Source organism: Actinoplanes sp. NBRC 101535, assembly GCF_030269225.1.
In the GTDB taxonomy this organism is placed as follows: domain Bacteria; phylum Actinomycetota; class Actinomycetes; order Mycobacteriales; family Micromonosporaceae; genus Actinoplanes; species Actinoplanes rectilineatus.
Genome location: NZ_BSSY01000001.1, coordinates 689235 through 804577 on the forward strand (window position 1 = coordinate 689235; position 115343 = coordinate 804577).

Annotated in this window: 96 protein-coding genes (2 of these 96 cut by a window edge); 47 read left to right on the top strand and 49 right to left on the bottom strand. The window is 71.2% G+C overall.

What is annotated here, in order from left to right:
* From QSK32_RS02950 to QSK32_RS02980, 7 genes are all read right to left on the bottom strand, one after another.
* Nucleotides 1-447 carry the 5' portion of an SRPBCC family protein gene (locus QSK32_RS02950; RefSeq protein WP_285471131.1) on the bottom strand. It extends 183 nt beyond the left edge of the window, so only the first 447 of its 630 coding nucleotides appear in the window; the start codon lies at nt 445-447; its stop codon lies beyond the left edge, outside the window.
* Nucleotides 448-465: 18 nt separating this feature from the next.
* Nucleotides 466-813, bottom strand: coding sequence for an ArsR/SmtB family transcription factor (locus tag QSK32_RS02955; protein ID WP_045742902.1), 348 nt, complete (start codon nt 811-813; stop codon nt 466-468).
* A 334-nt stretch (nt 814-1147) separates the two neighbouring features.
* Nucleotides 1148-2167 (bottom strand): ABC transporter ATP-binding protein, encoded by a 1020-nt coding sequence (locus QSK32_RS02960; RefSeq protein ID WP_285471132.1) that lies wholly within the window; start codon nt 2165-2167, stop codon nt 1148-1150.
* Nucleotides 2164-3045 (bottom strand): ABC transporter permease, encoded by an 882-nt coding sequence (locus tag QSK32_RS02965; RefSeq protein WP_285471133.1) that lies wholly within the window; start codon nt 3043-3045, stop codon nt 2164-2166. The genes QSK32_RS02960 and QSK32_RS02965 overlap by 4 nt, the downstream gene beginning before the upstream one ends.
* Nucleotides 3033-3929, bottom strand: coding sequence for an ABC transporter permease (locus QSK32_RS02970; protein ID WP_083449057.1), 897 nt, complete (start codon nt 3927-3929; stop codon nt 3033-3035). The genes QSK32_RS02965 and QSK32_RS02970 overlap by 13 nt, the downstream gene beginning before the upstream one ends.
* Complete coding sequence (locus QSK32_RS02975; RefSeq protein ID WP_245673973.1) at nt 3922-5043, bottom strand: ABC transporter substrate-binding protein; 1122 nt, start codon at nt 5041-5043, stop codon at nt 3922-3924. Before QSK32_RS02975 ends, QSK32_RS02970 begins: the two co-directional genes overlap by 8 nt.
* A gap of 213 nt (nt 5044-5256) precedes the next feature.
* A complete protein-coding gene (locus QSK32_RS02980) occupies nt 5257-6822 on the bottom strand; it encodes a GAF domain-containing protein (RefSeq protein WP_045742899.1) in 1566 nt (521 codons plus the stop codon).
* Nucleotides 6823-7250: 428 nt separating this feature from the next.
* Here QSK32_RS02980 and QSK32_RS02985 point away from each other — a divergent pair, with 428 nt between their 5' ends.
* The 3 genes from QSK32_RS02985 to QSK32_RS02995 all read left to right on the top strand — a co-directional run bounded on the left by QSK32_RS02985 (nt 7251) and on the right by QSK32_RS02995 (nt 10254).
* Complete coding sequence (locus QSK32_RS02985; protein WP_285471134.1) at nt 7251-7799, top strand: GNAT family N-acetyltransferase; 549 nt, start codon at nt 7251-7253, stop codon at nt 7797-7799.
* Nucleotides 7800-8588: 789 nt separating this feature from the next.
* Complete coding sequence (locus QSK32_RS02990; RefSeq protein ID WP_285471135.1) at nt 8589-9179, top strand: hypothetical protein; 591 nt, start codon at nt 8589-8591, stop codon at nt 9177-9179.
* A gap of 67 nt (nt 9180-9246) precedes the next feature.
* A complete protein-coding gene (locus QSK32_RS02995; protein ID WP_285471136.1) occupies nt 9247-10254 on the top strand; it encodes an FUSC family protein in 1008 nt (335 codons plus the stop codon).
* On the opposite strand, the gene QSK32_RS03000 is transcribed toward QSK32_RS02995, so the two are convergent.
* Nucleotides 10237-11742: a M20/M25/M40 family metallo-hydrolase gene (locus QSK32_RS03000; protein WP_285471137.1), complete on the bottom strand. Its 1506-nt coding sequence runs from the start codon at nt 11740-11742 to the stop codon at nt 10237-10239. The two genes, QSK32_RS02995 and QSK32_RS03000, sit on opposite strands and share 18 nt — an antisense overlap.
* Before the next feature lie 141 nt (nt 11743-11883).
* Between QSK32_RS03000 and QSK32_RS03005 the strand changes: the two genes are divergently transcribed.
* On the top strand, nt 11884-13344 hold the full coding sequence (locus QSK32_RS03005; RefSeq protein WP_285471138.1) for an ATP-binding protein: 1461 nt from the start codon (nt 11884-11886) through the stop codon (nt 13342-13344).
* A 312-nt stretch (nt 13345-13656) separates the two neighbouring features.
* Here QSK32_RS03005 and QSK32_RS03010 read toward each other — a convergent pair whose 3' ends face one another.
* On the bottom strand, nt 13657-15783 hold the full coding sequence (locus tag QSK32_RS03010; RefSeq protein ID WP_285471139.1) for an ATP-dependent nuclease: 2127 nt from the start codon (nt 15781-15783) through the stop codon (nt 13657-13659).
* Nucleotides 15784-15828: 45 nt separating this feature from the next.
* Nucleotides 15829-18111, bottom strand: coding sequence for a putative bifunctional diguanylate cyclase/phosphodiesterase (locus QSK32_RS03015; RefSeq protein WP_353050952.1), 2283 nt, complete (start codon nt 18109-18111; stop codon nt 15829-15831).
* Nucleotides 18112-18216: 105 nt separating this feature from the next.
* Here QSK32_RS03015 and QSK32_RS03020 point away from each other — a divergent pair, with 105 nt between their 5' ends.
* From QSK32_RS03020 to QSK32_RS03030, 3 genes are all read left to right on the top strand, one after another.
* Complete coding sequence (locus tag QSK32_RS03020) at nt 18217-18912, top strand: phosphatase PAP2 family protein (protein WP_045742891.1); 696 nt, start codon at nt 18217-18219, stop codon at nt 18910-18912.
* Between the two features lie 42 nt (nt 18913-18954).
* Nucleotides 18955-19614, top strand: a complete 660-nt coding sequence (locus QSK32_RS03025) for a phosphatase PAP2 family protein (RefSeq protein ID WP_285471140.1) — start codon at nt 18955-18957, stop codon at nt 19612-19614.
* A 68-nt stretch (nt 19615-19682) separates the two neighbouring features.
* A complete protein-coding gene (locus QSK32_RS03030) occupies nt 19683-20069 on the top strand; it encodes a hypothetical protein (protein ID WP_157411058.1) in 387 nt (128 codons plus the stop codon).
* On the opposite strand, the gene QSK32_RS03035 is transcribed toward QSK32_RS03030, so the two are convergent.
* Entirely contained in the window at nt 20066-21097 is a 1032-nt protein-coding gene (locus QSK32_RS03035; protein WP_157411057.1) for a hypothetical protein, read from the bottom strand. The two genes, QSK32_RS03030 and QSK32_RS03035, sit on opposite strands and share 4 nt — an antisense overlap.
* Nucleotides 21094-21942 (bottom strand): hypothetical protein, encoded by an 849-nt coding sequence (locus QSK32_RS03040; protein ID WP_285471141.1) that lies wholly within the window; start codon nt 21940-21942, stop codon nt 21094-21096. The genes QSK32_RS03035 and QSK32_RS03040 overlap by 4 nt, the downstream gene beginning before the upstream one ends.
* Before the next feature lie 113 nt (nt 21943-22055).
* Between QSK32_RS03040 and QSK32_RS03045 the strand changes: the two genes are divergently transcribed.
* Complete coding sequence (locus QSK32_RS03045) at nt 22056-22709, top strand: 4a-hydroxytetrahydrobiopterin dehydratase (protein WP_045742887.1); 654 nt, start codon at nt 22056-22058, stop codon at nt 22707-22709.
* 135 nt (nt 22710-22844) lie between these two features.
* On the opposite strand, the gene aceB is transcribed toward QSK32_RS03045, so the two are convergent.
* Both aceB and aceA read right to left on the bottom strand, forming a co-directional pair.
* Nucleotides 22845-24455 carry a malate synthase A gene (gene aceB, locus QSK32_RS03050; RefSeq protein WP_285471142.1) on the bottom strand — a complete coding sequence of 537 codons (1611 nt, stop codon included), beginning with the start codon at nt 24453-24455 and terminating at the stop codon, nt 22845-22847.
* A gap of 1 nt (nt 24456) precedes the next feature.
* Entirely contained in the window at nt 24457-25734 is a 1278-nt protein-coding gene (aceA, locus tag QSK32_RS03055) for an isocitrate lyase (protein WP_045742885.1), read from the bottom strand.
* A gap of 108 nt (nt 25735-25842) precedes the next feature.
* Between aceA and QSK32_RS03060 the strand changes: the two genes are divergently transcribed.
* The 5 genes from QSK32_RS03060 to QSK32_RS03080 are packed head-to-tail and all read left to right on the top strand — an operon-like array spanning nt 25843 to nt 31001.
* On the top strand, nt 25843-27285 hold the full coding sequence (locus QSK32_RS03060; RefSeq protein ID WP_245673972.1) for an XRE family transcriptional regulator: 1443 nt from the start codon (nt 25843-25845) through the stop codon (nt 27283-27285).
* A gap of 52 nt (nt 27286-27337) precedes the next feature.
* Nucleotides 27338-28003: a response regulator transcription factor gene (locus QSK32_RS03065; RefSeq protein ID WP_285471143.1), complete on the top strand. Its 666-nt coding sequence runs from the start codon at nt 27338-27340 to the stop codon at nt 28001-28003.
* Complete coding sequence (locus QSK32_RS03070) at nt 28000-29337, top strand: sensor histidine kinase (RefSeq protein ID WP_285471144.1); 1338 nt, start codon at nt 28000-28002, stop codon at nt 29335-29337. The genes QSK32_RS03065 and QSK32_RS03070 overlap by 4 nt, the downstream gene beginning before the upstream one ends.
* A gap of 33 nt (nt 29338-29370) precedes the next feature.
* The gene (locus QSK32_RS03075; protein ID WP_285471145.1) at nt 29371-30255 is read left to right on the top strand and encodes an ABC transporter ATP-binding protein; all 885 of its coding nucleotides are present in this window, start codon (nt 29371-29373) and stop codon (nt 30253-30255) included.
* Nucleotides 30252-31001 (top strand): hypothetical protein, encoded by a 750-nt coding sequence (locus QSK32_RS03080; protein WP_285471146.1) that lies wholly within the window; start codon nt 30252-30254, stop codon nt 30999-31001. The genes QSK32_RS03075 and QSK32_RS03080 overlap by 4 nt, the downstream gene beginning before the upstream one ends.
* On the opposite strand, the gene QSK32_RS03085 is transcribed toward QSK32_RS03080, so the two are convergent.
* Nucleotides 30970-31515, bottom strand: a complete 546-nt coding sequence (locus QSK32_RS03085; RefSeq protein WP_285471147.1) for a GNAT family N-acetyltransferase — start codon at nt 31513-31515, stop codon at nt 30970-30972. The genes QSK32_RS03080 and QSK32_RS03085 overlap by 32 nt on opposite strands.
* A 550-nt stretch (nt 31516-32065) precedes the next feature.
* The gene (locus QSK32_RS03090) at nt 32066-32857 is read right to left on the bottom strand and encodes a lytic polysaccharide monooxygenase (RefSeq protein WP_285471148.1); all 792 of its coding nucleotides are present in this window, start codon (nt 32855-32857) and stop codon (nt 32066-32068) included.
* A 92-nt stretch (nt 32858-32949) separates the two neighbouring features.
* Here QSK32_RS03090 and QSK32_RS03095 point away from each other — a divergent pair, with 92 nt between their 5' ends.
* Nucleotides 32950-34152, top strand: coding sequence for an MFS transporter (locus tag QSK32_RS03095; RefSeq protein WP_045746380.1), 1203 nt, complete (start codon nt 32950-32952; stop codon nt 34150-34152).
* Between the two features lie 23 nt (nt 34153-34175).
* Here the strand turns inward: QSK32_RS03095 and ahpF are convergent, their stop codons facing one another.
* The 3 genes from ahpF to QSK32_RS03110 form a co-directional block, all read right to left on the bottom strand.
* Nucleotides 34176-35735: an alkyl hydroperoxide reductase subunit F gene (gene ahpF / locus QSK32_RS03100; RefSeq protein ID WP_045746370.1), complete on the bottom strand. Its 1560-nt coding sequence runs from the start codon at nt 35733-35735 to the stop codon at nt 34176-34178.
* Entirely contained in the window at nt 35735-36298 is a 564-nt protein-coding gene (ahpC, locus tag QSK32_RS03105) for an alkyl hydroperoxide reductase subunit C (RefSeq protein WP_045746369.1), read from the bottom strand. Before ahpC ends, ahpF begins: the two co-directional genes overlap by 1 nt.
* Nucleotides 36299-36397: 99 nt before the next feature.
* Complete coding sequence (locus QSK32_RS03110) at nt 36398-37315, bottom strand: LysR family transcriptional regulator (protein WP_045746368.1); 918 nt, start codon at nt 37313-37315, stop codon at nt 36398-36400.
* A 70-nt stretch (nt 37316-37385) separates the two neighbouring features.
* Between QSK32_RS03110 and QSK32_RS03115 the strand changes: the two genes are divergently transcribed.
* Nucleotides 37386-38255: a DMT family transporter gene (locus QSK32_RS03115; RefSeq protein WP_045746367.1), complete on the top strand. Its 870-nt coding sequence runs from the start codon at nt 37386-37388 to the stop codon at nt 38253-38255.
* Nucleotides 38256-38501: 246 nt separating this feature from the next.
* On the top strand, nt 38502-39497 hold the full coding sequence (locus QSK32_RS03120) for a sulfotransferase family protein (RefSeq protein WP_045746366.1): 996 nt from the start codon (nt 38502-38504) through the stop codon (nt 39495-39497).
* A 36-nt stretch (nt 39498-39533) separates the two neighbouring features.
* On the opposite strand, the gene QSK32_RS03125 is transcribed toward QSK32_RS03120, so the two are convergent.
* Nucleotides 39534-40172: a response regulator gene (locus QSK32_RS03125; protein WP_285471149.1), complete on the bottom strand. Its 639-nt coding sequence runs from the start codon at nt 40170-40172 to the stop codon at nt 39534-39536.
* A 3-nt stretch (nt 40173-40175) separates the two neighbouring features.
* A complete protein-coding gene (locus tag QSK32_RS03130) occupies nt 40176-41324 on the bottom strand; it encodes a sensor histidine kinase (protein WP_052721017.1) in 1149 nt (382 codons plus the stop codon).
* Nucleotides 41325-41445: 121 nt separating this feature from the next.
* Between QSK32_RS03130 and QSK32_RS03135 the strand changes: the two genes are divergently transcribed.
* From QSK32_RS03135 to QSK32_RS03145, 3 genes are all read left to right on the top strand, one after another.
* Nucleotides 41446-42219: an ABC transporter ATP-binding protein gene (locus QSK32_RS03135; RefSeq protein ID WP_285471150.1), complete on the top strand. Its 774-nt coding sequence runs from the start codon at nt 41446-41448 to the stop codon at nt 42217-42219.
* A complete protein-coding gene (locus tag QSK32_RS03140; RefSeq protein ID WP_285471151.1) occupies nt 42216-44711 on the top strand; it encodes an FtsX-like permease family protein in 2496 nt (831 codons plus the stop codon). The genes QSK32_RS03135 and QSK32_RS03140 overlap by 4 nt, the downstream gene beginning before the upstream one ends.
* Nucleotides 44712-44780: 69 nt before the next feature.
* On the top strand, nt 44781-46916 hold the full coding sequence (locus tag QSK32_RS03145; RefSeq protein ID WP_285471152.1) for an N-acetylmuramoyl-L-alanine amidase: 2136 nt from the start codon (nt 44781-44783) through the stop codon (nt 46914-46916).
* A 34-nt stretch (nt 46917-46950) separates the two neighbouring features.
* Here QSK32_RS03145 and QSK32_RS03150 read toward each other — a convergent pair whose 3' ends face one another.
* The 8 genes from QSK32_RS03150 to QSK32_RS03185 form a co-directional block, all read right to left on the bottom strand.
* The gene (locus tag QSK32_RS03150) at nt 46951-48936 is read right to left on the bottom strand and encodes a response regulator (protein WP_045746362.1); all 1986 of its coding nucleotides are present in this window, start codon (nt 48934-48936) and stop codon (nt 46951-46953) included.
* Nucleotides 48933-49991, bottom strand: a complete 1059-nt coding sequence (gene cheB, locus QSK32_RS03155; protein ID WP_052721016.1) for a chemotaxis-specific protein-glutamate methyltransferase CheB — start codon at nt 49989-49991, stop codon at nt 48933-48935. The genes QSK32_RS03150 and cheB overlap by 4 nt, the downstream gene beginning before the upstream one ends.
* Entirely contained in the window at nt 49988-52096 is a 2109-nt protein-coding gene (locus tag QSK32_RS03160) for a hybrid sensor histidine kinase/response regulator (protein WP_045746361.1), read from the bottom strand. Before QSK32_RS03160 ends, cheB begins: the two co-directional genes overlap by 4 nt.
* 12 nt (nt 52097-52108) lie before the next feature.
* The gene (locus QSK32_RS03165; protein WP_285471153.1) at nt 52109-53578 is read right to left on the bottom strand and encodes a methyl-accepting chemotaxis protein; all 1470 of its coding nucleotides are present in this window, start codon (nt 53576-53578) and stop codon (nt 52109-52111) included.
* Complete coding sequence (locus QSK32_RS03170) at nt 53578-54132, bottom strand: chemotaxis protein CheW (RefSeq protein ID WP_045746359.1); 555 nt, start codon at nt 54130-54132, stop codon at nt 53578-53580. Before QSK32_RS03170 ends, QSK32_RS03165 begins: the two co-directional genes overlap by 1 nt.
* A complete protein-coding gene (locus QSK32_RS03175) occupies nt 54129-55502 on the bottom strand; it encodes a CheR family methyltransferase (protein WP_045746358.1) in 1374 nt (457 codons plus the stop codon). The genes QSK32_RS03170 and QSK32_RS03175 overlap by 4 nt, the downstream gene beginning before the upstream one ends.
* Complete coding sequence (locus QSK32_RS03180; protein WP_285471154.1) at nt 55499-55993, bottom strand: chemotaxis protein CheW; 495 nt, start codon at nt 55991-55993, stop codon at nt 55499-55501. Before QSK32_RS03180 ends, QSK32_RS03175 begins: the two co-directional genes overlap by 4 nt.
* A gap of 151 nt (nt 55994-56144) precedes the next feature.
* The gene (locus QSK32_RS03185) at nt 56145-57524 is read right to left on the bottom strand and encodes an acyltransferase family protein (protein ID WP_285471155.1); all 1380 of its coding nucleotides are present in this window, start codon (nt 57522-57524) and stop codon (nt 56145-56147) included.
* Between the two features lie 300 nt (nt 57525-57824).
* On the opposite strand from QSK32_RS03185, the gene QSK32_RS03190 reads away from it, so the two are divergent.
* The 6 genes from QSK32_RS03190 to QSK32_RS03215 all read left to right on the top strand — a co-directional run bounded on the left by QSK32_RS03190 (nt 57825) and on the right by QSK32_RS03215 (nt 63872).
* Nucleotides 57825-58586: a CAP domain-containing protein gene (locus tag QSK32_RS03190; protein ID WP_285471156.1), complete on the top strand. Its 762-nt coding sequence runs from the start codon at nt 57825-57827 to the stop codon at nt 58584-58586.
* Nucleotides 58587-58759: 173 nt separating this feature from the next.
* On the top strand, nt 58760-59473 hold the full coding sequence (locus QSK32_RS03195) for a L,D-transpeptidase family protein (protein ID WP_285471339.1): 714 nt from the start codon (nt 58760-58762) through the stop codon (nt 59471-59473).
* Between the two features lie 64 nt (nt 59474-59537).
* On the top strand, nt 59538-60863 hold the full coding sequence (locus tag QSK32_RS03200; protein WP_285471157.1) for an efflux RND transporter periplasmic adaptor subunit: 1326 nt from the start codon (nt 59538-59540) through the stop codon (nt 60861-60863).
* A complete protein-coding gene (locus tag QSK32_RS03205) occupies nt 60860-61537 on the top strand; it encodes an ABC transporter ATP-binding protein (protein WP_045746356.1) in 678 nt (225 codons plus the stop codon). The genes QSK32_RS03200 and QSK32_RS03205 overlap by 4 nt, the downstream gene beginning before the upstream one ends.
* On the top strand, nt 61534-62718 hold the full coding sequence (locus QSK32_RS03210) for an ABC transporter permease (protein WP_285471158.1): 1185 nt from the start codon (nt 61534-61536) through the stop codon (nt 62716-62718). Before QSK32_RS03205 ends, QSK32_RS03210 begins: the two co-directional genes overlap by 4 nt.
* Nucleotides 62719-62786: 68 nt before the next feature.
* Nucleotides 62787-63872, top strand: a complete 1086-nt coding sequence (locus tag QSK32_RS03215) for a GGDEF domain-containing protein (RefSeq protein ID WP_285471159.1) — start codon at nt 62787-62789, stop codon at nt 63870-63872.
* Here QSK32_RS03215 and QSK32_RS03220 read toward each other — a convergent pair.
* The 4 genes from QSK32_RS03220 to QSK32_RS03235 form a co-directional block, all read right to left on the bottom strand.
* Nucleotides 63835-69894, bottom strand: coding sequence for a hypothetical protein (locus QSK32_RS03220; protein ID WP_285471160.1), 6060 nt, complete (start codon nt 69892-69894; stop codon nt 63835-63837). The two genes, QSK32_RS03215 and QSK32_RS03220, sit on opposite strands and share 38 nt — an antisense overlap.
* A 728-nt stretch (nt 69895-70622) precedes the next feature.
* Entirely contained in the window at nt 70623-71150 is a 528-nt protein-coding gene (locus QSK32_RS03225; protein ID WP_045746349.1) for a hypothetical protein, read from the bottom strand.
* 42 nt (nt 71151-71192) lie between these two features.
* Entirely contained in the window at nt 71193-71597 is a 405-nt protein-coding gene (locus QSK32_RS03230; RefSeq protein WP_045746348.1) for a pyridoxamine 5'-phosphate oxidase family protein, read from the bottom strand.
* Nucleotides 71594-73015, bottom strand: coding sequence for a DUF2252 domain-containing protein (locus QSK32_RS03235; protein WP_045746347.1), 1422 nt, complete (start codon nt 73013-73015; stop codon nt 71594-71596). Before QSK32_RS03235 ends, QSK32_RS03230 begins: the two co-directional genes overlap by 4 nt.
* Before the next feature lie 169 nt (nt 73016-73184).
* On the opposite strand from QSK32_RS03235, the gene QSK32_RS03240 reads away from it, so the two are divergent.
* From QSK32_RS03240 to QSK32_RS03265, 6 genes are all read left to right on the top strand, one after another.
* Entirely contained in the window at nt 73185-74168 is a 984-nt protein-coding gene (locus tag QSK32_RS03240; RefSeq protein WP_045746346.1) for a LacI family DNA-binding transcriptional regulator, read from the top strand.
* A gap of 436 nt (nt 74169-74604) precedes the next feature.
* A complete protein-coding gene (araA, locus tag QSK32_RS03245; RefSeq protein ID WP_045746345.1) occupies nt 74605-76089 on the top strand; it encodes an L-arabinose isomerase in 1485 nt (494 codons plus the stop codon).
* A gap of 26 nt (nt 76090-76115) precedes the next feature.
* A complete protein-coding gene (gene chvE, locus QSK32_RS03250; protein ID WP_045746344.1) occupies nt 76116-77240 on the top strand; it encodes a multiple monosaccharide ABC transporter substrate-binding protein in 1125 nt (374 codons plus the stop codon).
* A 72-nt stretch (nt 77241-77312) separates the two neighbouring features.
* Complete coding sequence (mmsA, locus tag QSK32_RS03255) at nt 77313-78848, top strand: multiple monosaccharide ABC transporter ATP-binding protein (RefSeq protein WP_045746343.1); 1536 nt, start codon at nt 77313-77315, stop codon at nt 78846-78848.
* Nucleotides 78845-80092, top strand: coding sequence for a multiple monosaccharide ABC transporter permease (gene mmsB, locus QSK32_RS03260; RefSeq protein WP_045746342.1), 1248 nt, complete (start codon nt 78845-78847; stop codon nt 80090-80092). Before mmsA ends, mmsB begins: the two co-directional genes overlap by 4 nt.
* Nucleotides 80093-81819: 1727 nt before the next feature.
* Nucleotides 81820-82242 carry a hypothetical protein gene (locus QSK32_RS03265; protein WP_157411457.1) on the top strand — a complete coding sequence of 141 codons (423 nt, stop codon included), beginning with the start codon at nt 81820-81822 and terminating at the stop codon, nt 82240-82242.
* Nucleotides 82243-82339: 97 nt separating this feature from the next.
* Here QSK32_RS03265 and QSK32_RS03270 read toward each other — a convergent pair whose 3' ends face one another.
* Nucleotides 82340-83503 (bottom strand): DUF1501 domain-containing protein, encoded by a 1164-nt coding sequence (locus QSK32_RS03270; protein WP_045746858.1) that lies wholly within the window; start codon nt 83501-83503, stop codon nt 82340-82342.
* A 9-nt stretch (nt 83504-83512) separates the two neighbouring features.
* Complete coding sequence (locus QSK32_RS03275; protein ID WP_285471161.1) at nt 83513-84913, bottom strand: DUF1800 domain-containing protein; 1401 nt, start codon at nt 84911-84913, stop codon at nt 83513-83515.
* A 73-nt stretch (nt 84914-84986) separates the two neighbouring features.
* Between QSK32_RS03275 and QSK32_RS03280 the strand changes: the two genes are divergently transcribed.
* Nucleotides 84987-86033, top strand: coding sequence for an ROK family protein (locus QSK32_RS03280; protein ID WP_285471162.1), 1047 nt, complete (start codon nt 84987-84989; stop codon nt 86031-86033).
* Between the two features lie 223 nt (nt 86034-86256).
* Here the strand turns inward: QSK32_RS03280 and QSK32_RS03285 are convergent, their stop codons facing one another.
* A complete protein-coding gene (locus tag QSK32_RS03285; protein WP_045746855.1) occupies nt 86257-86592 on the bottom strand; it encodes an STAS domain-containing protein in 336 nt (111 codons plus the stop codon).
* 93 nt (nt 86593-86685) lie between these two features.
* Nucleotides 86686-88179, bottom strand: coding sequence for a glucose-6-phosphate dehydrogenase (gene zwf / locus QSK32_RS03290; RefSeq protein ID WP_045746854.1), 1494 nt, complete (start codon nt 88177-88179; stop codon nt 86686-86688).
* A gap of 155 nt (nt 88180-88334) precedes the next feature.
* Here zwf and QSK32_RS03295 point away from each other — a divergent pair, with 155 nt between their 5' ends.
* On the top strand, nt 88335-89273 hold the full coding sequence (locus QSK32_RS03295) for an exopolyphosphatase (RefSeq protein ID WP_045746853.1): 939 nt from the start codon (nt 88335-88337) through the stop codon (nt 89271-89273).
* A gap of 182 nt (nt 89274-89455) precedes the next feature.
* Here the strand turns inward: QSK32_RS03295 and QSK32_RS03300 are convergent, their stop codons facing one another.
* Complete coding sequence (locus QSK32_RS03300; RefSeq protein WP_285471163.1) at nt 89456-90280, bottom strand: DUF1775 domain-containing protein; 825 nt, start codon at nt 90278-90280, stop codon at nt 89456-89458.
* Between the two features lie 130 nt (nt 90281-90410).
* Here QSK32_RS03300 and QSK32_RS03305 point away from each other — a divergent pair, with 130 nt between their 5' ends.
* Together QSK32_RS03305 and QSK32_RS03310 are read left to right on the top strand one after the other, a co-directional pair.
* Nucleotides 90411-90620 (top strand): RNA-binding S4 domain-containing protein, encoded by a 210-nt coding sequence (locus QSK32_RS03305; RefSeq protein ID WP_045746851.1) that lies wholly within the window; start codon nt 90411-90413, stop codon nt 90618-90620.
* Nucleotides 90621-90660: 40 nt separating this feature from the next.
* On the top strand, nt 90661-91545 hold the full coding sequence (locus QSK32_RS03310) for a hypothetical protein (protein ID WP_045746850.1): 885 nt from the start codon (nt 90661-90663) through the stop codon (nt 91543-91545).
* 159 nt (nt 91546-91704) lie between these two features.
* Here QSK32_RS03310 and QSK32_RS03315 read toward each other — a convergent pair whose 3' ends face one another.
* The 3 genes from QSK32_RS03315 to QSK32_RS03325 form a co-directional block, all read right to left on the bottom strand.
* The gene (locus QSK32_RS03315; protein ID WP_045746849.1) at nt 91705-92244 is read right to left on the bottom strand and encodes a GNAT family N-acetyltransferase; all 540 of its coding nucleotides are present in this window, start codon (nt 92242-92244) and stop codon (nt 91705-91707) included.
* 40 nt (nt 92245-92284) lie between these two features.
* Nucleotides 92285-92773 carry a hypothetical protein gene (locus tag QSK32_RS03320; RefSeq protein ID WP_045746848.1) on the bottom strand — a complete coding sequence of 163 codons (489 nt, stop codon included), beginning with the start codon at nt 92771-92773 and terminating at the stop codon, nt 92285-92287.
* Between the two features lie 120 nt (nt 92774-92893).
* A complete protein-coding gene (locus tag QSK32_RS03325) occupies nt 92894-93262 on the bottom strand; it encodes an FKBP-type peptidyl-prolyl cis-trans isomerase (RefSeq protein WP_045746847.1) in 369 nt (122 codons plus the stop codon).
* 136 nt (nt 93263-93398) lie between these two features.
* On the opposite strand from QSK32_RS03325, the gene QSK32_RS03330 reads away from it, so the two are divergent.
* From QSK32_RS03330 to QSK32_RS03350, 5 genes are all read left to right on the top strand, one after another.
* Nucleotides 93399-94292, top strand: a complete 894-nt coding sequence (locus tag QSK32_RS03330) for a lytic polysaccharide monooxygenase (RefSeq protein WP_052721075.1) — start codon at nt 93399-93401, stop codon at nt 94290-94292.
* Nucleotides 94293-94398: 106 nt separating this feature from the next.
* Complete coding sequence (locus QSK32_RS03335; RefSeq protein ID WP_045746846.1) at nt 94399-94677, top strand: hypothetical protein; 279 nt, start codon at nt 94399-94401, stop codon at nt 94675-94677.
* Between the two features lie 22 nt (nt 94678-94699).
* Entirely contained in the window at nt 94700-96100 is a 1401-nt protein-coding gene (locus tag QSK32_RS03340) for a DUF4331 domain-containing protein (protein ID WP_045746845.1), read from the top strand.
* Nucleotides 96097-96465, top strand: a complete 369-nt coding sequence (locus QSK32_RS03345; RefSeq protein ID WP_045746844.1) for a hypothetical protein — start codon at nt 96097-96099, stop codon at nt 96463-96465. The genes QSK32_RS03340 and QSK32_RS03345 overlap by 4 nt, the downstream gene beginning before the upstream one ends.
* A gap of 10 nt (nt 96466-96475) precedes the next feature.
* Entirely contained in the window at nt 96476-97486 is a 1011-nt protein-coding gene (locus tag QSK32_RS03350) for an AraC family transcriptional regulator (protein ID WP_045746843.1), read from the top strand.
* A gap of 659 nt (nt 97487-98145) precedes the next feature.
* Here the strand turns inward: QSK32_RS03350 and QSK32_RS03355 are convergent.
* The 4 genes from QSK32_RS03355 to glgC are packed head-to-tail and all read right to left on the bottom strand — an operon-like array spanning nt 98146 to nt 101649.
* Entirely contained in the window at nt 98146-98826 is a 681-nt protein-coding gene (locus QSK32_RS03355; RefSeq protein ID WP_285471164.1) for an SLATT domain-containing protein, read from the bottom strand.
* Nucleotides 98823-99323, bottom strand: a complete 501-nt coding sequence (locus QSK32_RS03360; protein WP_169792538.1) for a DUF4231 domain-containing protein — start codon at nt 99321-99323, stop codon at nt 98823-98825. Before QSK32_RS03360 ends, QSK32_RS03355 begins: the two co-directional genes overlap by 4 nt.
* A 46-nt stretch (nt 99324-99369) precedes the next feature.
* Nucleotides 99370-100386, bottom strand: a complete 1017-nt coding sequence (locus QSK32_RS03365; protein ID WP_169792537.1) for a TRP family putative cation channel — start codon at nt 100384-100386, stop codon at nt 99370-99372.
* Nucleotides 100387-100416: 30 nt separating this feature from the next.
* Nucleotides 100417-101649: a glucose-1-phosphate adenylyltransferase gene (glgC, locus tag QSK32_RS03370; RefSeq protein ID WP_045746840.1), complete on the bottom strand. Its 1233-nt coding sequence runs from the start codon at nt 101647-101649 to the stop codon at nt 100417-100419.
* A gap of 163 nt (nt 101650-101812) precedes the next feature.
* Between glgC and glgA the strand changes: the two genes are divergently transcribed.
* From glgA to QSK32_RS03385, 3 genes are all read left to right on the top strand, one after another.
* On the top strand, nt 101813-103024 hold the full coding sequence (gene glgA / locus QSK32_RS03375) for a glycogen synthase (protein WP_245674258.1): 1212 nt from the start codon (nt 101813-101815) through the stop codon (nt 103022-103024).
* Entirely contained in the window at nt 103021-104643 is a 1623-nt protein-coding gene (locus tag QSK32_RS03380) for a glycoside hydrolase family 10-like protein (RefSeq protein ID WP_285471165.1), read from the top strand. The genes glgA and QSK32_RS03380 overlap by 4 nt, the downstream gene beginning before the upstream one ends.
* A gap of 65 nt (nt 104644-104708) precedes the next feature.
* Nucleotides 104709-105365, top strand: a complete 657-nt coding sequence (locus QSK32_RS03385) for a hypothetical protein (protein WP_157411456.1) — start codon at nt 104709-104711, stop codon at nt 105363-105365.
* A gap of 75 nt (nt 105366-105440) precedes the next feature.
* Here the strand turns inward: QSK32_RS03385 and QSK32_RS03390 are convergent, their stop codons facing one another.
* The 3 genes from QSK32_RS03390 to QSK32_RS03400 form a co-directional block, all read right to left on the bottom strand.
* A complete protein-coding gene (locus QSK32_RS03390; protein ID WP_045746836.1) occupies nt 105441-107075 on the bottom strand; it encodes an ABC-F family ATP-binding cassette domain-containing protein in 1635 nt (544 codons plus the stop codon).
* A gap of 397 nt (nt 107076-107472) precedes the next feature.
* Nucleotides 107473-107904: a PPOX class F420-dependent oxidoreductase gene (locus QSK32_RS03395; RefSeq protein ID WP_045746835.1), complete on the bottom strand. Its 432-nt coding sequence runs from the start codon at nt 107902-107904 to the stop codon at nt 107473-107475.
* Between the two features lie 28 nt (nt 107905-107932).
* Nucleotides 107933-108847 (bottom strand): PhzF family phenazine biosynthesis protein, encoded by a 915-nt coding sequence (locus QSK32_RS03400; protein WP_285471166.1) that lies wholly within the window; start codon nt 108845-108847, stop codon nt 107933-107935.
* Between the two features lie 113 nt (nt 108848-108960).
* On the opposite strand from QSK32_RS03400, the gene QSK32_RS03405 reads away from it, so the two are divergent.
* Both QSK32_RS03405 and QSK32_RS03410 read left to right on the top strand, forming a co-directional pair.
* Nucleotides 108961-110385 carry a sigma 54-interacting transcriptional regulator gene (locus QSK32_RS03405; RefSeq protein ID WP_045746834.1) on the top strand — a complete coding sequence of 475 codons (1425 nt, stop codon included), beginning with the start codon at nt 108961-108963 and terminating at the stop codon, nt 110383-110385.
* A 6-nt stretch (nt 110386-110391) separates the two neighbouring features.
* The gene (locus tag QSK32_RS03410; protein WP_045746833.1) at nt 110392-112344 is read left to right on the top strand and encodes a vWA domain-containing protein; all 1953 of its coding nucleotides are present in this window, start codon (nt 110392-110394) and stop codon (nt 112342-112344) included.
* Between the two features lie 128 nt (nt 112345-112472).
* Here the strand turns inward: QSK32_RS03410 and QSK32_RS03415 are convergent, their stop codons facing one another.
* Nucleotides 112473-113429, bottom strand: coding sequence for an AraC family transcriptional regulator (locus QSK32_RS03415; protein ID WP_245674256.1), 957 nt, complete (start codon nt 113427-113429; stop codon nt 112473-112475).
* A gap of 213 nt (nt 113430-113642) precedes the next feature.
* Here QSK32_RS03415 and clsA point away from each other — a divergent pair, with 213 nt between their 5' ends.
* Both clsA and QSK32_RS03425 read left to right on the top strand, forming a co-directional pair.
* Nucleotides 113643-114257, top strand: a complete 615-nt coding sequence (clsA, locus tag QSK32_RS03420; RefSeq protein WP_045746831.1) for a cardiolipin synthase ClsA — start codon at nt 113643-113645, stop codon at nt 114255-114257.
* Nucleotides 114258-114556: 299 nt separating this feature from the next.
* Nucleotides 114557-115343 carry the 5' portion of a DUF881 domain-containing protein gene (locus QSK32_RS03425; RefSeq protein ID WP_083449550.1) on the top strand. The gene runs 83 nt beyond the window's last position, so 787 of the gene's 870 nt are visible here — the first part of the coding sequence; it begins with the start codon at nt 114557-114559; the stop codon falls past the right edge of the window.

Sequence of the window (115343 nt, forward strand, 5' to 3'; positions counted from 1 at the left end):
CAGGTGCATCGCCAGGCCGAGCAGGCCGGAGTCCCAGCCGATGCCGACGGCGGCCGGGCCGAACTGCTCCCAGTGGTCGTCGACGGGGGCGGTGTGTCGCAGGGTGAACCGGGTGCGGTCCGGGCCTTCGGGGGTGAGGCGCACCTCGACCCAGCTGGTCTGGTCGCCGAACTCCCAGGTGGCGGCATACGACCGGGGCCGGTCGCAGCCGGTGATCGTGCCGCCGGCGTTGCCCTCGAACTGGAAGCGCCCGCCTTCCTTGAGGTCGCCGGTGACGGGCAGGAACCACCGGGCGATCCGGTCGGCGTCGGTGACCACCTCCCACATGTCGTCGACGTCGGTGTCGTAGCTCTGGCTGATGGTGAGGACGCGGGCTTCGCCGGCCTCGAGCGTGCGGTCGCCGAGTGTCCGGCGGACGTCGCTGATCTGGTGTCGGACGTCGATCATCTCGGGGCTCCCTGCGGGTCAGTCGTCGTCGCCGGCGGCGAGGCGCCGCCGGCGTTTGCCGCGGGCCACCTCGGTGGCCATCGCGGCGAGACGCGGCGTCCAGAACCTCCGGAACGGCTCCAGCCACTCGTCCACCTGGCGCAGCGCGGTGTCGTCGACCGCGTAGAGCCGTCGGGCGCCCTCGGGGCGCACGGTGGCGAAGCCGTTGTCCCGTAGCACCTTGAGGTGCTGGGAGACGGCGGGCTGGGTGATGCCGAACTCCGCCCGGATGGTGGCGGTGACGGCGCCGGAGGTCTGCTCACCATCGGTGAGCAGCTCGAGGATCCGGCGACGGACCGGATCACCGAGCACGTCGAACGCATGCACGCGAGAACCCTATCAAGAATCACTTATATAAGTGAGGAGTTAGTATGAGGGTGCCGGGGCCCACCCGGAGGTGGGCCCCGGCGGACGGCGACCCGGTATGGGGGCCCGGGCCGCCTGCCGGGTCCTCTCTGGCGGGAGTGGATGCCGGCGGGATCGGGGTGTCCCGAGACGGGGTGCGGCGGGCTAAGATCAGCATCGTTCTCGGGGTAGAGCCTCGTGGGAGCGCTCCCACGAGAGATCCGACTGTAACCCGAGCACGGGGGCGTGTAAAACGGTGGCCCGGGTCGAATTTCGACCCGGGCCTTATATTCGGCTCACATTTGCGACAGACGGTCTATTCCAGGGCGACCGGCACCGGCTGCAGGGTGATCCGCACCGGTGCGCCGGCCGGGAGCGAGCCCAGCCGGCTGCTCGGCACCTGCGCCACCACCACCTGTTCGCCGACGGTGACCGTCACCCGGCTGGTCGGCCCGAGGAAGCTGCTGGTCACCACCCGGGCCGCCCCGGCCGGGTCCGCCACCACCTCGACCGCCTCCGGCCGGACCAGCGCGGTCGCCGCGCCACCGCCGTGCGGGGCCACCAGCGGTAGACGGGCGCCGAGCACCTCGACGTTCTCCCCGGAGACGACGCCGGGAAGACGGTTGCTCAGACCGACGAAGTCCGCCACGAACGCGGTCGCCGGGCGCAGATAGACCTCGGAGGGCGCGGCCAGCTGCTCCAGCCTGCCGGCCCGCATCACACCGACCCGGTCGGCGACCGCGAGGGCCTCCTCCTGGTCGTGCGTGACGAACAGGGTGGTGGTGCCGACCTCCGTCTGGATCCGGCGGATCTCGTCGCGCAGCTGCACCCGGACCTTCGCGTCCAGGGCGGACAGCGGCTCGTCGAGCAGCAGCACCTGCGGTTCGATCGCCAGGGCCCGGGCCAGCGCCACCCGCTGCTGCTGACCGCCGGAGAGCTGATGCGGATAGCGGCCGGCGAACCCGCTCAGACCCACCAGGTCGAGCATCTCCGACGCCCGCTGCGCGGCCTTCTTCGACGACCGCAGGCGCAGACCGAACTCCACGTTGCGCTGGGCGTCGAGATGCGGGAAGAGACTGTACGCCTGGAACACCATCCCCATCCCGCGCTTGTTGGCCGGCAGCCCCGTGACGTCCTCGCCGCCGACCATGACCCGCCCGCCGTCGGCGTCGTCGAGCCCGCCCAGGATGCGCAGCGCGGTCGTCTTGCCGCAGCCGGACGGCCCGAGCAGCGCGATCAGTTCACCCGGCTCGATCGACAGGTCCAGGTCGTCGAGGGCGTGCACGTGGCCGAACGTGCGGCGCAGACCCTCCAGGTGTACCGCCACGCCGGTCATGAACTCTCCTTCGAGGACTGTCGGCGTCTGCCGAACAGAGAAGACTGTCGGCGTCCGCCGGACGGAGAAGACTGCCGACGTTCGCCGGACGGAGAAGACTGCCGGCGGTCGCCGAACAGGGACAGTGCCAGCAGCAGGACGAAGGCGAGCAGCAGGGCGGCGAGCGACACGGCCACCGACATGGTGGCGCTACTCTTGCCCAGGAACTCGATGGCGACCTGCAGGTTCGTGCGGTGCAGCAGAGACGCGATGGTGAACTCGCCGAGCACCAGCGCCACGGTGAGGAACGCCGCGGAGAGCACCGCCGACCGGATGTTCGGCAGGACCACCCGCCAGATCACCGTCAGCCAGCCGGCACCCAGGCTGCGGGCCGCCTCGGACAGCGTCCGCACGTCGATCGCGGACAGACCGGTGTCGATCGCGCGGTAGGCGTAGGGCAGGACCAGGATGGTGTACGCGAAGACGAGCGTCAGCGAGGACCCGCCGACGAAGTAGTTGACCCAGGCGTACACCGGCGCCAGTCCGACCACCAGCACGATCGCCGGGATGGTGAGCGGCAGCAGGCACAGGAACTCGACGATCGGCCGCAACCGGGGCAGGCGAAGGCGTACCCAGATGGCGGTCGGCACCAGCAGCGCGAGCATCAGCAGTGCCGTCAGCGCGGCCTGTCCGAGCGAGGCGATGATGCCGGTGGACAGTTCCGGGTAGGTCGCGCTCAGCTGCGACCAGTTCAGCAGCAGTGGCCAGGTCTCGTCGTTGCGGGTGCTGAATTCGACCATGGCCACCATCGGCAGCGCGAAGAAGACACCGAGGACGGTCAGCACCGTCCAGCGGAACACCCGCTGACGGCGGGCCCGGCGCGTGATCAGCCCAGCCATCGAGCGGTCCTCCTCTGCAGCAGGGAGTAGAGCGCCATCACCACGGCCACCACGATCACCATGCCGAGGGCCATCGCCTTGCCCAGGTTGGCCTGGCCGAGGACGACCTCGCTGGTCAGCGCGCCGCGGATCTGCAGCGGGACGATCGGGCTGCCCTGGCTGACCAGGGCGGCCGCGGTCGCGTACGCGGAGAAGGCATTGGCGAAGAGCAGCAGCGCCGAGCCGAGGAACGCCGGTGCGAGCAGCGGTCCGGCCACCCGCGTCCAGTACTGCCAGGTGGTGCCGCCGAGACTCTCGGTCGCCTCCCGCCACTGGGGACGGATGCCGTCCAGCGCGGGCAGGAAGACGATCACCATCAGCGGGATCTGGAAGTAGGTGTAGACCAGGGTCAGACCCGGAAGTTCGAAGAGCCAGACCCCGTTCGCGTACGGGTCGAAGCCGTGTTCCGTCAGCCAGAGGGTGAGGAAGCCGGACAGTCCGATGGTCGCCAGGAACGCGAACGCCAGGGTGACGCCGCCGAACTGGGCGAGGACTCCGGCCAGCGCGGTGACGGTGCGCCGCAGTACGCCGCGGGGGTTCGCGGTGACCAGCGCGTACGCCAGAATCGCGCCGAGGACGGCACCGATGAGTGCGCTGACCGCGGAGAGGGTGATGGAGCGGCCGAAGGCGGCGACGATGTACTCGTCGCCGAGCGCCCGCACGTTCTCCAGGGTGAACCCGTGCCCGCCGTCGCCGGTGAACGCGCCGATCAGGACGACGAGGGTCGGGACGACCAGGAAGATCGTGACGTACGCGAAGAACGGCACCGCACCGAGCAGGGCGGCGCCCCGCAGGCGTGGCCGGCGGGCCACGCGCTGCGGTGCGTCCGCGACGATCTCAGCCAATGGCCTTGGCCCAGTTCGCGGTCAGGTACTCCTTCGCCGTGGTGTTCTGCGCCTCGGTCGGGACGACCGGGGTGCCCTCGACCGCGGGCAGTGCCGCGTAGGCGGCGGCGTCGATGGTGCCGGCCTTCTGCATGGCGTCGGCGCGCGCCGGGCGGGCGCCACCCTTGAGCCACAGGTTCTGGCCCTCGTCGGAGTAGAGGAACTCCTGCCAGAGGCGTGCGGCCGCCGGGTGCGGGGCGTCCTTGTTGATCGCCTGGGTGTAGTAGGAGCCGAGCACGGCGTTCGCCGGGAGCAGCACCTTCCACGTCGGGGTCTTCGCCGACTGGGCGGCGTTCAGGTAGTCCCAGTCGAAGACGACCGGGGTCTGTCCGGACTCGATGGTGGCCGGGGTCGGGTCGACGGGCAGGAAGTTGCCGGCCTTCTTCAGGTCACCGAAGAATTTCACGCCCGCGGTGATGTCCTCGGCGGTGCCGCCGTTCGCGATCGAGGCCATCTGGACGCCGGCGAACGCCGCGCCGGCCTGGGTCGGGTCGCCGTTGAGTGCGACCTTGCCCTTGTAGTCGGCCTTGAGCAGGTCGGCGACGCTGGTCGGCGCGGGCACCTTGGCGCTGTCGTAGCCGATCGACATGTAGCCGCCGTAGTCGTTGACCCAGGTGCCGTTCGCGTCCTTGAGGTCGTCCGGGATCTCGGCGAACGTCGCCACCTTGTACGGCGCGAACATCGCCGTGTTCGCGGTCGCCACCGACATGCCGAGGTCGAACACGTCCGGTGCGGTGTCCTGGCCCTTGAGCTGGTTGGCCGCGTTGATCTCGTCCTGGCTGGAACCGTCCGGCTGGGCCGAGTCGACCTTGATCGAGTACTTGGCCTCGAACGCCTTGATGATCTCGCCGTAGTTCGCCCAGTCCGGCGGGAGGGCGATCACGTTGAGTCGCCCCTCCGCTTTCGCCGCGGTGATCAGGGCCTCCAGGCCGCCGAGGTCGGCCGCGCTGGTGGCGGACGCCGCGCTGCTCGACGACGCCTCGGACTCCTTCTCGGGCGGGGAGCACGCGGTGGTGGCGAGAACGGTGGTCGCGGCCGCCAGCATGATGACGGACCTGCGGGGGAGAGTGCGCACTTGTTTGTTCCTCCTTGAGCGGTACCGGTGGATCATGAAAGTGCCGGATGGAGAGGAGGCGTACGCCGGGAATACGGACAGCGACAATCAGCTGTTCGCAGTCTTCTGGTGGCGCTGTGTGAACCCTGCCACGTGCGCACAGAGATCGAAAGCGGTCTTCGATTACAAAAAGGCCCCACCCGGTAACGGGTGGGGCCTTTCGGCGTGAACAGTTCAGTTCTTGCTGTTGATGATGTCCTTCGTCACCGAGGACTGCTCGGCCAGCACGCTGCTGATCAGCGTCTGGGTCTCGTTGATCTGGTTGACGATGTCCCCGATCGCGGCCAGCGACTCGACCACGTTGCCGGCGTCGGTCTGAATCGCGTTGATCAGCTCGGTGACGTCCTGGGTGGCCCGCGCCGTGCTCTGCGCCAGATCCTTGACCTCGGTCGCGACCACCGCGAACCCCCGCCCGGCCTCGCCGGCCCGGGCCGCCTCGATCGTCGCGTTCAGCGCCAGCAGGTTCGTCTGCTCGGCGATCGTCGTGATCACCTTGACCACGTCACCGATCTTGGCGCTGGACGCGGACAGCCGGGACACCATCGCGTTCGCCTGCCCGGTCACGTCACTGGCCTGCCCGGCCACCTCACTGGCCTGCGAGACGTTGCGCTCGACCTCCTTGATCGAACCGACCAGCTCGGTACCGGCGTTGCTCAGCCGGTCGGTCTCCCGGATCCGCTGCACCGCCTGCGACACCAGGAACGCGGTGTTGCGCAGCGCGGACTCCCGGCTCTCGGACAACCGGAGACGCTCGGTGGCGAAGAAGTCGAGCGTCCCGATCACCTCGTCCTGCACGATGATCGGCAGGCAGACACCGGACTTCACGCCCACCCGCTGAGCGGCCGGCGCCCGGACACAGTCCTTCACCTCGGCCAGATCGGCCACGAACACCATGTCCCGGGCCCGCCACGTCCGGCCCGCCAGGCCGACACCGGGCGCGAAACTGGCCGCCCGGGTCACCTCGCGGAACTCGGCGCCCGCGTCCCCGGACTCCAGGTTGAAGACCAGCGCACCCCGCTCGGCGTCCACCGCCCAGAACGACCCGTACGCCCAGCCGAACTCCTGCCGGATGGTGTCCAGCGCCTGCCGGATCATGTCGGCCTCCCGCCGCGCCGACGTCACCTGGCGCAGCACCGTGTTGACCGCCGCCACGTCCTTGGCGGCCGAGGCCTGCTGCTCCGACTCGTGCACCCGCTGCAACGCCTGCGACACCAGCAGGCCGATGCTGCGCAACGTGTCGAGGCGCTGCTTCGACGGCTCCACGGTCTCGGTGGCGAAGAAGTCCATGGTCGCGACCACCCGACCGTTCTCGGTCAACGGGAAGCAGACGCCACTCTTCACACCGACCCGGGTGGCGACCGGCGCGCGGACACAGTCGGCGACCTGCCCGATGTCCGGGACGAAGACCAGATCCTTGGACCGCCAGGCCCGGCCGGACAACCCGACACCCTCGGCGAACGACGCCTCCAGGGTGACCTTCCGGAAATCCGGTCCGGCATCGCCCGACTCGACCGCGAACCGCAGCACCTTCGCATCCGGGTCGATCCGCCAGTAGGAGCCGTACGCCCACCCGAAACACTCACGGACCGAATCCAGGGCGGCCTGGGCCGCACTCGCCCAGGTGGTGGCGTTCTGCAGGGCGCGAACCACGGTGATGACCGCGGCGGCGTTCTCCCGCGCCTCAGCCGCCTCCGCCTCCGCGGTAGACGTCTGAACCGTGCGCCGGCCGAAAATGCCCATCTCCACGCCCTCCCGGTAAGTCCTGCTCCCGGAGTTTCGGCTGCGGCGCGGGCTAAATGAGGAACTCGGCGGACGTAACCCCGAGGCCCGTGCTAGACACCTTTCGCAGTCAGGGTCTGCCTCTGTGGTGATTTCGGGCGCTCAGCACGCCCGAATTCACCACGCCGTCAGGGGTGTGTTGATTTGGGGCGTCGAGTGCGCCCGTATTCACCACGCCGTCAGGGGTGTGTTGATTTGGGGCGTCGAGTGCGCCCGTATTCACCACGCCGTCAGGGGTGTGTTGATTTGGGGCGTCCAGCGCGCCCGTATTCACCACACCGCCACGGGTGTGGTGACTTCGGGCGTTCAGCGCGCCCGAAGTCACCACGCGGACGGGCTTCGCACCCTGACCACGAAACGGGTCTAGACGTGACGGGCATCATGGCGGGGTGACCGACAGTGCAGAGTGGACAGACGTGCGCCCCGGCCGCCCCGCCGACCTCCCCGCGGTCCTCGCCCTGCTGGACGACGCGGTCGGCTGGCTGACCAGCCACGGACGGTCCGGCCAGTGGGGGACGTCGCCGCTGTCCGCCAGCCCCCGGGTGCGCGCGCTGATCTCCCGCGTCGCCGCCTGCGGGGGCCTGCACCTGGCGGTCCAGCACACGAGGGTCGTCGGCGCTCTCGGATTCGGCAGCCCGCCGGCCTACGCCGACCCGGCCCGCGAGCCGGAGCTCTACATCATGCTCCTGGTCACCGACCGGGAACTCGCCGGCCAGGGGATCGGCGCGCGGTTGCTCGCCCACGCGCAGGCGACAGCCGCGCGGGCGGGCCGGGCGCTGCTCCGGGTCGACTGTTACGCGGGTGGCGACGGGGCGCTCGTCCGCTACTACGAGAGCCAGGGTTTCGTGCCCACCCAGCGTTTCGCGATGGCCCAGCCTTCCGGTGACCCCTGGCGCGGCCAGGTCCTGTCCCGGCGGATACCCCTCGGTAAGGGCTGACAGGTGATCACCTCGCCGGGCTTCCCCGAATCGGAAGGAGGGCCTTCTCGTGACGAGGAAGACTCATCGCAACGCGGATGAGTCGAGTGGTTCCGTAGTCTCGGCGCCTGTCGTCCGACGACTCCTTCCGATGGTTCGACAGGGGTCGGCAGCCTCCGCTGAGCAGCGCCGACATCGACGTGATCGAGGTCGTGGGGGCCGGTCGGGGGTCGGCGGTCACCGTGGCGGTGGCCGGTCCGGTGTTGGGCGGCATGACGACCGGCCCGGCCGTCGGCCACGGTCCGTTGATCAGCCGAAAGTAACCGTGGTCGACGGCCGGGGTCCCTCAGCCGTCGCCAGCGGTTGAATTTCGCTCTCCGGGCAGCCGTGGCCGACGGCTGGCGGTTCCGGGCCGTCGTCTGCGGTCGGCGGGCGATTGATCAACACCGTACCGGGGGCGGCGGGCCACGGTTCGGCTCCGCTGATCACGTCCGCCGGTGTGGCAGCCACGAAACGACCCCGGTCTGCACAGCGGCAGGTTCGGGCAATGAACCCGAATGTGCCGTCTGCCGGAACTCCCGCTGTACCTGTCGTGAATGACCGATCGCCATGTCTCAACCCCTGGACGGACAGGGTGTGGTGACGCCCCCTGAATCCAGGGCCAGCACGCCCTCGACGGATGACCCGCCGAGGGCGCGGCTCCGGGTGACGCCGTTGATCGAGCCGGGGGATCGCCTTACCGGGCGACAGCTTGCCGACGTGCGGTAGCTGCTTGACGTTTTCCCAGGTGAACAGGCTTAGGATGCGGACGTGTCATACACCTTTGTCACCGCTGCCCGGATTCGGATGCCCGAGTCGAGCTATCGGGAGTGGCTGGACACCCCGGTGCCCACCGCGTCGATCATCGAGAACAAGGCCGACATGTTCGGTGGGTGGTGCTGGGACGGGCGGGACTGCCCGGACGACTGGTCGACGTCGGAGACGGACTGGACGCCGCGGCGGCTGCTGACCGCGCGGGCGGCCGGTGCGGACGGGGAGACGTTCACCGTCGTACGGCACCGGGACGGCGCGCTCGAAGCCTACTTCTGGACGGTCGGCGAACACGTGGTGTGGGAGTTCGCGGCCCGGCGGCTGCTGCTGACGCTGGCCGGTGCGGCACGGTTCACCGGCGACGACGGTGGCGGGCACGTGCTGTTCTGGGAGGACACCGCCGGGGTGCTCCCGGACGCGGACAACCTCCTCGCGCTGCTCGCCGTCGACGGGGGCGCCGCCCGGTTCGCCGGGCCGTGCCCCCTCGACGAGGTGCTGGCGGCGCTGGCCCCGGTGGAGGAGGCGTTCGGCGAGCTGGCCGAGGCGTTCGACGAGGACGAGGAGCAGCCCGCCGCCCTGCTCAGCTGGTGAGGCCCGGGTTACATTCCGCGGTTGCGGCCACGACCGGTGATCATGGCGTCCTAGGGTCGAGGGCGGTATGAGATTCCCTGTTCCGGCCGGGACCGCACCGGCGCTGCGGGCCGGGGTGAGTGTGGCCGTGCCCCAGCTGCTGGTGCTCGCGGCCGACCGTCCGCACTGGTCGATGTTCGCCGCGTTCGGCGCGTTCACCTCGCTCTACGGACGCAACCGGGTCGGCTTGTCCCGCCTGGTCATGCAGCTCAGTGCGGGCGCGGCCCTGGTCGTCGCGGTGTTGCTCGGCGTGCTGACCGGCCTGTCCGGCGACCGTGCCTGGATCGCCGTCGGGGTGGCCGCCGTGGTCGCCGGGCTGGGCAACGCGGTGGCGAGCGCCGCGGACTGGCATCCGCCCGGACCGTTGTTCCTGGTGTTCGCGTTCGGCGCGGTGGCCTCCGTCCCGCAGGAACCGGCGAACCTGCTCACGGCGCTGGCGGTGACCGCGGCGAGCGCCGCCTTCTCGATCCTGATCGGGAGCCTCTTGCGGGACCGGAGCGGACCGGCCGCCGGGCCGAAGGGGCTGCCGGTCGACTGGCGTACCTCCGCGTTCTGCGCCCTCGCCGCACTGACCGCCGGCGCGACCGCCACCGCCGCCGGGATCGGCCACCCGTACTGGGCGACGGTCGCCGCGGTGGCCCCGCTCAGCGCCCGCGGGTTCACCGCCCGGCTGGTCCGCGCCGGCCACCGGATCGGCGGCACCCTGCTCGGGCTGGTCCTGGCCGCCGCTCTCCTGGCGCTGCACCTCGACCCGTACCCCGCGGTGCTGGCCCTGGCGGTGTTGCAGGTGGCCGCCGAACTGACGGTGGGCCGGCACTACGGCGTGGCGATGCTCTTCATCACCCCACTCGCGCTGGTGATGAACCAGGTCGCCGCCCCGCGCCCGATCGGCGGCCTGCTCTGGGACCGCGGCCTGGAGACCGTCATCGGCGGCCTGGTGGCGTGCCTGATAGTGCTCGGTGTCCGCTGGCTGGCGGCCGGTCCGCCCGTGGAACGGACCGGCCACGAACCAGAGGGGTCAGCGGACCGCGTGTGACCCGGCGTGCTCGGCCGGAGCCGCCGCGGGGGCGGCGGCGGCCGGGGTGAAGACGGCCTTGCTGCGGGCGACGGTGAGGACGCCGTGGGCGGCCGCGTCGCCGAGCTCACTCAACGCCGGCTTGCTCAGGTTGGTGATGTCGTCGCAGGCCTCGTGGTAGCAGGAGTCGTACGGCTCACCGGCCGTGCCGCCGTAGACGGCTGCCTCCTCCGCCGTCTTGACACCCTCGGCGCCGCTGAACAGACCGCCGGCCGGGATGCCGACGGCGATGAACGGGCCGTAGTCGGAACGGCCGTTGAACTCGGTCGGGGAACTGGCCAGGCCCTTGCTCGCGAAGTAGCTGGTGAACACCGACTCGAGCTCGCCCGAGCCGGCCGGGCCGGCGGTGCCGGTGTCCGAGCCGTCGCCGTCGTAGACGAAACGGACGTAGTTCGGCGAGCCGACCATGTCGAAGTTCAGGTTGGCGAAGATGGCGGCGCGCTGCGCGTCGGTCAGTTGGGCCACGTAGTGCTCCGAGCCGAGCAGGCCCAACTCCTCCGCGCCCCAGAAGGTGAACCGCAGCTTCTGCCTCGTGGACAGTTTCAGCTTGGCGATCTGTTCGGCGATCTCCAGGATGGTGGCCGAACCGCTGCCGTTGTCGTTGATGCCCGGACCGTCGATCACCGAGTCCAGGTGGGCGCCGACGACCAGCACCCGGTTCGGGTCACCGCCCCGCGCGTCCGCGACGATGTTGCTGGTCTTCGCGGTCGGGTCGATGAACGTGCTGGTCTTCACGTGCACGCTGACCGTCCCGGCCGCCGCGGCGGTGGCCAGGGCGCTGCCGTCGGCGAAACTCAGGCCGACCACCGGCAGGTCGAACGGCTCGCCCAGGGTGCCCTGGAACAGCACCTGACGGCCCTCCTGGCCCTCGTTGAAGATGATCACGGCGTCGTACCCGGCGGCCTTCGCGTTCTTCGCCTTGACCACGAAATCGCAGCCGCCGCGCTGCACCAGCGCGACCTGCGGTGCGGCGGCCGACGCCGGGGCGAAGTCGGCGGCCGCGCAGCCCGCGGTGGAACTGGGCGCCTCGGTCGGCGGCAGCACGTTGTTGAGCGCCGGGACGACCTGGCCGGTCACGTCGCCGGTGCCGGAGAAATCGAAGGTGACCGTCTCGTACGCCGGGCCGGCGGGGGAGACCCGCTCCAGCACGGCCGGGGCAAGTTCCTTGTAGAACGGGAAGGTGAAGACCTGCTCGGTGACCTGGTATCCGGCCCTACGGAGCTTGTCCTTCACGTAACCGGCGCTCGCGGTGAACCCCGGCGTCCCGGAGGCGCGGGTGCCGTCGTTACGGTCGGCGATCTTCTGCAGGGCGCGCAGGTGTTCCAGAACGCCGTTGACGGTGACGGCCTCACGCAGGCGTCTCGCGTCGTCGTGGCCGCCCGCGTTCGCCGGTTGTGGGGCGAGGGTGAGCAGCAGGGCGGCGATGGTGGGAATGGCGAGTCTTCGCAACGGGTACTCCTGTCAGGACGGGACGTGAGCGGGCTGAGATTAACCCGCCTCGATGCCTGCCGGAAGCCGAACAACACCCTGCGTGCCCGAACGTGTCACTGTTGGTCGTGTCCGGTCGGAATTCGCAGGACGGAGGAGAACATGTCCGAGGCGAGCTTTGCGCGACCGCGCGGCGAGACCTTCGAATACGCGGGCGCGACCTTGGAGATGCTGGACACGGCCACCCTGCTGGCCGCAGCCCGGGTCAACCCGGTCGGCCTGCTGCGCCACGCCACCTGGCCGGCCCCGGTCCAGCGGGTCGACCTCACCGTCACCAGCGTCGCCGGGCCGGGTGCCCCCGCCCATTTGTTCACCGCACGGATCTCCTGCGAGCCGGAACCGATGACCGCCGAACGGATGCGCGGCCTGGTGCTCGGACGAGACCCGATCGGTCTGCTGCTCGCCAAACGGATCGCCGCCGGCGACCAGGTGACCACGATGATCGTGGACAGTGTCGGGACGGCCGCTGCGGCGGCGTACCGGAAACTGGGTCTCGTCAAGACGAGCGGCCCGGCGGCCGACCGCGAACCCGCAGTGATCGCCGACGCCGTGGTCGGGATGCAGGCGACCGTGACCTACGCGCCCAGCGGCACCGTCGCCCACCTGGAGGCACAGGTGCCGCGGGACGAGGTCGGGCCGGAACACCTGCGCGCGTTCGTCACCCTCACCCTGCAGGCCGTGATCGACCTGACCGGCCCGGACGCGCTGGCCGGCCGCCGCTACGTGATCAGCCGGGAGACGCTGCCTAAGGCACCGCCCACCACCAGAACGGTCACGCTCGACATGGTCGGCGGCCTCACCGAGGTGGTCGCCGAACTGCGCCAGATCGCCACCTCGTTCGCCCACCCGGAGGCGATGGCCCGGTGGGGCGCGCGCCGGCCCCAGGGCATCCTGATGTACGGGCCGCCCGGCACCGGCAAGACGATGCTGTCCCGGGCCCTGGCGAACGAGATCGGTGCCGACTTCCGGGAGATCCGCACCCCGGAGATCCTGGACAAGTACCTCGGCGGCTCGGAACGCAACATCAAACACATCTTCCGGGAGGCCCGCCGCTACCGGGTGCCGACCCTGATCCTGTTCGACGAGTTCGACTCGATCGTGAGCTACGCGGGCGCCGGCGGGGACGCCGCCAGCCAGGCCCTGAACGCGGTGGCCGGCATCTTCAAGCAGGAGATGAACGACCTGATCGAAGTGAACCCGAACGTCCTGGTGGTGGCCACCACGAACTTCCCGCACCGGGTCGACGAGTCACTGATCCGTTCCGGTCGCTTCGACGTGAAGATCAGCGTTCCGCGCCCGGACGAGAACACCCGTGCGGAGATCTTCCGCAAGATGATCCGCGGCCTGATCGCCACCCACGAGTCGGACGGGTTCCGGATGTTCGCCGACGACCTGGACCTGCCGGCGCTGGGCGTCGCGAGCACCGGGATGACCGGCGCGGACATCAAGGAGGTGCTGCGGCGCGTCCAGCTGACCAAGGCGATGCAGGAGGCGCGGGCCGGTGCGGCCTCCCCGATCAGCCAGCAGGAACTGGTGGACGCGGTCCGCGAACTGCGCGGCTGACGGGGTTCTCTCCCGCTCTGTGGCCTTCCTTCGGGGTACGACCTACTTCCCGCACCCATCCCTTCGCGGCCACCTGCCCCTGCCCCGTCGATCTTGGTGCGTCGGTCCCCGTGTGGGGTGGTGGTCGCACCAAGATCGCTGGTGTCCGCCCCGGCGGCTGGCGATCTTGGTGCGTTGACGGCCTTCGGCGGTGGCTGGGGCACCAAGATCGGGACGGGACGGGGCGGCGTGGGCTGTGGCTGGGTGCGGTCCGGGGCTACGCGCTCAAGGTCCTGAGCAGGTCGGACAACTCCTTCGGAACCTCGTCCGCCGTCAGCAGTGCGGCCAGCGTGGCGCCGTCCTTGTTCTTCTTGAAGCGAACCCGAACTGCCGGCAGACCGCGTCCAGCAACTCGTCACCGGGGGCCACCGCCCGCCAGTCGCCGGTCCAGGCGTGGTCGACGTCGCGGGCCTCCCGCTCCACCATGTCGGCGGCCTCTTCCCGTCGTTTCTCCCACTCGGCTATCACCGTACGAATCGCGCCTTCGAGGAGGTGGGCGACTTCTCCGTCTCCGTCGAGCCGGGACGGAATCGCCACGGGATCACGCAGAGCTTTGACGACCCGCTTGCGGAGGGTGATCGTACGCAGCTCGGCACCGCATTTCTCCAGGGCCGCCGCAACCTTCTCCTCGGTGACGTCGCCGCCGTCCCGACCGCCGTCGCGGCGCTTCTTCTGGATGAACGTGGCCAGTGCGCGCGGGACGGCGAGGTAGTTCTCCAGTTCACGCTGTTCGAGGACGTGCACCGTCGCGCCGGCCTTCGCCAGTTTGTCGCGGAGTTCCTCCACCTCGCCGGGAGTCTTCTCGTCCCGGTCGATCAGGAACACCGGCTTCACCCGGCGGCGCGTCAGGAAGTCGATCGTCCCGGCGTTCGCGTAGTACCCGGTGTTCCGTGACCCGCCCATCTGCACGAACCCGACGCTGCCGTGTCCCGGATCGACCCCGAGCGTGGTTGCCAGCCGCCGGAGGATGTCCTCGTCGGTCGGCCCTTCGACGAAGAGCAGCCGGTCGTACATGAACAGCGAACTCAACCTCATTCCCAGTTCACGGGGGATGACCTCGGTGGCCCGCTCAACGTCCAGGCGTTCCACCGTGACCCAGGGTGTACGCCGCACCAGGTACACGTTCCGCATCGCGGCCGTGTCCACGAAGTTCGTCGAGTGCGTCGTCACGAACAGCTGCGTCGTCGCCGAGGCCTTCCGCAGATATTCGAACATGCTCACCTCGAGGGCCGGGTGCAGGTGCACCTCCGGCTCCTCGACCAGCATGAGCTGCGGCTCCTCCAGCTCGCGGCCGAGGATCACCCGAAGCCCTTCGCGAACCCCGGCGCCGTTGACCTGCACCAGAAACCCGTCGAGGTCGATCTCCGCCGAGCCGCCGTGCTCGCTCTCGAACGTTTCGAGGTCCACCCCGAGTATCGCCTTGACCGCCGCCTGAACGGCCTTGAGTGACTCGCGCCCACTTCGCTGGGTTTTCAGCCGGAGAAGGCGTCCCGCCTCCTCCGCCCCGACCGGGTCTCGCCGATCCCGCAGGTGCAGCACCGACGGGGACCCGACAAGTCGCAGGATGCTCGCCGGGTAGGCGGCGAGCTTCGGTACCTCACCCGGCGTCTTGATCGTGTGCGAGAGCGGATCCCGGGCGAGCGTCCCGACCAGTTCTCGCATCTCCGTCACCAGCTGCTGGGCGAGGTCGCGCCGCTCCTCATCCCAGCCGGCCGGTCCGATCAGCCGGTGATAGCGCTCGACGAGGCTTGCGGGCAGGTGGGTGTCGATCCGTCCGATCAGTTCGCGCAGCCCTTCCCGGGCGTCCTCCTCGTCTGACTTCTTGATCTGACGCATCCAGTGAGTCAGCGAGGCCACGGTCTCCAGACTTGTCGCGGCCATCCAACGGCTTATCCGGATTTTCTCCGATTCAGCGTAGGTAAGAGCGAAAAGGACGACGTCGCTGTTCGGGGCGTCCGGCGAGTGGACGACCATCCGGGAGATGCGGAGGTGTGCCTGAGGGGAAGCTGTCATGGTCACCCGCAGGATCGGATCCGTGCGGTCCTGGATCTTCTTCGCCAGGAGAGGGGCTTCCGGGTGAAGAACGATGGCGATGTGGCGCAGAGCATCCCGTGACAGGACGAGGTCGACAGAGATGTCGGCCGGCTCGGGGCGGCCGTCGGCCCGGTGGAGATCCGCGATCTGAAGGAAGGTGCCGTCTCGCTCCGGCGGGCGGATGTCGGCCAGCTCGCCGGTTGCCGTGGCCCGGAAGAACAGGGAAATGGCCTCCAGGACCGTGGATTTGCCGGCGTTGTTCTGGCCGATCAGGACGTTCAGGTCGCCGCAGTCGTCGAGGACTGCCGACCGGACGGCCCGGAAATTACGGATCTCTACTCGGTGGATCTTCACGACTCTCCCCATGACGCACAGTGAAGTGCGGGCGAGTCTACAAGGTGGACAGTCCGGCTACGTCGGAGTATTCGCCCTGGTGAGGGAGGTCTTCTGGGCGAAGTCGGGAACCACCGCCGGGCGGCCGAAGTGGTAGCCCTGGGCTTTGCGGTAACCGAGACGGTACAGCTCGGCGGCCTGCTCCGCCGTCTCCACGCCTTCGGCCACCGCCACCAGGCCCAGCCCGTCGGCGACCTGGATCAGGGCGGTGGCGATCACCGCGTGCCGGCCGGCCATCGTCACGTTCTCCACGAAGGATTTGTCGACCTTGAGGATGCGGACCGGCAGGGTCTGGAGCAGGCCCAAGGAGGAGTGGCCGGTGCCGAAGTCGTCCAGGGCGATGTCGACGCCCAGGTCGACGAGCTCACGGACCGAGGCCGCCGCCGCGCCGCCGCCGAAGACGGCCGTCTCGGTCACCTCGACGACCAGGTTGTGCGGGTGGACGCCGGTGGACGCGAGGACGTCGGCGACCAGTCCGGCGAAGCCGGGTTCGGCGAGTTGGCGGGCGGAGACGTTCACGCCGAAGTGGGGTGGGGCGACGCCCTCGCGCTGCCAGGACACGAACTGTTCGCAGGCGGTGCGCAGGATCCATTCGCCCAGTTCGACGATCAGGCCGTTGCGTTCGGCGACCGGGATGAACTGGTCCGGGCCGACGAACCCGCGGGTCGGATGCTGCCAGCGGATCAGGCTTTCCACCGCGACGACGGCGCCGTGCGGGAGTTCCACGATCGGCTGGTAGACCAGGTGGAACTCGCCGCGGGCCAGGCCGGAGCGCAGGTCCGCGCCGAGACGGGCCTCCTCGCCGGCCCGGTCGTCGAGCTCCGGGTCGTAGTGGCGCTGGCGTCCGCCGTCGACCTTGGCCGCGTACATGGCGACGTCGGCCTGCCGCAGCAACTCCATCGGGTCGGCGGAGGAACCGGCGGTGATGCCGATGCTCGTGCTGATCAGCAGGTCGTGCCCGCCCGCCCGCACCGGGCGCCGGATCGCCGACCGGAGACGGTCGGCGAGCGCGTCCAAGTCGTCCCCGGAAGGGGCGGAGCCGGAAGGGGCGGCGGGCAGCAGCACGGCGAACTCGTCGCCGCCCATCCGCGCGACCAGCCCCTCCGGCGGAACCTCGGCGGCGATCCGGGTGGCGACCGCGGCCAGCAGTTCGTCGCCGACCGCGTGCCCGAACCGGTCGTTGATCGTCTTGAAGCCGTCCAGGTCGAGCAGGAACACCGCGACCGGACCGGCCGCCAGCTGTTCGTGGAGGCGCTGTTCGAAACGCCGCCGGTTGGCGGTCCCGGTCAGTTCGTCGCGCATGGCCAGGCCCTCGAGGCGGTGCGCCTGGTGCTGCACCTGCGTGACGAAACCCCACATCCGGGCCACCACCAGCAGGAACAGGGCGACCGCGCCGACTCCGACGGCGACCCAGGAGATCGCCGTCCGGCTCAGCCCCTGCACGAACAGCACGCCGGGCGCGAGCATCGAGCAGGCGGCGAGCAGGGTGAGCCGGCGGGCGCCGATGCGGTACTCCGCCGAGCCCGCCGGGTCGGGACGCCACCGCATCGACGGGTGCAGTGCCGCGGCCCCCCAGCAGACGTAACTCAGCAGGAAACCGGCATCGAAGATCCCTCCGGTGTACGCCTGCGCGCTGGACAGCAGCGAGTAGAAGACGTCGCAGCACAGCAGCAGGATGGTGCCCAGGCCGAGTAGTCGCAGGCTCGGCGACCGGTTCTCGGTCCGGGTGATCATGCGGGCGCCGACCGCGGTCAGCAGCACGTCGGCCGCCGGGTAGCCGATGGTGACCAGTCGTTCGGCGATCGGCGTGCCGGCGTCGGACAGCGTCGGGCCGATCACGAACACCCAGTAGACGAGCCCGATCCCGGTGGAGATCACCGCCGCGTCGATCATGCCGCCGACGTCGTGAACGCGGTCGGCGCGGCCCTTGCCGAGCCGGGACAGGCCCAGGCACAGCAGCGGGTACGCGGCCAGATAGAGCCCGTCCGCCCAGGAGGGGTACGGGTATTCGCCGAGGGTCTGCTCCATCAGGTCGTAGCAGACGTCGCCGGAGATGAACATCGCGGTCCCGGCCCCGAACAGCAGCCAGGCTCCCCGGTTGCCGGGCCGGTGCCGGGCGATCCCGGCGAAGACGGCGAGCACCGACCCGACGCCCAGTACGTTGAAGTAGATCTTGGCGACCGGGCCGGCGGGCATCAGTGGGTACGCAACCGCGGCCGCACCCGCCACCGCCAGCCACACCGCCCAGGGGCGGACATACCCGTTGGACGCCACGACCGGCCCATCGCCCGGGGACGCCACGGCCTGAGTGTCCCGCCGGTTGCTAAGCGGGTGCGCCGGAACCACGAGGGAAACTGTTTCTGAACCTCAGGTGACGTACAGGAGAACATGGGGTAATTGGCCGCCATGCGGTCCGAGCACAAGATCTTCTCCAGCGTACGCACGAGCGCGGCAGCCGTGGCCGCGGCGCTCCTGCTGGGCCCGTTCCTGCTCACCGCTCTGATGGTGGTGGCCGGAGCCGGTCCCCTGCACGACGCCGACCAGGCGGTCACCGACCGGCTGCACGCCTACGCGCTGGCCCACCCCGGCTGGGTCGAGACGATGGCCTGGTGGAGCCTCGTCTTCGACCCGAACGTGTGGCGGCTGGGCTCCCTGGGACTCGTCGGCTGGCTGTGGTGGCGGCACAACGATCGTCTCACCGCCATCTGGGTGACGACCACGATGATCGCGGGCGGGCTTCTCGGCGTACTCCTCAAACTGCTGATCGGAAGGCACCGCCCGGAGTTCCTCGATCCGGTGGCCCAGGCCGCGGGCCTGTCCTTCCCCTCCGGCCACGCCCTGAACAACGCGCTCGGTGCGGCCGTCTTCCTGCTCGTCCTGCTGCCCACCGTCCGGGAGCGCCCGGCGGCCCGTGTTCTGCTGTGGACGGCGGCGATCCTGATCCCGCTGGTCACCGCCTACAGCCGGGTGCTGCTCGGCGTGCACTGGACCAGCGACGTCCTGGCTGGGCTGCTGGTCGGCCTGGCCGTCCCGGCGGTGACCGTGCCGGTGTTCCGCCGTCTCGCCGGGCGCCGGAGTGTGCCGGAGAGCGTCCGGGGGTAGGTAGCGGCGGTGCCCGCCATCGCCCTTCACACATTCAAGCGGGTGGTGCTGCCGCTCGGCACACTGCTCCTGTTCATGGTCGGCCTCGGGATGCTGCTCACCCGGGCCGCCGCCCACCTCTGGCCGCTGACCGTCGAGGACGCGGTCAACCGCGAACTCGCCGCGGACCGCACCCCGGTGCTCACCGACGTGTCCTCGGTGCTCAGCGGCATCGCCAACACCGAAGTGATCATCGGGGTGACCGCGCTGGCCGCGGTTATCCTGGCGATCACCCTGCGGCGCTGGCGCGAGCCGGTCTTCCTCAGCCTGGCGGTCACCGCGCAGGCCCTGATCTTCTACTTCACCACGGTGGCGATCGACCGGCCCCGCCCCGAGGTGCAGCGCCTCGACGAGTCGCCCCCCACCTCCAGCTTCCCGTCCGGTCACACCTCCGCGGCGGTCGCGCTCTATCTCGGGCTGGCGGTGCTGCTCGCCGGCCTGGCCCGGCACACCTGGCTCAAGGCGTTGTGCTGGGCGCTGATCCTGGTCCCGCTCGGGGTGGCGCTGGCCCGGATGTACCGGGGCATGCACCACCCGAGCGACGTGGTCGCCGCCTTCATCAACGGCATCACCTGCGTGACCGTGATGGCTCGCGCTGTCCTGCCCTCTCGCTATCTGTCTGCGGGGGACAGATCACCAGCTCAGGAGACGGTTACGCCTTGAAGGGCGGATCGTCGTCCGCCGATGCTTGGTCCCGTCACCGACACGCGGTGACCGGGAAGGAGCAGCACATGGGCATCTTCAAGCGGGCGGCGGCGGTGGCCGTCGCCGGTGCCGTCGGCGCCACCCTGATCGCGTCGCCGGCCCTGGCCGTGGGGCCGGACTACGAGGCGGACTCGTCCGGCAGCACCCTGTACCTGTACAACGACGCGCGCACCGTCCTCGTCGGCTACGTCGTCATCATCAAGTCGGGCAGCAGCTACGTGGGTGTCGTCTGCGACACCCACAACGACGGGTATTTCATCACCGGCCGCTTCGACCCGGGCAGCGGCAACGTGCAGACCCTGAACAGCCCCGGCTACCAGCAGTGTGCCGACACCACCTTCGCCACCCTGCGCAAGTACCGGCTGTCCTGGAACGGATACACCACCCCCAACTGGTACGCGCCGACCGCCTAACCGGTGGCGATCTCGGTCGTGCAGTTCTCCCGGAACGGGCTGTCCCGCCACAGGCAGACCTGGAGCGTGACCGCCTGCCCGCCGATCGTGGTGGCGACCGCCGGCGAGTGCACGTAACCGCGTTCGGTCTGCGGCAACGGGGTGGCACAACTGCGCCACGGGCCGTCCGCGATCCGCCACCGCACCCGGGAACCACCGGAATGCGGGGTCTGATCGTCCGAACCGGCCCGCCCCCAGTAATAGGTGCGTCCCTCGTGCCGGGCGTACCGGGCCGACCCGTTCATCGCGTCGAAGTCCAGGGTGGGACTGAGCCGGGTTGCCGCGTCGTCGGCGAAGAACTCGGGGGTCCGGGGGATCACATCGTTGCCGGAGGCGCCGGTCAGGCAGTCGGCGTCCGGGGCGGAGGCGGCCGTATCGGGGGTGCCGCCGTCGCTCTGCCCCTCGCCCGGGGACAGCGCGACGGCGGCGCCGGCCGCACCGGCCAGGGTGGCGACGGCGAGGCCGGCGGCGATCAGGAGTCGCCGCCGGCGCGGTGGCCGGGTGGTGAAGTAGGCGTCGATGACGGGCTTTTCGTCTTTTATCGGGGTTTCCAGCGGGACCGGCACCCGGTCACCGGCCGTCTCGTCCGCCTCACGGGCGCGGGCGGCCAGCTCGGCGACGTGCGCGCAGGCGACGGTCAGCCGCTCGGCGTCCGTGTCGGTGAACTCGGTGCCGGCGATCCGGTGCGCGGCCCGGGCCACCGCCACGACAGCGGTCGGATCGGTGACGTGCTTCAGATCGCCGGCCAGCACACCCGCGACGATGTCCTTGTCGACCGAGAGCCCCGGCGCCAGCCGGTGCGTGCGGATCACCTCGGCCAGGTGCCGCAGCGAGGCCGGCTGCCGTCGCCGGCGCGGCGGTGGAGTGCCGGGCGGCGACTCGTAGACGCCGCTCTCCCCGGCCCGGGTCACGGCCGCACCGACCGTGGACGCCAGCAACTGTGCCGCCCGGTGGGTCTCCTGCCACCACGGCGCCATCGGCCCGCTCATCCACTGCCCTCCCCGACATCGATGAGAAGCATTATGCCGGGGATGTACGGGCCGGGGGCGAACGGATCCTCCGGTTCAGCCGGAGTTATCACGGTGACCAGCGTGAGCAGGACGATCATCAGGGACATGACGAGGAGGGTGGAAAGGGGGGCGGGGTCGACGGCGATCGCCCACTGGCTCGGCGGCGGGGCGGCGGCCTGCTCCTCCGCCCGCTTCCTGTCCATCTCCACGATCACCGCCTGCAAGGCGTCGGCATCGATGGCGTTAAAGTCGGTGGCGTTCAAGCCGGTGCTGTCCGGGTCGGTAGCGTCGAACCGGAACGTGCTCACCTCCGTCGGCGGCTCATCCGGTGCCGGCGCCAGGCGACGCTCCTGAAGACCCTGCGGAGTGGCTGTCCACGTGACGACGTCGGGGGACCAGCGCCGCTCGGACACTCCGGGGGCGGGGAGTGCCAGGAGGGAGAGGATCGCCATGGGGACCGCGACGACGGTGCCGGCCCAGAGCAGGGTCGGGCGGCGGGCGGGCCAGCCCCGGTGGTTCAGGAAGGCGGCGACCAGCAGGAAGGCGGCCCCGTACAGGGCGGCGAGCCCGATGCCGAACACGCCTGGCCACGCCTCGCCGCTGAAACCGTCGCTCAGGACGGCGACCACGGTCAGGAGAGCCACGCCGGCGGTGAGCAGGCGGGCGGAACGGCCCCGGCTGAGGGAGCCGGTGCTCAGCACGTAGTACAGCAGGACCGCCATCAGGATGGAACCGTTGCCGGGCAGCAGGCCGTGGCCGACGACGGCGAGGCCGATGACCTGGGCGGCGGCGACGGCCAGCAGCGCTTTCATCGCGGTGTGCACCGGACGATGGTCCGCTGTTCGACCCGCAACAGGTATCAGCCGGACATGTCCTGAAATTTGACTATGAGTTTCCTGTGCTGCCGGTGAGCGGCGGGCGGTGCGAGCATGGGGGCATGACGAAGCTGACCGGATCCGAGATCGCCGCCCGCACCCCGGACGGGTGGGTCTACCTGCTCGGCACACTGAACGCGCGGCTGACGACCGGGGACTTCGCGACCGGCCTGGCGCTGGTCGCGGCGATCGGGGCGGCCGCCGAGGAAGCCGACCACCATCCGGATCTGGATCTGCGGTACACGTACGTGGACGTGCGCCTCTGGAGTCACGACGTGGACGTGGTCACCGGGCGCGACATCCGGCTCGCGACCCGGATCAGTGAGCTGGCAGCCGAGGCCGGGGTGGCCCTGGACCCGGCCGGGCCGTCCCGTGTCGAGATGGCGCTGGACAGCCCGGCCCCCAAGGCGGTCGCGCCGTTCTGGGCGGCCGTGCTCGGCGCCGAACAGCGCTCCGCCGAGGGCTTCGGCGACGAGGTCCGCAAGGCCGACGGCACGGTGCCCACGGTGTGGTTCCAGGAGTCCGGCGACACCGAGCCGCGGCAGCACTGGCACCCGGACCTGTGGCTCGACCCGTCCCAGGTGCAGCCCCGGATCGACGCCGCGCTGGCCGCGGGCGGCACCCTGGTGACCGACGAGAACGCCCCGAGCTTCTGGGTCCTCGCCGACCCGGAGGGCAACAAGGTGTGCCTGTGCACCTGGCAGGACCGCCGTTGACCGTACCGCGACGCTGATCGGGGCGCAGCAGCCACCGCCCGGGGTGGCCGGCGCACCGGGATCGCCGCGGGTCGGGGGCGGAGAGTGGGGGCGGCGGCACAGAGGGTCCCGACAACCCTCTGTGCCGCCTCGCCGTCACGCCGCGACAGGGGCGTGGGCGGCGACCGGAGCGGCCGACAGGTGCCGTAGGTATGCCGGCAGGGTGAGGAACTCCGGGCACGTCCGTTCGGTCGTCAGGACCGTGAGCAGGGTGCGGGCCTGGTGGAAGCGGCGCGTCTCGTCCTCGTCCAGGGCTCCGGTCTCGGCCAGGACGTCCAGCTCCTCGCGGAGCATGCGGGTGACCAGGGCGGCGGTGACCGGGATGCCGTCGTCGGTCGGCGTGCCGTTGGTGATCCACTGCCAGAGTTGGGCGCGGCAGATCTCGGCGGTGGCGGCGTCCTCCATCAGGCCGTTCAGGGCGACAGCGCCGCGCCCGCCGAGCCAGGCGGCGATGTAACGCAGGGCGACGCTGACGTTGGTGCGCAGGGCGACCTCGCTGACCGTGACACCGCCGGACCGCACCTGCAGCAGCTGGGCGGCGGTGACCCGGACATCGTCGCGTTTGCGCACGATCTGGTGCGGTTCGGCGGCGAGCCACTGGTCGAAGACCTCGCGGCAGGTGGCGACCAGGGCGGGGTGGGCGACCCAGGAGCCGTCGAAGCCGTCGCCGACCTCGCGGCGTTTGTCCTGGCGGACCTGGTTGAGGGCGCGTTTCGCGGCGACCGGGTCGCGGCTGGGGACGACGGCGGCCATCCCGCCGATGGCGTGGGCGCCGCGGCGGTGGCAGGTCTTGACGAGCAGTTCGGTGTACGCGCGCATGAATGGTGTCGTCATGGTGACCTGGGACCGTTCCGGCAGCACCACGTCCGGCCTGTTCTTGATCATGCTGAACAGGTAGTCCCAGCGGCCCGCGTTCAGTCCGGCCGAGTGTTCGCGCAGCTCGTAGAGGATCTCGTCCATCTCGAAGGCGGCGTTGACCGTCTCGATCAGCACGGTGGCCCGGATCGTGCCGCGGGGGATGCCCAGATGGTCCTGGGCGAAGACGAACACGTCGTTCCAGAGACGGGCCTCCAGGTGCGACTCCAGTTTCGGCAGGTAGAAGTAGGGTCCGCTGCCGCGGGCGAGCTGCCGCTGTCCGCAGTGGAACAGGTAGAGGCCGAAGTCGAACAGTGAGGCGGAGACGGCCCGGCCGCCGATCCGGAGGTGGCATTCGGGCAGGTGCCAGCCGCGCGGGCGGACCATGATGGTGGGGATCTCGGACTTGACCTCGTAGATCCGGCCGTCCGCCGCCGTGAAGTCAAGCGTCCCGTCCAGCGCGTCGCGCAGGTTCACCTGCCCCAGGATCACGTTCTCCCAGGTCGGCGAGGTCGCGTCCTCGAAGTCGGCCATCCACACGCGAGCGCCGGAATTGAGCGCGTTGATGGTCATCTTGCGCTCGGGTGGTCCGGTGATCTCGACACGCCGGTCCAGCAGGCCGGGCGCCGGCGGCGCGACCTGCCAGGACGGGTCGTCGCGGACGTGCCGGGTGGAGTCCAGGAAGTCCAGTTCGTCCACCCGGGTGGTCCGGCGCCGGCGCCGGCGTTCCAGCAGCTGGACGCGGCGGGCGCCGAACTCGCGGTCCAGCGCGGCGATGAACGTCAGCGCCTCGTCGGTGAGAATCTCCGGGTGGCGGTCGCCGGTGAGGGTGATCTCTTCGGGGAAGCCCATGTCAGAACTGCTCCGTCTCGGTCGAGCCGCGCAGGGCGGTGGTGGACGACGACGGGTTCAGCGCGGTGGAGACCGCGTCGAAGTAACCGGTGCCGACCTCGGCCTGGTGCTTGGTCGCGGTGTATCCGTCGGCCTCGGCGGCGAACTCGGCCTCCTGCAACTTCACGTACGCGGTCATGCCGGACTCGGCGTACCCGCGGGCCAGGTCGAACATCGAGTGGTTCAGGGCGTGGAAGCCGGCCAGCGTGACGAACTGGAACTTGTAGCCCATCGCACCGAGCTCCTTCTGGAAGCGGGCGATGTCGGCGTCGTCCAGGTTGCGCTTCCAGTTGAACGACGGCGAGCAGTTGTAGGCGAGCATCTTGCCGGGGTGCTCGGCGTGCACCGCCTCGGCGAACCGCTTGGCGAACTCCAGATCCGGTTTGCCGGTCTCCACCCAGAGCAGGTCGGCGTAGCCGGCGTACGCGACACCGCGGGCGATCGCCGCCCCGGCGCCCGGCCGCACCCGGAAGAAGCCTTCGGCGGTGCGTTCGCCGGTGAGGAACCGCTGGTCGCGTTCGTCGACGTCGGTGGTGAGCAGGTCGGCGGCGAGCGCGTCGGTGCGGGCGATGACCAGGGTCGGCACGCCGGTGACGTCGGCGGCGAGGCGGGCCGCGTTGAGCGTGCGGATGTGCTGCTGGGTCGGGACGAGGACCTTTCCGCCCAGGTGCCCGCACTTCTTCTCGCTGGCCAGTTGGTCCTCCCAGTGCACACCCGCCGCGCCGGCCGCGATCATGGCCTTCATCAGTTCGAACGCGTTGAGCGGGCCGCCGAAACCGGCCTCCGCGTCGGCGACGATCGGCGCGAACCAGTCCCGGTCGTGCCGGCCGGCCGCGGTGTCGATCTGGTCGGCGCGCAGCAGCGCGTTGTTGATCCGGCGGACCACCGCGGGCACCGAGTTCGCCGGGTAGAGCGACTGGTCCGGGTAGGTGTGACCGGACAGGTTGGCGTCCGCCGCGACCTGCCAGCCGGACAGGTAGATCGCCTTCAGGCCGGCCCGCACCATCTGGGTCGCCTGGCCGCCGGTGAGGGCGCCGAGCGCGTTGACGTAGTCCTCGGAGTGCAGCAGGTTCCACAGCCGGTCGGCGCCGCGCTCGGCGAGCGTGTGCCGTTCCTGCAGGGTGCCGCGCAGTTTCACGACGTCGTGCGCGGTGTAGTCGCGCGTCACGCCGGTCCATCGCGGGTCGCCGGCCCAGGCCCGAGTGAGGTCCGCAGCGGTACCGCCTCTGGTGTCGGTCATCGGAGTGCCCTCTCTTTCAGAAGAACTCCACTTTCAGGGGACCCGGGGCCGTCGTTGAAGGCCTTTGTCGGCAGAAGAAGTGCGGAAATTCTGCTAGCGTCAAAAGCCGTGACGGATTCACCGACCGACATCGATCTCGTGACCCTCGGGCAGCGGCTACGGCACCTGCGCCGGTCCAAGGGACTGACGCTCGAACAGCTCAGCGCGGCCGCCGGACGGGCGCCGTCCCAGCTGTCGCTGATCGAGAACGGGCGGCGCGAGCCGAAACTGTCGGTGCTGCAGGCGATTGCGGGCGCTCTCGGCGTACCCCTGCAGGATCTTCTCCGGCCGGAGGCGCCGAGCCGGCGCGCCGGGCTGGAGATCGAACTGGCCCGCCTGCAGAACAGCGAGACCTATGCGGCACTCGGCCTGCCGCCGGTACGCGCCGGGCGCAGGCTGCCGGCCGACGCCCTGGAAGCGCTGATCGGGCTGCACCGCGAACTGGGCCGGGTGCGGGCCGAACAGAGCGCCACCCCGGAGGTGGCCCGGCGCGCCAACGCGGCGCTGCGCGCCGACATGCGCGAGCGCGACAACTACTTCGCCGAGATCGAGGGTGCGGCCGCCGAGGTTCTTCTTTCGGTACGCCACGCGACCGGCCCGCTGTCCCAGCGGGGGATCCTCGACATCGCCGCCCAGATCGGGTTCAGCCTGCACTACGTCAACGACCTGCCGACCTCCACCCGCTCGGTCACCGACCTGCGGAACCGCCGGATCTACCTGCCCCAGGTGGCCAGCGGCAAGGGCCACGACCCGCGGGCCGTCGTGCTGCAGACACTGGGACACTTCGTGCTCGGGCACAACGACCCGGCCGACTACGGCGACTTCCTGCGGCAGCGGGTCGAGGTCAACTACTTCGCGGCGGCGCTGCTCATGCCGGAACGGTTCGCGGTCGACTTCCTGACCGCGGCGAAAGCCGACCGGGCCCTGGCGATCGACGACTTCCGGGACGCGTTCGGGGTGTCCTACGAGACGGCCGCCCACCGGTTCACCAACCTGGCCACCCACCACTTCGGCATCCCGGTGCACTTCGCCCGGGTGCACGAGAGCGGCATCGTCTACAAGGCGTACGAGAACGACAACGTCCGTTTCCCCTCCGACGTGACCGGGGCGATCGAGGGGCAGCCGGTGTGCCGCCAGTGGGCGTCGCGCACGGTGTTCGAGGCGGAGGACCCGTACTCGTCGTTCTACCAGTTCACCGACACCGTCGCCGGGACGTACTGGTGCACGGTCCACGTGGAGTCGACCCGGTCCGGGGAGTTCTCGGTGACGGTCGGGACACCCTATGAACACGCCCGCTGGTTCCGGGGCGGGGACGTCTCCGGGCGTACCGTCTCGACCTGTCCCGACCCGGACTGCTGCCGCCGGGCGCCCGCCGCGATGGTGGACCGCTGGTCGGGCAACGCGTGGCCGAGCGCCCGGGTGCACTCGCACCTGCTCGCCGCGCTGCCGCCGGGCACCTTCCCCGGGGTGGACAACCGCGACGTCTACGACTTCCTGGAACGCCGGGCCTGAGAGTCCTCCCAGGCTCGCTGATTCCGTCGTACGTGGACGGTAGCGTCGGTCCATGCGGCGGCTTCTGGTGGTGGACGACGAGGCGACCGTGCGCGAGTTGCTCTCCGACGCGCTGCGGTTCGCCGGTTTCACCGTGGAGTCGGTGGCCACCGGTGCCGCGGCGGTCGCCGCCGCGGCCCGCGAGTCACCCGACCTGATCCTGCTCGACGTGATGCTGCCCGGCATGGACGGCTTCGAGGTGCTGCGCCGGGTGCGGGCCCTCGGCTGCCGGGTGCCGGTGCTGTTCCTCAGCGCCCGCGACGCCCCCGACGACAAGATCACCGGTTTGACCGCGGGCGGCGACGACTACGTGACCAAGCCGTTCCACCTACGAGAGCTGATCGCCCGGATCGAGGCGGTGCTGCGGCGCTCCGGCGACACCGGGCTCGCCGTCGCCGACCTGGTCCTCGACCCCGACCGGCAGGAGGTGACCCGGGCCGGCCGTCCGGTGCGCCTGTCGCCGACCGAGTTCCGGCTGCTGCGGTTCCTGATGGCCAATGCGGGGCGGGTCGTGTCCAAGGCGGAGATCCTCACGGAGGTGTGGCGCTACGACTTCGCCGGCGACAGCAGCATCGTCGACACGTACGTCAGCTATCTGCGCCGTAAGGTCGACACCGGTGAGCCGAAACTGATCCGCACCCGCCGGGGCGAGGGGTACCTCCTGGTGGCCCGGCGGTGACCACGCTGCGGGCCCGCCTGTTGGCCGTGATGGTCGTGCTGTTGGTGGCCGGGATCGTGATCAGTGACCTGGTCGTGCTGGCGGAGCTGCGCCGGCACCTGGTCGGCCGGGTCGACCGCCAGGTGATCGCTCTCGGTCAGATCGCGTCACTGATCGACCCCGCGCTGATCCGGTCGAGGGTCTACCCGGCTCCGGCCGGGCTGGATCTGATCGACCGTCTCACGGTGGAGTACGACGATCCGGGCCGACCGGTGACCGGCGGCGTCGTCGAGGTCCGGTCCTGGCGGGTCCTGATCCTGCCGCACCAGCGCGGCGGCACGGTCCGGGTCGCGGCCTCGCTGGATCCCGTCGACCGCACCCTGACCCGGTTGCGGCTGCTCGGCCTGCTCACCACCACGGTGCTGGTGCTGCTGCTCGGCGTGGCCGGCTGGTTCGCGATCCGGGCGTCGCTGCGACCACTGCGGACCATCGAGGAGACCGCGGCGGCCATCGCCGGTGGCGACCTCACCCACCGGGTGCCCGATCCCGGCCGTCCCGGCTCCGAGATGGCCCGGCTGACCGGGGCCCTCAACGGGATGCTGGCCCAGATCGAGCGGGCCTTCGCCGACCGGACCGCCTCCGAACAGCGGATGCGGAGGTTCGTCGCCGACGTCAGCCACGAACTGCGGACCCCGCTGTTCGGGATCGCCGGCTCGGCCGAGCTGCACCTGATGGGTGCCACCGGCGACCCGGACCGGGTGATGCGCCGGATCGACACCGAGGCACGACGGCTCACCGCCCTGGTGGAGGACCTGCTCCTGCTGGCCCGCCTGGACGAGCCCGCGGCCGGCCCGGTGATCGAGCCCGAGCCGATGGACCTGCGGACCCTCGCCGCCGACGCCCGCCACGACCTGCACGCCCTCGACCCGGCGCGCACGGTCACGCTCAGCGGCCCCGGCGGCGCCGGACCACCCGGGCCCGCGCCGGTGCGGGGCGACGAGGCCCGGCTGCGGCAGGTGGTCACCAACCTGATCGGCAACGTGCACGCCCACACGCCGCCCGGCAGCCCGGTGCGGATCGGCGTGGGCCGCGAGGGCGGCGAGGCGGTCCTGGAGATCGCCGACCAGGGGCCGGGCGTGCCGCCCGGCCACACCGAGCTGATCTTCGAGCGTTTCCACCGGGCCGAGGGATCCCGGGCGCGCGGTGCGGGATCCGGTGCGGGCCTGGGGCTCTCTCTCGTACGGTCGATAGCCGCCGCCCACGGAGGCCGGGCCGAGGTCCGTGAACCGGCCGGCGGAGGAGCGACGTTCCGCGTCGTGCTGCCGGCTCTCTCCGAGAACTCCCAGGATCACTGAGCCGGGCGCAGGTGGGCCCGCCAGCATCCGTCCATGCTGGAATTACGCGGACTCACCAAACGCTACCGGGACACCGTCGCGGTCGACGACCTCACCTGCACGTTCGAGCCCGGCCGGGTGACCGGCTTCCTGGGACCCAACGGCGCCGGCAAGACCACCACGATGCTGCTCGCCCTGGCGCTGCACCGGCCGACCGCCGGCAGCGTCCGGATCGGCGGCCGCCGGTACCTCGACCTGCCGCACCCGATGCGCGAGGTCGGGGCGCTGCTCGACGCGAACGCCGTGCACCCGCACCGGTCCGCCCGCAACCACCTGCGGGCGCTGGCGGCGAGCAACCGGTTGCCGGCCCGCCGCGTCGACGAGGTGCTCGAGCGGGTCGGCCTGACCGCGGTCGCCGGACGCCGGACCGGGCGGTTCTCACTCGGCATGCGGCAACGCCTCGGCATCGCGGCGGCGCTGCTCGGCGACCCGGCGGTGCTGCTGCTCGACGAACCGATCAACGGTCTCGACCCGGAGGACGTCGTCTGGGCCCGGTCCCTGATGCGTGACCTCGCCGGGCAGGGCCGGACGGTGGTGCTCTCCAGCCATCTGATGAGCGAGATGGAACTGACCGCGGACCACCTGGTCGTGATCGGCCGCGGCCGGTTGATCGCGGACACGTCACTGACCGGTTTCGTGGGCCGGGCACAACTCGTCGTCCGGGCGTCCAGCCCGGACTTCGGCGCGGTACTGCGGGCCGCGGGCGGCGAGGTCACCGTGGCGACCGACGGGGCCTTGCAGGTCGGCGGCCTGAGCGCGCACCGCATCGGCGAACTCGCCCTGTCGTCGCGGACGGTGCTGACCGAACTCGGTCCCCGGCGCGGCTCCCTCGAGGAGGTCTTCATGTCGGCGACCGCGACCAGTGTGGAGTACCGATGATCAGGGCGGAGTGGATCAGGTTCCGGTCGCTGCCGTCGTTCGCCGTCAGCCTGGCGGCGATGGTGGCCCTGTCCGCCGGCTGCGCGGCCCTGTTCTCGCTGGCCCAGGGCCGGCAGTGGGAGCCCGGCGACCCCTTCGACCCGGTGCGGATCAGTCTCTCCGGCATCCTGATCACCCAGATCGTGGCCGGCACGGCCGGCATCCTGGCGATCACCACGGAGACCGCGACCGGCAGCCTCCGTTCGACGCTGGCGGCGACACCCCGCCGCGGCCGGGTACTGGCCGCGAAAGCACTGGTGGTCGCGGTGCCGACCGCCGTGCTCGGCGTCCTGGGCGGGTTCCTCGGATTCCTGGCCGGGCAGCCGGTGCTCGCCGGTCAGGGCGCGCCGTCGGCGCGACTCGGTGACCCGGGCGTGGCGCGATCGGTGCTGGGAGTGGGCGTGTTCCTCGCCGCGGCGTCACTGATCGGGCTGGCGCTGGGTGCCCTGTTCCGCTCGACGGCGGGTGCGCTGGCACTGTTCACGGCGGTGATGCTGCTCGTACCGATGTTCATGACCACGCTGCCGGTGGCACTGGCCCGCTGGGTGATGAAATGGTGGCCGCCGCTCGCCGGCATCCAGGGGATGTCGACAGTGCCGGACGACCGGCTGCTCGGGCCCGGGCCGGGTCTCCTGGTACTCACCGGTTATGCGGTCGCCGCCCTGACCGTCGCGGTCATCGTGATGCGGCGACGGGACGTAGCGTGATCCAGAACCGCTTGAGGGTGCCCAGGGACGTCTCCCGCACGTCCTCCAGGACACCACCCTGGCGGACGATGACCGCCTCGGACGCCGGGTTCGTGACATTGCAGGTCACCAGGACCCGGTCGAAACCCCGGTCGCGGGCCACGTCGAGCATCGCGCCCAGGGCCCAGACGGCGAGGCCACGGCCCCGGGCCGACGGGCGTACGCCGTAGCCGATGTGACCGCCCGCCTCGAGCAGGAAGTCGTTCAGTTCGTGCCGCAGGGCGATCGCCCCGGCGAGACGGCCGTCCTCGACGATCCAACGGTAGGTGCAGTGCACCCAACCCGGGACGGGTGCGACCGACGGATCCTCCTCGGCGGCGAGTTTCCGAACCCAGGCCTCGAAACCGGCGGGCGAGTCCACGTCGTCGTCCGGCCGCAGACCGGCGCCGTCCTGGTGTACGCCCCGGCCCCACTCGTCGCGCTGCTCTATCCAGGCGCGGTGCAGGGCGGTCGTCGGCGTGATCAACTCAGGCATCCGGCGAGCGTACCCCCCATGCCACTGAGCTTGAGTCGATTATGAACATGACCGTCGATTCTGCTGCGTCTGCCGGGCGCCGTCTCCGGTGGCCTCGTGCGTCGGCGCCGTTCAGCCGCTCGCGGCCTGCTCGGGGCCGACGCCGAGATCGGGAGAGGTCGAGTGGCGTTCCGGCCGGCTCGGCCGTCGGTTGTGGTTCGTCTGGGGGGTCGGAGGCGGCCGTGGGTGACGGCTGGGTTGGCTCGGCCGTCGGTTGTGGTTCGTCCGGGGGTCGGAAACGACCGTGGGCGACGGCTGGGTGGCGCTGGGCCGTCGCCCACGGTTGATTGCCATCCTCCCGGAGAGCCGTGGCTGACGGCTCGGTCGGCTCAGCCGTCGACTGCGGTCCACCCGCGAGCCGAGAACGGTGGTGAGAGCCGGTGGTGAGAGCCGGTGGTGAGAGCAGTGCAGTTGATCAATCGGCCGCAGGGGTTCCGCTGTTTCCCGGCGTTCGGGTGCGGTGTGCCGGCGGGGATTGATCAACTCCAGTGCTGCGCCGCCGGTGTCGTCGTCAGAGCGCCGTCCACAGTGCCGGCACGTTGGGCGGCTCCCATCCGGCCAGGGCGGTGTGCGCCAGCCGGCACTGGTAGGGCGCACCGTTGTAGGTCACCCGGGCGCCCACCGCGTACGCCGTTCCCGCAGCCCACGTCGTGGTGCCCGGGGTCCCGGTCGGCGTCGGGGAGACCGTCGGGGAGGCAGTGGGGGAGGCAGTGGGGGAGGCAGTGGGGGAAGCCGTGGGGGAGACGGTCGGCGTGACCGTGGGTGTGGGGGAGGGGGTCGGGGATCCGCCTCCTCCGATGGTCAGGTCGACGCAGGAGTAGAACGCGTTGACCGTGTCGGCGATGTTCCACCGGGCCAGCACCGTCTGCCGTCCGGTGAAACCGCCCATGTTCACCGTGTGCGACTTGGTCGCCCCGGGTTGTGCTCCGCCGTCGTTGAACGATGCCAGCAGTGTGTTGCCGATGAAGTATTCCCATGTCGTGGTGGCGTGGCGTGCGGTGATCACCCAGTTGAAGGTGACGCTCGTTCCGACCGTGGTGGCGGGCCAGGCTTTGCCGGTGTCGTTGAGGACGGTGAACCGGCTGCCGCCGCCGTTGCACAGGGTGGAGCCTTTGGGTGCCTCGACGCTCTGCGGTTCGTAGACGATGTCGCCGCACCCGCTGACCGCGCCGCTGGCACAGTTCGCCTGGCGGCTCGGCGGGGAGGAGATGTAGCCGTGCGCGGACGCGGGGGAGACGGCCGTGAGCAGTGACCCGGCGACGGCCGCGACGGTCAGGAGGGGAAGGATGAATCGACGTCTCATGAGCACTCCTCGGGGGACGGGATGTTCACGAGCGTAAATTTATTGTTGTTAACAGTAAATGATGTTACTTATTTTCATGGGGATCGATGCTGATGACCGGCACCACCACGGGGCTCACGCTGCGCCAGTTGGGGACGACCGTCTACCTGCCGTCCGCGGCGTACTCGACCGGTCTGGGCGCCGTCGCCCCCGTCGTGGTGCTCTCCGCCATCGACCTCGGCGCGTCCACCGCTACCGCGGCGCTGGTCGTCGGCATGCTCGGAATCGGACAGATCGCCGGTTCGTTGCCGGCCGGCGTGCTGACCGCCCGGATCGGCGAACGGCTCACCATGATCGGGGCGGCCGCGCTGGCCGTACCCGCGCTGGCGATCGGTGCGGTCGCCGGGAACGTACTGCTGCTCGGGCTGGCCGTCGCGATGATCGGGTTCGGGTCGGCGGCGTGGATGGTGGCGCGCCTGGCGTACCTGACCGAGGCCGTCGACCCGGCGTTGCGGGCGCGGGCGATGTCCACCCTGGGCGGGGTCAGCCGAGCTGGGGTGTTCGCCGGGCCGTTCCTCGGCGCCGGGGCGATGCACCTGATCGGGCTCACCGGGGCATATGTGGTGGCGCTGGTGGGGATGGCCCTGGCCACGGCGCTGCTGATTCTGCTGCCGCCGGTGACCCACGACCGGATCACCGCACCCGGCGGACCGCAGCCCCGGCTGTGGACGGTGCTCAGGGACAACGGCCGGACTCTGCGTACCCTCGGGGTGGCCGTGCTGCTCGTCGGGGCCCTGCGCGCCGCACGGCAGACGATCCTGCCGCTCTGGGGTGCCGGTCTCGGGCTCGAACCCGCCACGATCGGCCTGATCTACGGGCTGTCCGGCGCCGTCGACATGCTGCTGTTCTATCCGGCCGGCTGGCTGATGGACCGCTTCGGGCGGCGGTGGGCCGCGGTCCCGGCGATGACGCTGCTCGGCCTGGCCCACCTGCTGATGCCGGTCTCCTCCGGTCTGACCGGGCTGGTCCTGATCGCGATGCTGATGGGTCTCGGCAACGGGTTCAGCGCCGGCCTGATGATGACGATCGGCGCGGACGTGTCCCCGAGGGAGGGTCGTGCTCAATTCCTCAGCGCCTGGCGGCTGTGTTCGGACGTCGGTGCCGGGGGCGGGCCGCTTCTGATCGGCGCGGTCACCGCGGTCGGCTCGCTGACCGCCGCCGCCCTGACCGTGGGCGCGGCGGGCTTTCTCGCGGCGTTCCTGCTGTTCCGGTGGGCGCCGCGGGGAGAAGAGACCCGGCCCGGTGCCGCGGGGTAGGACCCCGCGGCACCGGGTCTGCTCTAAACGGTGCGGATCAGGTGGTCGAAAGCGCTGAGTGCGGCCTTCGCGCCGTCACCGGCTGCGGCGACGATCTGCTTGTACGGCGTCGTCGTGCAGTCCCCGGCGCCGAACACGCCCGGCACCGACGTGGCACCGGCGGCGTCGATCACGATCTCGCCCCGGTTGTTCGTCTCGACCACGCCACTGACCCAGTCGTTGTTGGGCAGCAGACCGATCTGCACGAAGATGCCCTGGACGGGCAGTGTGTGCACCGAGTCGTCCACCCGGTTGCGGTAGCTCAGCCCGGTCACCTTGCGGCCGTCGCCGGTGACCTCGGTGGTCAGCGCCTCGGTGATGACGTCGACGTTCGGCAGGCTCTTCAGCTTGCGCTGGAGCACCTCGTCGGCGCGCAGTCCGTCGGCGAACTCCAGCACGGTGACGTGCGAGGCCAGGCCGGCCAGGTCGATGGCGGCCTCGATGCCCGAGTTGCCGCCGCCGATGACGGCGACCGGCTTGCCCTTGAACAGGGGGCCGTCGCAGTGCGGGCAGAACGTGACGCCCTTGTTGCGGTACTCCTGCTCGCCGGGTACGTCCATGGTGCGCCACCGTGCGCCGGAGGCGACCACGACGGTCCGCGAGCGCAGCACCGCGCCGGTCTCCAGCTCGACCTCGATCAGGCCGCCGGCGTCGACCGCCGGGTGCAGTTTGGCGGCCTTCTGCCGGGGCATCACGTCGACGTCGTACTCGCGGACGTGCCGTTCGAGTGCCGCCGCGAACCGGGTGCCCTCGGTGTGCGGCACCGACGGGAAGTTCTCGATGCCGGCGGTGTCGAGCACCTGGCCGCCGATGCGGTCGGCGACCAGGCCGGTGCGGATGCCCTTGCGGGCGGCGTACATGGCCGCGGTCGAGCCGGCCGGGCCGCCACCGATCACCAGGACGTCGAACGGTTCCTTCTCGGTGAGCTGCGCGGCGTCGCGTTCGGCGCTGCCGGAGTCGAGCCGGGCGACGATGTCGGCCAGCTCCATCCGGCCCTGGCCGAACAGTTCGCCGTTGAGGTAGACGGCGGGGACGCTCATCACCTCGCGCTCGGCGACCTCGGCGGCGTACGCGCCGCCCTCGATCGCGGTGTGCGTGATCTGCGGGTTGAGCGCGGCCATCGTGTTGAGGGCCTGCACCACGTCGGGGCAGTTCTGGCAGGTCAGCGAGAAGTACGTCTCGAAGTGCAGCGGGCCGGGCAGGGCCCGGACCGCGTCGAGCAGGGCCGCGTCGTGCCGGGGCGGGTGCCCGCCGACGTGCAGGAGCGCCAGCACGAGCGAAGTGAACTCGTGGCCGAGTGGCACGCCCGCGAACCGCACCCCGGAGTCCTGACCGGGCGTGGTGATCAGGAACGACGGCGTGCGGACGTCGGCGTCCGGGTCCTCGCGGACGGTGACCTTGTCGCCGGCCGAGCGGACGTCCTCGAGCAGTTCGCGGGTCTGCCGGCCGGCCTTGCTGTCGTCCAGGGTCGCGACCAGCTCGATGGGTGTGCGCAGATTCTGCAGGTACGCGCTCAGCTGCGCCTTGAGGGCGGCGTCGAGCATCAGATCTTGCCCACGAGCTCGAGCGACGGGGTGAGGGTCTCGGCGCCCTCTTCCCACTTGGCCGGGCAGACCTCACCCGGGTGGGCGGTGATGTACTGCGCGGCCTTGACCCGGCGCAGCAGCTCGGAGGCGCTGCGGCCGATGCCGGTGTCGTTGACCTCGATGGTCCGGATCCTGCCCTCGGGGTCGATCACGAAGGAGCCGCGCAGGGCCTGGCCGTCCTCCTCGATCAGCACCTCGAAGTTGCGGGAGAGCTGCAGGGTCGGGTCGGCGAGCAGCGGGTACTGCACCTTGCCGACGGCCTCGGACGTCTCGTGCCACGCCTTGTGCGCGAAGTGGCTGTCGGTGGAGGCGCCGTACACCTCGACGCCGATCGCCTGGAACTCGGAGTACAGGTCGGCGAGGTCGGCCAGCTCGGTCGGGCAGACGAAGGTGAAGTCGCCGGGGTAGAAGACGATGACGCTCCACTTGCCCAACAGGTCCTCGTCGGTCACCTGGAGAAACTTGCCCTGCTGGTACGCGTTGACCTTGAAGGGCTTCACGACGGAGTTGATGAGAGACACGGTGGAGCCTTTCCTCGGAGCTTGAGCGTCCGAGTTTAAGATCAACTTCTTCTCTTGATCTATTCCAATCTGGGATGGATGTGGAGACCCTCGCCACGTTCAGGCGCGGGTCGCGGCCGGCGCCGGGGGCAACGCCGTCACCGTGCACCGCAACTCCTCCAGCAGTGCCCCCACCAGCGGTGATCGGCCGGCCCGCCGTGCGGTCACCGCCGCCACGTAGCGGCACGGGCCCGGCGGTTCCAGGCGGACCGCGGTCAGGCCGGTCTGGTCGGCGGTCAGCGCCACCTCAGGGATCATGCTGATCCCCACACCGGCCCGGACCAGTTGCTGCGCGAAGTGGTAGTCGGTTCCCCGGCACGCGGTCCGCAGTGTCAGGCCGGCCGCCGTCGCGTACTGCTCGACCAGATCGCCGACCACCAGGCAGCCGTGCACCCAGCGCTCGTCACCCAGCTCCGCGATGCTCAGCGAACCCCGTCCGCCCAGCGGATGGCCGGCCGGCAGCACGATCCACATCGGATCGTCCATCAGTGGTGTCCAGGTCAGGCCGGGCGGCACCGGCGGGCGGTCGTCCAGGTGGTAGACCAGCGCCAGATCGGCCTCGCCGCTGCGGATCAACGGCAGGCTGGCGGCCGGCTCGCTCTCGATCACGGTCAGCTCGACGCCGGGGTGGGCGGCGTTGAACCGGATCAGAGCCGGTGGCAGGAGACGCTGGCCGCCGGTGGTGAAGGTGACCACGGTCAGCGTGCGGGACCCGTCGGCGAGCCGGGTCAGCTCGCGTTCGGCGGCGAGCAGTTCGGCCGCGACGGCGGTGGCCGTGTCGGCGAGGACCTGCCCGGCCGGGGTCAGCGTGACGCCGCGGGTGCTGCGCACGAAGACGGCGGTGCCGAGGGACTGTTCGAGGGCGCTGATCTGCTGGGACACCGCTGACGGGGTGAGCCGCAGCCGCGCCGCCGCACGGTTGAAGCTGCCCTGCCGGGCCACCTCGGCGAGGATCTGCAGCCGTCGCGGATCGATCATCAGAATTCCTTACGACCTGGTTAAGAAGTGGCCACTACCGCTTATGACGGTACGCGGCGAGGCTGACGGTGTGAATCGTCGTGCCTGGCTCCTCTTCGCCCTGGTGTCCGTGCTCTGGGGCATCCCGTATCTGCTGATCAAGGTGGCCATCGAGGACCTGTCGCCGTTGCTGGTGGTGGCCGGCCGGGCGGCCGTCGCCGCGGCGGTGCTGATCCCGGTGGCCGCGATGCGGGGCACGCTCGGTGCCCTGCGCGGCCGGCTCCCGCTGGTGACGCTGCTGGCGATGGTGCACGTGGTGGTGCCGTTCCTGCTCATCACGTACGGCGAGCAGCACATCACCTCGTCGCTGACCGGCATCCTGATCGCCGTCGAACCCGCGGTGATCGCCCTGCTGATGATGCGGGCCGAACCGCTGACCCCGGGACGCTGGGTGGGCCTGGCGCTGGGGTTCGCCGGGGTGGTCGTGCTGCTCGGCGTGGATCTGTCCGGTGACGTGCTGGGTGCGGTGATGGTGCTGCTGGCGGCGGTCAGTTACGCGGTCGCGACCATCGTCGTGCAACGGCGTGCCGCGGACGTCCCGCCGGAGGCGCTGAGCGTCGGCACCACCGGGATCAGCGCGCTGGTGCTGGTGCCGCTCAGCCTGACGGTCCTGCCCGCCGGGCCGGTCGGCCTGGACTCGTGGGCCGCTCTGGCGGCTCTCGGTGTCCTGTGTACCGCGGTGGCCTTCCTGGCGTTCTACCGGCTCATCGGCCTGGTGGGTTCCACGAGGGCCGGTCTGGTCACCTACGTCAACCCGGTGGTGGCGGTGCTGCTCGGTGTGACGCTGCTGGACGAGCCGGTCGGGGTGGGCACGGTCGCCGGTTTCACGCTTGTGGTGGCCGGATGCTGGCTCAGCACGCGGTCTGTCAAGACCCGCATCCCCGATCCGGTCGCCGCCTGACCGGATCCACAAGCGACGCTCTTCCCCAGGTGCGGCTGTACCGGCCGTGACCTGGGGTTTTTCCTCACCGAAACAGCGATGGGCGTCAAGATTGCCAGGTAACTCACAGCTAGTCGATAGCTCCCCCATCTCGACGGCACAGACTTTTTGCGGAATGTTTGCGAAGTCATCAAGATCGAAGGGATGACCTGGAGGGGAGCAACATGACGACGCTGGGGACGACGCACCCAGTGAGGGTGGGCCACCATGCCCACTGACCGCCCGATCTTCGTCGTCGGCTGCCCGCGCTCCGGAACGACGATGCTGCAACTGATGTTGCACGCGCACCCCCGGATCGCACTGCCGCCGGAGACCAGGTTCCTGCTCGACGGCTACAAGAAGCGGGCACAGTTCGGCGACCTGAACGACCCGGAGAAACGCCGCGCGCTGGCGAAATGGATCATCGGGACGTCGCAGTTCGACGACCTGGGGCTGGACAACGAGAAAGCCGAGGAGGCGATCGTCGCCGGCCCGCCCACCCTGGGCTCGGCGTTCGGCATCGTCTTCCGGATGTACTCGGAACGGTTCGGCAAGCCGCGCTGGGGCGACAAACGGCCGATGTACCTGCGGTACCTGCCGACGATCCTCCGGCTGTTCCCGGACGCGCAGATCATCAACATCATGCGTGACGGCCGGGACTGTGTGGCCTCCCTCAAGGAGACCCCGTGGAAGCCGGCCGAGTTCGACACCCTGCTCGGCTACTGGCGCGACTCGGCCGACGCGTCGCTGCTGGCCGCCCGGCGGTACCCGAAGGACGTCTACCACCAGGTGCGCTACGAGGACCTGGTCGCCGACCCGGAGCCGCACCTGCGGGCGATCTGCTCCTTCCTCGAGGAGGAGTACGACCCGGCGATGACCAAGCCGAACGAACTCGCCTCGGTCGCCGTGCCGGAGTACAAGACCTGGCACACGCTGACCCACCAGGCGCCGACCACCGAACGGGTGGAGAGCTGGCGGGGACGGCTCTCCGACGAGGAGATCCGGCAGTGTGAGGCCTCGTTCGGTGACCGGCTCGCGCGGTTCGGTTACCGGCCGACGGTGCCGGTTCCGCGTACCGTGCAGATGCGGGCCGGCGCGAAGCTGATCGCGCGGCACCGCCTCGGACCGGCACGCCAGGCCGCGAAGCAGTTGCTGTCGCGCAACCCGGCTCCGCCGGAGCCCCCGGTGGCGGCGAAACTGACCAGCGGTCAGCTCGCGCGCTGATCACCGTCCTCGGCGGGTGCGAGCCCGCCGAGGAGATCAGCCGAGCAACCGCCGCTCCCAGGCCCACGCGGCGATCTCCACCCGGTTCCGGGTGCCGAGCTTGCCGTGGATGCTGCCCAGGTGCGTCTTGACCGTGCCGATCGAGATGAACAACTCGGTGGCGATCTCCGCATTGGTGCGTCCCCGCGCGGTCAGCCGGACCACGTCCAGCTCCCGCGGGGACAGCCCGCCGTCGTCGGACGGACCGGCCGGTGTGGTCAGATGTTCGAGCAGCCGGACCGTGATCGACGGGCTGATCAGCGCGTCGCCGGAGACCGCCGCCCGCACCGCCTCGATCAGCAGCGCCGGACCGGAATCCTTGAGCAGGAACCCCGCCGCCCCGTTGCGCAGCGCCTGATGCACATATTCGTCCAGGTCGAAGGTGGTCACCACCACGACCTTGAGCGGATCCTGCACGCCCGGCCCGGCCAGCAGCCGCAACGCCTCCAGACCGTCCATCCTGGGCATCCGGATGTCCATCAGCGCCACGTCCGGCCGCAGCCGGCGGGCCGCCGCGACCGCCTCCACCCCGTCGGACGCCTCGCCGACCACCTCCATGTCCGGCTGCGCGCCGATGATCATGCCGAAGCCGGTGCGGACCATGGCCTGGTCGTCGGCGATGAGAACGCGGATCACTAGTCACTCCAGAGTCAGGGGTAGCACGGCGTCGACGACCCAGCCGCCGCCCACGCCCGGCCCCGCCGTGATGTGCCCGCCCACCGCGCGGACCCGTTCGGTGAGGCCGACGAGACCGTACCCCGGACGGTCGCGGGGGACCTGCTGCTTCGGCGCCGGGCCGTCGTCGGCCACTCTCAACAGCAGATTCTGCGGGGTACGCCGTAACCACACGTCCACCACCGTCGCGGCGGGCGCGTGTTGCCGCACGTTGGTGAGCGCCTCCATCACCACCCGGTACGCCGACGTCGACACCTCCACCGGCAGACCGTCCACCGGGCCGTCCACGTGCAGTCGCGCCGTCACGGCACCGGCCGCCCCGAACTGCTCGATCAGGACGGCCAGTTCGGGGACCCCGGCGATCGGCGCGAGCGGCGCGTCCGGGCGGCTCTGCGAGTCGCGCAGCACGCCGACCATGCGCCGCATCGACGCCATCGTCTCGGCGCCGGCCTTCTCGATCTGTTCCAGGGCGAGCAGCACCCGCTGCGGGTCCTGCTCGGCGATGAACCGGGCACCCTGGGCCTGCACCACGATCCCGGTGACGTGGTGGGCGATGAAGTCGTGCAGGTCGCGGGCGAACTCGGCGCGCTGCTCGGCGCGGACCGTGTCCAGGGCCCGCCGCCGGCTGTTCTCCGCCGACCGCAGGATCGACCCGCCGCCGACCGCTGCGGCCGCGCCGAGCGCCTGGATCAGGCAGAACGTCACGTAGACGGAGGAGCCGCCGACCCGCAGCGGCATGGCACTCACCGCGAGGCCGCCGATGACCAGGGCGGGCACCGCCCAGCGGAGCGGGGCGTTGCGGGCCACCAGGACGAGCATCCCGAGAAGGGACACCGTTTCGGCCAGACCCCACAGGCCGCCGGTGTAGTCGGACGACGCGGCCATGGTCAGGGTCAGCAGGATCGACCAGAGCGACACCCCGATCGCCGCGCCGGGCAGGATCCGCGAGCCCACCGGGCGGTGCGGCAGCCACACCGTGGTCACCGCCACCGCGGTCAGGACCTGCACCGGCCCGAACGAGGAACGCATGCCGGAGGCCACGTCGACCGCGCCGATCACCGCCAGGGTGAGGAGCACGGCGATCTGCCCGGCACGCAGCAGGTATCGGTTCATCGTCACCCAGCGTAGGACCACCGGGGCGGCTCCCCATCGGCCGAAAGGCAGAGCCGGGCCGGCGCCGATCCCCGCCGCGGGGCGGATGCCGCAGCCGAACGGATCGACCAGCATCCCCGTCATGCATATCCGACCCGCATCCACTACCGCCCCGGACCGTGACGGGCTCGCCGCGGTCGCGGCCGTCGACCTGGTGAAGGTGTACGGCGCCGGCGACACCGCGGTCCGGGCACTCGACGGCGTGACCGTCGGGTTCGACCGGGGCCGGTTCACCGCGATCATGGGGCCGTCCGGTTCCGGCAAGTCCACCCTGATGCACTGCCTGGCCGGCCTGGACACCGCCACCTCCGGCCGGGTCATGCTCGGCGGCACCGACCTGACCGCCCAGCCGGACCGGGTGCTGACCAAGGCCCGCCGGGAACGGATCGGCTTCGTCTTCCAGTCGTTCAACCTGCTGCCGCAGCTCACCGCGGCGGACAACATCACGCTGCCGCTCGACCTGGCCGGGCGCAAGGCCGACCCGGCGCTGTTCGACCGGCTGGTCACCACGCTCGGCCTGGCCGGTCGGCTGACCCACCGGCCCAGCGAACTCTCCGGCGGGCAGCAGCAGCGGGTCGCGCTGGCCCGGGCGCTGGTGTCGCGTCCCGAGGTGCTCTTCGCCGACGAGCCGACCGGCAACCTGGACTCCCGGTCCGGCGCCGAGGTGCTGACCCTGCTCCGGGACGCGACCCGCGACCTGGGGCAGACGGTGGTGATGGTCACCCACGACGCGGGGGCGGCGGCGTACGCGGACCGCGTCGTGCTGCTCGCCGACGGCCGTCTCGCCGGGGAGATCCACCAGCCGGACATCGCCGCGGTCACCGAGGCGCTGCAGGCCCTGGCGGCCGGCCGATGAACCCGGTGCTGCGTACCCAGCTCTCCGGGGTGTCCCGGCGCCCGGCCCGGCTGCTGCTCACCGGCCTGGCGGTGCTGGTCGCGTCGTTCGTCGTGTACGCCACCGTGCTGGCCCAGCAGATCACCGAACGCAGCCTGCTCAACGGGCTCAGCGGCACCCCGGAGGCGACCGATCTGGTGGTCCGCGAGGGCACGGTCACCGGCGCCCAGCTCGCGAGGATCGCCGCGGTGCCCGGGGTGGCCGAGGCGGCCGGCCGGCTGGAGGTCGGCGTGCAGGCCGGTGCCGAGTACCTGACCGTGGCCGCGGACCCGGGAACCGGGCCGCTCAGCCTGGTCGCGCCGGTGTCCGGGCGGTACCCGGCGGCGGCCGGGGAACTCGCGGTGACCCCACGGACCGTGCAACGGCTGGGGCTGACCACGGGCTCCGAGGTCGAGTTGCGGGCAGGTGACGAGACACCGCCGGTCACGGCCCGGATCGTCGGCGTGGTCGAGCCGTCGTCGGACTACGGCGACACCGCGTACGCGCCGCTCGGCACGGTGTCCGCCCTGGTCACCGAGGACGTCCTGCAGCGGGTCGAGATCCGGCTGGACGCCGGCGCCGACGCCACCGCCGTCCGGGAGGGCATCGCGGCCGTGGTGGCCGGGCCGGAGGCGCCGGAGGTCGCCACGGGGGCGGACGTCCGCATCGAGGAGGCCCAGGCCATGGTCAGCGAGATCAACCAGATGTTCGCGGTGGTCGGCATGTTCGTCGCGGTGGCGGTGGCCGCCGCCGGGCTGATCGCCGCGTCCACCTTCCGGATCGTGTTCGCCCAGCGGATGCGGCAGCTCGCCCTGCTCCGCGCGGTCGGTGCCGGCCGGTCCGCGCTGGTCCGCGCCCTGGTCGTGGAGGGCCTGCTGACCGGAGTGGTCGCCGGCCTGACCGGGGTGCTCGCCGCGCTCGCCGTCGGTCACACGGTCCGCCCGGCCGCGGGGGCCCTCGGCGTGGACGTGGCATCGCCGGGCTTCCCGCTCGCCGCGGCTGCCGCGACCGTGGCGCTCGCCGTGCTGATCACGGTCCTGGCCGTGCTCGCCCCGGCGTTCTCGGCCGCCCGGGTCTCGCCCCTGGAGGCGCTGCGGACCGCGGCCACCACCGGCGCCCGTACCGGCATCGGCGGGGGACGCCGGCTGTTCGGCCTGCTGTTCACCGCGGCCGCGCTCGGCGGGGTCGCCGTCGTGCTGGCCGCCCTGCCCGAACCGGACGCGCAGGACTTCGACCCGTCGCCGCTGCTGCTCGGCATCGTCGCGTCCGGCGCCTGCGCGTACATCGCCCTGATCGCTCTCGGTCCGGTGCTGGTCCGCCCGGTGCTCGTGGTGGCCGGCTGGCCGCTGCGCCGCCTCGGACCGGTCGGCCGGCTCGCCGTCGGCGGGGTGGGCGGCAGCGCCCGCCGGGCCGCCGCGGTCTCGGTGGTGGTCGCGCTCGGTGTCACCCTGATCGCCGGGACGCTCGTCGGCGGTGCGTCGGTCCAGGTGCTCGCCGAACGGGAACTGGCCGCGTCGGCGCCCGCCGACTTCGAGCTGTCCGCCTCGGACGGCACGGGACTGCCGCCCGGGTACGCCGGGAGGGCCGCCGCCAGTGGCGCGCTGACCCGGGTCACCCCGTACCGGCGGATCGACACGACGGTCGGTGGGGTGGAGACCGCGGCCACCGACCTGGCACTGACCGCGCTGCCCCGCCTGGCCGACCTGGACCTGGCCGCCGGAACCATCGACGGCTTCGGCCCCGGCCGGACGGTGATCGCCCGTTCCGTGGCGGACCTGGCGAACCTGAGGGTCGGCGACACGACGGCCGTCACCGCCGGTGGCCGGACGGTACGCCTGACCGTCTCCGGGATCCTCTCCGACATGGGTCCGCTGCACAGCGGTCTGGTGGTGGACGGCAGCGACCTGACCGGTCTCGGGGCGAAGGCGGCGCCCACCGGGCTGCTCGCCGACGCGTCCGCGGACGGGGAGCAGGCCCGCACCGCCGGCCTGCACGCCCTGCGCGACCTCACCGCCGGCGACCCGAGGTACGGCGTCGCGGTCCTCGCCGACCAGCGCGACCAGCTCCGCGGCAACCTGACCGTGGTGCTGGCGATCGCGATCGCCCTGATCGGGCTGACCGTGCTGATCGCCGTGGTCGGGGTGGGCGCCACCACCGCGCTGTCGGTCGTCGAACGGGTCCGGGAGTCCGGCCTGCTCCGGGCGGTCGGCATGTCCCGCGGTGGACTGCGCACCATGTTGACCACCGAGTCGGCGCTGTACGGCGTGGTCGGCGCGGCACTCGGGATCGCGCTCGGTGTCCCGTACGCCTGGCTGGCGGTCCGTGCGACCGGCCTGAACGCGCCGCTGACGGTGCCCGGGTGGCAGCTGGCCGCGGTCTTCGCCGCCCTGGTGGCACTGACCGCGCTGGCCGGGGTGATGCCCGCCCGGCGCGCGGCCCGGGTCAGTCCGGTAACAGCTCTCACCACGGACTAGTGGCGAACACGACGGTCCGGTAGCGTTCACGCCCGCAACATCGACGATCTTCGCGGGGGAACCGGGCCAATGCACAAACGGGTGACGATCGGTCTGGGTACGGCGGTGGCCGTGCTGGCAGCGGGTGGCGGGGTGGCCATGTGGCCCACGGCGGCCCCGCCGGCGGCGGCACCGGCACTGGCGGTCGAGAGGACGCAGCCGGCCGTCGTGCCGGTGGCCGCGACGACCGCCGCGGCGCCGGCGACAACGACGACAGCGACGGCGAGGACACCGGCGGGAACGTCGGCGACGACCGCACCGCCCGCGGCGAAGAGCCGGCTGCGCACCCTGGCCGTCCCCGAGCGGACCGCGAAGAAGGACCTGGCGCAGCGTGCCACCGAGCGGTTCAGCCTGCTCGGTGTCACCTGGTCCGATCCGGACGACGCGCCCACCGGCGACATCGAGGTCCGCACCCGCAGCGTCGCGACCGGAGAGTGGACCGGCTGGCAGCCCCTCGAGGCCGCCGACACCGGCCCGGACGCCGCCGAGGCCGCCAACCCGGGCCGCCGGGGCGCCACCGAACCGCTCTGGGTGGGGCCGTCGGACGGTGTCGCGGCCCGGTTCGCCGGCGGCGGCGAGCTGCCGTCCGGCCTGCGTCTCGACCTGATCGACCCGGGCACGTCCACCGGCGGTCAGGGCGGTGGGGAGGCGGAGATCGGCACCAGCAACGTCGTCACGCCGCCGTTTCCCGCCTATGTCAGCCGGACCGCGTGGGGCGCCGACGAGAAGATCACCGGCGACGTCACGATCGGCACCGAGGTCAAGGTGTTCTGGGTGCACCACACCGCGACCACCAACGATTACACCTGCGCCGAGTCGGCGGCGATCGTGCGCAGCATCCAGACCTACGACGTGACCAGCAAGAAGCTCTCCGACATCGGCTACAACTACCTGGTCGACAAGTGCGGCACGCTGTTCGAGGGCCGCAAGGGCGGGGTGCAGAATGCCGTGGTCGGCGCGCACACCGTCGGCTTCAACACCGGTTACGCCGCCGTGTCGGTGATCGGCGACTACGAGACCGCGACGTCGAACAGTGCCGTCGAGGCGAAGATCGCCCAGCTCGCGGCGAACCGGCTCGGCACCTACGGTTACGACCCGACGAGCACCGTCACGATCAGTCCCGGTGTCGCCAACGACAAGTACCAGACCACCGACCAGCTGACCGTGGAGCGCCTGGCCGGGCACCGCGACGCCGACGCCACGCTCTGTCCCGGCGCCAACCTGTACTCCCGGCTGCCGGCGATCCGGGTCCTCACCCAGCAGACCGTCCTCGGCCTGGCGCTCACCTCGGTGACCGGTGGCGGCAGCGCCGGCGGGGCGTACTACGTCAAGAACCGGGCCACCCTCGCCTGGAAGCTGATCACCCCCTCGGCCGACCTGGCCCGCTTCGACATCCTGGTCGACGGCACGGTCGCCGGGACGGTGGCGAACACCGTCCGCAGCGCGTCGGTCGCCGTGCCGCCCGGCAGGCACACCGTCGCGGTCCGGGGTGTGAGCGCCACGACCGGCTCGGCGACGGTGAACGCCACGGTCCACGGCGACGTCACCGCCCCGGTGTTCGGCAAGGCGGTCGAGGTCGGCCTGCGGACCGGCACGTACAGCGCCGCGGCGGTCCCGGTGAAGGCGAGCTTCACCGCCAAGGACAACCTGAAACTGACCGGCCTCACCGTCAGCAAGCCCAAGGCCGCCACGCTCGGTGTCACCGCCACGTCCTGGTCGCCGAGCGTGAAGACCGGTGCGGTCACCTACACGGTCACCGCGCGGGACCTCTCCGGCAACACCCGGGCGTCGTCGGCGTCACGCACGGTGGTCCTCTCGGCCGAGACCGCCGCGAAGAGGACCGGCGCCTGGACCAAGGTCACCGGAAAGTCGCACCTGGGCGGCAAGGCCCTCTCCGCCAAGGTGAAGAACCGGAAACTGACCTGGACGTTCACCGGCCGCAGCGCCGCGCTGCTCTTCTCGAGGACCGCCAAGTCCGGCAAGGCGGCGATCTACGTCGACGGCAAGAAGATCACCACGGTCGACCTGAAGGCGTCCAAGACGAGCTATCGCCAGGCCGTCTGGACCCGCGACCTCAAGCCGGGCAAACACACCGTGGCCGTCGTCGTCCAGGCCACCGCCGGTCGCCCCACGGTGATCTCCGACGGCCTGGCCTACATCAGATGACCCTTCGCAAGGTGTGCGTCACCACGAGGGAGGGTCAGGCGGTGCGCCGCGGGGCGGTGCGGCGGTCCTGACCCGCGAAGTCGGCGGTCGGGGGCAGGGTGAACCAGAAGGTGGCTCCCTCGCCCTCGGCCGACTCGGCCCAGATCTCGCCGCCGTGCCGTTCGACCGCCCGGTGCACCGTGGTCAGGCCGATGCCGGTGCCGGGGAAGTCGCGGGCGTCGTGCAGCCGGGCGAACGGGCGGAACAGCTCACCGGCCTGGTCGCTGGGGAACCCGGCCCCGTTGTCGCGGACGAAGAACTTGCCGTCCTCGGCCCCGACCGTGATCTCCGGGTCGGACACCTTGCGGCTGAACTTCCAGGCGTTGTTGATCAGGTTCTCGAGGACCACCCGGACCAGACCCTCGTCGGCGTCCGCGGTCATCCCCGGATGCACCCGCAGGCCCACCCGGCGGTCCGGGTCGCGGGCCGCCACGTCGGCGAACACCTGATGGGCGGTGGTCGTCATGTCGAACTCGGCCCGGCGCAGCTCACCCCGGCTGGCCCGGGCCAGGATCAGCAGCGACTCGACCAGGTCGGCCATCCGCATCGCCGCCGCGTGGATGCGGGTCAGGCGGTGCCGGGTCCGCTCGCCCAGCTTCTCGTTGTCCTCCTCGTCGAGCATGTGCTCGGCGAAACTGCTGATCACCTGGAGCGGACCGCGCAGGTCGTGGGAGACCGAGCCGGAGAACGCCTCCAGCTCCCGGTTGCGCCACTCCAGCTCCTCGACCAGGGCGGCCCGCGTCTCGGCCAGCTGCCGGGCCGCGCGTTCCTCGGTGGCGTCCAGTTCACGGCGCATCAGTTCCTCGCGGATCCGGCGGGACTCGTCGTGCGACTGTTTGCGGCGGATCTGCGCGCGGACGTGCACCAGCAGACCCTCCGGCACGTCGATCAGGCGGACGTAGTCGTCGGCCCCGGCGGCCAGGCAGTCCAGCATCTGCGTCTCGTCGCCGGTCATCACCACCGGCAGCTCACCGACCCGGGGCACCTCGCGGATCCGGCGGCAGGCCTCGCGGGCCCGGTCCAGGTCGTCGTCGAGACCGATCACGATGCAGTCGACCGGCTGGGCGGCGAGCAGGTCGAGGGCGTCGACGATGCCGGTGGCGGCGACGATGTCGTACCCCTCGGCGCGCAGCGCGTCGGCCCAGACGGTGAGTTCGGCGCGGTCCGGGCTGACGGTGAGCACCTTGCCGGGACCGTGCAGGCTGCCGATCGCCTCGATCGGCAGCTGTTCGGCGCTCTGCCGCAGCACCGCGGCCAGTTTGGCCAGCACCACCGCCAGGTCCTGCTGCTTGCGGACGAACGCGTCGGCGCCGGCGTCGAGCATCTGCATCTCGGTGGCGTAGTCGTCGGCGGCGGTCATCAGCAGGCACGGGGTGTCGCGCAGCGCCGGGTCGAGGCGGATCCGGCGGATCACCGTGGCACCGTCGATGCCGGGCATCACCCCGTCGACGATCACTGCCTGGGGCCGGCGGTCGGCGGCCATCCGCAGGCCGTCCTCGCCGCTGGGGGCGGTCAGCACCGCGTACCCCTCGGATTCGAGGAGTTCCCGCAGCTGCTCCCGGAAGGTCATGCTGTCGTCGATGACCAGGATCGTGGTGGCGTCGCCGCCGCTGTCACGGCTCTCCCCGAGCAGCTGACGGGTCCGGGCCACCACATAACCCGAGTCGTACGGCTTGCCCACGTACTCGTCGGCGCCGATGCGCAGCCCGGCGAGCCGGTCGGAGACCTCGCTCTCGCTGGACAGCAGCATGGTGACCACCTCGCCGTGCGTGCCCCGCAGCTCGGTGAGCAGTTCCAGGCCGTCCGCGTCGGGCAGCAGCACGTCCAGCACGGCGGCGTCGAACGTGCCGGCGGTGAACGCGTCCCGGGCCTCCGCCCCGGTGGCGCACAGGATGGTCGCGAACCCGTCGTCGGAGAACGCCTCGTGCAGGTCCATCCGTACGGTCAGGCTGTCGTCGACGATCAGCACAGTGGGCGTCATCGCCGGGCCCCCGACGGATGCAGCTCGCAGATCCGGGCCGACATCCGGGCCGGCGGCAGCACGTGGGCCGCCGCGCCGATCAGCGCCGCCTCGCGGGGCATCCCGTACACCGTGCAGCTGCCCTCGTCCTGGGCGAACGTGACAGCCCCCCGGTTGCGCATCTGCAGCAGGCCGGCCGCCCCGTCCCGGCCCATCCCGGTCAGCAGGCACCCGGCCGCGCTGCCGCCGAACTCGGACGCCACCGACTCGAACAGCACGTCCACCGAGGGCCGGCAGGAGTGCCGGGCCGGGCCGTCGCTGAGCCGCAGGAGCTGGTCACGGACGTACAGGTGCCGGTCCGGGGGAGCGAGCAGCACCTGACCGGCGACCCGGCCGACCGGGGTGCCGTCGACGGCGTACCGCACGTTGCGGGCGGTCTGCCCGGCGAGCCAGTCGGAGAACGCCACCGCGAACTGCTCGCTGGCGGCGATGTGCTGCACGATCAGGATCGGCGTGTGGAAGGTGGGCGGCAGCGCCCGGAGCAGCTCGGTCAGGGCGGCCGGCCCGCCGGTGGACGAGCCGACCGCGACCACGCTGAGCCCGTTCGGGGCCGGGGTGGGCACCGGCGGCGGGGCGGCCGGGGTGGCGGTGCCGCGGCCCAGCCGGGCCCGCGGATGGGTGATCACCCGGATCCGCGCGACCATCCGGACCGTGTTGCGCAGCCGCTGCGGCCAGTCGTTGTCGGAGTCGTCGCCGCGCGGCTTCTCCAGCACGTCCACCGCGCCCGCCGCCAGGGCGTTGTACGTGCTGAACAGCTCCTGCCGGTCCGCGGACGAGACGACCAGGATCGGTGTCGGGTACTCCGCCATGATCTGCTCGGTGGCGGCCAGCCCGCTGATCCCGGGCAGCATCATGTCCATGGTGATCACGTCGGGGCGCAGCCGGGCGGTCATCTCCACGGCCCGTTCGCCGCTGACCGCCTCGCCGACCACCTCGAGCTGCGGGTCGGTGGCGAGCGCCTCCCGCAGGTGGTGCCGCATCGTCGCGGAGTCCTCCACGATCAGCACCCGGGTCACGACCGGACCACCAGGCGGCGGATGTGGGCGAGCAGCTTCTCCTGGTCGAACTCGCCCTTGACCACGTACGCGCTGGCCCCGGCGGCCCGCCCGCGTTCCCGGTCGGCGGCGCTGGACCGGGAGCTGACCAGGATGGCCGGCACGGCCGCCAGCTCCGGTTCGGCCCGGGTCCGTTCGACGAAGGTGAAGCCGTCGATGCCGGGCATGTCGATGTCGGTGAGGAACAGGCCGTACCGGCGGGTCCGCGCCTTCTCCAGACCCTCCTCGCCGGAGGCGGCCAGGTCCACCTCGTAGCCGGCCGACTCCAGGATGCTGCGTTCCAGCATCCGCGTGGTCAGCGAGTCGTCGACGACCAGGATGGGCAGCGGCGGCGCCGCGGCGGCGGGTTGGTGACCGCCGGCCTGGTGCCCGCGGATCTCGGCGGCCAGGCCCTGCGGGTCGAGGACCAGCCGCGGGTTGCCGTCGGCGTCGATCGAGACGCTGGAGATCACCGCCGTGGACGGCGCGAGTTCCGGAAGCGGGCGGGCGACCAGCGACGACGTGCCGGTGAGCCGGTCCACCCCGATGGCGACCAGACCGTCGTCCGACTTGATCACCACGGCGGCGCCGGCACCGGGGGAGTCCGGCACGGTGTCCCCGGTGTACAGCGCCTGGGCCAGGGGCAGGAACGGCGTGGCCGTGTCGTCGTAGACGATCCGCCCGGTGGCGGAGGCCGTGGTCGCCTCGTCGGGGCTGAGCCGGACGCAGCCGCGTACCGCGTCCAGGGGCACCACCGCGAGCGTGCCGCCCGCCTCGACCACCAGGCCGGTCATGCTCAGCAGGGTGAGCGGCACGGTCAGCTCGACCGTCGCCCCGATCCCGGGTTCGCTGCGGACGTCCACCTCACCGTGCAGCTGGGCGGCCACCTCGCGGACCGCGTCCATGCCGATGCCCCGGCCGGCGACCTCGGTCACCGAGGCCGACGTGCTGATCCCGCCGCGCAGCACCATGCCCAGCAGCTCCTGCTTGTCCGGCGGCGGCGCCCCCGGATCGAGCAGGCCCCGCTCCTGGGCGGTCCGCCGGACCGCGTCCAGGTCGAAACCCCGCCCGTCGTCGGTGCACCGGAACACCACCTTGCGCCCGCGCCGCTCGACGTCCACGCTGACCTGGCCCTCGGGTGGTTTGCCGGCTGCGATCCGCTGCGCCTCGGGTTCGATGCCGTGCGCCACCGAGTTGCGCACCACGTGCAGGAACGCCCCGGTGACCGGCCCGACCAGGTGCGCACCCAGCCGGATCTCGGCGCCCCGGGCGACGAACCGCACGTGTTTGCCCTCCGCGTCGGCGGCGTCGCGGACCGCCCGCCGCAACGCGGTGATCACGCTGGCCACCGGGACCAGGCGCAGGCCCTCGGCCTTGGCGCGGACGTCGTCGAGCTCGCGTTCGATCTGGTCGACCGAGTCGGTGAACCGCCGGCCGGCCGAGCCCAGCTCCCCGGCGAGCCGTTCCGCCGAGGCGCGCGCCACGCCGGGGGCGCTGCCCCGGCCGGCGCGCAGCTGGTCGGCGAGGGTCTCGGCGGACCGGTGCAGGCGTTCGATGGTGTTGCAGCCGGCGCGCAGCGGCGCCATCCGGGAGTTGGCCTCACCGATCGCGTCGAGCAGTTCGTCCAGGTCGGCCGAGGCGGCCCGCGGCGCCACCGTGATCACCTCGGGGACCGGCGGTGGGGCGGCGGTCCGGGTGGACTCCGCGGGGGTGGCCGGGGATTCCGGTGGCCGGGTGGCGGCGGGGGCCGCGGGCGGCTCCGGCGGCGCGGGTTGTTCGAGGACGGTCACCTGCCGGGTGATCTCGTCGTTGAGCCGCAGCAGCTCCCGCATCTCCTCGGCGGCCAGCGGCTGGTCACCGGTCCGGTGCGGGACCAGGATCTCCTCGAACTCGTGGGCCCGGTCGGCGATGTCCTTCTGCTTGACCACCCGGGCGGCACCCTTGAGGGTGTGCGCCACCCGCAGCAGCCGGGCGACCGGTTCCGGCCCCGGACGCTGGTCCAGGTCGAGGACTCCGGCGGTGATCTGGTCGACCAGCTCCCGGGCCTCGATCCGGAAGTAGCGCAGCGGGTCCCGGCTGTCAGCCATCGTGGCGGCCCGTCAGCGCTTGGCCGTGCCGACCAGCTCCAGCAGGTCGCCGGAGAGGGTGGACAGGTGCGCGGCGGTCTGTTTGGTCTGCACCGCGCTGGACTCGGTCTCGCGGGACACCCGGGCGGTGTCGGAGGCCGCGATGTTGACCTGTTCGACCGCCGTGGTCTGCTGTTTCGTGGAGAGCTCGATCTCCCGTGTGGCGTCGTTGGTGGTGGAGACCAGCTGCACGATCTCCCGGAAGCTGTTGGTGGCGTCGTCGAACTGACGGGCGCCGGTGTCGACCGCCTTGGCGCCGATCTCGGTCGCCATCACGGTGGTGTTGACCGCGCCGCGGACGTCCTCGATCAGCGCGCGGATCTCCTTGGCCGAGGCCGCGGTCCGGTCGGCGAGTTTGCGGATCTCCTCGGCCACCACGGCGAACCGCCGCCCCCATTCGCCGGCGCCGCTGGCCTCGATGGTGGCGTTGATGGCCAGGATGTTGGTCTGCTCGGCCAGCTCGGACACCAGGTCGACGACCGAGCCGATCTGCTGGGACTTCTCGCCGAGCGCGAGCATGTGCTGCACGATCTGGTCGACCTGGGTACGGATCGCACCCATCGAGGCCCGGGTCTGGTCGATGGTGGCGTCCCCGGTGCGGGCCGCGGCCTCGGTCTCCTCGGCGATCTTCGAGACGCGCTGGGCGGACTCGGAGATCTGCCGGGAGGTGATCAGCAGTTCGCTGATCGTAGTGGTGATCTCGTTCATCGCGCTGGCCTGGTCCCGGCCGCCGTTGACCTGCTGTGCCGCGGCGGCCTCCAGCTGGGTCGACGAGCTCTGGATGTGCCCGACCGCCGCTCCCAACTCCCGGCGCAGGTCCCGGCTCACCCGCCAGGCCACCACGATCGCGCTGCCGGTGGTGACCGCCCCCAGCAGGATGATCACCCAGATCGCGATGGCCGCCTGTTCGGTCGAGTCGACGCGGTCGTTGTCCACGTCCACCCGGATGCGGGCCACCAGATCGGTGAGCGTGCTCTGCAACGTCTTGCGCAGGGGTATCACCTGGTCGGCGTTGAGCTGGGCCGCCGCCTGCGCGTCGTTGACCTCGGCGCGTTTGGCCATCACCAGGGCGACACCGGCGGCGTGTGCGGTCTCCGCCGTCGCGACCCGTTCCAGCAGGGACAGCGAGGTGCCGTCGGTGAGGGAGTTGCGCAACTCCTCCAACTGGTTCAGGAAGGAGGTGCGGTCCTGCTCGGTGAGCTGCTTGTACTCGTCGGTGCCGTACAGCAGGTAACCGCGGTAGTCGGAGAGACGGGTCTCCATCAACCGGTTCAGCGTCTCGGCGCCGGCCAGATTGCCGGTCGCGGCGGCGATCACCTTGTCCTTCGCCTTGACCACCAGGGACAGTGCTGTCACCGCGGTGATCACCGAGATCAGGGTGAGGACGATGGTCACGGAGACCCCGATCGCCAGCTTGCTGCCAAAAGTACGGCGGTTCAACATCAGGTCTCCTCGGCGACGGCGTGCGGTTCTGCGTCGAACTGGTGTCCCGCGAGCCGGTGCACCAGGGCCCGGGTGGCGGGCACGTCCACGATCGGCCGGTTGCCGTCGGGCAGCCGGACCATGCCCTGCAGGCAGCCCTGTCCGCTCTCCTCGTCGGCGCTCTCCAACATGTCGCCGGACTGCACCCGGACATGCCGGTCCAGCTGGTGGAAGGCGAGCGCGAGCATCGGGGTGCCGGCCGCCAGGACCAGCCAGCGGGGCCGTTCCGGCTTCGGGTGGCCGAGCAGCGCGGCCAGGTCGTACACCGGGACGATCGAGCCGGCGAAGCCCGCCACGCCGAGCAGCCCGCGGACGGTGCTCGGCAACGGGGTGATCTTGCGGTCCGGGTGCACCCCGGCGGTCTGGGCCAGGCGGATCACGTACGGCCGGTCGCCCACCCCGATGGCGAGGAGTTCGACGATCCCGCCGTCGAGGACCCGCAGCGGCTCCGCGAAGGACCTGTTGAAGTCGGCGCGGACCTGCCCGACCCGGTCGCCGACGGTCGCCCCGCTCACCGGGGCACCCCGCAGCTCTCCAACTCGGTCCGGCACAGCGAGACCAGCGCGATCCGGCTGAACCCGCCGCCGAACAGCACGATCCGGTCGTCGCTCTCCCGCAGCATCAGATCCTGGGCGGTGCGCAGCAGCGCGGCGGCACCCCGGTCGTCGCCGCGTCGCCGGGCCAGCAGACCCATCCGCAGCTGCGGCATGGCGAACGCCGGATCCAGGTACGCCGCCAGCCGGTACTGCCCGACCGCCTGGTCCGCGCAGTCCAGTTCGTGGCAGACGCCGAGCAGGTGGTGCCCGTCCGGGTGCGGGCCGCCGGTGTCGATCAGCCGGTGCGCGGCGGCGCGGGCCTCGTCCAGCCGCCCCATCTGGGCCAGCAGGACGCCGTACAGCAGCACCTCGCGGACGCCGGCCGGGGGCGGTTCGGAGATCGCCGCCAAGGCGTCGGCGAACCGGTCGTCACGCATCAGCGCGAACGCCCGCGAGTAGTGTTCCGCCGGATTCGCCACCGGGGCGGGGCGGGCCGGCCGGGACGCCGTCGGCGGGTGCTGGTGCCCGGCGCCCGGCCGCCGGTAGAACACCGTGCCGGCCTCGTGCAGGACCTCCAGGCCCTCGGGGCGGCTGCCCAGCGAGTCGGTGTGCCCGAGGAACAGGTAACCGCCGGTGTCCAGCGACCGGGTCATCCGCCCGACCACGGCCGTCACCACGTCCGGGGTCAGGTACATCAGCAGGTTCCGGCAGAAGATCACGTCGTACCGGCCGGGCTGCCACAGCTGCGGGTCGTCGTCGGCGACGTTGTACTCCATGAAGTGCGCCGCAGCGGTGATCTCCGGGGAGACGTGGTAACCCTCGGGCGACTGCCGGAACCACTTCTCCCGGGCCCGGTCCGGGGTCTCCCGCAGCGACCACGCGGAGTACGTCGCGGCGTTCGCCTTGCGCAGCTGCCGCCGGTTGGCGTCCAGGCCGACCACCGAGACGATCCAGTCCCGGTGCGGGCGGGCCTCGGTCGCCAGGATGGCCAGCGTGTACGCCTCCTCGCCGGACGAGCAGCCGACCGACAGCAGGCGCAGCACCCGCTGCGCGCTGCGGGCCAGGATCCGTTCCGGCAGCACCCGTGCGGCGACCACCCGGAACTGTTCGCTGTGCCGGAAGAAGTAGGTCTCGGTGATGCTCAGTTCCTCGGCGAGCACCGCCAGTTCGGCGTCCCAGCGCCGCCCGGTCAGCCGGTCCAGGTAGTCCCGTTCGGACAGCTCGTGCGCGGCGGCCCGGTCGCGCAGCACCTTCTCCATCTGGCCCACGTCGGCGTCCGCGAAGGTCCAGCCCAGCCGCTGCTGAAGCAGGTCACGGAACCGGGTCAGCCCGGCCGGGAAGCTGGTCACGACCCGGCCTCGCCGTCGTCGCCGACCGCCTCCCAGACCTCGTCGGGCACCGCGCTGATGCTGTGCAGCAGGAGCAGCGGTTCGTCGCCGACCGTGCCGACGGCCGCGATCAGGGACTTGGAGACGCCGCTGAACAGCGCGGACGGTCCCTCCGGCGGTTCCACCTCGATCTCCTGGACGCCGAGGACCGGCCCGGTGCCCAGCGCGATGGTGCCACGTCCGGCACGAACCGTTACATAACGTTGGATTTCGCCCTCGACCCCGGTCAGCAGCCGGGTCACGTCGATCACCGGGGACGGCGCGCCGCGCAGGATGGCCAGCCCGAGGACGTACGGCGCGGTCCCGGCCAGCGGCCGGGTGACCAGCGGGCGCATCGTCTCGACGACCTCGTCGAGGGGGAGCGCGCAGTAGAGCGGACCGGCCCGGAACACGAGGGCGACCACCGCGACGCCGCGTGCCGGAGTCAGAAGATCGCTTCGTTGCCCTGCCACGCGCTCAGGCTAATCACCATTTAAACGGATTTTGTGAGCTTCTCTCGACTTGGCCCGGCCGCGCGGCCCGGTCGCCCTTCTCCGGGGGTACGCGTGACCGCTCGTGACCGGTCCCGGCGCGCAGCCGCCCTCCACGCGCCGGGACCGGTGTCTAGGGGAGCTCGGGCGTCCCGCGGTATCCCGGCCCGGCGCCCTCACCCGGGCCGGACGGCGGGTTGTGGTACCCGGCCGGCCCGGCCAGCCGGTACGCGTGCCGCCCCGACGGCTCCTCGGGGCCGCCCGGAGCGGTGGTCTCCTGGTCGACGACGGGATGCCCGTAGTAGCCCGCCGCCGGCCGCCCGGCCACCGGCATCTCGATCCGCTCCGTCTCCGGCGCCGGTGCGCCGGATGCGGGACCGCCCGGTGCGGGGGCGGGGTCCCCCTCGGGCCATCCGGCCGGGATCGGCCCGATCCGCTCGGCGAGCGGCTTCTCCGGCGGTGCGGGCGGTGGCGGGGTGAGCACCGCCGGCCACAGCCGCGGCCGGCGCTTGGCGGCCAGATCCTCCACCCAGCCGAACGCGACCACCGCGGCCGCCGTCACCGCGAACGTGATGGACAGGGTGACCGGACCCTCCAGCGAGCCCAGATCCTCCATGTTGGTGAAGGCCAGGATCGGCCAGACCGCGGCGATGGCGGCCCCGTGCCAGAGGTAGACCGTCACGGCCCGGGCGTTCAGCAGGTTCACCGCGCGGTCGACGGCTGGTGTCCGGGCCAGCTTCTCGATCGGCGGCTGCCAGCGGAGCGCGATCAGCACGAACGCCAGCGAGTAGACCGCCTGCGCCTCGGACACCTCGTTGAGGTCCCAGCCCAGTTCGTCGCTGCTCTGCACCAGCCACTTCAGACCCAGGCCGGCCAGTGCCCCGGCGGCCAGCAGCACCGCGGCCGGGTGCATCCGGGCCAGCCGGCCGTCCCGGTGGGCGAACCCGGCGATCCAGCACGCGCCGTACGTGACGAGGTCCCAGAGCGCCGACTCGACCTCGGCCGGCATGCCCCACGAGCCCTTCTCCAGCATCGTCATGCCCAGCAGCGGCAGGGCGACGAGCGGCCAGCCGACCTTGCGGAACACCGGGAACAGCAGCGGGGAGAGCAGCACCAGCCACAGATAGGTCCGCACGTACCAGAGCGCGTCCCAGACGAACGCGCCCTCGTCGCTGCCGGGTGGGTCGCCGAGCGGCAACAGCCAGAACACCAGGCGCCACGGCTCGAACGGGTGCTCGCCGTCCGTCTCGGAGGCCCAGCCGAAGTACAGCATCACCGGCACCGACACCAGCCCGAGCAGCCACACCGGGGGCAGCAGGCGGCGCATCCGGGAGGTGAGGACCTTGCCGGGTGGGCGGTTCTGCAGGGAGGCGGCGGTCAGCGAGCCGGCCACGGCGAACATGACGCCCATCGCGGGGATCACGATGGACAGCCAGGGCCATCCGAAGTGGTGATAGACGATCACCCGGACGATCGCGACGGCACGGAGCATGTCCAGGTAGCGGTTACGCACCGCGAAACCGTAGCGACGGGCGGGGCGGCGCAGGGACAGCCGAGCAGTCGGCAAGAACGCCTCAGTGGGCTACCCCGAACGAGGGAAGAACGCCGGAACCCTGTGCGAGTGTGCGACGGACGTGCTCAGGCGGGGGCGGTGTTCACGCTGCTCACGGCGTACACCATGACGGTCGTCGAAGAACCGGTCGCCCGGCGGCCGGGAGACCACCGCAGTGACCGCCCCCGGCCCGGCCCGTTGGTCACCCGGCGGAGGACGCCCCGGACGGCCGGGGCGCGCGGACGACGGGATCGACCGACCATGCGGAAACCCTTGCTGGTGCTCGGGATGGCCGCCGTGACGCTGGTCGCGGGCGGCGTCACGGCGAAGGCGCTGGCGCAGGAGCCCCCGGAGCCCGTGGTGGGCCCGGGCGTCAAGCAGCTGATCGACCTGATCGAATCCCCGGCGCCGCCGGATCTCCCGGAGGAGCCGGGCCTTCCGGAGGAGCCGGGCCTTCCGGAGGAGCCGGGCCTTCCGGAGGAGCCGGGCCTTCCGGAGGAGCCGGGCCTTCCGGAGGAGCCGGGCCTTCCGGAGGAGCCGTCCGGGCGGGGCCCCGGACTGCCGGACCCGGTGGACGCTCTGGTGGCGGCCTCGCGCCGGGCGGTCACCGGCGCCTCGGTCTCCGCCCGCCCGGGGGCGCCGGTGCAGCAGCAGGTGCTCGCGCTGGTCAACCGGAACCGGCGGCAGGCCGGCTGCCATCCGTTGACCGTGGACCGGCGGCTGATCGCCGCGGCGAACCGGCATGCCGCCGACATGGCCCGGCGCGGCTACTTCTCGCACGAGGGGGCCGGTGGGTCGGACGCCGGTCGGCGGGTGACCGGCGCCGGATATCCCTGGCAGCGGTACGGCGAGAACATCGCCCGGGGCCAGCGGAGCCCGTTCCAGGTCATGCGGGACTGGATGGAGAGCCCGTCGCACCGGCACAACATCCTGGACTGCCAATTGCGGCAAATGGGCGTCGGGCTGGCCCTCGGGAAGAACCGGACCCCCTACTGGGTGCAGGATTTCGCCACTCCCCGCTAGGGCAAATCCCTGCAAGCTGGACTTGTGGGCATCGATGACATACCGGTTTCATGTCACGGCGCCCTTCGTATACCTCACCAGGTGCGTGCCTGTGCTTCTATGTGCGGACATCACTCCTGGGGAGGACGAAGTTGGCAGTGCGACGGGTTACCGCCCGCCTCGCCGGTGCCGCGATGGCGATGCTGGTGGGTGGCGGTCTCGGTGCGGTCGCCCTGGCTCCGGCCGGGGCCGGTGCGTCCGCACCGGTCACCGCTGCCGTGGCGACGACCGTGGTGACGAAGGCGGCCGCGGTGTCATGCGCGACCGGCAAGTACCAGAAGCAGGTCGAGGGCTACCTCAAACAACTGGGCGGATACGGCACGGTTACGGTCGACGGCAAGCAGTCCACCGCCGACTGTGCCGCGATCGTGAAGTTCCAGAAGCGGTTCGGGATCCAGCCGGCCAAGGGCCTGGCCGGGCCGACCACCTATGACGTGGCCAAGCGGCTGGCTTCGACGAAGACGTCGAAGTGCAAGGCCAAGAAGAAGGGCATCACCTTCTGCGTCGACCTGACCCACCAGACCAGCTGGGTCATGAAGAACGGCAAGGTGCACCTGAAGCCGACCGTGGTGCGCACCGGCATGAAGGGCTACCGGACGCCGGCCGGCACCTACAAGATCAACAAGCGGACCAAGAAGGAGTGGTCGGACCCGTACGAGGTGTGGCTGCCCTACTGGCAGCGGTTCATCGGCGGCATGGGCTTCCACCAGACCACCACCTACATCCACGACAAGTGGCGGGGCTCGCACGGCTGCGTGAACCTGCTGCAGGCCGACGCCAAGAAGTACTACAGCATCGGCAAGATCGGCATGACGGTGAAGACGATCGGGCGCCGTCCCGGCACCTGATCCGCGGTCTCCATCGTGGGCCGTCTCTTCTCGGGAGGCGGCCCATGGTCATAGAGTGGCGTCTGTGTCTCACGACCGCTCACGGACCGTGATCATCGCCGCCGGGGTGCTCCTGCTCCTCACCGCGGCCTCCTGCGACGAGGAGGACACCGGCATCCGCCTGGGATCGGCGGCCCTCGGCACCGTCGACGAGATCGTCGAAGCGCCCGGCACGGTCATCGCCCGGACCGCGGCGACCCTCACCGCCCCGGCCGCCGGCACGGTGTCCGACCTGCTCGTCGAGGCCGGCGACCGGGTCGAGCGCGGTGACGTGCTGGCCGTCGTCGACGCCCCGGAACTCGTCCGGCGGCGGGACTCCGCCGAGGAGGCGCTCTCCGCACTGTCCGACGGCTCCTCCGGCGGCGGTTCCTCCGGCGACGGCGGGACCGCCGAGTTCGCCGCCGTCCGGCACCGCACCGACACCCAGGCCGCGCAGGCCTTCGACCACGCGCGCGAGGCCGCCGACAAGATCGCCGACCCGGTGGTCCGCGCGGCACTCCAGCACCAGATCGACGCGGCCGGCGAACAGTACGAGACCGCGTCCGCCGCCGCGGCGGCCGCCCTGCGATCGGTCGAGCGGGGAGTGGCGTCGCTGAGCCGGGCGATGGGTGCCCTCACCGCGGCACAACACCTTCAGGCCCAGCAGGCGTACGACCTGGCCGACGCGGCCGTCGAGGCACTGACCCTGCGCGCCCCCGTCGCCGGGACGGTCCAGTGGGGCGGCCCGGCACAGCCCAGCCCCACCGGCGTCGCCGGACTACTGGGCGCCGGCGGCACCGCGGGCGCCGCCGGGGTGGACTCCGCCGTCTCCGAAGGGTCGTACGTCGCCGCGGGCACCCCCGTCGTGACCGTGATCGACACCGGGCAACTGGGACTGACCGCCGACGTGGACGAGACCGACGTGCTGCTCGTCACGCCGGGCGTACCCGCCGAGGTCGAACTGGACGCGGCACCGGGCGCGATCTACCCGGCCCGGGTCCGCACCGCCGACCTGCTGCCCACCACCTCGGCCCGGGGCGGAGTGTCCTACCAGGTACGCCTGACCCTCGACGAGGGAACCTACCCGGACAGCGGCGAGGCGGCCCCCGCCCCGCGCCCCGGGATGAGCGCGATCATCCGGTTGACGGTGCGCCAGGCCGACGAGGCGGTGACCGTCCCGGCCTCGGCGGTGGTCACCGAGAGCGGCCGCGAGACGGTCTGGACGGTCCGCGACGGGCGCTACCAGGCGGCGCCGGTACGCCTCGGCGTCCAGGGCGAGGACACCGTGCAGATCGTCTCCGGGGTGGAAGCCGGCCAACGGGTGGTGATCGCCGGCGCCGACCGCGTCGAGGCGGGCGCGGAGGCCCGGTGACCCCGGCCATCGTGGCGACCGGAGTCAGCCGGACCTACCACCTGGACGGCCTCGACGTGCCCGCCCTGCGCGGCGTCTCGCTCACCGTGGCGGCCGGCGACTACGTGGCCGTCGTCGGCACCTCCGGCTCCGGCAAATCCACCCTGATGCACCTGCTCGGCGGCTTGGACCGGCCCACCGGCGGCACCCTGCTGATCGGCGGCCGGGACGTCGCCACGCTCAGCCCCGACGAACTCGCCGCCCTGCGCAACACCACGATCGGCTTCGTCTTCCAGTCGTTCCACCTGCTGGCCCGCACCACCGCCCAGGACAACGTCGGCCTGCCCCTGGTCTACCGCGGCATCGGCCGTCGCGAACGCCGCGCCCGCGCCGCCGCGATGCTCGAACGGGTCGGCCTCGCCCACCGCACCGGACACCGGCCCAACCAGCTCTCCGGCGGCGAACAGCAGCGGGTGGCCATCGCCCGGGCCCTGGTCACCGGGCCGTCGGTGCTGCTCGCCGACGAACCCACCGGCAACCTCGACTCCACCACCGGCGGCCAGGTCCTGGAACTGCTCGAATCGCTGAACGCCGAGGGGGTCGCGGTCGTCCTGGTCACCCACGACCGCGAGGTGGCCGCGCGCGCCCGGCGGCAGATCGTGATGCGCGACGGACTGATCGTCGACGCGGCATGAGGATCGCCGAAGCCTGGCGGGTCGCCCTCGACGCGCTGCGCGCCAACCGGCTGCGCAGCCTGCTGACCATGCTCGGCGTGGTGATCGGCGTCGCCGCGGTCGTCGCCCTCGTCGCCATCGGCACCGGAACCCGGCAACAGATCGAGCGCCAGGTCGAGGGACTCGGCTCCAACCTGCTCATCGTCGTACCCGGAAGGCTGGAAGCCGGCGCCGCACCCACCTCCTCGCCCCTCACCCTGGACGACGTCGACGCCGTGAACCGGATCGTCGGCGACCCCACCCGGGTGGCCGTCACGATCAGCTCCGGGGAGACCGTCCGGGCCGGCTCCCGCACCGGGTTCGCCAGCATGCAGGGCGTCGTCGAGACCACCCCCACCGTCTTCGTCCGCCGTCTGGACCGCGGCGCCTACCTGACCCGCACCGACGTCAGCACCGGCCGCCGGGTCGCCGTGCTCGGCGCCGGCGTGGCCCACGACCTGTTCGGCGACCGCGACCCGATCGGCCGGCAGATCACCATCGGCGGCGTCCGGTTCCGGGTGATCGGCACCTTCGAGGCGCTGGGCCAGAGCCTCGGCGTGGACCGCGACAGCGAGGTTCACGTACCGGTCACCGCCGCGCAGCGCCTGCTCGGCACCGCCCGCATCGACGGTCTGGCCATCCGCGCCCCGGACCGGGAACGGATCGCCGAGCTCAGCGCCGCGGTCGTCGCCACCCTCGCCGAACGCCACCCGGACACCGACTTCAGCGCGGTCACCCAGGAGCAGATCCTCGGCGTGCTCGGCGACATCCTGGGCGTGCTGACCGGGGTCCTCGCCGCCATCGCCGGCATCAGCCTGCTGGTCGGCGGCGTCGGCGTCTCCAACATCATGCTCGTCTCGGTCCGCGAACGGACCCGGGAGATCGGCCTGCGCAAGGCGGTCGGCGCCCGCCCCCGCGACATCGGCGTCCAGTTCCTGCTCGAAGCGGTGCTGCTGACCACCACCGGCGGGATCATCGGCCTGCTCCTCGGCGCCGGCACCGCCCTGCTCGTCGACCGGCTCAGCCCGGTCCCGGCCGCGCTCACCTGGTGGTCGACGGCGCTGGCGTTCGGCGTCTCGGCGGCCGTCGGCATCATCTTCGGCGTGGTCCCGGCGCAGCGGGCCGGCCGCCTCGACCCGGTGGTCGCGCTCCGCGCCGAGTGACGCACGGGACAACCACTCAGATCACCCACCGGCGGACCGAACTTGATGCGGAACCCGAGGAGACCGCCTTGCCCTATCAGATGCGCGACCAGCACGGGGCCGCCCGCGCCGTCGCCTACCTGATGCTGGCCGCCGGCGTGTACAACATCATCACCGGTGTCCTGATGAAGCTCGGCGACCCGGTCGCCGAACTGGTCGCGCTCGGCATCACCTCCACCGCCATGCTGGTCGTCGGACTGGCCTGCCTGCGCCACCCGGAGAAGATGCCGGACGCCTTCTGGCTGTCCGTCCCGTTCGTCTCGTCCTGCGTGGTGACCGGCCTCAACCTGGCCACCCGCGACGCCACCACCGGCGCCCAGCTGTTCTACCTCTGGCCCCTGCTGTACGCCGCGTCCTTCCTCAGCCGCCGCGTCATCGCCGTCACCATCGCGATGATCTCCGCCGGGCACGCCTCGGTCGCCTTCCAGTACCTCGACGGCACCCGCGCGATGAACGACTGGCTCGCGATCACGGTAGCCATGGCGATGACCGCGATCGTGGTGGCGAGCCTGCGCGAACGCAACGACCGGCTCCGCGACGTCCTGGAACAGCAGGCCACCTCGGACGCGCTCACCGGCGCCGCGAACCGGCGGGCGTACGACGCCGAACTCGCCCGGGTGGTCGCCGAGGCCGCCGCCGGGGGAGACCCGGTCGCGCTCGTGACGGTGGACGTCGACCACTTCAAGGAGGTCAACGACACCTGGGGTCACGCCGTCGGCGACCAGGCCCTGCAACAGGTCGCCGACACCCTGACCAGTGCCGCCGCCGGCCACGAGCACCTGGTGGCCCGGCTCGGCGGCGACGAGTTCGCGGTCCTGCTGCGCGCCGGGCCGGCCGCCGCCCTCCGGTACGCCGAACAGGCCCGCGCCGACCTGGCCGCCGGCACCGGGCTGCCGTCCGGGCCGCCCCGCCTCAGCATCGGCATCGCCGTCCTGCCCGACCACGCGGCCACCGCCGACGAACTGCAACGCGCCGCCGACGCCGCCCTGTACGAGGCGAAAGCCGCCGGGCGGGGCCGCAGCCGGCTGGCCCGCGGCGGCCCGGCGCCCCGGCAGAACGTGGACCGGATGCCCCGCCCTACGCCGGCGCGTTCTTCTTCGGGTCCAGCGGCTTGAGCACGTCTTCGGGTTTGCGCGGGTACGGCCCCCACCCGTCGCGCAACACGTGGATGTAGACCGCCTCCAGACACACCCCGACCCGCTCCACCAGATCGGTGTCCTCCGGCGAACCGAGCCGCACGGCCCGCGCGAAGTGGTCCAGCGCCTCCATGTGCCGCCCCTGGTCGAAGCAGCTGCGGCCGAAGTTCTCGTGCACCACGCTGCGGACCGCGGGCGACACCTCGGCGTCGACCGCCCGCTGGAACAGCCGGTCGGCCTCCATCGAATCGCCCCGCAACCGCAGCACGTGCGCCAGCTCGGCCTGCGCGATCACCTGCGCCTGCAGGTCCTGCGCCGACTCGGCGTGCGCCAGGGCCAGCCGGCTCGCGGCGGCGGCCATGCCCAGCTCACCGAGCAGCCGGTAGACCTCCGCGCGGACACTGAGCAGCCCGGCCTTGACGATCGCGTCGGTCTCGTCGGCGAGCGGCTCGTCCAGGCGCTCACCGAGCTCCCGCAGCGCGTCCCGGTCGTCGACGACCTCCCGCAGCGTGCCGCCGTCCAGCCGCCACCGGATCGCGGACAGCTCCTCGGCGGTCATCGGCAGATGCGGCGCCAGCTCGGGACCGGTGTGCTCGGGGCCGGCGGGCCCCTCCGCCTCGGCGGTGTCCTTGGGCTTCACGTCCTTCGCCGCGTCCCCCGTCGCCGGATCGATCTTGGCGGCGAACCAGCCCTTGCCGATGGCCGTGTCGGTGTACCGGCGCGGCTCCTGGTCCGGTCCGGAGACGGCGAGGCGCGCGATCGGCTTCAGGTTGTGCAGGGTGCCGTCCGGGTCCATGTAGGGCGCGTCCGGATCCTGGGCTTTCGTCCCCGTGGGTCCCGTGCCGATCGGCCCGATCTCGCCGGCCGGCGTGGGTGCGGCCGACGTGGGCGTGGCCGGCCCGGGTGCGGGCGGTGTGCTCGGGCTCGCCGGCGGTGCACTCGCCGGAGCCGCCGTCGTCGAAGCCGGCGCGCCCGGGGTCTCGTCGTGCGACGGCGGCCGCGCCGCCGGAACGGTGATCCGCTGCGAAATGCTCGGCGACACCGGCTTCGCCGGCAGATCGCCCATGGTGAGGGGCCGCGCAGGCTTGTCGGTCTCGCCATGCGGGGGTACGCCGTCGCGCGGTCCCGCCTGCGCCGGTACCTGGGGTGCCGCCGCCGTCGAGCCCTGAGGCTGCACCGTGCTCTGAGGCTGCACCGTGCCCTGAGGCTGCACCGTGCCCTGAGGCTGCACCGTGCCCTGAGGCTGCACCGTGCCCTGAGGCTGCACCGTGCCCTGAGGCTGCACCGTGCCCTGAGGCTGCGCAGGGATGTGCGGCTGTGCCTGAGGCCCGGTTCGTCCGGGGACCTGGGGGTGGGCCTGTTCGGCGGGCTGCCCGGAGACCGGGGCGGGTCCGGTGTCGCCCGCGTGCCGGTCCAGGGTAGGCCGTCCGGCCCGCGGCCACGGCACCTCCGGGGCGCCGGTAGGAGCCGAACCCTGCCGTGCACCCGGCGGAACCTGAATGCCGCCCGTGCTGGACGGACTCGGACCGGCCTGCCAGGGCTGCTGTCCGGCCGGGACCTGGATGCTGCCGGTGCTCGACGGGTGCGGCATCGGGATGCTGCCGGTGCTCGACGGGCTGGGCATCGGGATGTTGCCGGTGCCGGCCGGGTGCGGTGCCGGGATGCTGCCGGTGCCGGCCGGGCTGGGCGGCGTGGACCAGGCGCTCGGCGACGGACCGGTGGCGTGGGTGCCGCCGGAAACGGGCTGGGCGGTACCGGGACGTACGGCGGCCTGCGGCTGCTCCGCGGTGGCGTCCGCCCACTGGTCGCCCGGCGCGGCGGCGTGCCGGGCGGCCGGCTGCTCGGCGCCGTGCTGCGGCGGACGGGACCACGGCGAGGAGTTCTGCTGGTCCGGACCGGGCTGCTGCGGGATACCCGCCTGCGCGGCCGGCCAGGCGGACTGCGCACCCGCGGCCTGCTCCGGCCCGGGCGTCCGCGCCCAGGCGTTTCCGGCCGCCGCGGCGTCCGACGTGGGACGGGCAGCGGGCGGCCAGGCGTTCGCCGCGGCCGGCTGACCGGGCACGGCTGGCGCATCGGGCTGCGGACGAACCGGAGGAGGCCAGGCGGCCGCCGGCGACGGATGTCCACCAGGACCCTGCGGGGGGAAGGGCCCCGCAGGCTGAGCCGGATGACCACCCGGCTGAGGCTGTCCCTGGTAGCCACCGGGTTGGGGCTGTGCCGGGTAACCACCGGGTTGGGGCTGTCCCTGGTAGCCACCGGGTTGCGGCTGCGCCGGGTAACCCGGCTGGGGCTGACCCTGATATCCGCCCGGGTGAGGCTGGGCCGGATATCCACCGGCCGGGTACCCGCCGGGCTGTCCCGGATATCCACGGCCGGGGGAGGTCGGACGGGAACCCTCCGCCTGCTGCTGCATGTCGTCCGGAACGATCGCCCACGGCCCGTCACTGCTGGACGCCACGACGTGCGCAGTCCGCGGCGACCGCCGCGACCGCTGCTGCGGCACGTCCGCCCCTGCCTGGTACGAACCCGGCACCGGAATGCTGCCCGTGCTCGAGGGGTGCGGCATCGGAATACTGCCGGTGCTCGAAGGGGCCGGCATCGGGATGTTGCCCGTGTTGGACGGGTGCGGCATGGGGATGCTGCCGGTGCTGGACGGACTCGGACCTGCCGGGCGTGCTCCCTGACCCGGCGGAACCGGGATGCCGCCGGTGCTCGCAGGATGCGGCATGGGGATGTTGCCCGTGTTGGACGGGTGCGGCATGGGGATGCTGCCCGTGCTCGACGGACGTGGCATCGGCGTAGTCGGCCGCGCCGCCGGCATCCCGGCCCGATCCTGGGCCGCGGACGCCTGGGGAACCGCACCGGCCTGCCAGTTCTCGGCGGCGGCGCCACGCTGATGCGGGTCCGTCGTGAACGAACCCGACATCCGCGGATCCGCCCCCGCGGCCGAACGAGCGTCCTCGACGTCGCGGCGCTGATGCGCATCGCGGTGCTGAGGCGTGTCGTGGTGCTGAGGCGTGCCGTGGTGCTGAGGCGTGCCGTGCTGCGGGGGAGTGTCACGGCGCTGAGGGGTACGAACCCCGAGCAGCGCAGTGGGTTCGTCGTCGATAGTGGTGTCGCCACCGGAACGGTCACCGTTCCGGATCGCGGCAGTGTCGATCGGACCGGTCCCACGGGTACCCGGCTCAGGCCGGTCGTCGCCGGTTGTGGCGGGCTGCGGAGCCTCCGGACCGTTCGGCCCGATCACCCGGGCCGGCGGTACCGGCGAGGGGGCCGCGACGATCCGCGGCGCGACCGGCGGGTCTGCCTTGAGTACACGCGGGGCGGCCGGAGCGGTGGAGCGGCTCACGACCTTCGGGGCGGTGGGCGGCTCGGCCCGTCGCACCACTCGAGGCCCGTCCTCGGCGGCCCGGCCCGAAGTGCCCGCGTTCGCCGGGTCCACACCCGAACCGTGCTGCGAACCTCCCGCGGCGTCCGGACCCTGCGGAACGCCCGTGCCGGAACCACCCGGTACGGCAGTCCCGGGACCGTTGGTCCGGCCGGGGCCCGCGCCACTGATCGGCCGGGTCCGCTCCATCGAATCCGCGCCACCGCTCTCCGGCCATTCGCCCTGAGAGCGCGCGTCTTGCGAACGCGGGTCTTGCGAGCGCGGGTCCTGAGAGCGCGGGTCTTGCGAACGTGCGTCCTGGGAACGCCCGTCCTGGGAACGTGTGTCCTGAGGGTGTCCGGGCTGGGCTGCCGGGTTCGGGGCCAGCCGGTCCTGCACGGGCTGAACCTGGTCGCCCTGAGTGGACCTCGCCCGGTCGTCCTGCGGGGATCGCTCTCGTCCGTCGACCGGCACGTAGGCGCGGCCGTCGGCACCCTGACCACGACTGTCTGCCGGAACCTGAGCGCGACCGTCCGCCGCCTGACCACGACTGTCTGCCGGAATCGGGGCGCGACCGTCGGCACCCTGGCCACGGTTGTCAGCCGGCTGCTGGGCACGGCCATCAACCTCCTGGCCGCGGCCGTCCGCCGGTACCGGGGTGCGGCCGTCGACTACCGGAGTGCGGCCGTCGGACGGGACCTGGGCGCGACCCTCCGGGACGGCCGGGGTGCGCTCGTCGCGGGGCTGCGGGCGGCGTTCGTCCCCGGCAGCCGCGATCGGCTCGACGGGACGGCCCTTGCCGGGTACGGCCGGAGACGTGCGCTGTTCGTCGGAGCCGGAGCCGGAGCCGGAGCCGGGGCGTCGGCGGCTGTCGTCGCGGCGCTCGTCCTCCCATGCGGCGGCACGACGGTCCCGGTCGGCTTCCGTCCGGTAGCCGTCCTGATCCGGGCGGTACGTGCCCTGGTCCGCGGCGTAACCGTCCTGGTCTGTGCGGTACGGGTCCTGCGGCGGCCCGGCGGGACGTTCCGACGCCGGGATCGGGGCGCGGCCGCTCGTCGGGACGGCTTCGTCGCGGCGGGGGCGACGGCCGCCCGGGGGACGGATCGGGCCGAAGTCCTCGTCGTCCCAGGATGCCTCGCGGGGACGTCCGGCACGCGGGTCCGGGGCCTGACGGTCGCCGTCACGGGTACGGGGAGCAGCCCGCCGGTCGTCGGAACGGCTGGGCTTCTCCTCCCAGAACTCGTCGGCGCCCAGTTCGATGGTGCGCGGCTGGTTGCGTTCGTCGTCGCGGGGCGGTTCGGGCTCCTCCCAGCGTGCAGCCTCCGCCGGACGGGGCTGCCCGGCCGCACGAGGCTGCTCGACGGGACCCGGACGCTGCCCGGCCACACGAGGGTCTCCGGCCCGGGGGTCGACGCCACGCGGGTCGGTGACGCGAGGGTCTCCGGTCCGGGGGTCGGCGCCCCGCGGGTCGGTGCCACGAGGGTCGGTGACGCGAGGGTCACCAGTCCGGGGGCCGGTGCCGCGCGGGTCGGTGACGCGGGGATCGCCGGCACGCGGGTCGACGCCACGGGGGTCGACGCCACGGGGGTCGGTGGTGCGGGCGTCGGCGGGGCGCCGGCGGTCCGGCTGCTCGTCGCGGCGGCCGCGGGCGACCAACGGCTCGTCGTCCCAGAGTTCGTCGGGCCGGATCTCGACGGTGCGACGGCCACGGTCGTCGTTGCGGCGTGCGGCGGGAGTCTCGTCCCAGCGCTCGTCCTCGCGACGCCCACCACGGGCGGCCTGGTCGCGGCGGTTGTCACGACGCGGCTCCGCGTCACGGCGGCCATCGGCGTCACGGCGCGGGTCGACAGCCTCACGGCGCGGATCGACAGCCTCACGACGCGGATCGACAGCCTCACGACGCGGATCGGCGTCACGGCGCGGATCGACAGCCTCACGGCGGGCGTCGACGTCGGCGTCACGGCGCGGGTCGGTGCCACGACGCGGGTCGGCGTCAGCGCCACGACGCGGGTCGGCGTCACGACGGTCGTCGGGACGGCCGGCGATGTCGTCGCGGTACCGGGGACTGTCGTAACGGTCGTCGGGCCGCTGCCGGTCGGAGCGACGCGGATCCGCGTCCCGCCGGAAATCGTCGCGGGATTCGCGAGGGGAAGGAGAGGAGCCGTTGCGGGACGAACCCCCACGAGAGGAGCGGGACGAACCGAAGTCCCCGCGGGGCGACTCCCCGCCGTACCGGCCGGATTCCCGTTTGTCTCCGGGAGCGCCTCGGCGCAGATCCGGCCGAGCCGCCGGGTCCACGATCGGAAAGTCCGGTTTGTCGAAGTCGACACCCAGTTCGGGGCGGTTGAAGTCGATGTCGTCGAACTCGTCGCCGACCAGGTTGTCGACCGAGGTGTCGACCGGCACGAAGTCGGGTTCGTCGAGCCAGCTGGGGCGCTGCGCGTCGAACAGCGGCCGTGGCGACCGCTGCTCCGCCACGCCCTCGGCGGAGTCCTCGTCACGGCGCCGGGTCGGCATCACCGGGTCCGGCGAGGTCCGGCGGGTGTAGTGCTTCTCCTGGATCACCGCGGAACTCGGCATGAACGAGTACTCGCTGTACTCGTCCTCCCAGTATTCGTCGTCCTCGAAGCTCATGACGAGGCTCCGATTCGGCTGGGGGTTGACCCGCTGCCCCGACGCCGCATCCGCGCCACCGTCCTCACCCTGTCCCACCTCCGCACTCCGGTGCCCGCCCCTCGCGCCCCGGATCGTCTTCCTGCCACGCGTGGTGGATGGGGAAGGTTAATCACGGATTCGGGTAGGGCGCCACCGCACCGCGGCTCCCTGTCGTCGGTCCCGTGGTGCACCCACGGGCGTCGGCTGTCCCGGTGCCGCAGTTCACCGGGAGTGGCCGAACACGGGGGTATACGTCCGTGCGGCCCCCGCGGTTCAACGCTGTGCGCTGTGAAGATGTCAGGAAATCGACAACGCTCCCACGGCTCGCCGGCAGGCCCTCTCCATCAACGACAGTCGTTGCGGACCGGGCCCGCGGCATGTGTCGACTTAAGGTCTTTTTAAGGTTCTCTTCAGGCCGGCTACAGACTTCCGGACGACCCCGATCGTGTGACGCCCGGGCGTGTCGCGACGCGGGGCGAGCCGCGGCTACCCACCGTGATATCCATGTTTCCCCTGGTGGCAGCGGTTCGAAACGCTGCGTGCCGGGCCGGTTCCGCAGGGCAGTGGACGGCTGCCCTCCCCGAGAAGGCACCGACGAGCACGGATCGTGGGTCGCGGCGCGAAGAAGGACCGGGCAAGGGCGGCCGCGGGCCGTCCGCCAGGAACAGGTGTAGCCGTCCGGGAGTCGTCGTCCCGTACGATGACGGTCAGATCACGGCCCGGCGGGCGATCTCGAAGAGCCCCCCGCGCCCACCGAAGGTCTTCCGCGTCGCCTCGCCCATCATCGCGAACAGCGTGTCCCCGCCGAAGTCGCAGTCGGTGAAGATCGCGCTCACCTCGCCGATCAGCAGATGCACCGCGACGGTGTCCTCCTGGTTCTGCGGGAGGTACCCCTCGCCGGGGAGGTCGGCGGCGAACACCTGCTCGGCGACCCGGAGATCGCCGTCCGGCGAGTCGGGCTCCCGGCTGTGCAGATAGAGCAGCGCGGCGGTCTCGGGGCGCAGCACGCGCTGGAAGACGTACGGCTCCAGATCGTGCACGTCGACCAGCCCGCCGGCCCAGAACTGTTCGCTGACCTCGAAGCCGGCCCCGGTCAGGGCGGCCGCGGCGGTCCGGCCACACGGACCGTCGTCCCAGGTGACGAAGGGGGGAACGCGCTGGTCGGCGCGGGGATCCAGGCCGGGCACGCCGCCCAGCACCGTCAGCAGGCGATCGGCGCCGGGCATCGGATTCACCGGACGATCATGACGGCCCCGAGGGGAAATGTGAAGCCGGAACTAATACGCCAGGGACGCCGAGGCGAGAACCCGGGTGATCGTGACCTCGATGACGACCCGGGCCGGGTTGGGGCGCGGTGTGCGATATCGGTCGGCGTAGCGGCGTTCCGCCTCGGCCACCGACTCCGGGTCGTCGCGCACCACGGCGAGGCCCTCGAGGGTGCTCCAGCGGCGCCCGTCGACCTGGCAGATCGCGACCCGCTGCTGGCCCCGCCGGACGTGCCGGGCCTTCCACGACGACCCGGAGGTGATCACCCGGGCCAGGCCGGCGGACGGGTCCAGGGTGGCGCCGACCGCGACGACGTGCGGCGACCCGTCGGCACGCAGCGTGGTCAGCGTGCAGAGATGCCGCTCGGCCCAGAACTCGGCGAGCCCGGGGGCGTCCAGCGGGACGGCCCCGCTCACGCCGTCTCCGCCGGCAGTTCACCACGGCGGACGGCGGCGACCAGGGCTGCGTGATCACGTTCCACTTGATCAGCGTACGCGCGAGCGAACCGGCACAACGACTCGTCCAGCTTGTCCCCGCTGCCCACATAGCCGGCGATCACCGAGGCGCCGCTGGTCCGGGCGTGCGACTTGGCCAGCAGGAAGCCGCAGATCCCGGCGTAGTCGGCGAGCGCGGAGGCGTTGATGTCCTCGACCAGGATCGCACCTTTCATGTCCCGGAACTGGCGGACGTAGTACTGCAGGTCGCCGACGGTGGTCCAGCCGAGCAGCGGGTCGCTGACCGTCTGCAGTGCCTGCTGGTACTCCACGACGCGCTGTCCCTGGTGCCGGTGCCAGGCGAGCTCGCCGTGCTGGTAGCGCCCGATCACCGACCGGCGGGCCTGCTTGAGCTGCAGGAACAGCACGTCGTCGGTGCCGCTGCCCTCGCAGAGCGCGACGTACGCCCGCAGCCCCACCGAGCCGACACCGACCACCTTGTGCGCGATGTCGACGATCCGGTACCCGCCGAGGATCCGCGCCCAGTGCGGTTTCAGCGTGTTGAGGTATCCGTCCAGTGCGGCGGCGAGCTGCTCACGTTCCTCGTGCGGCAGCCGGGTGATCAGCGGCGGTTCCTCGACCAGCCGGGCGGTGCCGTCGTGCCGTTCGGTGAAACGGGGCAGCGCCCGGTCGCTGGTCCGCCGCCGGGCCCGCCGCGCCGCGCGTTCGATCTCGTCCCGGAAGCCGGCCTTGCTGGCCTGCCGGCGCATCGTCTCCACGTCGAGCTGGTCGAACGAGCGGGCCAGCAGCGGCTGTTCGGCCAGGTACGCGAGTTGCTCCCGGTACTCCTCGACGCAGTGCTGCACGGCGTCGGCGCACGCGCCCTCCCGGAAACCGTTCTGCCGGCCGGCGACGTAGACGCTGACCACCAGCCGGCGCAGGTCCCACTCCCACGGGCCGGGGTGCGCCTCGTCGAAGTCGTTGAGGTCGAAGACCAGCTCCCGTTCCGGCGAGGCGTAGAAGCCGAAGTTGCCCAGGTGCGCGTCGCCGCAGATGACCGGGGTGATGCCGGTGTGCGGCAGGGAGGCGAAGTCGTCGGCCATCAGTCCGGCGGTGCCGCGCAGGAACGCGTACGGCGACGCGATCATGCGGCCGATCCGCACCGGGATCAGGCGTTCCAGCCGTCCCATGTGCGACTCGGTCACCTGGCTCACCGGGTCGGGACGGTCGTCGCGGGGGCGCCAGTGCGCCATGTCGGAGCGGGGCGAGCGGTCCCGCAGGGAGCGGCCCAGCTCGTACCGTTCGGCGCGCGGGGTCGCGGCACGGCGCAACGAGGTGTATCCCTCGTCGTCTACGCTGCCGTGCACGACGTGGCTGTGGCTCGTGGGTGACGGGTCCATCGCAGCCGAGGGTACGTCCCCACCGGCATCCCCCGTACGGTCCTCGCAAAACGGTGAATGTGATCGATAACATTCCCCGCGGAGCAGGCTTGCCGCGCCTGCCGCTACGCTCCATCAGAACCGGACCGGACGAGGTGCGCAAGTGGACAAGGTATCCCGTAGCCCGGCGATGACCGATGTCGCCCGACTGGCCGGAGTCTCGCACCAGACCGTCTCGCGCGTTCTCAACGATCATCCGAACGTCAAGGAACAGACCCGGATCCGGGTACGCGCTGCCATCGCCGAACTGGGCTACCGGCCGAACCGCGCGGCCCGCGCCCTGGTGACCGGCCGCTCCCAGTTGATCGGCGTGGTCGCCCGCAACAGCACGTTGTACGGTCCGGCCTCGATGCTGACCGAGTTCGAACAGGCCGCCGCGGACGCGGGTTTCGCGGTCAGTGTCGGCAGTGTCCGCGAGTTGGACCGGTCGTCGATAGCGTCGGTGGTGGACCGTCACCTCGATCAGCGGGTGGCCGGCCTGGTGGTGATCGCCCAGGTGGCGACGGCCAACGAGGCGCTGGCCGAGATCCCGGGCGACGTGCCGGTGGTGTTCATCGACGGCGATCCGGGCAGCGGGCGCCCGGTGGTGACCGTGGACCAGGAGGCCGGTGCGGGCGCGGCCACCCGGCATCTGCTGGAGGCCGGGCACAGCACGGTCTGGCACGTCTCCGGCCCGGTCGACTGGTTCGACTCGGCGGGCCGGATCCAGGGCTGGCGGCAGACGTTGCAGGAGGCCGGGGCCGAGGTGCCGCCGCTGCTGTCCGCGGACTGGTCGGCGGCTGAGGGGTACCGCGCCGGGCAGATGCTGGCCCGGATGCCGGAGGTAACCGCGGTCTTCGCGGCCAACGACCACCTCGCGCTCGGGGTGCTGCGCGCACTGCACGAGCGGGGCCGGCGGGTGCCACAGGACGTGAGCATCGTCGGTTTCGACGACGTGCCCGAGGCGGCCTTCTTCATCCCGCCGCTGACCACCGTCCGGCAGGCCTTCGGTGATGTGGCCCGCGCCGCGTTGAGCCTGCTCCTCGGCCAGATGCGTACCGAGCCGGACACGGCCCGCCACATTGTGGTTCCGCCCCACCTCGTGGTAAGGGACAGCGTCGCTCCACCCGCCTGACATCTACTGCGTGTAACCGCCGCCCGCCTGATCGTCGATCAGGCGGGCGGTTGTGTTTCGGGGACACCCGCGCCGGGTTAATCGGCCGTTACCTCGTTGTTGCCGTCCGCCGTTGACAGCGGAATTGTTAGCGATAACACTGAGGCTCGCTCCCGCCGGGGTGTGGCGACCACCACCTCCGGTCACCCCTCGGAGGTACACCCATGGCCGTTGACACGTCCGCGAGCTCTGTGATCGGTGTCGGACACGACACCCTCCGGGGTTGCGCGTCCGTCGACGGTACCGGTTTCCCGCGTCCGCGTCGATGCGCCCCTGATCGCCTGCACGATGGTGCTGACAGCCGCAGTCCCGGCCGGGCCGGCGGCGGGGTGACGCGTACACCGCTCACCTGACGCGACCCGACCCCGGCACCCTTCGCACAACCAAAGGAAGACCGATGAAACCGCAGATCTGGTTTCTGACCGGCAGCCAGCACCTCTATGGCCCGGAGACGCTCCAGCAGGTCGCCGACCAGTCGGCCGAGATCCAGCGGACGCTGGGCGCGGGCCTGGACGTCGCCGAGATCGTCACCCGCCCGGTGCTCACCGATGCTGCCGCGATCAAGCAGGTCATGCTCGCGGCCAACGCCGACCCGGCCTGCGTCGGCGTCATCGCGTGGATGCACACCTTCTCGCCGGCCAAGATGTGGATCGGCGGCCTGGACGCGCTCCGCAAGCCGCTGCTGCACCTGCACACCCAGCACAACGCGTCGCTGCCCTGGTCGACCATCGACATGGACTTCATGAACCTGAACCAGGCCGCCCACGGCGACCGGGAGTTCGGTTACATCCAGGCCCGCCTCGGCGTGCCCCGCAAGGTGATCGCCGGGCACGCCTCGGACCCGTCGGTGGTGACCCGGATCGAGGGCTGGGCCCGCGCCGCGATCGGCCTGCAGCACGTGCGCGGCCTGCGGCTCGCCCGCTTCGGTGACAACATGCGCAACGTCGCCGTCACCGAGGGCGACAAGGTCGAGGCCGAGCTGCGGTTCGGCGTCTCGGTCAACACGTACGGCGTGAACGACCTGGTCGACGTGGTCGACGCGGTCGCCGACGCGGAGATCGACAAGCTGGTCGCCGAGTACCGCGACACCTACGAGATCGCCGCGGAGCTGCTCGCCGACCGTCTCGAGTCGCTGCGCTACGCCGCGCGCATCGAGGCCGGCCTGCGCCAGTTCCTGACCGAGGGCGACTTCGGCGCCTTCACCACCAACTTCGAGGACCTCGGCGGTCTGCGCCAGCTGCCCGGCCTGGCCGTGCAGCGGCTGATGGCCGACGGGTACGGGTTCGGCGGCGAGGGCGACTGGAAGACCTCGGTGCTCGTGGCCACCGTGAAGGCCATGGGTTCCGGAACCGGCCGCGGAACGTCTTTCATGGAGGACTACACCTACCACTTCGGCCCGGGCGAGCCTAAGATCCTCGGGGCGCACATGCTGGAGGTATGTCCGTCGATTGCTTCGGGCACCCCACGTGCGGAAATCCACCCGCTCGGCATCGGTGGCCGGGAGGATCCGGTGCGGCTCGTCTTCGACGCCGCGCAGGGTCCGGCGGTCGTCGTGGGCATGGCCGACATGGGCGACCGGTTCCGCCTTGTCGCCAACGAGATCGAGGTGATTTCCCCGGACGAGCCGCTGCCCAACCTGCCGGTGGCCCGGGCCGTGTGGAAGCCCGCCCCGTCCTTGTCCACGTCCGCCGAGTGCTGGATCACCGCCGGCGGACCGCACCACACCGTGCTGACCCAGGCCGTGGGTGCGGAGACGCTGCGCGACTTCGCCGAAATGGCTCAGACCGAGCTTCTTCTGATCGATGAGCGCACCACGCCGGCTGAATTCGCCGACCGTGTGCGTTGGAACCAGGCGTACTTCCGCCTGGCCCGCCCCCTGTAACACCGTTCTCAAAGAGGAGATTCATCGTGAAATACCCCCGTCTCGCGGCGGTCCTGACCGCCGCCTCGATGGTTGCGACCATGGCGGCCTGTGGTTCCGCCGAGAAGACCGGTGGCAACGAGGCCGGTAGCGGTGACACGGCCGGCGCCCTGGTCGGCGTGACCATGCCGACCAAGAAGTCGGAGCGCTGGGTCAAGGACGGCGACAACGTCAAGGCCGCGCTGGAGAAGCTGGGCTACCAGGTCGACCTCCAGTACGCCGAGGACGACATCCCCACCCAGACCCAGCAGCTGGACAACCAGATCACCAAGGGCGCCAAGCTCCTGATCATCGCGTCCATCGACGGCACCGCGCTCAGCACCCAGCTGGACAACGCCAAGGCCGCGAACATCCCGGTGATCGCGTACGACCGGCTGATCCGTGACAACGCGAACGTGGACTACTACGCCACCTTCGACAACTTCAAGGTCGGCGTGCAGCAGGCGACCTCGCTGCTCACCGGTCTGAAGGTGCTCAACGCGGACGGCAGCAAGAACCCGGAGGCCAAGAAGGGCCTGAACATCGAGCTGTTCGCCGGTTCGCCGGACGACAACAACGCGACGTTCTTCTTCAACGGCGCCAAGAGCGTTCTCGACCCGTACATCGCGGACGGCACCCTGGTCGTCAAGAGCGGCCAGACCGAGTTCGAGAAGGTCGCCACCCTGCGCTGGGACGCCGAGACCGCCCAGAAGCGCATGGAGAACATCCTCACCGCGACCTACAAGGGTGGCGCGAAGGTCGACGGCGTTCTCTCCCCGTACGACGGCATCTCGATCGGCATCCTGTCCGCGCTGAAGAGCGGTGGCTACAGCACCGGCACGTACCCGATCGTCACCGGCCAGGACGCCGAGGCGCCGTCGGTCAAGTCGATCATCGCTGGTGAGCAGTACTCCACCATCTACAAGGACACCCGTCAGCTCGCCGACACCACCGTCGAGATGGCGGACGCCGTGCTGAAGGGCCAGACCCCGAAGACGAACAACACCACCGACTACGACAACGGCAAGAAGGTCGTTCCGGCCCAGCTCCTCGAGTCGGTCATCGTCACCAAGGACAACTACAAGGCCCAGCTCGTCGACACCGGTTACTACACCGAGGCCGACCTGAAGTGATCCGAGCGCCGCGCCCCGCCCGATCCCAGCGGGCGGGGCGCGGCCCTTCGATCGGCCCATAGGAGGGTCTGCATGACCGACACGATCCTGCGGATGAGCGGCATCACCAAGACGTTCCCGGGCGTCAAGGCGCTGCAGGATGTCAACCTTGAGGTCCGCAGAGGCGAGATCCACTCCATCTGCGGCGAGAACGGGGCCGGCAAGTCGACCCTGATGAAGGTGCTGTCCGGCGTCTATCCGCACGGCAGTTACGACGGACAGATCGAATTCGACGGCGAGTCGTGCAGCTTCTCGGGCATCCGGGACAGCGAGCACCGCGGCATCGTCATCATCCACCAGGAGCTGGCGCTCGCCTCCAACCTCTCCATCGCGGAGAACATCTTCCTCGGCAACGAGAAGAGCAAGCGCGGCTTCATCAACTGGAACCAGACGAACCACGCGGCGGACGAGCTGCTGCGCCGGGTCGGCCTCGCCGAGAGTGCGGTCACCCCGGTCATCGAGCTCGGCGTGGGCAAGCAGCAGCTGGTCGAGATCGCCAAGGCGCTCTCGAAGGACGTCAAGCTCCTGATCCTCGACGAGCCGACCGCGGCGCTCAACGACCAGGACTCCGAGCACCTGCTCAACCTGCTCCGCGGGCTGCGGGACCAGGGCATCACCTGTGTCATCATCTCGCACAAGCTCAACGAGGTCACGAGTATCTCGGACCGCGTCACCATTCTGCGTGACGGCCGGACGATCTGGACCGACGAGATCGAGAACCTCACCGAGGAGAAGATCATCTCGGGCATGGTCGGCCGCGACCTCGAGCACCGGTACCCGGAGCACGAGTCGAAGGTCGGCACGGAGGTGCTGCGGATCGAGAACTGGACCGTGCACAGCCCCACCCAGCCGGACCGCGCGCTGGTCCGCAAGGCGAACATCACGCTGCGCCGTGGCGAGATCGTCGGCCTGGCCGGGCTGATGGGCGCCGGCCGCACCGAACTGGCGATGAGCGTCTTCGGCCGCTCGTACGGGGTGAACATCTCCGGCCGCCTGATCAAGGACGGCAAGGAGATCCAGGCCCGTAACGTGCGGGAGGCGATCAAGCACGGTCTCGCGTACGCGACCGAGGACCGCAAGCGGTACGGCCTGAACCTGATCGAGGACATTCAGCGCAACGTCTCGGCGGCCGCGCTGAAGAAGCTCGCCAAGGGCGGCTGGGTCGACGGCAACGAGGAGCACCGCGTCGCCGACGAGTTCCGGGCCAGCATGAACATCAAGGCACCCGGCGTGGAGTCGATCACCGGAAAGCTCTCCGGCGGCAACCAGCAGAAGGTCGTGCTCTCGAAGTGGATCTTCACGGATCCGGACGTGCTGATCCTGGACGAGCCCACCCGTGGCATCGACGTCGGCGCGAAGTACGAGATCTACACGATCATCAACCGGCTCGCCGACGAGGGGAAGGCCGTCCTGGTCATCTCCTCCGAGCTGCCGGAACTCCTCGGTATCTGCGACCGCATCTACACCCTCTCCGCGGGCCGGATCACCGGCGAGGTGCCCCGGGCCGAGGCGACGCAAGAGCGCCTGATGACTCTCATGACGAAGGAAGAACAGGAGGTCGCGCCGTGACGGTCGCACCTACCAACGCCGACCTGAGCGTCGGCAAGGGGCCGGCCGCTTCCACCGGCAAGGCCCCGTACAAGATCAACTTTGATCTGAAGCAGAGCGGCATCTACATCGCCTTTGCTCTGATCATCGTGCTGTTCGCGGTGCTGACCGGCGGCGACCTGCTCTCCCCGCAGAACATCAGCAACATCATCGTCCAGTACTCGTACATCCTCGTACTGGCCATCGGCATGGTGATGGTCATCGTCGCCGGGCACATCGACCTGTCGGTCGGCTCGGTCGTGGCGGCCACCGGCGCCCTCGCCGGCGTCATGATGGTCAACTGGGATGTCGCCTGGCCGATCGCGGTCATCGCGACGCTGGCCTTCGGCGCCCTCATCGGCGCGTGGCAGGGCTTCTGGGTGGCCTACTTCGGCATCCCGGCATTCATCGTCACGCTCGCCGGCATGCTGCTGTTCCGTGCGGTCACCATGACCATCCTGGGCAGCAAGGGCATCGGCCCGTTCCCGGACGAGATCCGGACACTGGCCAACGGCTTCACCCCCGGCACCCTGAACAACATCGCCCTCGGCCCGCTCGGCGGCGCCGACCTGCTGAGCGTCATCATCGGCCTGATCGCCGTGGTCGCCATGGCGTTCGTACAGGTCCGGGCCCGCGCGGCCCGCGTCAAGTACCAGCAGGCCGTCGACCCGGGCTGGCTGTTCGGCCTCAAGGTCGCCGTCCCGGCGATCCTGGTCATGTTCGTGGTCATCCAGCTCGCCCGCTTCCGCAACCTGCCCTGGGTGCTGATCATGCTGGCGCTGCTGGTGGTCGGCTACACCGTAGTCACCAGCCGCTCCGTCTTCGGACGCCAGATCTACGCGGTCGGCGGCAACCTGCAGGCCGCGACGCTCTCCGGCGTCAAGGTCAAGTCGGTCGTCTTCTGGCTGTTCGTCAACATGGGCGTCCTCTCCGCCCTGGCGGGCCTGATCTTCGCCGGCCGCCTGAACCTGGCCGGCCCCACCGCCGGCAATAGCTTCGAACTCGACGCCATCGCGGCGGCCTTCATCGGCGGCGCGGCGGTCCAGGGCGGCGTCGGCAAGGTGGTCGGCGCCATCACCGGCGGCCTGATCATGGGCGTCATCAACAACGGCATGGGCCTGCTCGGCGCCGAGCCCCAGGACACCATGCTGGTCAAGGGCGCCGTCCTGCTGGCAGCCGTGGCCTTCGACGTCTGGTCGAAGCGCCGCACGGCCGGCGGTCGCTGACCCCCAACCACCCGAAGCAACGGCCCGGCCCCATCAGGGGTCCGGGCCGTTGTGCTCTTCCGCTTTCTTTCTTGTACGTTGCAAAGCACGCCCGTTCCCGCCCGCCTCGCATCGCCCGTTTCAGGCGGCCCGGCTAGCCGCTCCGACCCGTCTTCGCGCCGCCCGTCCGCGCTCGTGGACCTGTCCACTCCGGTCCGCCTTCGTGCCCGCTCGCCTGGTGCCGCTTGTGGGTGGTGAGCGCCCCCGCACCCGTCCTCGCCCTTGCCCCCGCCCCCGCACCCGTCCTCGCCCTTGCCCCCGCCCCCGCACCCGTCCTCGCCCTTGCCCCCGCCCCCGCACCCGTCCTCGCCCTTGCCCCCGCCCCCGCACCCGTCCTCGCCCTCGTCCCGCCCCGAATCCGCTTCAGGTGGCTGGTGGGGGCACCCGATCTGAGGGGCGGCTGGTGGGAGCACCCGATCTGAGGGGCGGCTGGTGGGAGCACCCGATCCGAGGGGCGGCTGGTGGTGGCCGCCCCCGGTCCGGGTCTCGGGTGCGCTGACCATCCGCGTGGGGACGATGTCCGCCCCCGGTCCGGGTTTCGGGTGCGTTCGCCCTCCGGGTGGGGTGATGTCCGCACCCGGTCTTGGGTTCGGGTGCGTTCGCCCTCCGCGTTAGGGCGATGTCCGCACCCGGTACTGGTTTCGGGTGCGCTCACCGCCGAGACCTCCCGGAGCCGTCAACCGACAGGCGAATCGTTGACGATCGCGGCGAACTGTCGAGGCCGACTCGTCGCGTGCCGATGCTGCTTGTGGGTAGTGAGCGCCCCCGCCTCGCCCCCGCCCTGCCTCGCCCCCGCCCTGCCTCGCCCCCGCCCTGCCTCGCCCCGCGCCCGAACCCGCCCCGCACCCGAACCCGCCCCGCACCCGAACCCGCCCCGCGCCCGCATCTGAATCTGAATCCGCTTCAGCGAGTCGGTGGGGGTACCCGATCGGAGAGGTGGCTGGTGGTGGGCGTCCCCGATCAGGTATCCGGTGCGTTGGCCCTCCGCGTGGGGGTGACGTCTGCACCCGGTCCTGGTTTTGGGTGCGTGGACCATCCGCGTGGGGTGACGTCTGCACCCGGTCCTGGTTTTGGGTGCGTTGGCCCTCCGCGTGGGGGTGACGTCTGCACCCGGTCCCGGTTTTGGGTGCGTTGGCCCTCCGCGTGTGGGTGATGTCTGCACCCGGTCCCGGTTTTGGGTGCGTTCGCCCTCCGTGTGGGTGATGTCTGCACCCGGTCCTGGGTTCGGGTGCGTGGACCTCCGCGCGGGGTGATGTCTGCACCCGGGTCTGGGTTTGGGTGCGTTCGCCGTTGGGGTCCGTCCGGGTGGTTGATCAGTAGGCGATCCGTCCGTGACGGTGGCGGCGCAGACGGCGGCTTGCCGAACGCCGATGCCGTCGAACGGGTGGTCAATGCCGTTCGGTGGGCTGCTGTGGGTGACTGTGGGGTAGCGGAAATGCGCGGGCGGAAAGCGGCCGCGAAAGGGTGGACCGCGTATGCCGGATTTTTGGCGTCCCGGTGGAGAATAGTGGCCAGACGTCGATATCGGAGCGCGTTCGGGCAGTTCAGCGCCGCACAGGGTCACCGGATAATTGCTCTGGGGATTCTATTGTGGAGAGCATTGAGAATGGTTCCGGGATATTGACGGGGTGATCAGTGGTGACTTATGTTGGCCGCCAGTTGATCTACTGGAACGGGGAAAATTCTTCATGTCTGTGTCATCGCGGGCTGTCCGGGCTACCGCTGCGGGTGCCGCCACCGTCTTCGCCGCCTCGCTCGGGCTTGTCCTGGCGAACCCGGGGCCTGCCTCGGCTGTCGCCCGCTGTACCAGTGACGGGAAGCCGAAGGCCACGTCCGGCAAGTTCACCAACAAGACCAGCCAGACGATCATGGTCAAGGGTGACGCGCTGGTGAACGGCAAGTTCAAGACGGTGGAGCGGCCCATCCTCAAGGAGGGCGGCACCGCCGCGGCCGCGGGCATCTGCGACGCCGACTTCATCAAGGTCTACCGGGACTTCATCGCTCTGAACGTCGGCTACGACGGTGACGTCTACAAGAAGATCCAGGGCAACTGGAGCTGCTGGAACATCCGTGCGGTGGCCTCCTCGCCCTACAAGGTCGAGTGCGGCTGAAGGCTTTAAGGGCGAAAAAAGCCGATAAAGCCGAAGAAGGCTGCAAAAGCTGAAGAGGGCTTAGCGAAGACGAAAACGGACGAAGTTTCAAGATCGGTCAACGACTGACGGCCAACCCGAACGTCGACGGCCGCACGCCTGGGAACACCTTGTCGAGTGTTCCCAGGCGGCACCGTTTCTGCAGAACCTCGCCGATCACCGCACGATAGTCGACGGTCGCCTTCAGGTCGCCCGCCATCAGGGCCGCAGGTGCGAGACCCGGCCACGTCCCGTACACCCGCCCGCCGCGCACCCCACCGCCCAGCAGAAGCATCGCGTTGCCGTGCCCGTGATCGGTGCCGTGCGAGCCGTTCTCCCGGACCCGCCTGCCGAATTCGCTGATCGTCAGGATCGTGGTGCGGGCCAGCCCTTCGGCGCCCAGGTCGGTGGTGAACGCGGCCAGCGCCCCGGCCAGGTCGGTGAGGGCCGCCGGCATCCGTTCGTTCTGTCCTTGGTGCATGTCCCAGCCGCCGCTGTCCACCGCGGCCGTGACCAGACCGGTTCGCGCTTTGATCAGCCGGGCCACGTCGCGCAGCGCCGCCCCGAGGTCGGTGGCCGGATATCGGGCGCCCGCCGACCGGAAGGTCCGCAGCGAGTGCAGGGCCCGGTCGGCGGTCATCGCCGGTGCCGACAGTCCGCCGGGTGCCCCGGAGTACATCGCCCGCAGGGCCGCCGCGATGGGCCGCTTGCCGTCGCCGGCCAGTGCGAACTCGTCGATCGACGCCATCGACACGTCGGTGGACGGTCCACCGAGGATGCGGGCCGGCATCGCATTGCCCACCGAGACGCCGGCGAGGGGGCCGGCCGCCCCGGTCACACCGAGCATCCGGTCCAGCCAGCCGCTGCGCAGGGACGTGCCGGGGGCGGCGTTCTCCATCGCCTCCATCGCGGCGAAGTGGGAACGGGTCGGGTTGGACTGGCCGACGGCGTGCACCGCGGCGAGCTTTCCGGCCTTCCAGAGCGGGAGCAGCGGGGCCAGGCCGGGGTGCAGCCCGAACCGGCCGTCCGCGGCGATCACCCGGCTGCGGGGTACGGCGATCGTCGGCCGGGCCCTGTAGTAGTCGGGGTCGCCGATCGGGGCGACGGCGCTGAGCCCGTCGAAGCCGCCGCGCAGGGAGATCACGACGAGGGTGTCCCCCTGGTAGGACGGTGCCGCGAAGGCCACCCGGGGTGCCGCGGCGCAGGCCAGCAACGGGAGCAGCGCCCGGCGACGAATACCCACGAAAGCACCCTAACGAAGCTGGAAGGCCGGCGCGTCGAGAACCAGGGCGATCAGGTACGGCGCATCCGCCCCCACCGCCCCGCCGACCGGACTGGACACTCTGCGGCCCGCCACACTGAGTACCGCCGTCGTGTGCGCGGCCGGCAGCCGTGTCCCGATCAGACGCAGGGCCAGCGCGTCCACCAGCGCCCCGTGGGTGCGGGGCATCGCCGGTACCAGGGAGCGCAGCAGGTCGGCGGGCCGGGTGAGCTGGTTCGGGTACCACCCGGTGGCCAGGTTCAGGTGCAGGTTGCAGCGCAGCAGGAACGCCGCCGGTGAGGCCCAGAGCGAGGCGGTGTCCGGGAATCCGTTCGGTGCGTTCCAGCGGAACGGCGCGTTCCCGGCGGACACCAGTGCGTTGTAGAGGGCGTCGAGGGCGCGTACCCCGCTGCGTTCCGGTCCCAGGCCGAGGGCGCGGACGGCGGCGGTCAGGTCCTCGAAGGGGGTGCGGAGTTTCCGGCCGGTGGACGCGGCGAACTCGGCGGAGGTGAACAGGGCCCGCAGCACGGGGGCGATCGCGGTGTCGTGGTCGCGGTACACCTTGGCCAGCCGGGCGACGAGCGCCGCGGGCGGGTCGTCGGCGACGTACCGGACGCACAGTTTCCGGGCGAGACGGTCGGCGGTGGCCGGGTGCCGGGCCAGGTGGTCGAGAAAGGCCAGGGCTGCGGACTCGCCGTTCGCCGAGCCGTTGGGGTGCCGGAACCCGAGGATCTGCACCGGTCCGGTCGCATGCTGACTCGAGAGATACGCATAGGTTCCCCGGGAGGACACCGACAGGCCGGTCAGCAACCGGGCGGCCGCGACCACGTCACTCTCCTTGTAGGTCAACCCGACCGTGTGCAGTTCGAGGAGTTCCCGGGCGTAGTTCTCGTTCGGGCTGGACCGGACCGAGTCCCGCTGGTCCAGGTAGGTCAGCATCGCCGGGTGCCGGGCCGACGCCTTGAGCATGTCGGCGAACCGGCCCAGCGCGTGCCGCCGGACGACCTGCGCGTCGTAGTCGCACCGGGTGTCCCAGACCCCGCTGGACGGCGCCGTCACGTGCAGATGGTTGGACCAGAAGGCGACCGCGGACTCGTACAGCTGGCGGGTGCTCCATATGGCACGGGCGACGGCGGCCCGGCCGAGCTGACCGAACGCCTCATAGGAATGCCGGGGTAGCCGGGAACGGACGGTGCCGGGGGTGGCCCCGGCGAGGGGAAGGCGGGCGAGCACCTGGTCGCATCGTCCGTCGGGGATCCGGGACGGCTGCAGCTGCCGGTCGATCCAGCCGGTCGTGCCGAGACGGCGGACCTCGGCCAGCGACTCCGGGGTGGGGCCGAAGGCGGCCCGGCGCAACAGGTGCGCCGCCTGTTCATCAAGGAGAGACGTCACACCTGTTGTTTCGGCCGGTTCGCGCGGATCGTTCGCCTGTTGCAGGCGGTTCCGCGGACGTAGGCTCATGGCCGTGGATCAGGCTGAAACGGTACGCACTCCGTCCTCCTGGGTCGTCGTCGGACTCGACAACGGCGGCACCTGCAACAACGCCACCGTGCTCGACGCCACCGGCCAGTTCCTGGTCGACCATCTGGTGGAGAACCCGAGCCGGGTGCAGGACGGCCCGGAGTCCGCGGTCGACTCCCTCGCCGACGCGTTCGCCGGCATCCTCGAGCTGACCAGCACGCCACTGTCCCTGGTCCGCGCGGTCGGCCTGGACACGCCCGGCCCGGCCAGTGCGAACGGCGTGATCTCGTCGAAGGGCGCGACCAACTTCAACCAGGTGTCCTGGCACGGGTTCGACATCCGGGGCGCGCTGGAGGCCCGGCTGGGTCTGCCGGTGGTCTACAACAACGATGCCAATGCGGCCGCTGTCTACGCGCACTACCGGCACTTCGGCGCGGAGGCGTCGGAGAATTCGTCGGTCGCCGCGATCGTCGGCACCGGCCTGGGCGGTGGTGTGGTGGAGGCCGGCAAGGTGATCCGGGGTGTCGCGGGGATGGCCGGCGAGCTCGGTCACGTGCAGATCCCGTTGCACGGCGTCCTCGAGGACGGCCAGCCGGTCCCGCTCTGCAACTGCGGGTTCTCCGGTGACGTCGAGGCGATCGCCTCCCTCACCGGCATCCGCAACAATCTGCTGCCGTACTGGCTGTCCCGGTTCCCGGACCACCCGCTGGCGAGCGAGCCGGTGGCCAAGGCGGCGAAGATGCTCCGTGGTTACGGCGAGAAGGAGGACTCCCTGGCCTTGGCCGTGTTCGGCCAGCAGGCGAAGGCGATCGGCAAGCTGTTCACCATCGCGGCGAACTTCACCGACCCGGCCGCCTACTTCCTGGGCGGCGGCGTGGTCGAGGCGGCGCCGCACTTCCGGCAGTGGTTCCTCAACCTGGTCAGGGAACACACCCAGCTGCGCGACGAGCAGAAGGAGGCGGCCACGTTCGCCCTGGTGCCGGACCTGGACATGGCCGGGGCCAGGGGTGCCGCGGTCGCCGCTCTGGACACCGTGGCCGCCGCCGGCTGACCGCCGGGTCACCCTTCTCCGGGGGTACGCGTCACAGCAGGCGAGCGGGTGACGCGTCGACGCGGGCGAGCGGGTACGCGTCACTGCGGCGAGCGGGTGACGCGTCGATGCGGGCGAGCGGGTACGTGTCACTGCGGCGAGCGGGTACGCGTCACCGCAGCCGAGCGGGGTACGCGTCACCGCAGGCGAACAACGGGCGTGCTCCGACGCGTACCCCGAAAGGTCATTCGTCTTTCAGCGCCGTGGCGACGTCGGGGAACATCGGCAGATAATCGCTGAGTCCCAGGGTGTCGAAGAGGCGGCGCAGGAATCCGGACGGCGCCGCCAGACGCACCCAGCCGTCCCGTTCGGTGGCCCGGCCGTGTGCCGTGACCAGCACGCCGACGCCCATCGAGTCGCAGAAGTCGAGACCGGAGACGTCCACGATCACGCGCGGCGCGGGACGGTCGACGAGGCGGCCGAGGTTGGCCTTGAGCGCGGGCGCGGTGTCGATGTCGAGGGATCCGCGCAGGACGAGCACGGCCGTGTTGGGTGGATGATGCGCGACCGAGACCTGCATGTTGCCACGTTCTTTCGCTTGGGGGGCGGGCTCGCGGGGAATCGAGGTTGATGACAACCCTATGCGAGCCCGCCCGCACACGCAGGCGACGCGCTACACCTCGTTACGCCACTTGCGGCCGTTGCGGCCGATCAGCCGGTCGGCGTCGGTCGGGCCCCAGGACGCGGCCTCGTAGGTCGGGATCGGCGAGTGGTCCCGTGCCCAGTTCTCGATGATCGGGTCGACGATCCGCCAGCACTGCTGCACCTCGTCGCTGCGGATGAACAGCGACGCGTCGCCGATCAGTGCGTCCAGCAGCAGACGTTCGTACGCCTCCGGGGACTCCTCGACGAACGTCTGGTCGTACGAGAACTCCATGCTCGCGGTCCGCACCCGGAACGAGTGACCCGGGACCTTCGCACCGAAGCGCAGCGAGATGCCCTCGTTGGGCTGGATGCGCAGGATCAGCGCGTCCGCGTCCAGGCCGGTCATCTGGTCGGTCGGGATCGGCAGGTGCGGCGGGCGCTGGAACTGCAGGGCCACCTCGGTGAGGCGGGCCGGCAGGCGCTTGCCGGTGCGCACGTAGAACGGCACACCCGCCCAGCGCCAGTTGTCCACGTTGAGGCGCATCGCCGCGTACGTCTCGGTGCGCGACAGCGGGTCGACACCGACCTCCTCGCGGTAGCCGGCCATCAGCTCCTGGCGGGTGCCGCCGCGGGTGTACTGGCCGCGGACCGCGGCGTCGGCGATGTCGCGGTCGGTGGGGAGCCGGATCGCCTGGAGCAGTTTCACCTTCTCGCTGCGCAGGCCTTCGCCGCCGAACGATGCCGGCGGCTCCATCAGGGCCAGCGCCAGGACCTGGAGCACGTGGTTCTGCACGATGTCACGCATCGCGCCGGCGTGCTCGTAGAACCCACCGCGGGTGCCGACGCCGAGCGTCTCGGCGACGGTGATCTGCACGTGGTCGACCCACGAGCGGTCCCAGATGGGCTGGAAGATCGAGTTGGCGAAGCGCAGCGCCAGCACGTTCTGGACGGTGTCCTTGCCCAGGTAGTGGTCGATGCGGAAGACCTGGTTCTCGTCGAACGCGCTGTGCACGACGCCGTCGAGTTCCCGGGCGGTATGCAGGTCCCGGCCGTACGGCTTCTCGATCACCAGGCGGGAGAACGAGCCCTCGTGTGCCTGGTTGAGGCCCGCTCCGGCCAGCCCGTTGATCACCGGCTCGAACGCGCCGGCCGGGGTGGACAGGTAGAACAGGCGGTTGCCGGAGGTGCCGCGCTGCGCGTCCAGCTCGTCCAGCGTCTCGGCGAGGCGCTTGTAGGTCTCGGGGTCGTCGTAGCTGCCGGAGACGTAGCGGACGCCGCCCTGCAGCTGCCGCTTGTTCGCCAGGTTCTTGCCGCCGAGGGCGCTCTCGGCGAACTGCTCGTCGCTCATCGGCGTCCGGGCGACACCGACCAGCGCGAACTGGTCGGGGAGCCGGTTGTGCCGGGCCAGGCTCTCGACGGCCGGGAGAAGCTTGCGGCGGGTCAGGTCACCAGAGGCGCCGAAGATAACCAACGTGGCTGGTGGGGCGCTGCGCTCCTGGATGAGCTGAGGTGCGTGGTCCATCTTCTGGGTGTCCTCCGACGCGGGTTGTTACCGTCGTCTGAACCTTACGCAGCGCAGGGGCCGAGCGGTTCACATCCATCCACCGATGCGACCAGGGCCATAACGAAAAAAGTGGCAAAATGGTCTCAAAGGTCTGGCGATCGTAGGGGGACGTCGTGAAGTACCGGCTCGTGACCCGCAGCGACTTCGACGGTCTGGTCTGCGCCGTTCTGCTGCGTCACCTGGACATGATCGACGACATCATGTTCGTCCACCCGAAGGATGTGCAGGACGGCGTCGTGGACATCACTGATCGTGACGTCTTGACGAACCTGCCGTTCGACGCCCGTGCTCACATCGTTTTCGACCATCATCATTCGGAGACGCTGCGTAACAAGGACAACGTCGGCAACCACATCATCGACGCCGACGCGCCGTCCGCCGCCCGGGTCATCTACGACCACTTCGGCGGCCGGGAACGGTTCCCGAAAGTGTCCGACGACCTGATGCGGGCCGTCGACCAGGCGGACTCGGCCGACTACACGCTGACCGACATCCTCAGTCCCAACGGTTGGACACTGCTCAACTTCCTGATGGACAGCCGCACCGGGCTGGGCCGGTTCCGCAACTTCCGGATCTCCAACTACCAGCTGATGATGCAGCTGATCGACGCCTGCATCGAACACCAGAACGTCTCGGACATCCTGTCGCTGCCGGACGTGGCCGAACGCGCCGAACTGTTCCACGAGTGCTCGGCCCGCTTCGTCGAGCAGCTGCACCGGATCAGCCACATGGACGGCGACGTCGTCGTGGTGGACCTGCGCGAGGAGGAGACCATCGAGGCCGGCAACCGCTTCATGGTGTACGCGCTCTTCCCCGAGTCCCGGGTCTCGGTACACATCATCTGGGGCCGGCAGAAACTCAACACCGTCTTCGCGTGCGGCAAGTCGATCCTGGACCGCACCTCACCGGTGGACATCGGTGAGGTGATGCTGCGCTACGACGGGGGCGGGCACATCGCGGCCGGCACCTGCCAGGTCCCGCACGCCGACTCGGAACGGGTGGAACGCGAGATCATCGACGCGCTGCGCACCGAACGGGTCGTCCCGGTCTGACGACAGTGTGTAGGGGTGGGGAGCCGACGGCTCCCCACCCCTACGACGCGCGGATCACGGGCCTTGCCCGGGGCCCCACCCGCCGGTCGTGGTGCCGCGCCCCACGCGCTTGCCACGACGTTCCCTCACGCCCACCCGCGTGAGGTTTCCCGCTGCAGGCCCGGCCTGCGGGGGAGTCTCACTCAGCCCTTCAGGCTCCATTTGCCGGCGGCCACCGGCTCCTTGCCACCGTCCTTGGCCGTGTCGTCCTTGGCCGTGTCGTCCTCACCGGCCGGCTCGTCGGAGCTCTCCGGCTCCTCCTCGGCCCGGTGCCGGTTGCGCCACACCGTCCAGCCGGCGCCGAGCAGCGCCAGCGCCGCCACACCCCAGCCGGACAGGGCGAGCACCGACGGGCCGTCGTCCTCGCCGTTCACCACACTGTCGAAATACTGGTTCTCCGCCTCCGAGAACGCCGTGTCGGTGGTCGTGGCCACCCCGCCGGCGTGCTGGTGGGCCGACGTGGTGACACCGTCCCACGGGGTCAGCGTCAGGGTGGCCTTCTCGCCGGTGCCCTTGCTGCCGTCGGTGTAGGTCACCTCGAGGGTGAAGTCCACCGAGCTCAGCGTCGGCAGCGGGCCGGCGGCGACCGGCAGGTCCGCGACGGCGCCCGGGGCGAGCGCGCCACCGGTGCCGACCGCCAGCCACGTGATCGCGCTCGGCACCTGGGTCAGCGGCGTCGAGTTGTGGATCGCGGTCAGCGGCGTGCTCAGCTGTTGCCATTCGATGTTGGGCGCCCACTCGTTCACCGACAGCGGGTACACCTCGGCGATCGGCGAATCCGTCGGGATCACCAGGCGTACCTGCTTCACCGGCTTGGCGCCGGTGTTCTTGTACTGGAACGTGATGTTCGCCCCGGTCGTCTGCTGCGCGCTCGCCGGGCTCACTGTCACGTCCGCTGCGGCCGGACCCGCGGCGAAAAGCACACAGGCAGCGGAAACAATGGTCAGCGTGCCCGCGCGGCGGGCCATCCTCAGATGCCTCACGACATGTAGTTCGGATCGCCGGTCCCGATGGTTCAACCGGAGCGGAGAAGTTTTCCGAAAGGTTTCCGGTGATCCCGCTGCCGGTCGCCGTACGGCGGTGGCCGATGATGGGCGGATGCGAGACGTTTCCATCGACGGCGACATGATCCGGCTGGGCCAGTTCCTCAAACTGGCGGACCTCATCGAGACCGGTGGTGAGGGCAAGGTCCTGATCGCCTCCGGAGACGTGACGGTCAACGGCGAGGTCGACGAGCGCCGCGGCCGCCAGCTGCACCCGGGTGACGTCGTCGAGGTACTCGGGCGCCGGGCGAGAGTCGTCGCATAGAGGGCGGAACCGGGACGGCGATTCGATCGTCGTACCGGGTATGACCAGAAATCGTGGCGCCGTCCTCGCGGCCCTGCCCCTTCTCCTGCTCCTGAGCGCCTGCGCCCGGTCCGGTGCGGCCGGCACCTCGGCCGGCACCTCGGCCGGGCCCGTCCTGGAACGCGGCTCCGCCACGCCGTACCCGTCGTCCGACGTGGTCGTCCTCCGCGTGGAGTCCCGCGGCGGCTTCGTCCCGCCGCACTTCCTGGTCGGCCGGCTGCCGCAGATCAGCGTCTACGCCGACGGCCGCCTGATCACCGAGGGCCCGGTCGCCCTGTCGTATCCCGGTCCGGCCCTGCCCAACCTGCAGGTCCAGCAGCTCACCCCGGAGCAGGTGCAGCAGCTGACCGCGGACGCGGTGAAGGCGGGCGTGACCGACGGCGCCGACTTCGGCACCCCGAACGTCGCCGACATCCCCAGCACCAAGGTGACCGTGCGGACCGCCTCCGGCGACGAGAGCGTGGAGGTGGTGGCGCTGCGCGAGGCGCGCCCGGACGACACGTCGCTGACCGCCGCGCAGCACGCCGCCCGCAAGAAGCTGACCGACTTCCTGGACACCGTCGACGGCCTCGCCACGGCGAGCCAGGAGCGGTATCTGCCGACCGGACTGGTCGCCATCGCCCAGCCGTGGGTGGACCCGGGCGACGGTCTCGGCGGCGAGCCGGTCCAGTGGCCCGGCCCGGACCTGCCCGGCGAGGCGCTGAACGAGACGGTCGGCACCCACTGCGTCGCGATGACCGGCGAGCAGAAGGACACGGTGTGGGCGGCCGCCGACAAGGCCAGCCAGCGGACCTCGTGGATGTCGGCCGGCAAGCAGTGGTCGGTCGTCTTCCGGCCGCTGCTGCCCGGCGAGTCCGGCTGCGCGTCGCTGCGGAACGCCGAGTGATCCCGATCGAGGAGCCGTTCGACCCCGGCGCACACGACGCCGGGGCCACGGAGAACGCAGCGGCACCGCCGCAGCCGCCGACGGTTCGGCCGGTGTGCCGGGCGCCGGTGGCGCCGCGGGCCCGGTCACGCCGCCGCGGGGGCGACGCGAACAGGTGAGTCACCAGACGTCGCCCTCGCGCCAGTCGCAGGTCAGCGGGGCGGTGACACGCAGCGCCGCCCCGCCGGTGACCGGGCGGACCAGGGTGCTGTCGTCGTCGTCCGGGGTGGGGACCAGGCCCTGCGGGGCGAGCACGGCCGTCGGTCCCCGCCACGGCACCCAGCCGCGGGCCAGGTAGAGGCCGCGGCCCTCGGGGGAGGCGGCGAGGGCGCCCAGGTCGTACGCGGCATCGATGATCTTCTCGGCGGAGTCCATCACCGCGGCGGCCAGGCCCCGCCCGCGATGCTCCGGATGCACGGCGACACCCTCGACGTAGCCGCAGCGCCAGGACCGCCCGTCGTGCAGGAGGCGGCGCTGGACGACCGCGCCGTGCGCCACCGGTTCACCCCCGTGGGTGACCAGCAGGTGCAGGCCGCCGAGGCTGTGATCCCAGTCGTGGTCGTCGAAGCCGCCGTCGAACGCGAGGTCGAGCATGGCGCGGATGCTCGACCTTCCGGCGGCCGTGAGGTCTGCGGTGGGAACGATCCGGACCGTGGTCATCCACGGATGGTAGGCGCATCACGCCTACCATCCGGGTCCGTCAGTTGACGCCCTTGCCACCCTTGTTGGCGGCGTCCGTCGCGGCGCCCACTCCGGTGCCGGCGCTCTCGCCCTGCATGCTGGCGAGCAGCGCGTCGGTGTCGTCGCAGACGGTGTTGAACTTGAGGATCGCGGCGCTGACCTCCGCTTCCAGCGCCGGGCCCTCCGGGTCGTCCGCGGCGGCCTTGGCCTTGCGGGCAGCCGCGTCCAGGACGTTCGCCGAGCTCGTGATCAGGGTGCTCTCGGACGCCTTGGCGGCCGCCACGATCGCCTCGGCCGACGTCACGTCGAGATCGTGCCCACCCTTACCGAGCGTGGCGTTCGACGCCAGGGCGCACGCGGTGTTGGTGCCCGCGTCCAGTCCGGCCACCGCGGTGGTGGCGGTGTCAGCGGCTTCGATGGAACCGGCGTCGTTGCTGTTGGCGGCGCAGCCGGTCAGGGCCAGAAGAGCGCAGGCCGTGGTGACGGCCGTGCTGATGGGTCCTCGCATGGGCGCCGACGTTACCTGCACGAAATGGTTCAGCGCCCACCCGGGCTCACCCTGTGTGACGTATGTCTTGTTGCAGAGGGTGCTCCGGCACCCGTGTGAGGGCGCCGGAGCGGCCCGCTGTCAGTGCACCTGGAGCAGGTCCACCACGAAGATCAGGGTCTCGTTGGGCTTGATCGCGCCCGGGGCACCACGGCTGCCGTAGCCCAGGTGCGACGGGATCACCAGACGGCGACGGCCGCCCACCTTCATGCCGGCCACGCCCTGGTCCCAGCCGGCGATGACCTGCTGGCCACCGACCCGGAAACCGAACGGCTCGCCCCGGTTCCAGGAAGCGTCGAACTCCTTGCCGTCGGACTGCGCCACACCGACGTAGTGGACGCTGACGAACGACCCGGGGGCCGCCTCGGTGCCGTTGCCCTCGACCAGGTCCTCGATGACCAGATCGGCGGGCGCCTGTGCCGGAATGGGGCCGACGTCGGGCTTGCTCATAGATCCTCCAGGGTTTTCTCACCGGACCCGGCCATGCAATCACAGCGCCGGGACCGGTGAACGAGCGGTGCCGCAACTCCGTACCCCCTGGTGGCCGGGAATCACCCGGCCCGCCGCCGCCTCGCCGGGAGTCCCCGTGTACCTCCTCCGCCGACTCGCCGCCGCCGGTCTCCTGGCCGCCGTCGCCGTGCCCGCCCTGCCCTCACCCGCCCTCGCCCACGGGGCGCCGACCACCCCGATCAGCCGGTCCGCCGCGTGCGCCGGCAACGGCACCGACACCGGAGCCGCCGCGTGCAAGGCGGCGAAGAAGGCCACCGGCGGGTTCATCGGGGCGTACGACAACCTGCGGCTCGCGAACGTGACGGACGACCGGGACCGGGTGCCCGACGGGAAGCTGTGCAGCGGCGGGCTGGACCTGTACCGCGGGCTGGACCTGGCCCGCGACGACTTCCCGTCGACGAAGGTGAAGTCCGGGCAGAGACTGTCGGTCTCCTACCGGGGGACCATCCCGCACCAGGGCGAGTTCCGTCTCTACCTGACCAAGGCCGGGTACGACCCGGCGAAGAAGCTGACCTGGGACGACCTGGGGTCGAAGCCGCTCGCCGCGATCACCGACCCGCCGCTGACCGGCGGGGCGTACCGGATGAAGGTGACCCTGCCGCAGCGGACCGGGCACCACCTGCTCTACGTGGTGTGGGAGACGTCCAGTACGCCGGACACCTACTACTCCTGTTCGGACCTGATCTTCCCCGCGGCGGCGGTGGCATCCCCGTCACCCTCGGAGAAGCCGTCGCCCACACCCTCGGAGAAGCCGTCGGCCACCGCCACGCCGGTGAAGACCCGAGCCGCGGTGACGCCGTCGTCCCCCTCGGCCTCCGCCGTGGTGCAGGACCCGGTCCTCGCCTCCGGGCAGAGCGAGACCGGACTGGTCAAATTCGGACACTGGCTCATCGTGGGAGCGTTTGCAGTATCTGCCCTGGCAGTGGCCGGTGCGGGCGTCGCGCGGCTGCGCCGCCGCCGAAATCATTGAGGTATCTCGAGAAAACTGTTGAACCGCTGAGAACCGGATCTCGTACTGATCGGCGTCGACAACACAACGCCTGGCAGGTCCCCCCACCCGACGAAAGGCCCACGTAATGAGCCGTGTTCGCTACCGCGCCCCGGGCAGCTCCAACTGGTTGTCGCGCCGCAAGGTTCTGGCCCTTGCCGCGACCGGCGTAGGAGTCTCCGCCGTCTCGGTCGCCGGCCTGAGCCTCGCCGGTGAGTCGGGTGGCGACTCGAAGGACAGTGGCCCCCTGGTCATCTCCCTCAAGGACGCGGCCAAGGGCCAGATCGAGATCTTCTCCGGTGAGAAGAGCAAGGTCGTCACCGACAAGGATCTCGTCAAGCAGCTTCTCAAGGCCGCAGGCCGCTGACTCTCGGAGGAATAAGCCCCCCATGTCTTCTCACCGCGAAGCGCCGGAGATCAGCAAAGACCCGGTCGCCGACAGCTCCGACCTGTACGCGTTCGTCAGCCCTGACGACAAGGACACGGTCACGATCATCGCGAACTACGTGCCGCTGCAGATCCCGGCCAGCGGCCCGAACTTCTTCGAATTCGGCGACGACGTTCTCTACGAGATCCACATCGACGCGAACGGCGACGCCCGCCCGGACATCACGTACCAGTTCCGGTTCGTGACCGAGCTGCGCAACGACAAGACGTTCCTGTACAACACCGGCCAGATCGAATCGCTGGACAGTGAGAACTGGAACCGTCGCCAGTTCTACTCGGTCACCAAGGTCGACAAGTCCGGCAAGAGCACGGTGCTGGCCAAGAAGCTGCCCTGCCCGCCGTGCAACGTCGGCAAGATCTCGATCCCGGACTACGAGAAGCTCGCCGAGGACGCCGTCTACAAGCTGGACAGCGGCGAGAAGGTCTTCGCCGGCCAGCGCGCCGACGCCTTCTTCGTCGACCTCGGCTCGATCTTCGACCTCGGCACGCTGCGCCCGTTCCAGGACAAGCACCTGGTCGGCCAGGGCCTGTTCAACTACGCCGGCAAGGCGGTCAACGCCACCGACCAGACGAACGTGCACAGCATCGCCATCCAGATCCCCCTGGACAAGGTACGCCGCGACGGCAAGAAGCGGGTCCGCGCCAAGGACGCCGGCGCCGTCATCGGTGTCTGGACGTCGGCGAGCCGCCGCCAGGTCGAGGTGCGCAACGGCGACAAGAAGGGCGCCGAGGCCGACGTGTACGTCGGACCGCAGGTCCAGGTCTCGCGCCTCGGCAACCCGCTGTTCAACGAGGTCATCGTGCCGATGGCCGAGAAGGACAAGTGGAACGCGTCGTCGCCGGCCGAGGACAAGAACTTCGCCGAGTTCGTCGCCACCCCCGAACTGGGCGGTCTGCTGCCGGTGCTGTACCCCGGCCTGTTCGACAAGCTCGAAGCGCAGAACAAGAAGAAGGAGGCGCGGGCCGACCTGCTCGCCATCCTGCTCACCGGCATCCCGGACGGCCTGATCGACGGCTTCCAGAACCTGACCGGTGAGACCCAGGCCGACATGCTGCGCCTGAACACCGCGATCGAGCCGGTCGCCAAGGAGAACAAGTTCGGACTCCTCGGCGGCGACCTGGCCGGTTTCCCCAACGGCCGGCGCATCGCCGACGATGTGGTGTCCATCTCGATCCGGGCCATCGCCGGCGTCACCCTGCCGCTGGTCGACAAGGAATTCGAGCCCGACGCGGCGGCCGCCCTGGTCGAACAGGGACTGAGCATCAAGGACTCCAGCGCCAAGCTCCTGAAGAAGTTCCCCTTCCTCGGTACCCCGTTCGACGGATTCGGAAACCCGAAATGAGCCACGAACACCACCACCATCACCACACGTACGCCCCGTCCGGCCAGGGCACCGTGATGCTGAACATCGGCGGCGCCATCGGCGCGCTGATCATCAACACCCCGGCCCGCCTGCAGGGCCACGAGATCGAGGTCAGCCCGGTCGACGACCCGGCACACCGCACGCACGCGGCGGTCCGCGCGCGCTACGTGCGCACCGGCGTGACCTACTGCCTGGTGATCGACTCGCTGCCCGAAGGCCGCTACGTGATCTGGCGTGACCCGGTCACCCCGCTCGCCGAGGTGGACGTGCACGGCGGCGCGGTGGCCGAGTTCGACTGGCCGTCCGTCTCCGCGGTCCCCGAGCGGGAGCTGGTGGCGGTCTAGGCTGGACGCCATGGCAGGCGGCCAACTCCGTGCCCCGGCGGCGGGCGCGGACATCCCGCAGCACGTCGCGTTACGCACCACCGACGTGGACGAGGCTCGGGCGTTCTGCCGGCGGCTCTACTACGGACCACTCCAAATGGAACCGGTCGGGGATCCCGGCCGGTTCCATTTCGCCGCCGACGTCGTCCGGCTCGGCGCCATCACGGTCGGCGAGGTGGGCTACGGCACCGACATCCACCTGTCGATCGCGGCGCTCGAGACGTCGTACCACGTCCTGGTGCCCCTCAGCGGCATGCTGCGCTCCTGGCACCGCGGCGCCCTGGTGATCGCCGACCCGACCCGTGCGGTCGTCTACCGGCCGGCCGGCGACATCGAACTCGAATGGCCCGGCGACTGCCGCCTCCTCAGCGTCAAAGTGGAACGCGCCGCCCTCGAACGCGAACTCGACGCCGCCCTCGACCAGCAGGTGGTCTCCCCGCTGCCGGTCGGCGCCAGCTTCGACCTGGTCGACGGTCCCGGCCGCACCTGGGCCGCCCTGGTCCGCCTGCTGCTCACCGAACTGCGCGGCCCCGACGGCCTGGCCCGCCAGCCCCGGATGGCCGCCCGATGGCGCGACATGGTCGTCAGCGGCCTCGCCCTCACCGTCGAACACCCCTACGGCGAGGAACCGGCCGGACTACAGGGCCCCATGCGCCCCCGCACGGTCAAACGCGCCCTCGACGTGATGCACGCCGAGCCGTGGCGCCCCTACACGGTCAGCGAACTGGCGACGGTGGCGGGCGTCGGCGTCCGCGTCCTGCAGGAATCCTTCCGCCAGCACGTGGGCATCCCACCCCTGACCTACCTGCGCCGCCTGCGCCTCGACGGGGTGCACGCCGAACTGTCCCGCTCGGATCCGGGGCAGGCGAGTGTGAGCGAGGTGGCGTACCGCTGGGGCTTCACCCACCTGGGCCGGTTCGCGGGCGCCTATCGTGAGCGGTTCGGATCCTCCCCGTCTCAGACCCTGCGGGGGCGTTCTTAGCGGTCCGCTTCCGTCTTTTCTGTGGTACGCCCAAAGCCCCGTTCCGTGGTGTCTCCGTGCCCTGTTCCGTGGTGTCTCCGTGCCCCGTCTCGTGGTGACTTCGTCTTCCGTCTCGTGGTGACTTCGTGCCCTGTTCCGTGGCGACCCCGTGTCCCGTGGCCCTGCCAGTCTGCGTGCGCGCGATCCACCCCGGCCGTCGTGCACGGTCCTCCCGCAACGTCGACAAACCGCCGACGACGGCTCGGGGTGGTTCGGCCGTCGTCGGTGGTTGTTTTCTGTTCGTTGGTGGGCCGTGGGTGACGGCTCGGGGTGGCCCGGCCGTCGTTGGTGGTTGTTTTCTGTTCGTGGGTGGGCCGCCGACGACGGCTCGGGGTGGTCCGGCCGTCGTTGGTGGTTGTTTTCTGCTCGTGGATGGGCCGTGGGTGACGGCCGGGGTGGTCGAGCCGTCCATGGTGGCTGTTCGGGGGGCGTGATGCAGCCGTCGGTGACGGCTGGGGTGGCTCGGCCGTCGTCTGCGGCTGATTCGTGTTCTGCCGGTGGCCGAACGGCGGGCCGGGAGCGTTGGGTGGCGAGTCCGAGAGTGGATGGTGGCGGGTCAAGGAGTGGATGGTGGCGGGTCATGAGTGGGAGGTGGTGGGTCACGGAGTGGCGGCGGTGGGTCAAGGAGCCGGCGGTGGTGGGGCTCCGGGAACCGGGGTGGTGGGTGGCGTGGTCTGGATGGTGAGCTGGCCCCAGCGGCCGGCCTCGGTGTGGAACACGGTCTCGATCCGGTCCACCTCGGCGGCCATGTCGTCGCCGGTGTCCCAGTGCAGGTCGGCCTCCTCCAGGCTGTCTGCCGCGTCCTCGTAGAGCTTGGCGATCGGGGTGAAGCCGATCAGCGTCTCGTAGGCGGTGATCGCCGCGGCCATCGCGGCGAGTACGGCGGCGGCCACCCCCGTGGCGACCCGGCCGGTGCCCTCGATGAACTGGCCCGCAGCCCCGACGGTGGCGGCCAGTCCGAGCAGCGTGTTCCGGACGGCGATGGCCTGCCGTGCCGCCCGGGTGTACTCCGTGGCCCGCTGCCGGTAGAACTCGAGCTGGTCGGTGACCCGCAACTCGTGGTAGAGGACCCGGACCGCCGCCGTCCACTCGTTGCCCACGGCATCCCCGTCCGGCTCGGTGACAACGTCCGGCTCGGTGACGCCGTCTGGTTCGGCGACAACGTCCGGCTCGGCGACACCGTCTGGATCGGTGACAACGCCCGCGCCGTCGGCCTTCCCGGCGCCCGTCCGGCCCGCGGATGCTCGGCCGGGGCCGTCGGGGCCGTCGGGGCCGGGCTCTCGGGGGCCGGGGCGGGTCACTCGGGTTCCTTTCCGGTTCGGACGGCGAGCACCGCGCGGCGCAGGGCCCGTCGGCGGTCCGGACCGGAGTAGGGGCCCACCCGCGTCAGGTAGCGGAAGTACAGGGCGCGGAGGCGTTCGGCGCGTACCCGGAAGTCCAGGTAGTCCTGGAGCGAGGCGCGTTCCCGGGCCCACTGGCTGCTGGTGGCCAGCAGGACCCCGGCGACGGTCAGCAGCAGGCCCGGCCAGCGCTGGCCGGGGAAGAGGGCCTGGACACCGCCGAGCACGGTGATCGCCGCCGCGCCGCAGAGGATCAGCAGCTGCTGGCGGCGGTAGGTGTTCTGTTCGTGCTGGGCGCGCTGGTCGTAGTCGGTGAAGACCGGCGTGACCAGCGACTCCAGGTCGGCCAGGTCACCGGCCAGGACGGGGTGACGTTCGGCGGTGCCGGGCGGGATGACCGGGCGGTGTTGCGGGCGGTGGAACAACCGGGGGAAGCGGGCGAACAACGCGACGGGCATCGACCCTCCGGAGATCGGCGTCGGACGCTCCATTGTCGCCGGTCGGTCAATCCGCGGAGATCATGCTCCGGGACGCGCCGCGGAGCAGGGCGGTCAGCCCTCGGCGTACGGTGTCCGGGTCGTCGCTGGTGAGCTGGACCCGGGGATCGGCGGCCACCGCGTCGACCCGGGCGTCGGTCCGGTCGCGACGGCGGGGTGCGGGAATCCGTGGCACTGCGAGGATCGGTGGCACCGCGGGGATCGGCGGCACCGTGGAGTTCCGTGGCACCGTGGAGTTCCGTGGCACCGTGGAGATCCGTGGCACCGTGGAAATCCGTGGGACTGTGGGGTCTCCCGCCACCTGGCGGGCGTCGGCGATCCGGTCGGCGGTGCGGCCGGAGCCGCGCAGGACCAGGAGTGGCCGGTCCGCCCGCAGGCTGAGTTCGGCGTCCGTGAGGGCTATCGCGCCGCCGTTGATCAGCAGGGTGGCCGAGGCGGCGGTGCCTCCGGTCAGGGCGCCGGCGGTCCGGGACAGCCAGGCCGCCTCGTCGCCCCAGCGGTCGCCGGGGACCATCAGGAAGTGCGAGTGGTGCGGTTCCAGGTCGGCCGCGTCGGCGGAGGGTGGCGCGCCGCCCGGAAGACGGACGGTTCCCCGCGCGGCGACCCCGACCAGGGGCAGATCCGGGGCGGTCCCGGCCACCGAACCGGCCATCGAACCGGCCATCGAGCCGACCATCGAACCGGCCGTCGAACCGGCTGCGACGTCACGGGAACCGGCCGGGAGGACGTGTGCAGCGGAGGCGGCGGCGCGGGCGCGGCCGATCAGCCGCATCACACCGGCGTCGGTGCCGCCGTCGACCACCGTGGCACCCGTGGCAGCGACGGCGGGCAGCACCGCGCGGTCGATCACCGCGCGGACCCGTTGCAGATCAGTTTCGGTCATGCCGCCGGCGCCGCCGACGAGCACCAGGACCGGGCGGGGCCCGGTCAGGCCGAGGGACGCCAGCGCCGCGGGCAGTGCACCGGTGTCGTCGGCCCGGGCGAGCCGGGCCCGTCGGCCGGCGCCGAAGTCCAGCGGCAGCACGCCGGCACCCGGGTTCCGCGGCGGCACGGGTCAGAGCTCGATGCGCTGGCCCTTGCCGACCACGACCACGCCGTTGTCGCTGACCGTGTAGAGCTTGCGGTCCCGGTCCAGGTCGACGCCGATCTGCGCGTCCTCCGGGATGATCACGTTCTTGTCGATGATGGCGTTGCGGATGACCGCCCGGCGCCCCACCGACACACCCTCCATGAGGACCGCCCCGTCGACGTGGGCCCACGAGTTGACCCGGACGTTGGGGGAGATCACCGAGCGTTCGACGAGGGAACCGGAGACGACCACGCCGGGCGAGATCATCGAGTCGATGGCGCGACCCTGACGGTCGTCGTACCCGTGCACGAACTTCGCCGGCGGCCACGAGCCGTAGTCGGTGAAGATCGGCCAGTCGTGGTTGTAGAGGTTGAAGATCGGCAGGGTGGCGATCAGGTCCATGTGGGCCTCGTAGAACGAGTCGAGCGTGCCCACGTCGCGCCAGTAGCCGCGGTCGCGGTCGGTGCTGCCGGGCACCTCGTTGTCGCGGAAGTCGTAGACGTTGGCCTCGCCGCGTTCGACGAGCATGGGGATGATGTTGCCGCCCATGTCGTGCTTGCTGTCCGGGTCCTGGGCGTCGGCGGTGACCGCCTCGCAGAGGGCGCGGGTGGTGAAGACGTAGTTGCCCATCGACGCGTAGACCTCGCCGGGCGAGTCTGCCAGGCCGACGGCGTCGCGGGGCTTCTCGCGGAAGGCCTTGATCTTCTTGCCGTCCGGGCCGACGTCGATCACACCGAACTGGTCGGCCAGTGCCAGGGGCTGGCGGATGCCGGCGACGGTGACCGCGGCGCCCGAGGCGATGTGGTCGTTGACCATCTGCTTCGGGTCCATGCGGTAGATGTGGTCGGCGCCGAAGACGATCACGTAATCGGGCGACTCGTCGTTGATCAGGTTGAGGCTCTGGTAGATCGCGTCGGCGGAGCCGGCGAACCAGCGCGGGCCGAGGCGCTGCTGGGCCGGGACCGGCGTGACGTAGTTGCCGAGCAGCGTCGACATCCGCCAGGTCTTGGAGATGTGCCGGTCCAGGGAGTGCGACTTGTACTGGGTCAGCACGACGATCTTCAGGTACCCCGCGTTGGCGAGGTTCGAGAGCACGAAGTCGATCATCCGGTAGATGCCGCCGAACGGGACGCCGGGCTTGGCCCGGTCCGCGGTCAAGGGCATCAGGCGCTTGCCTTCGCCACCAGCCAGAACAATTGCAAGCACCTTGACAGCCATGGGGAGGACGCTAATGTTCCGATCGGCTGTGCGCCACCCGAAAGGGCTGTTCGAAATATCTTGCTCGCGCTGCTGGACACTTGCCCGCGCGCCACACAGACTACCCGGTTGATCATCAGCGCCTCCGGGCGGCGGATACATGAGTGCGGCTATCCTGCGACTCGTGACCGATTCCCCCGCTCGTCGTCTGCGTGCCGATCTGCTCACCCGGGAGTACCCGCCGGAGGTCTACGGCGGTGCCGGGGTGCACCTCGAATACCTGAGCCGCGATCTGCGGAACCTCGCCGACGTCCGGGTGCACTGCTTCGGCGCGCCGCGGGACGAGACCGGCGTCACGGCGTACCCGGAGGGTGTGGAGCTGGCGGGGGCCAACGCGGCCCTGCGCACCATGGGGGTCAACCTGGCGATGGCGGCCGGCTGCGAGGGCGCGGACGTGGTGCACAGCCACACCTGGTACGCGAATTTCGCCGGCCACACCGCCAAGCTGCTGCACGGGGTGCCGCACGTGGTGACCACGCACAGCCTGGAGCCGCTGCGCCCGTGGAAGGCGGAACAGCTCGGCGGCGGGTACGCGTTGTCGTCGTTCTGCGAGCGGACCGCGATCGAGCACGCCGACGCGATCATCGCGGTGTCCGGCGGGATGCGGCGGGACGTGCTCAAGGCGTACCCGTCGGTGGACCCGGACCGGGTGCACGTGGTCTACAACGGCATCGACACCGAGCTCTACCAGCCCGATCACGGCACCGACGTGGTGGACCGGCTGGGCATCGACCGGTCCCGGCCCAGTGTGGTGTTCGTCGGCCGGATCACCCGGCAGAAGGGCCTGCCCTACCTGATGCGGGCCTGCCACGACCTGCCCGCCGACACCCAGATCGTGCTGCTGGCCGGTGCGCCGGACACCCCCGAGATCGCCGCCGAGGTGGAGGCGCTGGCCCGTGACCTGCGGGCGGCCCGGGATCCCGAGGGCGTGATCTGGGTGCAGGAGATGCTGCCCAAGCACGAGGTCGTCCAGGTCCTCACGCACGCCACGGTGTTCGTCTGCCCGTCGGTCTACGAGCCGATGGGCATCGTCAACCTGGAGGCGATGGCCTGCGAGACGGCGGTGGTCGCCACCGCGACCGGCGGCATCCCCGAGGTCGTCGCGGACGGCGTGACCGGCCTGCTGGTGCCGATCGAGCAGGTGCAGGACGGCACCGGCACCCCGGTCGACCCGGCGAAGTTCGTCGCCGACCTGGCCGCCACGCTGACCCGGGTGCTCGGTGATCCGCAGCTGGCCGAGCAGATGGGCAAGGCCGGCCGCGAGCGGGCGGTGGAGAAGTTCAGCTGGTCCCGGATCGCCGAGGACACCCTGGACGTCTACCGGACGGTGCTGTGACCTTGCTGAGGCGCCCCCCGCTCCAGCTCGCTCTCCTTCTGGTCGCGGTGCTGTTCGCCGTCGCGGTGCTCGGTCTCGGCCTGGTCCGCGCGGCGTTCTACGAGCCGCCGTCGGCCACCAGCGTCGCGGACAACGGTGTCGCCGCGGTGCAGGCGCCGGTCCCGTCGGTGGCGGGCCGGTGCGGCACCCAGGAGGCCACCGCTCCCCGGGAACTGCGCGGGATGTGGCTGACGACGGTCTACAACATCGACTTCCCGAGCAAGCAGGGTCTCTCGCAGGAGAAGGTCAAGGCGGAGTACCTCAAGTGGGTCGACCTGGCGGTGGCCCGGCGGCACAACGCGATCTTCGTGCACGTCCGGCCGAGTGGTGACGCGTTCTGGCCGTCCGAGTACGCGCCCTGGTCGAACTGGCTGACCGGCAGGCTCGACGGCAGCGACCCGGGCTGGGATCCGATGGCGTTCATGGTGGACGAGGCGCACCAGCGGAATCTCGAGTTCCACGCGTGGTTCAACCCGTACCGTGGGACGCAGCCCGCGCCCAGCGGTGCCGGCGCCGATCTCACCAAGCTGCCGGCCGATCACGCCCTGCGGACGCACCCGGAGTGGCGCATCGCCTATCCGACCGGCAAGAACAGCCGGCTCTACTTCGATCCGGGCGTTCCCGAGGCGCGCAGGTTCGTCGAGGACGCGATGCTCGAGGCGGTCCGGAAGTACGACATCGACGGCGTGCACTTCGACGACTTCTTCTACCCGTACCCGGAGAAGGGCGAGGACTTCCCGGACGACGCGTCGTTCGCGAAGTACGGCGCCGGCAAGTCGCGCGCCGACTGGCGACGGGAGAACGTGAACCTGCTGGTCCGGGAGATGCAGCAGCGGATCGCCGAGATCAAGCCCTGGGTGAAGTACGGCATCAGCCCGTTCGGCATCTGGCGCAACGGTGGCGAGGGCTCGGACACCAAGGGGCTGGAGAGCTACGACACGATCTACGCCGACACCCGTAAGTGGGTACGGGAGGGCTGGCTGGACTACATCGTGCCGCAGCTCTACTGGACGATCGGGTTCGACAAGGCGGACTACGCCAAGGTGCTGCCCTGGTGGGCGAAGACGGTCAAGGGCACGTCGGTGCAGCTGTACATCGGGATGGCCGACTACCGGGTGGGGGAGAAGGGCGACTGGAGCGATCCGGCCGAGCTCGACCGCCAGATGGCCATGAACGACAAGTTCGGCGTCCAGGGCCAGGTGCATTTCAGTGCCAAGCAGGTCCGGTCGGATCGGCTCGGTTCGGTGTCGCGCTACCAGAAGGCGCACTACGCGACGCCGGCGTTGCAGCCGCGGATGGAGCGTCTGCCGGTCGCGGCGCCGCCCGCTCCGCGGATCACCGGGGTGGGCCGCGGGGAGAAGGGCGAGACGATCCTGGCGACGGCGGCGACCGAGGGCGTGAGCTGGGCGCTCTACCGCACCGGGGAGAGCCGGGCGACGCTGGTCGCGACCGGTCGGGCCGGTGCCGCGGTGGTCGATCCGGCGCCGCCGTCCGGTCCGGTGTCGTACTGCCTGAGCGGGCTGGACCGTTCGGGCAACGAGGGCCCGCTGAGCGAGGCCTTCACCACCGGTCCCTCGTAAGGGTGAATCGGGGCAACTCCGGCAATTCGGACAGAATGCGGATGATTGCGGCGATACCGTAGGGCATGATCACAACAAGGCGTAAGCCGCTGAAGACTGCCCTCGGTGTCTCCGCCACGGTCGTAGCCTCTGTCGCGACCCTGGTGGCGGGCTCCGCCGCCGCGGCAGCCGCTCCCTCCCCGGAGCGGCTCAAGGCCGCACTGCTCACCCAGGCCGAGGTTCCGGCCGGTTTCTCCACCCTGAAGACCCCGATGAACACGTTCATCAGTGACATGGGCCTGGACGTCGCGTCCTGCGGCCGCGGCGCCGCCGCCGGCGGTGGCCCGATCACCGCGCGTGCCGTCTACACCCGCGGCGCGGGCGGCAGCGAGGCCCTGATCGAGACCCTGGCCGCCCCGGGCGCGGCCTCCGCCCGCCAGTTCGTCGCGGGCGTCGCCAGCGCCGTCAAGCGCTGCCCGACGTTCACCAAGCAGGTCCCGCAGATGGGCGTGAACGCCGCCGTCACGCTGACCCCCGGCACGCCGGCCAAACTGGGCGACGCCTCCGCAGGGGTCGGATTCACCATCCGCATCCCCACCCAGGCGCCGGTCCAGGGCCGGATGGTGGCGATTGCCGACGGTGACGTCTCCGCGATCGTCCTGATGCTGTCCCCGGGACAGCCCAACCAGCGTGAGCTGACGGCGGCCGCCGGTGCCGCGGCCCGCAAGCTGGCGTCCCTCTGAGATGTGCCCCGGGGTGCGGCGCCGTCCGGCGCCGCACCCGCCCGGCCATGGAAGGCTACGGCCGGGGCGTGCTGATCAGCCCTCGACCCGGCCCTGCGACACCACGAGACGACGGTCGGTCGCCACCGCCTCGAGCATCCGCCGGTCGTGCGTGACCAGCAGCAACGTGCCGGTGTAGCTGCTCAGCGCCGACTCCAGCTGCTCGATCGCCGCCAGATCCAGATGGTTCGTCGGCTCGTCGAGCACCAGCAGGTTCACCCCGCGCGCCTGCAGCAGCGCCAGCGCCGACCGGGTCCGCTCGCCGGGGGACAGCGTCGCCGCCGGGCGCAGCACGTGCGCCGCCCTCAGGCCGAACTTCGCCAGCAGCGTCCGCACGTCGGCGTCGCTGAGCTCCGGCACCGCCGCCCCGAACGCCCGGACCAGCGGCTCGTCACCGAGGAACAGCCCGCGGGCCTGGTCGACCTCGCCGACCACCACCCCCGACCCCAGATGCCGGTCACCGGACTCCAGGTCCACCCGCCCGAGCAACGCCGCGAGCAGCGTCGACTTGCCGGCCCCGTTCGCCCCGGTGATCGCCACCCGGTCCGCCCAGTCGATCTGCAGCGTGACCGGCCCCAGCGTGAAGTCGCCGCGCCGGACCACCGCGTCGCGCAGGGTCGCCACCACCGCACCGGACCGGGGCGCGGCGGCGATCTCCATCCGCAGCTCCCACTCCTTGCGCGGCTCCTCGACCACGTCCAGCCGTTCGATCATCTTCTCGGTCTGCCGGGCCTTCGCCGCCTGCTTCTCGCTCGTCTCACCCCGCTGGTTCTTGGCGATCTTGTCGTTGTCCGGGGCCTTGCGCCGGGCGTTGCGCACACCCTTGTCCATCCAGCCGCGCTGCATCCGGGCACGTTCGAGGAGATCCTCCTTCTTGCCGGAGTACTCCTCGAACTGCTCGCGGGCGTGCATGCGGGCCCGGTCGCGTTCCTCGAGATAGGACGCGTAACCGCCGCCGAACAGCTTCACCTGGTTCTGCGCCAGATCCAATTCGAGGACCTTCGTCACGGTACGCGTGAGGAACTCCCGGTCGTGGCTGACCACCACGACACCCGGGCGCAGGCCGGCCACGAACGTCTCCAGACGGGCCAGGCCGTCCAGGTCGAGGTCGTTGGTCGGTTCGTCGAGCAGGTAGACGTCGTACCGGCTGAGCAGCAACGACGCCATCCCGGCCCGGGCCGCCTGCCCGCCGGAGAGCGCGGTCATCGGATGGTCGAGCGCCACCGACAGCCCCACCTCGCCGGCCACCTGCTCGGCGCGTTCGTCCAGGTCGGCGCCGCCCAGGTCGAGCCAGCGCTCCAGAGTCGCCGCATACCGGTCGTCGGCGCCGGGCAGCTCCCGGGCCAGGTCCTCGGCGGCGGCGTCCATCGCGGCCTGCGCGGCGGTCACCCCGGTGCGCCGGCCGAGGAAGTCACGCACGGTCTCCCCGGCGCGCCGCTCCCGTTCCTGCGGCAGGTAGCCGACGTTGGCGGTGGGCGGGCTGAGCGAGACACTCCCGCTCTCCGTCGCGTTCAACCCCGCGAGGGTACGCAACAGCGTCGTCTTGCCCGCACCGTTGACTCCGACCAGTCCCACCACGTCCCCGGGCGCGACCACCAGGTCGAGTCCGGCGAAGAGGGTGCGGTCGCCGTGCCCAGCGGCGAGTTCCCGGGCGATCATCGTGGCGCTCATCGAACGCCAATCCTAGACACGTTCAGTCGTCGAAGTCCGCGTGGTGACTTCGGCCTCTCAGCGCGCCCGTAGTCACCACGCCCCACGGCGGTGTGGTGATTTGGGGTGCGTGGGGCGCCCGTAGTCACCACGGTCCACGGGGTGTGGTGATTTGGGGTGCGTGGGGCGCCCGTAGTCACCACGCCCCACGCCGGTGTGGTGATTTGGGGTGCGTAGGGCGCCCGTAATCACCACGGTCCACAGGGTGTGGTGATTTGGGGTGCGTAGGGCGCCCGTAATCACCACGGTCCACAGGGTGTGGTGATTTGGGGTGTGCAGGGCGCCCGTAATCACCACGCGGACGGGTTTCGCACCCTGACCGCGGAACGTGTCTCGAGGCCCGGGAACCCGGCAATGGTCAGCGGATCTTCGCGCCGTAGACGTGGCCGACGGCGATGGACAGCAGGACGCGGCGGTCGGCGACCATCACCGAGCGGTACTCGTCCCAGTCCGGGTGCTCGCCGGCCGCCCGCCGGTAGTAGTCGACGAGCGCCTCCACCGCGGGGCTCTGCGGGTCGTCGCCCGGCCCGGTCAGGGTGGCGACGCCCTCGGCGGTCGCCCAGGCGTAGCCGTCCGGGCTGGTCACCTCGAGTGTGGCCCGGGGGTCGCGGCGCAGGTTGGCGGTCTTGGCGCGGCCGGCGGTCACCGAGATCAGGATGACCTCGGCGTCCCGGTCGTAGAACTGGGTGACCGGCGACAGCTGTGGTCTGCCGTCGGCCTTGATCGTGGCGAGGACACCGAGCCGGGTCTCCGCGAGCAGCGTGCGCGGGTCGAACAGGGCAACCGTCATATCCCTGCCAAGTCCGTCCCGGGGAGGCCTATTCCGCGATCGGCCCGGCGGTTCCCTCCGCGATCGGCCCGGCGGTTCCCTCCGCGATCGGCCCGGCGGTTCTCTCCACGATCGGCCCGGCGGTTCCCTCCGCGATCGGCACGGCTGTTCCGGACACGTGGACGCCGGGGGTGCCCGGGACCAGACGGACGGTGATGCGGCTGGGGCGGCCCATGTCGTCGCCCTGGCGCAGCAGCAGCGTGGCGTCGTCCGGGACCAGGCCCAGCTCCCGCAGGTAGCCGCCGAACGCCGCGGCGGCCGCGCCGGTCGCCGGGTCCTCGTAGACGCCGCCGACCGGGAACGGGTTCCGGACGTCGAACTCCGCCGGGCCGGACCGGAAGGCCAGCTGGACGGTGGTCCAGTCGCGGTCGAGCATCAGTGCCTTCAGGGCCGGCTGGTCGTAGTGCAGGCCGGCCAGGCGTTCCCGGGTGGCGACGCCGAGCACGGGGTGGCGGGCGCCGGCGTACGCGACCCGGGGCGGCAGTGCGGGGTCGAGATCGTCCCGCGACCACCGGAGGACGGTCAGCAGGGCGTCCAGGTCGGCCTCGGACAGCCCGGACACCGTCGGCGCGACGCTGATCAGGGTGGCCACGCCCGCGTCGGAGACGGTGACCGGGACCTCGCCGGCGTTCGTCACGAACAGGTGCCCGCCGGGGCCCAGTGCCACCGCCGTGGCGACCGTGGCGTGCCCGCAGAACGGGACCTCGGCCAGCGGGCTGAAGTAGCGGACCCGGATCCCGCCGCCGGACGGGCCGGTCACGAACGCCGTCTCCGAGTAACCCACCTCGGCGGCGATCGCCTGCATGGCCGGGGCGTCGAGACCGGACGCGTCCAGGACCACCCCGGCCGGGTTGCCGCCGCTCGGTGCGACGGTGAATGCGGCGTACCGCTGAATCTGCGTCATGACCGGAAAGCGTGCCGGGCGGCACGCGGGGCGACCAGAGCCAATGTCGCGGTCCTGGTTGTGGTGCCCGCCACAGTCGCTGGTCGTCATCCTTGCGGAGTAGCGTTCCTGCGGTGACAGAGGCGACCATCGCGATCACGCCCGTTCCACCCGCCGGCCTTCCCGGCACCGTCGGTGAGCTGCGTGCCACAGGGCACGAGTTCCGGACGGTCAAGGAGGAGCTGCGCGCCAACCTTCTCACCCGGCTGCGCTCCGGCGAGCCGCGTTTCCCCGGCATCGTCGGCTACGAGGACACCGTGCTCCCCGAGGTGGAGCGCGCCCTGCTGGCCGGGCACGACATGGTCCTGCTCGGTGAGCGGGGCCAGGGCAAGACCCGTCTGATCCGGGCACTGGGCGGCCTGCTGGACGAGTGGACCCCCTACATCACCGGCTCGGAGCTGCACGAACACCCGTACCATCCGATCACCCCGGCGGCCCGCCGGCAGGCCGACCAGCAGGGCGACGCGCTGGCGATCTCCTGGCTGCACCGCTCCGAGCGGTACGGCGAGAAGCTGGCGACCCCGGACACCAGCGTCGGTGACCTGATCGGCGACGTGGACCCGATCAAGGTGGCCGAGGGGCGTGCCCTGGGTGACCCGGAGACGATCCACTTCGGCCTGGTGCCGCGGACCAACCGGGGTGTCTTCGCCGTCAACGAGCTGCCCGACCTGGCCGAGCGCATCCAGGTGGCGCTGCTCAACGTGCTCGAGGAGCGCGACATCCAGGTCCGTGGTTACCAGCTGCGGCTCCCGCTGGACCTGCTGCTGGTGGCCTCGGCGAACCCGGAGGACTACACCAACCGGGGCCGGATCATCACGCCGCTCAAGGACCGGTTCGGCGCCGAGATCCGCACCCACTACCCGGTCGACCTGGAGCTGGAGACCGCCCTGATCCGCCAGGAGGCGGAGCTGGTCGCGGACGTGCCGGAACACCTGGTCGAGGTGCTGGGCCGCTTCACCCGGGCGGTGCGCGAGTCGCCGTCGGTGGATTCCCGCTCCGGCGTGTCGGCGCGGTTCGCCATCGCCGCGGCCGAGACCGTCGCGGCGTCGGCGCTGCGCCGCTCCGGGCTGCGCGGCGAACGCGAGGCGGTGGCCCGGATCTGCGACGCCGTCTCGGTGACCTCCACGCTGCGCGGCAAGGTCGAGTTCGAGAGCGGCGAGGAGGGCCGCGAGGTCGAGATCCTGTCGCACCTGCTGCGGGTCGCGACCGCCGAGACGTTCCGGGCCCGGCTGGCCGGACTGGACCTGTCCGGCTTCACCGCCCTGGTCGCCGAAGGCGCGATCATCGAGACCGGTGATCTGGTCGGTGCCGAGGAGCTGCTCGGCCAGATCGGCACGGTGCCGGGTCTGGCCAAGGTGCTCGACCGGCTCGGGCTGGGCGACGCGCCGAGCCCCGGCCAGGCCGCGTCCGGGATCGAGTTCGTGCTGGAGGGGCTGCATCTGACACGCCGGCTGGCCAAGGAGCTGACCGACGACGGGCGCACCCTCTACGGGAGTTGAGCCGACATGGCCGGAAACGTTTTCCGATACGGGGCGTGGCGCGACGGGCCGGATCCGCTCGCGCCGCCCTACGACGTGCGGGCGGCCGTCGACGCGATGGGGGAGCGGGTGCTGCGCGGCGACAGCCTGCGTGATGCGCTGCGCGACCTGATCCGGCGGGGGCCGCGGGACGGCCGCGGGCTGGACGAGTTGCGGGCCCGGGCGCAGCGGCTGCGCCGGGAGGCGATGCGGCGGGGCAACCTGGACGGGGCGGTGACCCGGGCCCGGCAGATGCTGGACCAAGCGCTCGCCACCGAGCGGGATGCGTTGAGCGCCCGGGACGACGACGATGCGCGGTTCAGTGAGGCGATGCTGGACAGCCTGCCGCGGTCGACGTCGCAGGCCGTCTCCGAGTTGTCCGGATATAATTGGACATCGCCCGAAGCGGGGGATATTTACCGTCAGATTCTGGAGGGGCTGCGCCAGGAGGTCGTCGAGCAGCGCTTCGCCGGCATGAAGCAGGCGCTCCAGCAGGGTGACATGTCGGAAATATCTGACATGGTGGGTGATCTCAACGGCCTGCTCGACAAGCATGCCCGGGGGGAGAACACCGACGACGCGTTCCGTGAGTTCATGGCCAAGCACGGCAAGTTCTTCCCGGACGACCCGCAGAACATCGACGAGCTGATCGACTCGCTGGCCCGGCAGGCCGCGGCCGCCGAACGGCTGATGCGCTCGCTCAGCCCGCAGCAACGCGAGGAACTCCAAAGCCTGATGGCCCAGGCCCTCGCCGACAGCCCGCTCCAAGGGCAACTCGGGCAGCTCACCGACAACCTGCGGGCGCTGCGCCCCCACCTGAACTGGGACCGCGGCGAACGCGTACGCGGACCCGAGGACCTCGGCTACGGCGACGCCGCGTCCGCGCTGGGTGAGATCGCCGACCTGGACGAGCTGATCGACCAGCTCGGACAGGAACACCCCGGCGCGACCCTGGACGACGTCGACGTGGAAGCGGTCGAGCGTCAACTCGGCCGGTCCGCCGCCGACGACCTGCGCCGCCTGCGCGAACTGGAACGCGAACTGCGGCGCCAGGGCTGGGTGGAACGCGACGAGGACGGCCTGACCCTCTCGCCCAAGGCGCTGCGCCGGCTCGGCCAGACCGCGCTGACCAGCATCTTCCGGGACGTGGCGGGCACCCGCGGCGAGCACGACATGCGCGACGCGGGGGCGGCCGGGGACCTGATCGGCTCGTCACGGCGCTGGGAGTTCGGCGACGATCAACCCCTCGACGTGGTCCGCACGGTGGGCAACGCGGTCCGGCGCCGGGCCGCCTCCCGGGATCTTCACACCGTTCCGGTACGCCTGACGCCGGACGACTTCGAGATCGCGGAAACGGAGCGGCGCTCGTCGGCCGCGGTGGCGCTCTGCGTCGACCTGTCGTACTCGATGTACGCCGACGGGCGCTGGGGGCCGATGAAGCAGACCGCCCTGGCCCTGTCGCACCTGGTCGCCACGAAGTACCCGCAGGACGCGCTGCAGATCGTCGGGTTCGGCAAGTACGCCCAGACGCTGTCCCAGGGTGAACTCGCGGCGATCGAGCCGACCACCGAGAAGGGCACCAACCTGCAGCATGCCCTGAAACTGGCCGGCCGGCACCTGCGGCGGCATCCGGGCGCCGAACCGGTGGTGCTGGTGGTCACCGACGGCGAGCCGACCGCGCATCTGGAGGAGGACGGCGAGGCGGTCTTCTGGTGGCCGCCGCTGAGCGAGACGGTCAGCGCCACGGTCCGCGAGGTCGACCTGCTCACCCGGTACGGCGCGACGCTCAACGTGTTCATGCTGGGTGAGGAGCCGGGGTTGCGGCGGTTCGTCGGCGCGGTGGCCGAGCGCAACGGCGGGCGGGTGTTCAGCCCGGACGCCGCCGAACTCGGCCGCTACGTGATCGACGACTACGTGCGGGCGCGCCGGGGCCGCCGTTGACCCCCACCCGAAGTCATCACGCTTTTCGGGGTGTGTTGAGTTCGGGCGTTGTGGGCGCCTGAAGTCATCACGCTTTTCGGGGTGTGGTGACTTTGGGCGTTGTGGGCGCCCTAACTCAACACGCGGGGTCAGCCGCGCAGGGTCTGGGACGGCGGCACGCCGTAACGGGAGCGGTACGCGGTGGCGAACCGGCTCGGGTGGGTGAACCCGAACCGGTACGCCGCCTGCGCCACCGTCGTTCCCGGCGCGGCCCGGCGCAACTCGTCGTGCACCAGTCCCAGCCGCAACTCCCGCAGGTAGGTCATCGGCGGCATTCCCACGTACCGCAGAAAGCTCTGCTGCAGTGCCCGGCTGCCCACCCCGGCGACGGCAGCCAGGTCGGCCACGGTGAACGGACGGCCCGGTTGCGCGTGCATCGCCTCGACCACCCGCCGGATCGCGCCCGGCGCGGCCAGAGCGGGACGCTGACCGTGCAGCGAGTCGCGGAACCGGTGGCCGGTGGCGAAGAGCAGACCGGTCATCAGGCTCTCGCGCAGCCGCGCACCGACCACCGGATGCCCGGTCAGGCCGTCCGGCGTGCCGGTGTCGGCGGTGACGATCCGGGCCAGCCGGCTCCAGGCCGCGCCCGCCCCGCGCGTGACGTCGATCTCCGGGCCCAGGTCGACCGGACCGCGTACCGGACGGTCCAGCAGCTGGGACAGCTGGTTCTCCAGCTCCCGGCGGCCCACCTTGACGGCCAGGATCCGGCAGTCGCCGTCCCACCGGTCGACGATGGTGTGCCCGACCGGCTGGTAGACCGCGGCTCCGCGACCGGCGAGGACCCGGTGCGGTTCGTCACGCCCCTGGTGCCAGGCCATGCCACCGCCGGTCAAGGGCAGATTCACGTGGTACGCGTCGAGCTCGCCCGCATCGATGCGCACGTCGACACCGAACCGCAGGTCGCCGAGGGTCACCGCGTCGTCGCCGCCGACCGCGAAGTCGGCCGTCCAGTGCGAGGCCGGGGCGAGGACACGGACGTCCAGGGCGTAGAAGTTGCGGGTCAGTAGGTCCTGCGCCTCGTCCACGTCGCGTATCTGCCGGGTCACTGTGTGCACGCTCTCCAGCTTCTCGCCTGACGTGGCCGGCGGCCAGTCACCCGTCGAGGGAATGATGGGCTAGCCTCCTAGGACGGCGTACGCTTTGTGGCGCCTGTGACTGCGCGTCGGCCGGAGGAACGCGGCTGGTTATAGTTGCTCGGCGAGTGAGCAGCTCGTACAGGATCCGGGCGGGGGCCCGGGCCGAGGGGGAAGGAAGTCGCGATGTCGCAGCAACCTGCGTCGTCCATCGAGACCTCCGACCGCATCTGGACCCTGCCCAACGCCATCAGCTTCCTGCGGCTGCTCGGCGTCCCGCTCTTCCTCTACCTGCTCCTGGTGCTCCAGCACGACGTCGCCGCCGTGGTGGTGCTGGCGATCGGCGGCTCCACCGACTGGGTGGACGGCTACATCGCCCGCCGGATGAACTCGGTCAGCCGCCTCGGCGAGCTGCTCGATCCGTTCGCCGACCGGCTCTACATCCTGGCCACCCTGGTCGGCTTCACCATCCGCGACGTGGTCCCGCTCTGGCTCACCGGCATGCTGCTGCTGCGCGAGGCGGTCCTCTTCGTGGCCCTGCTGATCCTGCGCCGCCAGGGGCACGGGCCGCCGCCGGTGCACTACGTCGGCAAGTCCGGCACGTTCGTGCTGCTCGCCTCGTTCCCGATCATCCTGCTGGCCAAGGCGGTGCCGTCGATCGCCTGGTGGGCCACGCCGACCGGCTGGGGCCTGGCCTGGTGGGCACTCGGGCTTTACTGGGCGGCTGCCGCGCTCTACCTCGTGCAGACGGTGCGCCTGCTGCGCGCGGACCGTCCCGGCGCCGGGACGGAGGGGGCGTGAGCCCGGCGGCGCGGTCCGCGCCCGGTCCGTCGTCCGAGTCGTCCCCGTCCTCGCCTGCCGTGCCGTCCCCGGCTGCCGTGCCGTCCTCGCCCGGCACGCCGTCCCCGGCCGCGGCTGCCTCTTCGTCTGCCGCGTCTGCGTCTACTGGCTTCTCCGTTTTGTCCGCTCGGCCGGCGGTGGACTCCTCACCGGCTCGGTCGGCGGTGGACTCCTCACCGGCGCGGCCGGTGGCGGGGCTCGAACCGGGGGAGACGCCGGACCCGGACGGCTCCGGCCGGCGTTACGCACCCGACTTCCTGATGGAGCTGTTCCGCAACCCGCTCGACCCCGGATACGCGGACGCGGCCGCCCGGCGCGACTCCGGATACCGGCGCAGCCCCGGCGGCCGGCGCACCGCGGCCGGCTCGTCCGCCGTGGTGGCGCTGGTCATCGGATTCCTGCTGGTGGTCGCCTACCAGCAGACGGTGGCCGAGGAACCCGCCCGCACCAAGGCGCGGGACACGCTGATCGAGCAGGTGCAGAGCCGCCGCGCCGAGACCGAGGACCTGCAGGGCCGGGCCGAGCGGCTCGCCGCCGAGGTGGCCGGCCTGCGCGAACGGGAACTGAGCGGCGCCGCCCTGGCCCAGCTGCGTGACCTGGAGGCGGCCACCGGGCTGGCGACCGTCCGCGGGTCGGGAGTGCGGATCACGCTGTCCGACGGGCCGACCACGGTCGACGCGGTGACCGGGGAACGGCGTACCGAGGCGCAGGTCAAGGACACCGATCTGCAACTGGCGACGAACGCGTTGTGGGCGGCCGGCGCCGAGGCCATCGCGATCAACGGCCAGCGCCTCACCGCGACGTCCACCATTCGTCAAGCGGGCGGGGCGATCCTGGTCAACGTGCAGCCGGTCGCCGCGCCGTACGAGGTGGTGGCGATCGGGCCGGGCGACATGGGATCCGACTTCCACAAGGGGTACGCCGGCCAGTTCTTCGACACGCTCGCCGCACGGTACGGCCTGTCGTACGACGTGGCGAACGCCAAGGACGTGACCCTGGACGCGGCGACCGAGATGAAACTGCGGGTCGCCGCGGCCGACACCCCAC

Bases quoted from the DNA above. Each gene is read 5' to 3' on its own strand.
- mmsA (WP_045746343.1), top strand. From the start codon at position 77,313: ATGACCGACACGATCCTGCGGATGAGCGGCATCACCAAGACGTTCCCG.
- QSK32_RS03360 (WP_169792538.1), bottom strand. From the start codon at position 99,323: ATGCCCGTCGCGTTGTTCGCCCGCTTCCCCCGGTTGTTCCACCGCCCG.
- QSK32_RS03080 (WP_285471146.1), top strand. From the start codon at position 30,252: ATGATCAGGGCGGAGTGGATCAGGTTCCGGTCGCTGCCGTCGTTCGCC.
- QSK32_RS03075 (WP_285471145.1), top strand. From the start codon at position 29,371: ATGCTGGAATTACGCGGACTCACCAAACGCTACCGGGACACCGTCGCG.
- aceB (WP_285471142.1), bottom strand. From the start codon at position 24,455: ATGGGCTTCCCCGAAGAGATCACCCTCACCGGCGACCGCCACCCGGAG.
- QSK32_RS03035 (WP_157411057.1), bottom strand. From the start codon at position 21,097: ATGAGCGGGCCGATGGCGCCGTGGTGGCAGGAGACCCACCGGGCGGCA.
- QSK32_RS03090 (WP_285471148.1), bottom strand. From the start codon at position 32,857: ATGAGACGTCGATTCATCCTTCCCCTCCTGACCGTCGCGGCCGTCGCC.
- QSK32_RS03400 (WP_285471166.1), bottom strand. From the start codon at position 108,847: ATGACGCAGATTCAGCGGTACGCCGCATTCACCGTCGCACCGAGCGGC.
- QSK32_RS03085 (WP_285471147.1), bottom strand. From the start codon at position 31,515: ATGCCTGAGTTGATCACGCCGACGACCGCCCTGCACCGCGCCTGGATA.
- araA (WP_045746345.1), top strand. From the start codon at position 74,605: ATGAAACCGCAGATCTGGTTTCTGACCGGCAGCCAGCACCTCTATGGC.
- QSK32_RS03065 (WP_285471143.1), top strand. From the start codon at position 27,338: ATGCGGCGGCTTCTGGTGGTGGACGACGAGGCGACCGTGCGCGAGTTG.
- QSK32_RS03195 (WP_285471339.1), top strand. From the start codon at position 58,760: ATGGCGATGCTGGTGGGTGGCGGTCTCGGTGCGGTCGCCCTGGCTCCG.
- QSK32_RS03165 (WP_285471153.1), bottom strand. From the start codon at position 53,578: ATGTTGAACCGCCGTACTTTTGGCAGCAAGCTGGCGATCGGGGTCTCC.
- QSK32_RS03300 (WP_285471163.1), bottom strand. From the start codon at position 90,280: ATGGCCCGCCGCGCGGGCACGCTGACCATTGTTTCCGCTGCCTGTGTG.
- QSK32_RS03140 (WP_285471151.1), top strand. From the start codon at position 42,216: ATGAACCCGGTGCTGCGTACCCAGCTCTCCGGGGTGTCCCGGCGCCCG.
- QSK32_RS03285 (WP_045746855.1), bottom strand. From the start codon at position 86,592: ATGCAGGTCTCGGTCGCGCATCATCCACCCAACACGGCCGTGCTCGTC.
- QSK32_RS03350 (WP_045746843.1), top strand. From the start codon at position 96,476: ATGGCAGGCGGCCAACTCCGTGCCCCGGCGGCGGGCGCGGACATCCCG.
- QSK32_RS03045 (WP_045742887.1), top strand. From the start codon at position 22,056: ATGACGAAGCTGACCGGATCCGAGATCGCCGCCCGCACCCCGGACGGG.
- QSK32_RS03390 (WP_045746836.1), bottom strand. From the start codon at position 107,075: ATGAGCGCCACGATGATCGCCCGGGAACTCGCCGCTGGGCACGGCGAC.
- QSK32_RS03410 (WP_045746833.1), top strand. From the start codon at position 110,392: ATGGCCGGAAACGTTTTCCGATACGGGGCGTGGCGCGACGGGCCGGAT.
- QSK32_RS03345 (WP_045746844.1), top strand. From the start codon at position 96,097: ATGAGCCACGAACACCACCACCATCACCACACGTACGCCCCGTCCGGC.
- QSK32_RS03160 (WP_045746361.1), bottom strand. From the start codon at position 52,096: ATGGCTGACAGCCGGGACCCGCTGCGCTACTTCCGGATCGAGGCCCGG.
- QSK32_RS03310 (WP_045746850.1), top strand. From the start codon at position 90,661: ATGACCAGAAATCGTGGCGCCGTCCTCGCGGCCCTGCCCCTTCTCCTG.
- ahpF (WP_045746370.1), bottom strand. From the start codon at position 35,735: ATGCTCGACGCCGCCCTCAAGGCGCAGCTGAGCGCGTACCTGCAGAAT.
- glgC (WP_045746840.1), bottom strand. From the start codon at position 101,649: ATGGCTGTCAAGGTGCTTGCAATTGTTCTGGCTGGTGGCGAAGGCAAG.
- zwf (WP_045746854.1), bottom strand. From the start codon at position 88,179: ATGGACCACGCACCTCAGCTCATCCAGGAGCGCAGCGCCCCACCAGCC.
- QSK32_RS03265 (WP_157411457.1), top strand. From the start codon at position 81,820: ATGTCTGTGTCATCGCGGGCTGTCCGGGCTACCGCTGCGGGTGCCGCC.
- QSK32_RS03395 (WP_045746835.1), bottom strand. From the start codon at position 107,904: ATGACGGTTGCCCTGTTCGACCCGCGCACGCTGCTCGCGGAGACCCGG.
- QSK32_RS03095 (WP_045746380.1), top strand. From the start codon at position 32,950: ATGACCGGCACCACCACGGGGCTCACGCTGCGCCAGTTGGGGACGACC.
- QSK32_RS03305 (WP_045746851.1), top strand. From the start codon at position 90,411: ATGCGAGACGTTTCCATCGACGGCGACATGATCCGGCTGGGCCAGTTC.
- QSK32_RS03335 (WP_045746846.1), top strand. From the start codon at position 94,399: ATGAGCCGTGTTCGCTACCGCGCCCCGGGCAGCTCCAACTGGTTGTCG.
- QSK32_RS03135 (WP_285471150.1), top strand. From the start codon at position 41,446: ATGCATATCCGACCCGCATCCACTACCGCCCCGGACCGTGACGGGCTC.
- QSK32_RS03190 (WP_285471156.1), top strand. From the start codon at position 57,825: ATGCGGAAACCCTTGCTGGTGCTCGGGATGGCCGCCGTGACGCTGGTC.
- QSK32_RS03010 (WP_285471139.1), bottom strand. From the start codon at position 15,783: ATGGGGAGAGTCGTGAAGATCCACCGAGTAGAGATCCGTAATTTCCGG.
- QSK32_RS02995 (WP_285471136.1), top strand. From the start codon at position 9,247: ATGAGATTCCCTGTTCCGGCCGGGACCGCACCGGCGCTGCGGGCCGGG.
- clsA (WP_045746831.1), top strand. From the start codon at position 113,643: ATGTCGCAGCAACCTGCGTCGTCCATCGAGACCTCCGACCGCATCTGG.
- QSK32_RS03210 (WP_285471158.1), top strand. From the start codon at position 61,534: ATGAGGATCGCCGAAGCCTGGCGGGTCGCCCTCGACGCGCTGCGCGCC.
- QSK32_RS03320 (WP_045746848.1), bottom strand. From the start codon at position 92,773: ATGCGAGGACCCATCAGCACGGCCGTCACCACGGCCTGCGCTCTTCTG.
- aceA (WP_045742885.1), bottom strand. From the start codon at position 25,734: ATGACCGACACCAGAGGCGGTACCGCTGCGGACCTCACTCGGGCCTGG.
- QSK32_RS02980 (WP_045742899.1), bottom strand. From the start codon at position 6,822: ATGGGCATTTTCGGCCGGCGCACGGTTCAGACGTCTACCGCGGAGGCG.
- QSK32_RS03240 (WP_045746346.1), top strand. From the start codon at position 73,185: ATGACCGATGTCGCCCGACTGGCCGGAGTCTCGCACCAGACCGTCTCG.
- QSK32_RS02965 (WP_285471133.1), bottom strand. From the start codon at position 3,045: ATGGCTGGGCTGATCACGCGCCGGGCCCGCCGTCAGCGGGTGTTCCGC.
- QSK32_RS03005 (WP_285471138.1), top strand. From the start codon at position 11,884: ATGTCCGAGGCGAGCTTTGCGCGACCGCGCGGCGAGACCTTCGAATAC.
- QSK32_RS03145 (WP_285471152.1), top strand. From the start codon at position 44,781: ATGCACAAACGGGTGACGATCGGTCTGGGTACGGCGGTGGCCGTGCTG.
- QSK32_RS03030 (WP_157411058.1), top strand. From the start codon at position 19,683: ATGGGCATCTTCAAGCGGGCGGCGGCGGTGGCCGTCGCCGGTGCCGTC.
- QSK32_RS03325 (WP_045746847.1), bottom strand. From the start codon at position 93,262: ATGAGCAAGCCCGACGTCGGCCCCATTCCGGCACAGGCGCCCGCCGAT.
- QSK32_RS03235 (WP_045746347.1), bottom strand. From the start codon at position 73,015: ATGGACCCGTCACCCACGAGCCACAGCCACGTCGTGCACGGCAGCGTA.
- QSK32_RS03385 (WP_157411456.1), top strand. From the start codon at position 104,709: ATGATCACAACAAGGCGTAAGCCGCTGAAGACTGCCCTCGGTGTCTCC.
- QSK32_RS03150 (WP_045746362.1), bottom strand. From the start codon at position 48,936: ATGACGCCCACTGTGCTGATCGTCGACGACAGCCTGACCGTACGGATG.
- QSK32_RS03020 (WP_045742891.1), top strand. From the start codon at position 18,217: ATGCGGTCCGAGCACAAGATCTTCTCCAGCGTACGCACGAGCGCGGCA.
- QSK32_RS03120 (WP_045746366.1), top strand. From the start codon at position 38,502: ATGCCCACTGACCGCCCGATCTTCGTCGTCGGCTGCCCGCGCTCCGGA.
- QSK32_RS03340 (WP_045746845.1), top strand. From the start codon at position 94,700: ATGTCTTCTCACCGCGAAGCGCCGGAGATCAGCAAAGACCCGGTCGCC.
- QSK32_RS03315 (WP_045746849.1), bottom strand. From the start codon at position 92,244: ATGACCACGGTCCGGATCGTTCCCACCGCAGACCTCACGGCCGCCGGA.
- QSK32_RS03220 (WP_285471160.1), bottom strand. From the start codon at position 69,894: ATGAGCTTCGAGGACGACGAATACTGGGAGGACGAGTACAGCGAGTAC.
- QSK32_RS03110 (WP_045746368.1), bottom strand. From the start codon at position 37,315: ATGATCGATCCGCGACGGCTGCAGATCCTCGCCGAGGTGGCCCGGCAG.
- QSK32_RS02960 (WP_285471132.1), bottom strand. From the start codon at position 2,167: ATGACCGGCGTGGCGGTACACCTGGAGGGTCTGCGCCGCACGTTCGGC.
- QSK32_RS03130 (WP_052721017.1), bottom strand. From the start codon at position 41,324: ATGAACCGATACCTGCTGCGTGCCGGGCAGATCGCCGTGCTCCTCACC.